At 43.3% G+C, this 114765-nt stretch carries 112 protein-coding genes and 3 pseudogenes (1 of these 115 running past the window's edge); 61 read left to right on the forward strand and 54 right to left on the reverse strand.

The window, feature by feature from the left end:
- Positions 1-358: the 5' portion of a TetR/AcrR family transcriptional regulator gene (locus HKI82_RS00310; RefSeq protein ID WP_102941922.1), read on the reverse strand. Its footprint begins 251 nt before the window's first position; the window shows 358 of its 609 coding nt (coding positions 1-358); its start codon is at positions 356-358; the stop codon falls past the left edge of the window.
- A 199-nt stretch (positions 359-557) separates the two neighbouring features.
- Between HKI82_RS00310 and HKI82_RS00315 the strand changes: the two genes are divergently transcribed.
- Positions 558-1619, forward strand: coding sequence for an MBL fold metallo-hydrolase (locus tag HKI82_RS00315; RefSeq protein ID WP_171136845.1), 1062 nt, complete (start codon positions 558-560; stop codon positions 1617-1619).
- A gap of 17 nt (positions 1620-1636) precedes the next feature.
- Here the strand turns inward: HKI82_RS00315 and cyoE are convergent, their stop codons facing one another.
- From cyoE to HKI82_RS00335, 4 genes are read right to left on the reverse strand one after another with little or no spacing between them, the layout of a single operon-like run.
- Entirely contained in the window at positions 1637-2539 is a 903-nt protein-coding gene (gene cyoE / locus HKI82_RS00320) for a heme o synthase (RefSeq protein WP_171136846.1), read from the reverse strand.
- Positions 2532-3611 carry a COX15/CtaA family protein gene (locus HKI82_RS00325; protein ID WP_171136847.1) on the reverse strand — a complete coding sequence of 360 codons (1080 nt, stop codon included), beginning with the start codon at positions 3609-3611 and terminating at the stop codon, positions 2532-2534. The genes cyoE and HKI82_RS00325 overlap by 8 nt, the downstream gene beginning before the upstream one ends.
- An 8-nt stretch (positions 3612-3619) precedes the next feature.
- Entirely contained in the window at positions 3620-4162 is a 543-nt protein-coding gene (locus HKI82_RS00330; RefSeq protein ID WP_102941886.1) for a hypothetical protein, read from the reverse strand.
- A complete protein-coding gene (locus HKI82_RS00335) occupies positions 4159-4899 on the reverse strand; it encodes an SURF1 family protein (protein WP_240956619.1) in 741 nt (246 codons plus the stop codon). Before HKI82_RS00335 ends, HKI82_RS00330 begins: the two co-directional genes overlap by 4 nt.
- Between HKI82_RS00335 and HKI82_RS00340 the strand changes: the two genes are divergently transcribed.
- Positions 4898-5122 carry a DUF2909 domain-containing protein gene (locus HKI82_RS00340; RefSeq protein WP_042481210.1) on the forward strand — a complete coding sequence of 75 codons (225 nt, stop codon included), beginning with the start codon at positions 4898-4900 and terminating at the stop codon, positions 5120-5122. The genes HKI82_RS00335 and HKI82_RS00340 overlap by 2 nt on opposite strands.
- A gap of 16 nt (positions 5123-5138) precedes the next feature.
- On the opposite strand, the gene HKI82_RS00345 is transcribed toward HKI82_RS00340, so the two are convergent.
- Genes HKI82_RS00345 through coxB form a run of 4 tightly spaced genes read right to left on the reverse strand, consistent with a single transcriptional unit; the run spans position 5139 to position 9477 of the window.
- A complete protein-coding gene (locus HKI82_RS00345; protein WP_102941884.1) occupies positions 5139-6023 on the reverse strand; it encodes a cytochrome c oxidase subunit 3 in 885 nt (294 codons plus the stop codon).
- Entirely contained in the window at positions 6020-6631 is a 612-nt protein-coding gene (locus tag HKI82_RS00350; RefSeq protein WP_171136848.1) for a cytochrome c oxidase assembly protein, read from the reverse strand. The genes HKI82_RS00345 and HKI82_RS00350 overlap by 4 nt, the downstream gene beginning before the upstream one ends.
- 24 nt (positions 6632-6655) lie before the next feature.
- A complete protein-coding gene (gene ctaD, locus HKI82_RS00355) occupies positions 6656-8293 on the reverse strand; it encodes a cytochrome c oxidase subunit I (protein ID WP_102941882.1) in 1638 nt (545 codons plus the stop codon).
- 5 nt (positions 8294-8298) lie between these two features.
- On the reverse strand, positions 8299-9477 hold the full coding sequence (gene coxB, locus HKI82_RS00360) for a cytochrome c oxidase subunit II (RefSeq protein ID WP_102941881.1): 1179 nt from the start codon (positions 9475-9477) through the stop codon (positions 8299-8301).
- A gap of 382 nt (positions 9478-9859) precedes the next feature.
- On the opposite strand from coxB, the gene HKI82_RS00365 reads away from it, so the two are divergent.
- Positions 9860-11566: a phospho-sugar mutase gene (locus tag HKI82_RS00365; protein ID WP_171136849.1), complete on the forward strand. Its 1707-nt coding sequence runs from the start codon at positions 9860-9862 to the stop codon at positions 11564-11566.
- Between the two features lie 89 nt (positions 11567-11655).
- Here HKI82_RS00365 and HKI82_RS00370 read toward each other — a convergent pair whose 3' ends face one another.
- The gene (locus tag HKI82_RS00370; protein WP_171137194.1) at positions 11656-12135 is read right to left on the reverse strand and encodes a GNAT family N-acetyltransferase; all 480 of its coding nucleotides are present in this window, start codon (positions 12133-12135) and stop codon (positions 11656-11658) included.
- Positions 12136-12504: 369 nt separating this feature from the next.
- Between HKI82_RS00370 and HKI82_RS20675 the strand changes: the two are divergent.
- Together HKI82_RS20675 and HKI82_RS20680 are read left to right on the forward strand one after the other, a co-directional pair.
- Positions 12505-13185, forward strand: a pseudogene (locus HKI82_RS20675) (PAS domain-containing protein); the annotation flags it as partial.
- Positions 13186-13299: 114 nt separating this feature from the next.
- Positions 13300-13725 carry a methyl-accepting chemotaxis protein gene (locus HKI82_RS20680; protein WP_390632687.1) on the forward strand — a complete coding sequence of 142 codons (426 nt, stop codon included), beginning with the start codon at positions 13300-13302 and terminating at the stop codon, positions 13723-13725.
- A gap of 90 nt (positions 13726-13815) precedes the next feature.
- Here the strand turns inward: HKI82_RS20680 and HKI82_RS00380 are convergent, their stop codons facing one another.
- Both HKI82_RS00380 and HKI82_RS00385 read right to left on the reverse strand, forming a co-directional pair.
- Positions 13816-14016 (reverse strand): restriction endonuclease subunit S domain-containing protein, encoded by a 201-nt coding sequence (locus HKI82_RS00380; RefSeq protein ID WP_102941878.1) that lies wholly within the window; start codon positions 14014-14016, stop codon positions 13816-13818.
- A 73-nt stretch (positions 14017-14089) separates the two neighbouring features.
- On the reverse strand, positions 14090-16006 hold the full coding sequence (locus HKI82_RS00385; RefSeq protein WP_102941877.1) for a methyl-accepting chemotaxis protein: 1917 nt from the start codon (positions 16004-16006) through the stop codon (positions 14090-14092).
- 313 nt (positions 16007-16319) lie between these two features.
- On the opposite strand from HKI82_RS00385, the gene HKI82_RS00390 reads away from it, so the two are divergent.
- From HKI82_RS00390 to HKI82_RS00430, 9 genes are all read left to right on the forward strand, one after another.
- Complete coding sequence (locus tag HKI82_RS00390; protein ID WP_171136851.1) at positions 16320-17276, forward strand: AAA family ATPase; 957 nt, start codon at positions 16320-16322, stop codon at positions 17274-17276.
- Between the two features lie 10 nt (positions 17277-17286).
- Positions 17287-18210 carry a DUF58 domain-containing protein gene (locus HKI82_RS00395; RefSeq protein WP_042481239.1) on the forward strand — a complete coding sequence of 308 codons (924 nt, stop codon included), beginning with the start codon at positions 17287-17289 and terminating at the stop codon, positions 18208-18210.
- A gap of 10 nt (positions 18211-18220) precedes the next feature.
- Positions 18221-18706 (forward strand): DUF4381 domain-containing protein, encoded by a 486-nt coding sequence (locus tag HKI82_RS00400; RefSeq protein ID WP_102941875.1) that lies wholly within the window; start codon positions 18221-18223, stop codon positions 18704-18706.
- Positions 18693-19661, forward strand: a complete 969-nt coding sequence (locus HKI82_RS00405) for a vWA domain-containing protein (protein ID WP_042481244.1) — start codon at positions 18693-18695, stop codon at positions 19659-19661. The genes HKI82_RS00400 and HKI82_RS00405 overlap by 14 nt, the downstream gene beginning before the upstream one ends.
- Positions 19654-21537: a vWA domain-containing protein gene (locus tag HKI82_RS00410; RefSeq protein WP_171136852.1), complete on the forward strand. Its 1884-nt coding sequence runs from the start codon at positions 19654-19656 to the stop codon at positions 21535-21537. The genes HKI82_RS00405 and HKI82_RS00410 overlap by 8 nt, the downstream gene beginning before the upstream one ends.
- Before the next feature lie 2 nt (positions 21538-21539).
- The gene (locus HKI82_RS00415; protein ID WP_171137195.1) at positions 21540-23222 is read left to right on the forward strand and encodes a BatD family protein; all 1683 of its coding nucleotides are present in this window, start codon (positions 21540-21542) and stop codon (positions 23220-23222) included.
- A gap of 117 nt (positions 23223-23339) precedes the next feature.
- Positions 23340-23555 (forward strand): DUF3820 family protein, encoded by a 216-nt coding sequence (locus HKI82_RS00420; RefSeq protein ID WP_042481593.1) that lies wholly within the window; start codon positions 23340-23342, stop codon positions 23553-23555.
- Between the two features lie 256 nt (positions 23556-23811).
- Complete coding sequence (locus HKI82_RS00425) at positions 23812-25215, forward strand: HD-GYP domain-containing protein (RefSeq protein WP_102941871.1); 1404 nt, start codon at positions 23812-23814, stop codon at positions 25213-25215.
- Positions 25216-25641: 426 nt separating this feature from the next.
- Positions 25642-26892, forward strand: coding sequence for a DEAD/DEAH box helicase (locus tag HKI82_RS00430; protein ID WP_102941870.1), 1251 nt, complete (start codon positions 25642-25644; stop codon positions 26890-26892).
- Between the two features lie 163 nt (positions 26893-27055).
- Here HKI82_RS00430 and HKI82_RS00435 read toward each other — a convergent pair whose 3' ends face one another.
- Positions 27056-27469 (reverse strand): VF530 family protein, encoded by a 414-nt coding sequence (locus tag HKI82_RS00435; RefSeq protein WP_042485787.1) that lies wholly within the window; start codon positions 27467-27469, stop codon positions 27056-27058.
- 87 nt (positions 27470-27556) lie between these two features.
- Here HKI82_RS00435 and HKI82_RS20440 point away from each other — a divergent pair.
- Positions 27557-27669, forward strand: a pseudogene (locus HKI82_RS20440) (putative quorum-sensing-regulated virulence factor); the annotation flags it as partial.
- Positions 27670-27875: 206 nt separating this feature from the next.
- Here the strand turns inward: HKI82_RS20440 and HKI82_RS20445 are convergent.
- Together HKI82_RS20445 and HKI82_RS00445 are read right to left on the reverse strand one after the other, a co-directional pair.
- A pseudogene (locus HKI82_RS20445) lies at positions 27876-28100 on the reverse strand (transposase); the annotation flags it as partial.
- Between the two features lie 151 nt (positions 28101-28251).
- Positions 28252-29166, reverse strand: coding sequence for a GlxA family transcriptional regulator (locus HKI82_RS00445; protein ID WP_171136853.1), 915 nt, complete (start codon positions 29164-29166; stop codon positions 28252-28254).
- Positions 29167-29285: 119 nt separating this feature from the next.
- On the opposite strand from HKI82_RS00445, the gene HKI82_RS00450 reads away from it, so the two are divergent.
- Positions 29286-29804 (forward strand): cysteine hydrolase family protein, encoded by a 519-nt coding sequence (locus tag HKI82_RS00450; protein ID WP_171136854.1) that lies wholly within the window; start codon positions 29286-29288, stop codon positions 29802-29804.
- A 409-nt stretch (positions 29805-30213) separates the two neighbouring features.
- Here HKI82_RS00450 and HKI82_RS00455 read toward each other — a convergent pair whose 3' ends face one another.
- The gene (locus HKI82_RS00455) at positions 30214-31095 is read right to left on the reverse strand and encodes a LysR substrate-binding domain-containing protein (protein ID WP_171136855.1); all 882 of its coding nucleotides are present in this window, start codon (positions 31093-31095) and stop codon (positions 30214-30216) included.
- Between the two features lie 191 nt (positions 31096-31286).
- Here HKI82_RS00455 and HKI82_RS00460 point away from each other — a divergent pair, with 191 nt between their 5' ends.
- Complete coding sequence (locus HKI82_RS00460; RefSeq protein ID WP_171136856.1) at positions 31287-32474, forward strand: MFS transporter; 1188 nt, start codon at positions 31287-31289, stop codon at positions 32472-32474.
- 240 nt (positions 32475-32714) lie between these two features.
- Here HKI82_RS00460 and HKI82_RS00465 read toward each other — a convergent pair whose 3' ends face one another.
- A complete protein-coding gene (locus tag HKI82_RS00465) occupies positions 32715-34034 on the reverse strand; it encodes a DUF1254 domain-containing protein (RefSeq protein ID WP_206361771.1) in 1320 nt (439 codons plus the stop codon).
- 168 nt (positions 34035-34202) lie between these two features.
- Here HKI82_RS00465 and HKI82_RS00470 point away from each other — a divergent pair, with 168 nt between their 5' ends.
- Positions 34203-35078, forward strand: coding sequence for a LysR family transcriptional regulator (locus tag HKI82_RS00470; protein WP_171136857.1), 876 nt, complete (start codon positions 34203-34205; stop codon positions 35076-35078).
- 244 nt (positions 35079-35322) lie between these two features.
- Here the strand turns inward: HKI82_RS00470 and HKI82_RS00475 are convergent, their stop codons facing one another.
- Positions 35323-35940 (reverse strand): LysE family translocator, encoded by a 618-nt coding sequence (locus HKI82_RS00475; RefSeq protein ID WP_171136858.1) that lies wholly within the window; start codon positions 35938-35940, stop codon positions 35323-35325.
- A 113-nt stretch (positions 35941-36053) separates the two neighbouring features.
- Here HKI82_RS00475 and HKI82_RS00480 point away from each other — a divergent pair, with 113 nt between their 5' ends.
- Complete coding sequence (locus HKI82_RS00480; protein WP_171136859.1) at positions 36054-37031, forward strand: GlxA family transcriptional regulator; 978 nt, start codon at positions 36054-36056, stop codon at positions 37029-37031.
- A 502-nt stretch (positions 37032-37533) separates the two neighbouring features.
- Here HKI82_RS00480 and HKI82_RS00485 read toward each other — a convergent pair.
- The 4 genes from HKI82_RS00485 to HKI82_RS00500 all read right to left on the reverse strand — a co-directional run bounded on the left by HKI82_RS00485 (position 37534) and on the right by HKI82_RS00500 (position 41039).
- Complete coding sequence (locus HKI82_RS00485) at positions 37534-38013, reverse strand: YehS family protein (protein WP_171136860.1); 480 nt, start codon at positions 38011-38013, stop codon at positions 37534-37536.
- A gap of 321 nt (positions 38014-38334) precedes the next feature.
- On the reverse strand, positions 38335-38793 hold the full coding sequence (locus tag HKI82_RS00490; protein ID WP_171136861.1) for a GNAT family N-acetyltransferase: 459 nt from the start codon (positions 38791-38793) through the stop codon (positions 38335-38337).
- 361 nt (positions 38794-39154) lie between these two features.
- Positions 39155-39706 (reverse strand): sugar O-acetyltransferase, encoded by a 552-nt coding sequence (locus HKI82_RS00495; protein ID WP_171136862.1) that lies wholly within the window; start codon positions 39704-39706, stop codon positions 39155-39157.
- 490 nt (positions 39707-40196) lie between these two features.
- A complete protein-coding gene (locus HKI82_RS00500) occupies positions 40197-41039 on the reverse strand; it encodes a class I SAM-dependent methyltransferase (RefSeq protein WP_171136863.1) in 843 nt (280 codons plus the stop codon).
- 506 nt (positions 41040-41545) lie between these two features.
- On the opposite strand from HKI82_RS00500, the gene HKI82_RS00505 reads away from it, so the two are divergent.
- Positions 41546-41839 (forward strand): D-fructose-6-phosphate amidotransferase, encoded by a 294-nt coding sequence (locus tag HKI82_RS00505; RefSeq protein ID WP_171136864.1) that lies wholly within the window; start codon positions 41546-41548, stop codon positions 41837-41839.
- A 205-nt stretch (positions 41840-42044) separates the two neighbouring features.
- Entirely contained in the window at positions 42045-42356 is a 312-nt protein-coding gene (locus tag HKI82_RS00510) for a hypothetical protein (RefSeq protein ID WP_102941858.1), read from the forward strand.
- A 55-nt stretch (positions 42357-42411) separates the two neighbouring features.
- Here the strand turns inward: HKI82_RS00510 and HKI82_RS00515 are convergent, their stop codons facing one another.
- On the reverse strand, positions 42412-44139 hold the full coding sequence (locus HKI82_RS00515; RefSeq protein WP_171136865.1) for a GGDEF domain-containing protein: 1728 nt from the start codon (positions 44137-44139) through the stop codon (positions 42412-42414).
- 309 nt (positions 44140-44448) lie between these two features.
- Between HKI82_RS00515 and HKI82_RS00520 the strand changes: the two genes are divergently transcribed.
- Entirely contained in the window at positions 44449-46365 is a 1917-nt protein-coding gene (locus tag HKI82_RS00520; RefSeq protein ID WP_171136866.1) for a sensor domain-containing diguanylate cyclase, read from the forward strand.
- Here the strand turns inward: HKI82_RS00520 and HKI82_RS00525 are convergent.
- Positions 46357-47304 (reverse strand): LysR family transcriptional regulator, encoded by a 948-nt coding sequence (locus HKI82_RS00525; protein WP_171136867.1) that lies wholly within the window; start codon positions 47302-47304, stop codon positions 46357-46359. The genes HKI82_RS00520 and HKI82_RS00525 overlap by 9 nt on opposite strands.
- Positions 47305-47444: 140 nt before the next feature.
- Here HKI82_RS00525 and HKI82_RS00530 point away from each other — a divergent pair, with 140 nt between their 5' ends.
- From HKI82_RS00530 to HKI82_RS00585, 12 genes are all read left to right on the forward strand, one after another.
- Positions 47445-48224 carry a transporter substrate-binding domain-containing protein gene (locus HKI82_RS00530; RefSeq protein ID WP_102941854.1) on the forward strand — a complete coding sequence of 260 codons (780 nt, stop codon included), beginning with the start codon at positions 47445-47447 and terminating at the stop codon, positions 48222-48224.
- Between the two features lie 103 nt (positions 48225-48327).
- A complete protein-coding gene (locus HKI82_RS00535; protein ID WP_171136868.1) occupies positions 48328-49044 on the forward strand; it encodes an ABC transporter permease in 717 nt (238 codons plus the stop codon).
- Positions 49045-49054: 10 nt separating this feature from the next.
- Entirely contained in the window at positions 49055-49774 is a 720-nt protein-coding gene (locus HKI82_RS00540; RefSeq protein WP_171136869.1) for an ABC transporter permease, read from the forward strand.
- A 76-nt stretch (positions 49775-49850) separates the two neighbouring features.
- Entirely contained in the window at positions 49851-50873 is a 1023-nt protein-coding gene (dgcN, locus tag HKI82_RS00545) for an N-acetyltransferase DgcN (protein ID WP_171136870.1), read from the forward strand.
- Positions 50866-51849, forward strand: coding sequence for an N-acetyl-D-Glu racemase DgcA (gene dgcA, locus HKI82_RS00550; protein WP_171136871.1), 984 nt, complete (start codon positions 50866-50868; stop codon positions 51847-51849). The genes dgcN (HKI82_RS00545) and dgcA (HKI82_RS00550) overlap by 8 nt, the downstream gene beginning before the upstream one ends.
- A gap of 644 nt (positions 51850-52493) precedes the next feature.
- A complete protein-coding gene (locus HKI82_RS20450) occupies positions 52494-53462 on the forward strand; it encodes a GlxA family transcriptional regulator (RefSeq protein WP_171136872.1) in 969 nt (322 codons plus the stop codon).
- 242 nt (positions 53463-53704) lie between these two features.
- The gene (locus HKI82_RS00560; protein WP_171136873.1) at positions 53705-54718 is read left to right on the forward strand and encodes an arginine N-succinyltransferase; all 1014 of its coding nucleotides are present in this window, start codon (positions 53705-53707) and stop codon (positions 54716-54718) included.
- Positions 54719-54760: 42 nt separating this feature from the next.
- On the forward strand, positions 54761-55816 hold the full coding sequence (gene astA / locus HKI82_RS00565) for an arginine N-succinyltransferase (RefSeq protein ID WP_171136874.1): 1056 nt from the start codon (positions 54761-54763) through the stop codon (positions 55814-55816).
- Between the two features lie 163 nt (positions 55817-55979).
- The gene (gene astB / locus HKI82_RS00570) at positions 55980-57320 is read left to right on the forward strand and encodes an N-succinylarginine dihydrolase (protein WP_171136875.1); all 1341 of its coding nucleotides are present in this window, start codon (positions 55980-55982) and stop codon (positions 57318-57320) included.
- 17 nt (positions 57321-57337) lie between these two features.
- Positions 57338-58339 (forward strand): succinylglutamate desuccinylase, encoded by a 1002-nt coding sequence (astE, locus tag HKI82_RS00575; protein ID WP_171136876.1) that lies wholly within the window; start codon positions 57338-57340, stop codon positions 58337-58339.
- A gap of 282 nt (positions 58340-58621) precedes the next feature.
- Positions 58622-58966 carry a YajD family HNH nuclease gene (locus HKI82_RS00580; RefSeq protein WP_102941844.1) on the forward strand — a complete coding sequence of 115 codons (345 nt, stop codon included), beginning with the start codon at positions 58622-58624 and terminating at the stop codon, positions 58964-58966.
- Positions 58967-59120: 154 nt separating this feature from the next.
- Complete coding sequence (locus tag HKI82_RS00585; protein ID WP_171136877.1) at positions 59121-59489, forward strand: hypothetical protein; 369 nt, start codon at positions 59121-59123, stop codon at positions 59487-59489.
- Positions 59490-59582: 93 nt separating this feature from the next.
- Here HKI82_RS00585 and HKI82_RS00590 read toward each other — a convergent pair whose 3' ends face one another.
- Together HKI82_RS00590 and HKI82_RS00595 are read right to left on the reverse strand one after the other, a co-directional pair.
- Positions 59583-60197 carry a 3'-5' exonuclease gene (locus tag HKI82_RS00590; protein WP_171136878.1) on the reverse strand — a complete coding sequence of 205 codons (615 nt, stop codon included), beginning with the start codon at positions 60195-60197 and terminating at the stop codon, positions 59583-59585.
- A gap of 165 nt (positions 60198-60362) precedes the next feature.
- A complete protein-coding gene (locus HKI82_RS00595; RefSeq protein ID WP_102941841.1) occupies positions 60363-60629 on the reverse strand; it encodes a hypothetical protein in 267 nt (88 codons plus the stop codon).
- Positions 60630-60809: 180 nt separating this feature from the next.
- On the opposite strand from HKI82_RS00595, the gene HKI82_RS00600 reads away from it, so the two are divergent.
- Together HKI82_RS00600 and HKI82_RS00605 are read left to right on the forward strand one after the other, a co-directional pair.
- Positions 60810-61421, forward strand: coding sequence for a hypothetical protein (locus tag HKI82_RS00600; RefSeq protein ID WP_171136879.1), 612 nt, complete (start codon positions 60810-60812; stop codon positions 61419-61421).
- Positions 61422-61588: 167 nt separating this feature from the next.
- Positions 61589-63079, forward strand: coding sequence for a cell envelope integrity TolA family protein (locus HKI82_RS00605; protein WP_171136880.1), 1491 nt, complete (start codon positions 61589-61591; stop codon positions 63077-63079).
- A 154-nt stretch (positions 63080-63233) separates the two neighbouring features.
- Here HKI82_RS00605 and HKI82_RS00610 read toward each other — a convergent pair whose 3' ends face one another.
- Entirely contained in the window at positions 63234-64265 is a 1032-nt protein-coding gene (locus HKI82_RS00610) for a methionine synthase (RefSeq protein ID WP_171136881.1), read from the reverse strand.
- A 31-nt stretch (positions 64266-64296) separates the two neighbouring features.
- Complete coding sequence (locus HKI82_RS00615; RefSeq protein WP_171136882.1) at positions 64297-65271, reverse strand: DUF1852 domain-containing protein; 975 nt, start codon at positions 65269-65271, stop codon at positions 64297-64299.
- Between the two features lie 251 nt (positions 65272-65522).
- Between HKI82_RS00615 and HKI82_RS00620 the strand changes: the two genes are divergently transcribed.
- The 3 genes from HKI82_RS00620 (at position 65523) to HKI82_RS00630 (ending at position 67072) form a co-directional block, all read left to right on the forward strand.
- Complete coding sequence (locus HKI82_RS00620; RefSeq protein ID WP_171136883.1) at positions 65523-66224, forward strand: helix-turn-helix transcriptional regulator; 702 nt, start codon at positions 65523-65525, stop codon at positions 66222-66224.
- 66 nt (positions 66225-66290) lie between these two features.
- The gene (locus HKI82_RS00625; RefSeq protein ID WP_102941835.1) at positions 66291-66659 is read left to right on the forward strand and encodes a VOC family protein; all 369 of its coding nucleotides are present in this window, start codon (positions 66291-66293) and stop codon (positions 66657-66659) included.
- Between the two features lie 92 nt (positions 66660-66751).
- Positions 66752-67072, forward strand: coding sequence for an antibiotic biosynthesis monooxygenase family protein (locus tag HKI82_RS00630; RefSeq protein ID WP_171136884.1), 321 nt, complete (start codon positions 66752-66754; stop codon positions 67070-67072).
- A 35-nt stretch (positions 67073-67107) separates the two neighbouring features.
- Here the strand turns inward: HKI82_RS00630 and HKI82_RS00635 are convergent, their stop codons facing one another.
- The 3 genes from HKI82_RS00635 to HKI82_RS00645 all read right to left on the reverse strand — a co-directional run bounded on the left by HKI82_RS00635 (position 67108) and on the right by HKI82_RS00645 (position 70006).
- Positions 67108-67647 carry a L,D-transpeptidase family protein gene (locus HKI82_RS00635; RefSeq protein WP_102941834.1) on the reverse strand — a complete coding sequence of 180 codons (540 nt, stop codon included), beginning with the start codon at positions 67645-67647 and terminating at the stop codon, positions 67108-67110.
- A gap of 173 nt (positions 67648-67820) precedes the next feature.
- Positions 67821-68954 (reverse strand): 23S rRNA (uracil(747)-C(5))-methyltransferase RlmC, encoded by a 1134-nt coding sequence (gene rlmC / locus HKI82_RS00640; RefSeq protein WP_171136885.1) that lies wholly within the window; start codon positions 68952-68954, stop codon positions 67821-67823.
- Positions 68955-69097: 143 nt separating this feature from the next.
- On the reverse strand, positions 69098-70006 hold the full coding sequence (locus tag HKI82_RS00645; protein ID WP_171136886.1) for a DUF808 domain-containing protein: 909 nt from the start codon (positions 70004-70006) through the stop codon (positions 69098-69100).
- Positions 70007-70127: 121 nt separating this feature from the next.
- On the opposite strand from HKI82_RS00645, the gene HKI82_RS00650 reads away from it, so the two are divergent.
- The gene (locus HKI82_RS00650; protein ID WP_171136887.1) at positions 70128-71054 is read left to right on the forward strand and encodes a M14 family metallopeptidase; all 927 of its coding nucleotides are present in this window, start codon (positions 70128-70130) and stop codon (positions 71052-71054) included.
- A 215-nt stretch (positions 71055-71269) separates the two neighbouring features.
- Here HKI82_RS00650 and HKI82_RS00655 read toward each other — a convergent pair whose 3' ends face one another.
- On the reverse strand, positions 71270-72682 hold the full coding sequence (locus HKI82_RS00655) for a histidine-type phosphatase (protein WP_206361772.1): 1413 nt from the start codon (positions 72680-72682) through the stop codon (positions 71270-71272).
- Between the two features lie 343 nt (positions 72683-73025).
- On the opposite strand from HKI82_RS00655, the gene HKI82_RS00660 reads away from it, so the two are divergent.
- On the forward strand, positions 73026-73679 hold the full coding sequence (locus HKI82_RS00660) for a glutathione S-transferase family protein (RefSeq protein WP_171136888.1): 654 nt from the start codon (positions 73026-73028) through the stop codon (positions 73677-73679).
- A 3-nt stretch (positions 73680-73682) separates the two neighbouring features.
- Here HKI82_RS00660 and HKI82_RS00665 read toward each other — a convergent pair whose 3' ends face one another.
- The gene (locus tag HKI82_RS00665) at positions 73683-74471 is read right to left on the reverse strand and encodes an AraC family transcriptional regulator (protein ID WP_042481388.1); all 789 of its coding nucleotides are present in this window, start codon (positions 74469-74471) and stop codon (positions 73683-73685) included.
- A gap of 215 nt (positions 74472-74686) precedes the next feature.
- Between HKI82_RS00665 and HKI82_RS00670 the strand changes: the two genes are divergently transcribed.
- A complete protein-coding gene (locus HKI82_RS00670) occupies positions 74687-75247 on the forward strand; it encodes an isochorismatase family protein (RefSeq protein ID WP_171136889.1) in 561 nt (186 codons plus the stop codon).
- A 291-nt stretch (positions 75248-75538) separates the two neighbouring features.
- On the opposite strand, the gene HKI82_RS00675 is transcribed toward HKI82_RS00670, so the two are convergent.
- Together HKI82_RS00675 and HKI82_RS00680 are read right to left on the reverse strand one after the other, a co-directional pair.
- On the reverse strand, positions 75539-76966 hold the full coding sequence (locus tag HKI82_RS00675; RefSeq protein WP_171136890.1) for an NAD-dependent succinate-semialdehyde dehydrogenase: 1428 nt from the start codon (positions 76964-76966) through the stop codon (positions 75539-75541).
- 33 nt (positions 76967-76999) lie between these two features.
- Complete coding sequence (locus tag HKI82_RS00680) at positions 77000-78214, reverse strand: MFS transporter (protein ID WP_171136891.1); 1215 nt, start codon at positions 78212-78214, stop codon at positions 77000-77002.
- Between the two features lie 263 nt (positions 78215-78477).
- Here HKI82_RS00680 and HKI82_RS00685 point away from each other — a divergent pair, with 263 nt between their 5' ends.
- Positions 78478-78972, forward strand: coding sequence for an acyl-CoA thioesterase (locus HKI82_RS00685; protein WP_042481466.1), 495 nt, complete (start codon positions 78478-78480; stop codon positions 78970-78972).
- 72 nt (positions 78973-79044) lie between these two features.
- Here HKI82_RS00685 and HKI82_RS00690 read toward each other — a convergent pair whose 3' ends face one another.
- Genes HKI82_RS00690 through dgcN (HKI82_RS00700) form a run of 3 tightly spaced genes read right to left on the reverse strand, consistent with a single transcriptional unit; the run spans position 79045 to position 81890 of the window.
- On the reverse strand, positions 79045-79902 hold the full coding sequence (locus HKI82_RS00690) for a D-amino-acid transaminase (protein WP_171136892.1): 858 nt from the start codon (positions 79900-79902) through the stop codon (positions 79045-79047).
- A gap of 9 nt (positions 79903-79911) precedes the next feature.
- Positions 79912-80886 (reverse strand): N-acetyl-D-Glu racemase DgcA, encoded by a 975-nt coding sequence (gene dgcA / locus HKI82_RS00695; RefSeq protein WP_171136893.1) that lies wholly within the window; start codon positions 80884-80886, stop codon positions 79912-79914.
- Positions 80886-81890: an N-acetyltransferase DgcN gene (gene dgcN / locus HKI82_RS00700; RefSeq protein WP_102941823.1), complete on the reverse strand. Its 1005-nt coding sequence runs from the start codon at positions 81888-81890 to the stop codon at positions 80886-80888. Before dgcN (HKI82_RS00700) ends, dgcA (HKI82_RS00695) begins: the two co-directional genes overlap by 1 nt.
- A gap of 898 nt (positions 81891-82788) precedes the next feature.
- Between dgcN (HKI82_RS00700) and alr the strand changes: the two genes are divergently transcribed.
- The gene (gene alr, locus HKI82_RS00705; RefSeq protein ID WP_171136894.1) at positions 82789-83868 is read left to right on the forward strand and encodes an alanine racemase; all 1080 of its coding nucleotides are present in this window, start codon (positions 82789-82791) and stop codon (positions 83866-83868) included.
- A gap of 183 nt (positions 83869-84051) precedes the next feature.
- Positions 84052-84303, forward strand: coding sequence for a hypothetical protein (locus tag HKI82_RS00710; RefSeq protein ID WP_102941821.1), 252 nt, complete (start codon positions 84052-84054; stop codon positions 84301-84303).
- A gap of 323 nt (positions 84304-84626) precedes the next feature.
- Here the strand turns inward: HKI82_RS00710 and malG are convergent, their stop codons facing one another.
- The 3 genes from malG to malE all read right to left on the reverse strand — a co-directional run bounded on the left by malG (position 84627) and on the right by malE (position 88359).
- Complete coding sequence (malG, locus tag HKI82_RS00715) at positions 84627-85517, reverse strand: maltose ABC transporter permease MalG (RefSeq protein ID WP_102941820.1); 891 nt, start codon at positions 85515-85517, stop codon at positions 84627-84629.
- 11 nt (positions 85518-85528) lie between these two features.
- The gene (gene malF, locus HKI82_RS00720) at positions 85529-87103 is read right to left on the reverse strand and encodes a maltose ABC transporter permease MalF (protein WP_171136895.1); all 1575 of its coding nucleotides are present in this window, start codon (positions 87101-87103) and stop codon (positions 85529-85531) included.
- Positions 87104-87177: 74 nt separating this feature from the next.
- Positions 87178-88359 carry a maltose/maltodextrin ABC transporter substrate-binding protein MalE gene (gene malE, locus HKI82_RS00725; protein WP_102941818.1) on the reverse strand — a complete coding sequence of 394 codons (1182 nt, stop codon included), beginning with the start codon at positions 88357-88359 and terminating at the stop codon, positions 87178-87180.
- A gap of 749 nt (positions 88360-89108) precedes the next feature.
- On the opposite strand from malE, the gene malK reads away from it, so the two are divergent.
- Positions 89109-90233 carry a maltose/maltodextrin ABC transporter ATP-binding protein MalK gene (malK, locus tag HKI82_RS00730; RefSeq protein WP_171136896.1) on the forward strand — a complete coding sequence of 375 codons (1125 nt, stop codon included), beginning with the start codon at positions 89109-89111 and terminating at the stop codon, positions 90231-90233.
- A gap of 457 nt (positions 90234-90690) precedes the next feature.
- Here the strand turns inward: malK and HKI82_RS00735 are convergent, their stop codons facing one another.
- From HKI82_RS00735 to HKI82_RS00745, 3 genes are all read right to left on the reverse strand, one after another.
- The gene (locus HKI82_RS00735) at positions 90691-91047 is read right to left on the reverse strand and encodes a hypothetical protein (protein ID WP_171136897.1); all 357 of its coding nucleotides are present in this window, start codon (positions 91045-91047) and stop codon (positions 90691-90693) included.
- Between the two features lie 9 nt (positions 91048-91056).
- Entirely contained in the window at positions 91057-91836 is a 780-nt protein-coding gene (locus HKI82_RS00740) for a curlin (RefSeq protein WP_171136898.1), read from the reverse strand.
- Positions 91837-91898: 62 nt separating this feature from the next.
- Complete coding sequence (locus HKI82_RS00745) at positions 91899-92576, reverse strand: curlin subunit CsgB (RefSeq protein ID WP_240956620.1); 678 nt, start codon at positions 92574-92576, stop codon at positions 91899-91901.
- 243 nt (positions 92577-92819) lie between these two features.
- Between HKI82_RS00745 and HKI82_RS00750 the strand changes: the two genes are divergently transcribed.
- The 3 genes from HKI82_RS00750 to HKI82_RS00760 are packed head-to-tail and all read left to right on the forward strand — an operon-like array spanning position 92820 to position 94617.
- The gene (locus HKI82_RS00750; protein ID WP_206361773.1) at positions 92820-93293 is read left to right on the forward strand and encodes a CsgE family curli-type amyloid fiber assembly protein; all 474 of its coding nucleotides are present in this window, start codon (positions 92820-92822) and stop codon (positions 93291-93293) included.
- A 22-nt stretch (positions 93294-93315) separates the two neighbouring features.
- Positions 93316-93759: a curli assembly protein CsgF gene (locus tag HKI82_RS00755; RefSeq protein ID WP_171136899.1), complete on the forward strand. Its 444-nt coding sequence runs from the start codon at positions 93316-93318 to the stop codon at positions 93757-93759.
- A 15-nt stretch (positions 93760-93774) separates the two neighbouring features.
- The gene (locus HKI82_RS00760; protein WP_042485599.1) at positions 93775-94617 is read left to right on the forward strand and encodes a CsgG/HfaB family protein; all 843 of its coding nucleotides are present in this window, start codon (positions 93775-93777) and stop codon (positions 94615-94617) included.
- An 11-nt stretch (positions 94618-94628) separates the two neighbouring features.
- Here HKI82_RS00760 and HKI82_RS00765 read toward each other — a convergent pair whose 3' ends face one another.
- On the reverse strand, positions 94629-96005 hold the full coding sequence (locus HKI82_RS00765; protein ID WP_171136900.1) for a UDP-glucose dehydrogenase family protein: 1377 nt from the start codon (positions 96003-96005) through the stop codon (positions 94629-94631).
- A gap of 177 nt (positions 96006-96182) precedes the next feature.
- On the opposite strand from HKI82_RS00765, the gene HKI82_RS00770 reads away from it, so the two are divergent.
- Together HKI82_RS00770 and speG are read left to right on the forward strand one after the other, a co-directional pair.
- Positions 96183-96581, forward strand: a complete 399-nt coding sequence (locus HKI82_RS00770; RefSeq protein ID WP_102941810.1) for a DUF2391 family protein — start codon at positions 96183-96185, stop codon at positions 96579-96581.
- A 59-nt stretch (positions 96582-96640) separates the two neighbouring features.
- Positions 96641-97165 carry a spermidine N1-acetyltransferase gene (speG, locus tag HKI82_RS00775; protein WP_102941809.1) on the forward strand — a complete coding sequence of 175 codons (525 nt, stop codon included), beginning with the start codon at positions 96641-96643 and terminating at the stop codon, positions 97163-97165.
- 93 nt (positions 97166-97258) lie between these two features.
- Here speG and HKI82_RS00780 read toward each other — a convergent pair whose 3' ends face one another.
- The gene (locus tag HKI82_RS00780) at positions 97259-97867 is read right to left on the reverse strand and encodes a 2OG-Fe(II) oxygenase (RefSeq protein WP_102941808.1); all 609 of its coding nucleotides are present in this window, start codon (positions 97865-97867) and stop codon (positions 97259-97261) included.
- A 209-nt stretch (positions 97868-98076) separates the two neighbouring features.
- On the opposite strand from HKI82_RS00780, the gene HKI82_RS00785 reads away from it, so the two are divergent.
- Entirely contained in the window at positions 98077-98397 is a 321-nt protein-coding gene (locus HKI82_RS00785; protein WP_171136901.1) for a heavy metal-binding domain-containing protein, read from the forward strand.
- A 114-nt stretch (positions 98398-98511) separates the two neighbouring features.
- On the opposite strand, the gene HKI82_RS00790 is transcribed toward HKI82_RS00785, so the two are convergent.
- Entirely contained in the window at positions 98512-99186 is a 675-nt protein-coding gene (locus HKI82_RS00790; RefSeq protein WP_102941806.1) for a LuxR C-terminal-related transcriptional regulator, read from the reverse strand.
- 441 nt (positions 99187-99627) lie between these two features.
- Between HKI82_RS00790 and HKI82_RS00795 the strand changes: the two genes are divergently transcribed.
- Positions 99628-100410, forward strand: coding sequence for a hypothetical protein (locus HKI82_RS00795; RefSeq protein ID WP_171136902.1), 783 nt, complete (start codon positions 99628-99630; stop codon positions 100408-100410).
- A 151-nt stretch (positions 100411-100561) separates the two neighbouring features.
- Here HKI82_RS00795 and ppiC read toward each other — a convergent pair whose 3' ends face one another.
- Positions 100562-100840, reverse strand: coding sequence for a peptidylprolyl isomerase PpiC (gene ppiC, locus HKI82_RS00800; RefSeq protein ID WP_102941805.1), 279 nt, complete (start codon positions 100838-100840; stop codon positions 100562-100564).
- Positions 100841-101012: 172 nt separating this feature from the next.
- Here ppiC and HKI82_RS00805 point away from each other — a divergent pair, with 172 nt between their 5' ends.
- Positions 101013-101924, forward strand: a complete 912-nt coding sequence (locus HKI82_RS00805; protein WP_102941804.1) for a chemotaxis protein — start codon at positions 101013-101015, stop codon at positions 101922-101924.
- Between the two features lie 86 nt (positions 101925-102010).
- Here the strand turns inward: HKI82_RS00805 and HKI82_RS00810 are convergent, their stop codons facing one another.
- Both HKI82_RS00810 and HKI82_RS00815 read right to left on the reverse strand, forming a co-directional pair.
- Positions 102011-102373, reverse strand: coding sequence for an MmcQ/YjbR family DNA-binding protein (locus HKI82_RS00810; RefSeq protein ID WP_171136903.1), 363 nt, complete (start codon positions 102371-102373; stop codon positions 102011-102013).
- Positions 102374-102390: 17 nt separating this feature from the next.
- The gene (locus HKI82_RS00815) at positions 102391-102876 is read right to left on the reverse strand and encodes a MarR family winged helix-turn-helix transcriptional regulator (protein WP_171136904.1); all 486 of its coding nucleotides are present in this window, start codon (positions 102874-102876) and stop codon (positions 102391-102393) included.
- Between the two features lie 118 nt (positions 102877-102994).
- Between HKI82_RS00815 and HKI82_RS00820 the strand changes: the two genes are divergently transcribed.
- Together HKI82_RS00820 and HKI82_RS00825 are read left to right on the forward strand one after the other, a co-directional pair.
- The gene (locus tag HKI82_RS00820; RefSeq protein WP_102941801.1) at positions 102995-103891 is read left to right on the forward strand and encodes a DMT family transporter; all 897 of its coding nucleotides are present in this window, start codon (positions 102995-102997) and stop codon (positions 103889-103891) included.
- Between the two features lie 201 nt (positions 103892-104092).
- On the forward strand, positions 104093-105109 hold the full coding sequence (locus tag HKI82_RS00825; RefSeq protein WP_102941800.1) for a GGDEF domain-containing protein: 1017 nt from the start codon (positions 104093-104095) through the stop codon (positions 105107-105109).
- A 102-nt stretch (positions 105110-105211) separates the two neighbouring features.
- Here the strand turns inward: HKI82_RS00825 and HKI82_RS00830 are convergent, their stop codons facing one another.
- Complete coding sequence (locus HKI82_RS00830; RefSeq protein WP_171136905.1) at positions 105212-105790, reverse strand: aldolase/citrate lyase/malate synthase family protein; 579 nt, start codon at positions 105788-105790, stop codon at positions 105212-105214.
- A 226-nt stretch (positions 105791-106016) separates the two neighbouring features.
- Between HKI82_RS00830 and HKI82_RS00835 the strand changes: the two genes are divergently transcribed.
- A complete protein-coding gene (locus tag HKI82_RS00835) occupies positions 106017-107552 on the forward strand; it encodes a DUF3612 domain-containing protein (RefSeq protein WP_102941798.1) in 1536 nt (511 codons plus the stop codon).
- Positions 107553-107857: 305 nt separating this feature from the next.
- On the opposite strand, the gene HKI82_RS00840 is transcribed toward HKI82_RS00835, so the two are convergent.
- Positions 107858-109216, reverse strand: a complete 1359-nt coding sequence (locus HKI82_RS00840; RefSeq protein ID WP_102941797.1) for a diguanylate cyclase — start codon at positions 109214-109216, stop codon at positions 107858-107860.
- Between the two features lie 150 nt (positions 109217-109366).
- On the opposite strand from HKI82_RS00840, the gene HKI82_RS00845 reads away from it, so the two are divergent.
- The 3 genes from HKI82_RS00845 to HKI82_RS00855 all read left to right on the forward strand — a co-directional run bounded on the left by HKI82_RS00845 (position 109367) and on the right by HKI82_RS00855 (position 112663).
- On the forward strand, positions 109367-109972 hold the full coding sequence (locus tag HKI82_RS00845) for an alpha-ketoglutarate-dependent dioxygenase AlkB family protein (RefSeq protein ID WP_171136906.1): 606 nt from the start codon (positions 109367-109369) through the stop codon (positions 109970-109972).
- A 118-nt stretch (positions 109973-110090) separates the two neighbouring features.
- Entirely contained in the window at positions 110091-111200 is a 1110-nt protein-coding gene (locus HKI82_RS00850) for a DUF3541 domain-containing protein (protein ID WP_171136907.1), read from the forward strand.
- Between the two features lie 293 nt (positions 111201-111493).
- Positions 111494-112663 (forward strand): GGDEF domain-containing protein, encoded by a 1170-nt coding sequence (locus HKI82_RS00855; RefSeq protein ID WP_171136908.1) that lies wholly within the window; start codon positions 111494-111496, stop codon positions 112661-112663.
- Here HKI82_RS00855 and HKI82_RS00860 read toward each other — a convergent pair.
- A complete protein-coding gene (locus HKI82_RS00860) occupies positions 112644-112937 on the reverse strand; it encodes a hypothetical protein (RefSeq protein ID WP_171136909.1) in 294 nt (97 codons plus the stop codon). The genes HKI82_RS00855 and HKI82_RS00860 overlap by 20 nt on opposite strands.
- Before the next feature lie 212 nt (positions 112938-113149).
- On the opposite strand from HKI82_RS00860, the gene HKI82_RS00865 reads away from it, so the two are divergent.
- Positions 113150-113998 (forward strand): pirin family protein, encoded by an 849-nt coding sequence (locus tag HKI82_RS00865; RefSeq protein ID WP_171136910.1) that lies wholly within the window; start codon positions 113150-113152, stop codon positions 113996-113998.
- A gap of 181 nt (positions 113999-114179) precedes the next feature.
- On the opposite strand, the gene ppnP is transcribed toward HKI82_RS00865, so the two are convergent.
- Positions 114180-114461, reverse strand: coding sequence for a pyrimidine/purine nucleoside phosphorylase (gene ppnP, locus HKI82_RS00870; protein ID WP_102941791.1), 282 nt, complete (start codon positions 114459-114461; stop codon positions 114180-114182).
- Positions 114462-114765: the final 304 nt, after the last annotated feature.

The following is a 114765-nucleotide window of genomic DNA, read 5'->3' on the forward strand; positions in this document are numbered from 1 at the left end:
TCAACTCATCAGGGCGATATAGATAGTAGCCGAGCACCACTCGCGCTAGGTCGATATACTCATTTGACGACAGAATTTCTATTTCGCTGTAAAGCAGTTGTTCTAACTGCTCTTCCATTGGCAGTGACATTAGCTGATCAGAATCGACAAGGTTAGCCGTTGCACTCCACAACTCTGCCAGCAAGGTCATGATCAGCACTTCTTTTGACGAAAAGTGGTTATACACGGTGCGCTTGGAAACCTGCGCTAACGCCGCAATCTTATCCATACTGGTGCTTTGTGCCCCGAACTCTCGGAAAGCTTCCTTTGCCGCCAACAATATCGCTTCACGTTTTAGTTCACTTCGAGTTTTCTTCATCACTGTGTTCTGCGTATGTCTTAAAAATATTCTGACACCAATATTACACTACTCAGTTTACTTTTCATCAAAAATACGTAAACTACACCGTATAGTTTACTTTAAAAGTTCTAAGAAACGTCACAAACGTTTCATATCTCTATTCGATCATAGAGCTCAGAAGTAAGGAAACTTTTCACTTGGCTACAGGAGAAAGACAATGAATACAGTTGAAAACAATCAAGTCTCAGATACAGCAGCACTTGATGGCAAATTTGCTAACCACGAAGTGGATAACAAAAACAGCATTCGCGATTTCTTAGCTATCTCTTGGGCTTATCTGACTGAGAAACATGAGGATACAGTGCCAAAAAAGCCGATTCCGGTGCAAAGTATCACTAACGAACAGCTAGAAGTTGAAAACGATGATGTGGTCTATCGACTTGGTCATTCTTCGATTTTGATGAAACTCGATGGTCAGTGGATCCTTACCGACCCAGTCTTCAGTGACCGCGCTTCACCAGTGCAATGGGCTGGACCAAAACGTTTCCACCAGCCACCCATCTCCATTCAGGATCTGCCAACCATTGATGTGGTGTTGATCAGCCATGACCATTACGATCACTTAGACAAAGCCGCAGTAAAAAGCTTGGTGAAGAAAGTTGACCACTTTCTTGTTCCCTCAAAAGTAGGCGCTTTATTGCAGAAATGGGGCGTACCTGCCAGCAAGATTCAGGAGTTTCTTTGGTGGGACAGTGCGAACCGAGGTTCTGTTGAATTTGCTTTCACACCTACTCAACACTTCTCTGGCCGAGGCTTGACGGATCGTAATCAAACCCTATGGGGAAGCTGGGTGATTCGCAGCAGCAAAAAGTCGATATTCTTTAGTGGAGATTCCGGCTATTTCAGCGGATTTAAAGAGATTGGCAATAAATACGGCCCTTTCGATTTAACCATGATTGAGACTGGCGCTTACAACAAACTTTGGTCTGAAGTGCATATGTTTCCTCGCCAGAGCTTACAGGCGCACATCGATCTGAAAGGCAAAATGATGATGCCGATTCACAACAGTACTTTTGATTTGTCTATGCATCGTTGGTATGAACCACTTGAGAAAGCATCGAATCTCGCAAGATCTTTAGGCGTTACGCTGGTCACTCCTGTTATTGGTCAACGCATGTCGTTAAACGAATCATTTCAATCGGTGAGATGGTGGGAACAACTTGAAGTGGAAATGGAAGCAGAGCCATCAGTGCAAAACTGTTTTAACTCTGCCTCATAAATTTTTCATATCACCACTTACACGAAGTAGTGATCGAGCAGCAGCGCAATAAACAACATCATCAAATAATAGATAGAGTATTTGAACGTGGTGATGGCTGACTGCTCATCTGAGCGATATTTCAGTACCCATGCTGAATAAATAAAACCTAAGCTCAAAATAGTGGATGCAACAAAATAAAGCACCCCACTCATTCCCACCAATACTGGCAATACACAGACAATCGCCAATAATACCGTATAGAGCAGAATCGACGTTTTAGTGTAATCCACGCCGTGCGTCACTGGCAGCATTGGGATATCCGCTTTGGCATAATCTTCTTTGCGATGAATCGCCAAAGCCCAGAAATGAGGTGGCGTCCAGATAAAGATGATCATCACCAATAACCAAGCATGGCCATGCAGTTCATTGGTTATTGCTGTCCAGCCTAATAGTGGCGGCATTGCACCAGCCAAACCAGCAATCACAATATTCTGCGGTGTTGCACGTTTAAGGTAAACGGTATAAACCAGCGCATACCCCAACAAACTGGCAAATGTCAGCCAAGCAGTCAGTGCATTTACCCCAGCATAGAGCACGACAAATCCCGCGATTCCAATCGCCGTAGCAAATGCAAAAACTTTATAAGCCTGAATATCTCCAGAAGGTAGCGGACGACGATACGTTCTCGCCATAATCGCATCGATTCTTCGGTCAATCAGATGATTGAACGCTGCCGCAGAGCCTGCCATCAAAGCAATGCCACTCAACCCCAACACCACCGCTTGCAAAGGAAGCGCAGCTGGTTGGGCTAAACACATTCCGACCAGAGCGGTAAGCAGCATTAATGCGACCACCTTAGGTTTGGTCAGAGTCCAATAGATTCTCCAACGCGAAGGAGATACGGCGATACCAGATGCGACAGTGACCGACTTATTCATGGGAAACACTCCTTGTTGTAACTTTAGAATTGGCTTTAGCGTCAATGATTGCTTGGCTCACAGGCTGAGAAGACCACAATCTATAGTTGCATTTGAGTACTGCAACCATGAGCAGCGCTGCGCCCAAATTGTGCATAACTGCAATCGTTAAAGGCAGATTGAAAACCACATTGCTGATGCCGAGAACAACCTGAACCAAAAGCGCGCCTAACAACATTTTCGACAAAGAAAGCAGGCCAACTTTCCATAAACGAAACGCTAACGCTGACACGACTAAGATGGTCAAGATAGCGCCAAACCGATGTGATACATGGATAGTCAGCCTCGGACCGTACTCCAGTACGCCAAACTCATAGCTGTCATGTCCGTGATGAATCAAAGTAAAGGCTGTTTTGAAATCCAGATAAGAGAGCCAGTTACCTTCACATATTGGTATACTGCTGCACATTAACGCCGCGTAATTAGAGGATGTCCAGCCACCAAGCATGATCTGCCCGACCACCACCGCCATAGTAAGTACCGCCCCGAGCTTAAGGTTCGAAGAGAAAGGCAGTGCTGATGAACTTATAAGATCTCTGTTTTCAGGCGCTGACGTCCGTTGTAACTGCCACAACAGTAACCACAAACTGGCGAGCAAAGTGAATCCCCCCAGTAAGTGCCCCATCACCACTATCGGCAGCAGCATCATGGTTACCGTCCACATACCAAGTAAGGCCTGAAAAATCACAACTGCAGCAATCATCAGAGGCAGGGTGATCGCCACAGGTCGAGTTTTAATACAGAGAAAAGTGATTAAAAACACCACCAGCCCAAGAGTGCCGGCAAAATAACGATGAATCATTTCCGGCCAAGCTTTATGCGGCTCCACATCGAGATGAGGGTATAACAGCTCTGCTTTTTCCAGCGCTTGGGAAGATTGCGGAACCGTGAAGTGACCGTAACAACCCGGCCAGTCAGGACAGCCCAACCCTGCATCGGATAAACGAGTATAAGCACCCAATGCAATTACGGTCAGCGTTAACAACAGTGCAAACTTCACTAATCGAATTAACCCTGTATTGGAATTGGTCATCGTCCACCTCACCCAACGCGAGAAAGTTTGAGCAACTTACGTAAATCCGCCAGCACACTTTTACTTTGCATCACCAGCTGCGAAGGGTCTGTTTTGGGGTAATGCATAACCAGTTGACCAAGCGGATCGACAATCACAATTTCAGAGCTCTCAATAGCCGCTATAAAAGCTTGATTGACCGCCAACTTCTCAACGGAGATGTGCTCAACACTCTGGATGTCACTTTCAGGTTCAATCAGTAATACCGGTTCTACTCTGCCCTGCTCTTTGCCCAATGCAGTATGGCTTTGCATCAGCATATAGATGTGCTGTTGGCACTGCTCATCGCACTGTTTGGGAACCACATACCCTACGCGCCAAAGCTTGTCCTGTGTCGAAGTTCCTAACCCTAATGAACTCAAGGTGATTCTTGGTTCAATCAAAACCCCCTTGTTGGTTACTCCTGACTGATACCAATGGTTAGTTAAGACCGTCTTTGCCACTACGGCAGGAAGCGCAAAGAAAAGCACAATCGCTAGCAACATCAAACGTCCTTTGGTCTTTGAATTCATCCTAGCCTCCTTGCTTTAAAAGCTCTGACACAGATAAGCAAAACAATAATTAACAACACGGCTGCCATAGCGAACCACTGCACGGCATAGCCAAAATGTTTTTCAGCACTGAGAGGAAAAGGAACCCATGGCTGCGCATATGGCCAGTTCTTTTCCTGTGGTTGAAACAGAGCTGGCAAAATGGGTTCTCCCAACCACTGAGAAAGCTGCTCAATGTTTAGGTTCTGAATGCGGTGCGGCGTCTGGCTTTCAATATTCAAATCCGAACTCAGTGGATTATTGGATTTTTGGTACAGACGCCCAACTAACTCTTGAGGCTCTATAAGCCAGTTAACCTCCGGCAAGATGCGTCTATCGTTGGTTGCTGCAACAAAGCCCCTTTCGATCAACATCCAGTGCCCGTTTCGCTCTTTTGCCAGTTGGTAAGCCAGATAACCTACTTTTCCTTGATAGGTTTGGTTGTCGAGCAGAAACGTCATGTTGCTGACTGGCGAGAAAGAAACTCTTACCTGCAAGCCCGTCAAATCTGAGACTGGATACCTTTCTAAAGCCATGCCTAAAGAGATCGGTTCCATCTGCTGACGAAGTAACAGCTCCTGCTCAAGCGCCTGTTTTTCTTCGCCACGCGACAATTGCCAGAAACCCAATTTGACCAATAACAGAAACACAACCACAGTTAAAACAGCACCTAAGATTACTTTCATAGACAACACTCGACTCTTTAGAGGATCAGACATGCTGCCACTTGTTGTAAAAATCATTTTGGTTCTGTTTCTGCTGTTCATCATATTCAACCTTGCTCGCGCCTTAATTCAGATGGTTAGAGAACCCAATGATGACGATGAGCGCCCGATGAGCTATTACCTTGGGCGACGCCTTATATTTTCAGCTTTCGTCGTTATCTTGCTCATTTTTGCTCTCCTCAGCGGCTGGCTTCACCCCAACCACACACCTTACTAAAGCGTTAACACCGTGCTTATAAGACATAGACAAAGACAAACAGACACAACCACACCACGTCGACAAAGTGCCAATACCAGCTACCCGCCTGGAACGCGAAATGATCTTTGGGCGTGAAGTGGTCTTTAGCGATACGCGCAAGCAGCACAATTAAAAACAGTGTGCCGAGACAAACGTGTAAGCCGTGAAAACCTGTGAGCATAAAGAAGGTGTTGCCATACACGCCAGATTGCAGAGTCAGTCCCATTTCCTGATAAGCGTGAGCATATTCAACCCCTTGGAAATACAAGAAAAAGCCAGCAAGAACGATGGTGATTTCCAGCCATACAATCAGTGCCATGCGGTGATTTTTCTCTAAACTGATGTGTGCCATGTGCAAAGTAATCGAAGACATCAGCAGGATAATGGTGTTTTTGAGTGGGATCCCCTGCCAAGGCATGGCTTGTACTGTCTCCCCTGCTGGCGTTGTAATCAGTGGCCATATCGCTTCAAAACCCGGCCACAGCAATTCGTTGGTCATGGCATTGTTGCTAGCACCGCCTAACCAAGGGACAGCCACCATTCGCGCATAGAACAGAGCACCAAAAAATGCACCAAAGAACATCACTTCCGAAAAGATAAACCAGCTCATTCCCTGACGAAATGAACGGGCTATTTGTTTGGAATACAACCCTGCTAATGATTCTCCAATTACGTTACTAAACCAGCCCGCCAACATGCTGAGCAGTACAATAAAACCGATAATCAAAATGGCTTTGCCAAAGACACTTCCCGCACCACCAGTGCCAACATGTTGCACTGTTAAACCTGCCCCCACAGCCACCAGAAACAGAGCTACAGCGCCGATAATCGGCCAACGGCTCTGAGCCGGAACATAGTAAGAATCGTGTTTAGTACTCATAGATTTGCTCCTTGCGTTGGTGCGCCGTTCACGTGAGCACTTTGGCTTGTTTTGACCAGTTGAGGCTCTGCTTTTTCCGTTATGTTGTACAAGGTATAGGAGAGCGTAAGGGTATGAATGGAATCGGGAATATCCGGTTCGATATAAAATATCAGCGGCATCTCAGCGTCTGCCTTGGCTGACAATGGCTGCTGATGAAAACAGAAACACTCAATTTTATTGAAGTAACTTGCGCCTTGTCCCGGAGATACAGATGGAACCGCTTGGCCGACAAGTTCGTCACTGGAAAGGTTGTTAGCCAAAAACGCTGTTTGTATTACCTGCCCAGGGTGCACGTCCATGTGCGAAACTTTAGGTTCAAATTTCCAAGGCATGCCATTACTGACATGTGCCATAAACTGAACGCGAATCGTGCGCGATTCGTCTACCACCATGGTTGTCGGCTGAACTGCCGCCACTTCGTTGGTTTTCCCATTGATGCCTAGTGCCTTACACATCACGTCATACAAAGGCACCAGGGCAAAACCAAACCCGAACATCAGCACAGTACCAATGGTCAGTTTTATCATCAGTTGTCGGTTCTTGCTTTTAAGTGATTCGTTGTCCATTTTTCACGCTCCTAATCCACCCAACTATTCCACTTTGGGTGGTGTAGAGAATGTATGGTGCGGCGCAGGGCTTGGAACCGTCCATTCCAGTCCTTCAGCTCTTTCCCAAGGTTTAGCCGGTGCAGGCTTTCCTCCCCGCACACACTTAATCACAACCCACAAGAAGATCAGTTGTGATAAACCAAAGGCAAAGCCACCAATCGAAACAATCTGGTTCACGTCAGCGAACTGAATCGCGTAATCAGGAATACGTCTTGGCATTCCCGCCAAACCTAAGAAGTGCATCGGGAAAAACAACACATTGACCGAGATAACAGAACACCAGAAGTGCCACAGACTTAGGCGCTCATCGTACATATGCCCTGTCCATTTTGGCAGCCAGTAATACGCCGCCGCCATAATCGAGAACACAGCACCAGAAACCAGAACATAGTGGAAGTGCGCCACAACAAAGTAGGTATCGTGATACTGAAAATCCGCAGGCACAATTGCCAGCATCAGCCCAGAGAATCCACCTATGGTAAACAGCACAATAAAGGCAATCGCAAACAACATAGGCGTCTCAAAAGTGAGTGAGCCGCGCCACATGGTCGCAACCCAGTTAAATACTTTTACCCCTGTTGGTACGGCGATCAGCATGGTGCAATACATAAAGAACAGTTCGGCAAACACCGGCATACCAGTGGTAAACATATGGTGAGCCCAAACCAAGAACGAAAGCAGCGCGATACTGCTGGTGGCGTAAACCATCGAATGATAGCCAAACAATTTTTTGCCACTAAAAGCAGGAACGATGGCAGAAATAATGCCGAAGGATGGCAGAATCATGATGTACACTTCAGGGTGACCGAAGAACCAGAAAATATGCTGGAACATCACAGGGTCGCCACCACCAGCCGCATCAAAGAAGCTCGTACCAAAATACTTATCGGTCAGAACCATAGTGACCGCCCCTGCTAATACAGGCATCACCGCAATCAAAAGGAAAGCCGTAATCAGCCATGTCCAGACAAACAACGGTAATTTAAACCATGTCATACCCGGAGCGCGCATGTTGACTATGGTCACGATGACGTTAATCGCCCCCATAATCGAGCTGATACCCATAATATGAACCGAGAATACAAACAACGCTGTACTGTCTGGGCCATAGGTTGTCGATAGCGGCGCATAGAATGTCCAACCAAAGTTAGGGCCGCCACCTTCCGTAAACAGTGATGCAAGAAGAATGAGGAAAGCAAATGGCAGAATCCAGAAGCTGAGGTTATTCATCCTTGGCAACGCCATGTCCGGTGCGCCAATCATTAAAGGCACCATCCAGTTCGCTAACCCTGTGAATGCGGGCATTACCGCACCGAACACCATAATCAGACCGTGAACTGTGGTCATTTGATTGAAGAATTCAGGCTCTACAAGCTGTAAACCCGGTTGGAATAACTCGGCACGAATCACCATTGCCATTGCGCCACCAATCAAAAACATGGTGAAGCTGAACCAAAGATACAAGGTGCCTATATCTTTATGATTGGTTGAATAGATCCATCTAGCCAAACCTTTAGGAGCGTGGTGTTCATGTTCGCTCTCGCCATGATCAACAGAGCCGGTATCTGGATTCGAGATATCAGCGTCCGCCATTGGAGCCGATTTTTCCTTATGAATCATTGTCCTTATCCTCCATTACCCGATTGACCAGAAGCTCCAGCGCCCTGTGACTTAAACGCATTAACGTCAGATGCTTGAACCGCATCGCCAGTGTTGTTACCCCAAGCGTTACGTTGATAACTGATCACAGCAGCCAGTTCTTGATCACTCAACTGGTTGCCAAAAGCCTGCATTGCGGTTCCCGAACGACCATTAACAACCACATTAAGATGAGCACTTAGATCCCCCGTAGCCACAGGACTGCCTTTGATGGCAGGAAAGGCACCCGGTATACCTAAACCTGTCGGCTGATGACAAACAGCACAGCGATCCATGTAAACTTTCTCGCCCATTACCATCAGCTCATCCAACGACATTGAACTTTGCAGCGCTTTTTCGGCTTCTTGTCTGGCAGCAGCAATTTCGGCTTTTTTATCTGCGAGCCATTGATCGTATTTCTCTGGCTCCATTGCCTGAACCACAATTGGCATAAAGCCGTGAGCTCGACCACACAACTCAGCACATTGACCGCGATATACGCCCGGTTCATCAATGCGTGTCCAAGCTTCATTGATATATCCCGGAATGGTGTCTTTCTTAACGGCAAAAGCCGGAACCCACCAAGAGTGGATCACATCATCAGATGTCAGTAAGAAGCGCACTTTACGTTCAGTCGGCAGAACCAAAGGCTGATCCACTTCTAGAAGGTAGTGTGCTCCTTTGGTCTCTTCGCCCTGAATTTGTTTTTGCGAAGTCGCTAAAAGACTGAAAAATTCCACGTCTTGCTCAAAATAGCTGTAATGCCATTTCCATTGTGAACCGGTGATCTTAATAGTGAGGTCAGATTGAGAAGTATCTTCCATCGCAACTAAAGTTTTCGTTGCGGGAATCGCCATGGCGACCAAGATAATGATTGGGATAATCGTCCAAATAATTTCGACTTTGGTACTTTCGTGAAAATGAGCCGCCACCGCTCCCTTCGATTTGCGGTGCTTGAAAATGGCATAGAACATGGCACCAAAGACCACGAGAGCTATCGCTACACAAATATAGAAAATAAGCATGTGTAGCTGATACACCTTACCACTGATTTCGGTAACGCCCGGTGTCATGTTTAATGCTCGTTCTGCAGAAAAAACCTGTGGGGAAAAGCTGATTAACAGCCCAACCATTGGCAGCCACAGATCGGTTACAAATCTTCTCAAGAGCTCTCTCCTCTGCTTCGCTGTACTTCAACACCTCTCTGTACTTCAATACTTCTCTGTACTGCAATACAAGGAACGTGAATCGACACAAACAGCAAATTTGACTCAATTGTTACATTTGTTAATTTTTTGTTATTTCAAAATATTAAGTAAAGGCTAGTTAGGGTTTCAGATTTGTTCAAGAAAATATCAAAACAGTTTGATAAAAGTGGGTTGTCAAAAACTGTCCTAGAATAGTTTTAAAACTCATGAAGATATTTAAATCTAACAACTAGCGTCTGTTGACCTAAGGTTTAATGCAGGTTTTAGCGATTGCGCGCTCATAAATGAGAATCGATATCAATTATGCTGCGTAATCAAATTAATACATAAGGTGGCAATCATGATGGAAAAAGTCACACAATGGTTATCAGCAGATCCTGACCCTAAAACACGGGAAGAACTGCAATATCTGATTGACCATAAAGAATATGAAGAGTTAGAAGACCGCTTTAAATGCCGACTCGAATTCGGCACAGCCGGTCTGCGCGGAAAAGTAGGTTGTGGTCCAAACCGAATGAACCGTTTAGTGATTCAACAAACCGCTTTAGGTCTTGGTGAATACCTAGTGAAACACGTCGACAATGCTAAACAACGTGGCGTAGTGATCGGCTATGACGGCCGCACAGATTCCAAATCCTTTGCACATGACACAGCAGCCGTTTTAACGGCTTTAGGTATTAAGGTTTACTTAACTCATAAAGTGGCGGCTACGCCAATTGCGGCCTTTGGTGTGAAGCATTTCAACACGGCGGCGGCAGTTGTGGTAACAGCGAGCCATAATCCGCCAGAGTACAACGGATTTAAAGTCTACTGGGAAAACGGCGCGCAAATCATTCCTCCGCACGATTCTGGTATCGCACAAGAGATTGATATTGCAGCCACTCGCGTGATTCCATTGATGCCGCATTCCGAAGCTGAGCGTCAAGGTCTGCTGGTTTGGTTACGTGATGATTATTACCAAACTTACCGTGCAGCGATTAACAGCAATCCTCTGCTTTCTCATCATACTGACCCAAACAGCATTTCTATTGCTTATACGGCAATGCATGGTGTCGGCGCAAACATGGCGGAAGATCTTCTCCATGATGCTGGATTCAAGAAAGTGATGAGCGTGAAAGAACAGCGTGAGCCAGATGGCACTTTCCCAACCGTTAACTTCCCGAACCCAGAAGAAGCGGGTGCGATGGATATGGTGATTGAACTGGCTGATTCGATCTCAGCGGAACTTGCTTGCGCTAACGACCCAGATGCTGACCGTTTTGCGGTTGCGGTACGCAAACCCGATGGAAGTTACCAAATGCTCACAGGTGACCAAGTGGGTACTCTTTTCGGTCATTACTTGCTTAGTAAAACCGATGCAAAATCCCAATTAGTGGGCAATACCATTGTCTCTTCTAGCCTACTGAACAAAGTGGCAAAAGCGCATGGTGCGAAGTATTACCAAACATTGACTGGTTTCAAATGGCTCACAAACATTGCAATGCAAGAGCAAAGCGATGAGCACAAATTCCTGTTTGCTTACGAAGAAGCGCTTGGCTACACAGTAGGTAACACCGTTTGGGACAAAGATGGTTTATCCGCTTTGGTTGCTTTTGCACAACTATCAGCAGAACTCTACAGCCAAGGCAAAACCATTTGGGATCAACTTGAAGAAATTTACCGCGAGCATGGCATGTACATTAATGCTCAACGCAGTATTGCGCTAGACCCTGATTACCCGCCTGTGGGTGAACTGCTTCGTGCAGATCCTCCGAAAAAAATTGCTGGTAAGAAAATCTTAGTTACCGAGGATTTAAAACACTCAGTGCGCACTGACAGCAATGGAAAAACGCAGGCAATCAACCTGCCTAGCAGTGATGTGCTGATCTACCACTTAGAAGGCGGCTCACGCGTTATTGTTCGCCCTTCCGGCACAGAACCGAAACTCAAATGCTACTATGAGGTGGTTGGCAGTTTCGCGAAAAACGAAAGCTTCGCGAGCGCTCAAGAAAGGGCAGAAGAACAAATGTCACTTCTGATCAGTGAGCATCAGAACAGCTTGAGATAACTGCGGTAATACTCGTAGGAAAGTGACTAATCAAGAGACAAAAGCGAGTTCGTTTTTGTCTCTTTTCATATCAGGTATCTGAAGCGCAATTATTGAATAGTGTCGCCAACGTTTCTGGCTATCATCAACACCTCATCAGCTGAATACAGATTGGAAATGGTGCTTTCCACTTCGGCACCTAATGTCTTTTTGTACAACTGCTGGGCGAAATTGTCCGCTCTTGTGGTGACAAGCACATGCTTGAGCACTGAATCCTGCTCAGCCAATTGCTGCTTAACCAATGGCAAAGATTCCAAGATTAAAGCTTTTGCAACTCCTTGCCCCTGACATTCAGGCAACACAGCAAGTTGCTCTAACTCCAATACTGATTCTGGTCTAAAGCCGCTTTTCTGAGCCCAAATAATGTAACCCACCACTTTGGAATCTGGTTGCTCATCGAGCTTGGCTACATAGATCATATATCGAGGAAAAGCCTTCAAGTTACACTGTAGCCATTCAAACGAACGACGTTGTCTGACAAAGGCTGATTGGTGAACCAACGCAGCTTCAGACAAATCACTTTCCTGCATCAAGCGAATAATCACTTTATCTCCTACTTCGATTAAACTGCATCCGTACCAAAATTCGGCGTACCTTTCTTGAGCTAAAACTTGAGCATACTCCGGACATTTAATGCTTATGAATGAAGAACACATAAGACCACTAAATCCAAAATTAACTTTGACAGACTCAAGTTTTAGACAAAATAATAATATTGAATGATAAATATAACTATTGTTTACCTAGTCAATATTTAGGTAACTCCCCCCACTAGAGATCGGCGCTTCTACAAAGCTAAGGTTACTATGTTTTTTAATAAGTCACTTCAAAAAGAAAACCAAGAATTAAAAGAGAAACTTTATCCACTTGAACAAGTTCGAGAGAGCCTTGATGAGGACATGTTGCGGTTAACGTTAGATCCTCAAGGAAAAATCATTTCCACTAACGCTAATTTTGAAAAGGAACTCGGAATTAAATTTGAGACAATATCAGGCTCTCACCTAACTTCCTTAGTCCCAGAGAAAGCAAAGAAAACTAAGCATTTTCAGAAACTAAAAAGCGCATTAGAGCAGAAACATCACTGGAACGGCGCATTACAAATTACTAAGGCAAACCGTCAGGAAGCGTGGTTGCGCATCATTTTGCAGCCGATCTTTGACATGCAGAAAAAACTGCTTCGTTTTTCTGTTTATGCAACAGAGTTAACTCGAACCATATCAGCCTCCAGAGAGCATGAAGATATGCTCAAAGCGATAAACCGTTCAATGGCGGTTATCGAGTTTTCTCCAGATGGCACCATACTTCGTGCTAATGAGAACTTCCTGAAAACTATGGGATACAAAAGCGAGCAGATCGTAGGTAAACATCACCGAATTTTCTGTGAATCAAGTGACGTTAAGTCACCAGCATACACTGAATTCTGGAAGAAACTGGGGAGAGGTCAATTCGTATCAGAACGCTTTAAGCGAATTGATAAACATGGGCATGTTGTATGGCTAGAAGCTTCTTACAACCCTATTCATAACGACACTGGTGAGCTGTACAAAGTCGTGAAGTTTGCAACGGTTATAACTGATCAAGTGCAACAAGAACTTGCGGCTCAAGAGGCAGCGCAAATCGCTTTTAACGTATCAGAAGAAACCGGACGCCAAACGACTCAAGGACAAGAAGTTATTACCGCCATCATCGCGAAGATGGATAACTTAGTACGGCAAATGAAGCAGGCAAGTAAAGAAATCGAAGCTCTGAATCAGCACTCAAAGAGCATTAGTGACTTAGTCGGCAACATTAGTGGCATCGCTGACCAAACAAACCTGCTAGCGCTTAACGCTGCTATTGAAGCGGCTCGCGCAGGTGAACAAGGTAGAGGCTTTGCGGTGGTTGCCGATGAAGTGCGACAACTGGCTTCAAGAACCAATACGACAACCGAAGAAATTGTCACAGTAGTGACTGAGAACATGAAGCTTACCGCCAAAGCGGTTGAACTGATTAATGTATGCCAGTCTCAAGCTGGTGAAGCTCTGGACTTATCAACCCAAGCTGGTCAAGTAATAGAACAAGTAGAACAAGGCGCCATTCGAGTGGTGGAAGCCGTTCGTCAGTTTAATCAGCAGTTGTAAGGCCTAGTCATAAAAAAAGGTCTAGCAAAGCTAGACCTCTTTATTTGGAATTTTTCACTCATTCTTCAATAACAGATGAGAAGAAGCAGGTTAGTGAATCGGCGCGCCGTTCTTCGCGTTGAACTTACCAAAGTGCTCTTCCAGAATTTCTGGAGTGAGTTTGCCTTCCGCTTCCAAACGCTTAAGTTCTGCGACTATCGCTTTCTGTTCTTCAATACTTGGTAATGAAACTTCTGGCTCGTTACCTGCTTCTTGAGTCATCTGCTCTAGTTCTTTTTCAAAATCGCTCATTATTCTTACCTAAACTTCAAAGTTCTAAATATCAAATACTGGGGAGAAGTTTACCCAACTCCCCAGCAGGATACTAGAGCTTAAAGCTACCAACCATCTTATCTAGACGAGCAGAGAGTTCACGAAGCTCTTGGCTAGCGCCGGCAAGCTCTTCAGCAGTGCCCGTAGTGACCTCATTGATTGAGTTAATTTCTTCAATGTTCATGTTGATGGTATGAACCACGGTTGACTGCTCTTCTGTTGCCGTCGCTACCTGTGTATTTCGGTCTGAAATATCGTGAATACGCTCAGAGATACCGATCAGAACCTGAACCGCTTCATCAGAAGAAGAAACACCTTCCAATGTCACTGACTTACCTGCTTCCATCGCAGAAACCGCGTCTTTAGCGTCACTTTGAAGCTGATTAATCATCTTTTGGATCTGTTCAGTAGATGCAGCAGTGCGGCTTGCGAGATTACGAACTTCATCAGCAACCACGGCAAAACCACGGCCTTGCTCACCTGCGCGCGCCGCTTCAATCGCTGCGTTTAACGCCAGTAAGTTAGTTTGGTCAGAAATATCGCGGATAACATCCAGTATTGAGCCGATATCTTGAGTGGTTGACGCCAACTGGCTAACCACTTGACCAATATTCTCAATATCATTAGCTAAACGAGCTATCGCATCTTTCGCCTGATTCACTACAGCGCGACCTACTTCGGTATTCGAGGTCGCTTGGTTCGCTGTTTCCGCAGCGGTTGCAGCGTTTGAAGCGATTTCGCTAATGGTTGCGCCCATTTGGTTAATCGCCGTCACAACCTGAATCGTTTGGTCACGTTGCTGTTGGCTGTTGTCATGCGTGGTGTGGGCTTTGGTTGACACTGTTTCTGCCGCTTCTTGCAATGCATGACTGGTTGACGCCACTTCTTTCATCGACTGGTGAATCTTCTCGATAAATCCGTTAAAGCCAGAAGAAAGTTGTGCAATTTCATCGCTGCCCTGAACTTCAATTCGTTGAGAAAGGTCACCATCGCCTTTGCCTAAATCAGTAAACCGAATGGCAATTTGACGAATTGGGTTTGCAATACTGCTCGCCAGAATCAAGCCCATCGCAATAAAGATAGCGGCAACAATAATAGTGGTGATCAACATGCGTTGAGCAACATCGTTTAGGTCTGCGAACACTTCGTTAACTGGCACAGTACCTACTACGAACCAGTCCATAGACTTGACGTAGTAACTGGCAACGAACACATCAACGCCATCATGTTGCGCCGTAATCAAGTTGAAACCCTGTTTGTTCAGCAACTTGTTTGTCTCAGCGCCAAACAACTGGCTTAGGCTAGACTTAGCTTTCGATTTTTCACGGTGAATCTGTACTTCGCCTTTCGCGTCGGTAAGAAACACATAGCCCGTTTGCTCAATCTTGTAGCTGTTAAGCAACTTCACCATGTCATCCATCGATTTAGATAGACCTGACATAGTATCGCCGTTCACATCCTGGAAGTTAGCGAACATCTTCACTTCGCCCGTGGCTTCTTGGAACATGCTCACCATGGTTGGATTACCAGAGCTTACAAAGCCATAGAACCAGCCATCTTGCTGTTTGTTCAGTTCACGCAGGAAACCATTTTGGTTCCAGTAGTAAGCCGTTTTGCGGTTAGCCACAGACGCATCGTTCAATTTGAACTGAGTACGGATGTTGTTTAGCTGCTTAACCAGCATAGCTTCATCACCAGAATCAATATTCTTAGTGGCAATCGCTTTCTTAATAAATTCACTCTGAGTGATCTGTTCAGCAGCTAATAGCAGTTGTGTTACTTCGCTATTCACTGAGCTGCTGATCTGTTGAAGCATAGATGGAAGCTCTATGTCCACCAATCGGTGCTCCAATACGTCTCTTGCCTGACGTTGTGCCATTACCCCGACAATAATTGTTGAGGCCAATACCGCAAAGGTGATACCTGCGACGACCTTTGTCTTAATACTGACATTGCTAAATTTGAGCATCTATTCTTTACCTATTTTGGCGATTTGTTTTAACGAACGTTGTATCGACTTTAAAGCATAATTCTTTATGGTGAAACGGCAACTAATTCACCAAATTTATCAATCAAGTGAACCCAAAGCGGATATACGGATTTATTTGTTTGAAAAGGTTTAGAAAAGTGGGAACAGACTCCATGTATTAAATATCAAGCAACAGCTTATAGTTCATCCGTTTGTTCGATATTTATCCAAACAAACGAATATCTTGTCTCATAAGGAACTTTTTGAGCTTCAGGCTCACTAAGAACAAGATTATCAAGGAGATTAGGATTTCATGCAGTCAGAAGCCTTCCATTCGCTACAGCAGCACTTAAACCAACAGGTTATAGGTCAATCAGCTCTTGTTGAGCAATTACTGGTCGCGTTACTAGCAGACGGTCATATTCTGGTTGAAGGGCCTCCGGGGCTGGCAAAAACTCGCGCGGTGAAGTCGTTGGCAGACTGTATTGAAGGGGATTTTCACCGCATTCAGTTCACGCCAGATTTGCTACCCGCAGACTTAACCGGCACAGACATTTTCCGCCCTGAAACGGGTGAGTTTACTTTCCAAGCCGGGCCTATATTTAACTCGCTCGTCCTTGCTGATGAAATTAACCGTGCACCGGCAAAAGTTCAGGCAGCAATGCTGGAAGCCATGGCAGAAAAGCAAATTACTGCGGGCAGAAAAACCTATCGATTACCCGAACTGTTCCTAGTGATGGCAACGCAAAACCCAATCGAGCAAGAAGGTACATACCCATTGCCGGAAGCGCAACTCGACCGCTTCCTGCTGCATTTAAATGTGGATTATCCTGACGCCGAGCATGAGCTAGAGATTCTTCGTCTAAACCGTGGAGAAGCCAAAGGTGAAAGCTCAGCAGATTTACCGAAACTCACCCAAGAGCAAATATTTGCTGCGCGCCAAGAAGTACTAAATATTCATATGGCGGAAACCATCGAGAAATACTTGGTTCGTTTGGTGATGGCGACTCGCAAACCTGAACAATACGATTCAAAACTTGCACAGTGGTTAGAAATGGGTGTCAGCCCACGCGCGACTATCGCTCTCGATCGCTGCGCACGCGCACGTGCATGGCTTCAGGGTCGCGACTACGTAAGTCCTGAAGACGTACAAGCAATGGCGTTTCCTGTTTTGCGCCACCGTTTATTACTGACCTATCAGGCACAAGCGGAAGGCGTACATCCAAACCAAGTCATTACTCACTTACTGACTCTGGTTGGCAGCGCGTAAGGCAAGCATTATGGCTCAGTCTGTAAAACAACTTTTACCCGCACATGCTGATGGCGTTCATCTTTGTCTCGAAGAGCTACTGCCCTACAAGCAACATACGGTGAAATGGTTGCCGCCTGCCAAAAGTTTATGGTCACAGCTTTTAGGTCAACACCAAAGCAAACAACTTGGACGAGGTATGGACTTCGCCGAAGTTCGCCAATATCAGCCAGGTGATGATATTCGTGCTATTGATTGGCGTGTCACCGCCCGAACAGGTAAGCCGCACACCAAGTTGTTTTCTGAAGAACGGGAAAAGCCCGTGATTCTCTATGTAGATTTAAGCTCGACCATGCAGTTTGGTTCTTCTCTGTTACTCAAATCGGTACAGGCTGCACATATCGCCAGCTTGATCAGTTGGTTATCCGTTGCAGAGAAAGATCGCATTGGTGCGGTGATTGACACAGGCTCAAGCCTCGTTGAAATAAAACCAACCAGCAGAAACAAAGGTCCACTGCAAATCATCGCCCAATTGGTTGAGTGCCAACAACAGGCACTTTCAGGCGCTTCGGCACCTAGTTCCATGCAAACCGTTTTAATGACATTAAACCGTCTCTGCCCGAAAGGCAGCGAGGTAATAATGATCAGCGATTTTGTTAATTATGAGGATTCTTTCCGACCATTATTCAACCAGTTACGTAAGCACAATCGCGTGAAGTTAGTCCATATTTTTGATCCCCTTGAACAAGGTGAGACCCAATTTAGAGGAATTGAGAGAGTGAGCGATGGCAAAAATGCGCGCTGGCTTAACTTTTCGTCCAAATCTGACCGTCTAAGCATCAAAAATGCCTTTGATTCTCGAAAATTAGAATTAGAATCATTGAGCCAATCTATGGAAATGGACTACCGCTCTCTTTCTAGCGATATATCTTTGCTACAACAACTTTCTGGATAATTTAAAAGATATGCAAGAATCATCAAATTTACTCAATCTTAGCGATTTGCATTTACCTGAAGTACCTTCATGGCTGCCACTTTCTTGGGGATGGTGGGCAAGTCTATTCGCCATTGTTTTGGTACTGGTAAGTATCGCTTTAATTGTCCGTGCTAAAAAGAAACGTATGGCGCCGAAGAAAACCGCTTTGCGTTTGCTTAACCCAGCACTAGGACATCAAACTCCATCATCAGCGATTGAGTTAGTTCGTCAAGCAGCGTTATGTTATTACCCGCGTGAGCAGGTTGCTCATTTAACCGGCCCAGATTGGTATGCATTTTTGGATTCCCAAGTTGATTCCCCTATTTTCACGAAGAATGAGGAAACTTGGCAGAAGGCTTTGTATCAAAAACAAAAAGTCGAAAATGCACAAGATTTGGTGGCGGATTGCTATCAATGGGTGAACACAGCGTTGCCGCCGCAAAAAAGGAGAAACTTGAGCGTTGGCAAATATTGAGTTCGTATGGTGGTGGCTAGTTGTTCTATTGCCACTGCCGCTAGTTATTCATCGTATTTTACCTCCTGTAAAGGAAAGGGCAGCCATACAGTTGCCCTACTTACCTCAACAAAATACCGTCGCACCGCCTAAACAATGGTTGGGCAAACTGTTGGCCGTATTGATCTGGCTATGCCTGATTGCCGCTGTTTGTCGCCCAGTTTGGTATGGCGACCCTGTCACCACTTCGCCAAAACATCGCGACATGATGCTGGTTGTCGATCTCTCTTACTCAATGAGCCAAGAAGATATGAAATCCGACGGCGATTATATTGACAGGCTCACAGCGGTTAAAAAGGTTTTGAGTGATTTCATCAGCAAGCGCGAAGGCGACAGGCTGGGCTTGATCTTTTTTGCTGATCACGCTTATTTGCAGACACCGCTGACTTTAGACCGCCAAACAATCAGCCAGCAATTAAATCAAGCCATACTAAGATTGATCGGAACTAAGACCGCAATTGGTGAAGGTATTGGCCTCGCAACCAAAACCTTTATCGATAGCGACGCACCCCAGCGTGTAATGATTTTACTCAGTGATGGTAGTAACACCTCTGGTGTTCTTGACCCGATTGAAGCCGCCAAAATTGCTAAGAAGTACAACGCGACCATCTACACTGTGGGTGTTGGCGCAGGCGAAATGATGGTGAAAGAGTTCTTCCTCACCCGCAAAGTTAACACTGCTCAAGATCTGGATGAAAAGAGCTTGATGGAGATTGCCAAAATCACTGGCGGTCAATATTTCCGTGCTCGTGATGAAAAAGAACTCGCGACCATTTATGACACCATCAACGCACTGGAGCCAATTAGTCAGGCAACTCAGACTTGGCGTCCACAAACTGAGTGGTTTGGTTATCCACTAGCAGTCGCGCTGCTTTTGTCTGTCATTTTGTTTATCGTAAGGAGAGACCATGTCTGATTTCGAGTTCCTTACTCCTTTATGGCTTTTAGCACTTGTTCCCCTAGCCGCAATTCTATTTTGGCTTTCAGCCCATAAACAAAGCCAAGGGCTTATCGCCAACCATATAGCCAGTGCGCTGGGAATCGAAAATCGCAACAAAACCAAATCTGTTCTCTTATTGATAGCGCTTAGTTGGTTAATTGCTGTGATTGCGTTAGCTGGGCCAAGTTTCCATAAACAAACACGTCCTAGCTACACCAATAGCAACGCACGTATTCTGGTCATGGATATGTCTTTGTCACTGTACGCGACGGATATTAAACCCAATCGCTTAACTCAAGCTCGTTACAAAGCACTCGACTTACTTAAAGGTTGGACAGAAGGCAGCACTGGCTTAGTCGCTTATGCCGGTGATGCGTACACAGTTAGCCCGCTGACTAGCGACAGTGCAACCATCGCTAACTTGCTGCCTAATTTATCCCCCGACATCATGCCTTATCAGGGAGCCAATGCCGCATCAGGTGTAAAACTGGCTATAGAGATGCTTAGAAACGCAGGAATGGCACGCGGTGAAATCATCCTGCTAACCGATGATCTTGATGAGCAAGAGCAATCAGACATCGAAAATGAACTGTCTGGTACACAGTTTAAGCTCGTGATTTTGGGCATTGGTACCGCTTCTGGTGCGCCAATTACACTCAGTGATGGTTCACTTCTGAAAACCGACAACGGACAAACCGTCGTTGCCAAAACCAACTTTGAAACTATGCAATCACTGGCGAAAAACGTCAGCGGAGTTTTCACGCCATACCAAGCGAATGGTCAAGACGTTGCGCGTATCTTGTCTGAACAAGGTTTGCAGCAAGATGTGAGCAAGAAAAACGAAAAAAAAACGCTGACTGAAAACGTCAACAATGGTTATTGGCTACTTCCTCTGCTAATCGTGCCCGCATTATTACTTTTCCGTCGTGGGCTGATCTTTGTTGCAGTTCTCTCCACAGGATTCAGTGTCATGTCGCCAGATGCAAGCGCCGCATCTTGGCTGGATACTGGTTCGCCTTGGAAGAACAGCAATCAGCAAGCGATGGAAGCCTTTAATAACAAAGATTATCAAACTGCCAGCGAGCAATTCACCGATCCTGAATGGCAAGGTGTCGCTCGTTATCAGAACAAAGATTTTAAAGGCGCAATAGAGAGCTTTTCTAAAGTAGAAAACCCCTCTTCGAGAACACAATACAATCTTGCCAATGCGTATGCTCAAAATGGTGATTTGGATAAAGCCAAAGCGCTTTATCAACAGGTGTTGCAGCAAGATCCAAACAACCAAGATGCTAAAAACAATCTCGATGTTGTTGAAAAAGCCCTGCAACAGCAACAGCAACAGCAACAGCAACAGCAACAGCAACAGCAACAGCAACAGCAACAGCAACAGCAACAGCAGTCTCAATCGGGAGCGGATTCTGGTCAATCGCAAAACAACGAATCACAGCAGCAGGATTCACAGTCGCCACAACAAAACGATGCGCAACAGTCGCAAGATCAAAAACAAGTAAACTCTCAAGACGATAAGTCACAAGACCAACAGAGTAAGGATTCTGCACAAGACAACCAAGATGCAGACAAAAATGCAAACAGTGGAAAAGAATCCACTCAACAAACCGATGCTCAAGCCAACGCCCAAGGCGATAAACAAGACGAACAATCAGAGCAGGAATCGCAGCCTGATGAAAAACCGACAACGGCAACCTCAACGACAACTGAAAATATCGATCCTGAATTAAGGAAGCTGGAAAAAGTTGAAAACGCTCGCGACCCAAGTCAGCTATTGCGTGCTCAATTGATTATTCAGGCTAACAGTAAACAGCCTCCACAAACTGATGGTAAAAAGTGGTAATGATGAACGTATTACATTCTCCATTCGCTAATTCCCCGCGATTTGCATACATCTCTCGCTTAGGACGACTTGCTCTATTCTTAGCTATTGCAGCTATTAGTTTGAATAGCTTTTCCGTTCAAGCGGCATCCTTTTATGCCAGCGTCAGTAAGAACAAAGTCGTAAAAAACGAAGTTTTTCAGCTACGAGTAGTAAGTGATCAAAAAGCCTCATCAGACGATATTGATTTCACCGTATTAAGCAGTGATTTCCTGTTGGGACGCCCGAGTTTTGGTTCATCAATCAATATCATTAACGGTACGCGCAGCAACAAAAGCGAATGGACAATATCACTCGCAGCAACGCATATAGGTATTGTTACGATTCCAAGCTTTGAACTCAACGGCCAAAGAACTCAACCAATCGCGATTCAGGTAGCACAAGACGAACAAGCTCCAGAGGTGAATGATCTGGTTGAAGTGCAGACTCAGCTTTCAACTTCAGAACTCTACCCAAATGAAAGTGCTTTATTGAAAGCTCGATTAATCATCAAAGCAGATCCACGTCGTTTGCAAAATCCAACCGTCGCTCCACCAGCCGTTGAAGGGCTTGAACTTAACGCTGCCAGTGAAGCCAATCAGTATCAAACGGTGTTAGACGGCGTAGAAGTGACTGTCGTCGATCAGGATTTTCGTATCACAGCGAAGGAAGCTGGGACTTATCAACTCAACGAGCCAGTTTTCAAAGGCACCATTGTCTACGGTAGTAACTACAGCGGTGGCACCCGACTGGTTCCTATTGAAACTAAAGCGAAGACATATTCGATTACCGTCAATCCAAAACCGTCAAACTATCAGGGTATTTGGCTTCCTACGAGTAAGTTGAGCCTGACTCAAAAATGGACGGACAGTCAGGGAAATGCGATTTCTGGCGACAGCTACAAAACTCAGGTTGGCGAATCCATCACCCGTGAAGTGAACCTGAAAGTTGCGGGACTAACGCAAGAACAGTTACCAAACATTAAGCTCAGCTACCCTACTTCGCTAAGTATTTACGATGAGAAACCTCAATTCACAACGCTGGATAACGGAGACGTTGTGATGACGATGAAACAGGTGCTTATTCCACGTCAAAGTGGCGATATTGCTTTGCCTGAAATAACCGTGGATTGGTGGAACACCACAGCAAAACAACAACAAGCGAGTAAAGTTTCAGGGCTTACCTTAAACGTTACACAAAATGATACCCCACTGGTTGCGGCACCTACTCCTGTCCAACCCACAACAAAAGTGGAAACCGTCACTGTGACAGATGCGGGGTTTTGGCCTTATTTAACCGCATTGTTCGCGGCACTTTGGGTGATCACTGGTGTGCTTGCATGGCGACTTAAGTCATCAGCATCAGACCAATCAAACTCCACAGAAACAACAAGCTCAAGCGAATATCAGGCTGTCAAAAATGCCTTGTCTGGCAAAGTTGATGGCATTGCTATGAGTGCTGCGATAAAAGCTTGGCTAAACAATGTAGTAGTAGAAGAGCAAGAGCAGGTAGCGATCAATAAAGCGCTGAATGACATCAATCAGGCTCTCTATTCTTCGACTCCTCAAGAGATCAAAACAGACGACCTTGAAAAGTTAGTTGAACGTATTCAAAAGCAGCAGGCAAAGCGCAGTAAAGTTAAACCTGTAACCCTAGCCAACCTCTAATCGATGAACTTCGGCCATCTTCATTAAAGGTGGCTGACCTTCGAAAGAAAAAGATCAATGTGCCATTGAAAGATGGCACAATACTCAAAAATAACGCAACAGTTCGGCAGCCCAACCATGTTAGAAAAAGAAAACCTCATCAAACTTGCCCGCATTCAAATGCCATTTGGCAAATACGCAGGCCGAGTACTGATTGATCTACCTGAAGAATACCTGTTGTGGTTTGACAAAAAAGGCTGGCCCGCAGGCGAGCTAGGTCAACTGCTCCAGCTCTGCTTGGCGTTGAAAATTGAAGGGTTAGATAGCGTTGTTAAACCGTTGAAACGGATGTAATGTCTCTGAACCCTACTAAAGTTATCTGAGCTAGTTTTAACTTAGAAAAAGCGTTCTTTACTGCCTCATTTATGGACAAAAGCTTGTAAGCGTCTTTACTAGCTAAACGTTTGAGGTTTTATTTAAGATATTACGCCCCCCTATCTAACGGATCAAAATTACTCATCCACCAGAGTATTTTTATTGTTATTTGTCATTAGATTAGAGTGTAAGGTTGCACTATAATTTTTGTTTAAATATTGATAAGTAGAGTGCGATGTTACTACAAGGTTCGAATCTCAATATGCCCCTAGCCGAGCTGATTTCTTCACTGACAGTAGCATTAGACATGACAGAGGGGCAGCCCCATGAACACAGTATGCGTTGCTGTTGGATTGGAATGCATATTGGTGAACGATTAAACCTTTCATCCTCAGAGCTTCATGATCTTTATTTTACGTTACTTCTCAAGGACGCTGGCTGCAGTAGCAATGCTGCGCGTATTTGTGAGCTTTACGCCACAGATGATCTCATTTTTAAACAACGTTATAAAACGGTCGGTACTAGCCTGACCAGTGCGATTAATTTCGTCTTAAAAAATGCAGGTTCAGGAGAACATTGGCGCAAGCGTATCTCAACCACGATTGATATTTTGAAAAATGGCACAGATTACGCGCAAGAACTGATTCAAACACGTTGTACCAAAGGCGCAGACGTTGCTCGTGAGCTTTTGTTCAGTGAAAATGTAGCGCAGGGCATCAAACATTTGGATGAGCACTGGGATGGCTCAGGGCGTCCTGATGGATTGAAGAATGATCAAATTCCATTGTTTTCAAGAATAGCTCTTCTTGCTCAAGTGATGGATGTTTTTCAACGTGAGCATGACTTGAATAGTGCATTTGCTGAACTAAAAAGTCGTTCTGGAAACTGGCTGGACCCAAACTTAGTGGCCATCTCTAAGCAGTTGAAAGGCAGCCCTGATTTTATCAAGGCACTTAATGCTCCATCCATAGTCCCTTTTGTGCTCGCCATGTCACCCGCCCAAGCGATGATTCCACTAGATGATGACTATTTTGATCGAATAGTAACTGCCTTTGGCAAAATCATCGATGCTAAGAGTCCTTTTACCTCCGGACACAGTTCCAGAGTAGCTGTTTTTAGTACGCTCATAGCTGAAGAACTCAATATAGACCAAGAAGATCGACGCTGGCTAAAACGTGCGGCACTGTTACATGATCTCGGCAAACTTGGGGTAAGTAACACTATCTTAGATAAACCAGGAAAATTGGACGATGACGAGTGGGCACAGATACAAAATCACGCAGTGTTTACCAGAGAGATCATCGAAAAGATATCTCCCCTAAAACAATTTGCCAAAATGGCAGCGGCTCATCATGAAAAATTAGATGGTACAGGCTACCCCGACGGACTGCTTGCCGATGAAATTTCTATGATGACACGGATTATTACCACCGCCGATATCTTTGATGCTATTACTGCTGAGCGCCCGTATCGAAGCGCCATTCCGATTCCGAAAACGTTAGAAATCATGGAAGAAAGTGTGGGTACAGCCATCGACCCAGTGTGCTTTAATGCGCTAAAAGTGGCACTGAACAAACTCCCTGAGAAATATATAAAAGATATTGGTATGAGTGAGGTTCCCGCGTCACCTATGCTCTAGATCGATTTGAAAAAATAATAACTGGGTTAGATTTATCTCTCCAATAGAGCGATTGGTTAACTCATTAATAAGGGCAAGTAAATACGACTACTAACATCAGGTCTTTACTTTTTACAAGGATGACTTCTCATAGCTCAAACACCAAATAACAGAATACGAACTCATGTTTATGCTGACACACAATGGGGCAGAAATATTTCATCCTGAACTGGCTGAAACGAAGATGGATACTCTCAAGTTCATTTCCCTATATACGACACCATCAATTTGCACATACAACGCGTGTTAATGAGAGATTTCGCGCAAAAGGATGAGCAGCGTTCTGTTGCGACAGTCCATCATCTAGTTGGTTTATTATCGCTAACACCCTTGTGTTAAATAGCATAAGATACACGGCCTTGACCCAGTACTGAGCCACTCTTCGTAATGACAGACAAAACACAGCAAGCGACATTTGCCGATCTTGGCCTGATTCCAACCTTAGTCGAGAGACTAGAAGCATTAGAATATAACCACCCAACACCTATTCAATCTCATGCAATCCCAGATGTTCTTGCTGGGCGAGATATGATAGGTGGAGCCAATACAGGTTCAGGTAAAACTGCCGCTTTCTCGCTGCCAATTCTGCAGAAAATTCTTCAGCAAGATGAATCAAATGATCGTCGTGGCAACTTCGTTTCTCATTTGATTTTGGTTCCTACTCGTGAGTTGGCATCGCAGGTAGCATACAGTGTTAAATCCTACTCATATCATCTTAGAGATAAAATCAAAACGGTTGCCGTATTTGGTGGCGTATCAGTGAACCCTCAAATGCTAGCGCTGCGTGGTGGTAGTGACATCGTTGTTGCAACGCCAGGACGACTGCTTGATTTGGTATCGAGTAACGCGATTAAGTTAGATCAAGTAAAAACGCTCGTGCTCGATGAAGCCGACCGTATGTTGAGCTTGGGATTTACAGAAGAACTCAATAAGATTCTTGCCTTACTACCAAAGAAGAAACAGACACTGCTATTTTCTGCCACTTTCCCTGACAAAGTCACGGCTTTGGCTCAGCACTTACTTAACGATCCTGTTGAAGTTCAGCTACAGAGTGCCGAAGCTAGCACGTTGGTACAACGCGTGTTTAGTGTGAATAAAGGTGAGAAAACTGCGGTACTCGCCCACCTAATCAAACAGCATCAATGGCGACAAACTTTAATCTTTGTTAATGCTAAGAATGCCTGTAACCACTTAGCTCAAAAACTGTCAAAACGCGGCATCACTGCGGAGGTTTTCCATGGTGATAAAGGACAAGGTGCACGTACTCGTGTCCTTGAGGGTTTCAAGTCTGGTGAGATTCAAGTCCTAATTGCTACTGATATCGCGGCTCGAGGTCTTGATATTGAAAAACTGCCAGTGGTGATCAACTTCGATCTTCCGCGTAGTCCAGTTGACTATATGCATCGAATCGGACGTAGTGGCCGCGCGGGCGAAGTGGGTCTGGGCCTATCTCTTATCGATTACGATGATTACCACCATTTTAAAGTGATAGAAAAGAAAAATAAGTTCCAGCTTGAACGCGAGCAGGTCAAGGGCTTTGAAGTGCATGACGATCAAAGCGAAGCATACTTTTTACCTATGAAGCCACGGGCAAAGCCATCAGGTACGGGTAAAAACAAGAAAACGCGCAATCAGTAAAAAACGTAAACCACAAGTTAGTTTCATTGCGAAAGTTTCTTGGGCGCAGATAAACCAAATTGATTACTCGCTGTCGTTGACCCATTTAAAGAACAATATTTAAAGAACAATAGAGCCTTGCTGGTTGCATCAGCAGGGCTCTATTGCTTTCCAAGAAAGTGTACTAGCGACGTGTCGGACGTCCGCGAGGTGAGCGTTTTTTAAATTCAGATGCTGCTTTCGCTTGTGAGTTAAGAATAGAGTCAACAGTTAGCGGCATCGGCTCTTTAGGTTCAAGCCCATGAGGAAAAGTACGAGCTCTTGGTGGCAAATTGTATTCTTCTTCACTTGCGCGTGGCATGCGCTTAAAGCGATAAAGGTAAAAGTTTTCTAACTTTTCTCTCGCCCAGTCGGTTTTCTTTAAATACTTCACGCTACTTGCAATCGAAGGCTTGGTATTAAAGCAATTAAAACGCATGGCTGTATCTAGAATGTCCCAGCCATAAAAATCCACCAACTCTTGCAACATAGTCTCTAGCTTTAACCCGTGCAGTGGGTTGTTTTGTTGCAGTTCGATTCTCTCTTCGTCAGTCATCATTTTAGGGACCTTGCTCATCAAAGGGCGGAGTTTAACAAAGTATAGAGTACAGAGATATCTATAGTTAGGCCGCGATGGCTTGAATAGAAGGGCTGGCCCGCAAGCGAGCTAGGTCAACTGTGCTCAAACTCTGTCTAGCACTAAAAATTAAAGGATTGGACAGTGTGAGGAAACCTTTAAAACGAATGTCAGTTCTCTAAGTAACTACGAAAAGGAGGCACTTAAGAGGGCTTTGTTTCCTAATTCGCTTTCAGTTAAAAACGCCCCTAACATGGCTAATTGTTAGGCGATCACCATCGTTTCAGGCATACCTAGCCCTGTGAGCTTGTTTAACGCTTTTATCATGGCGTAAGTCTCACCAACCTGAGCATTGTAATTTAGTGCCATGTTTTTTGACTTTCCACTAGCCCTCACCGTAGACCTTCAGCCCTGTTGCATCAATGGCTAAATGCTGGATTGTTCCTTTAGTCTTTGTTTTGAATGCGACGTTAACCGTTTTAGCTCGCTTGCTAATGCATGAATAATGAGGGCATGACAACGGTAGTTGAGCAAGCTTAAAAATAGAGTTAATGAACCCTTGAAGACCTCTCAACGGCAGTGAAAATACCCGCTTAACCTTAAGAGCCGTTGTTTTTTAGATCAAGCTAGATAAATGCAGCCCTCGACACCCAATATACAAACAGACTCATAAGTTAACACTCGCTAAATTAATTCAAGTTATGACAAAAGAGAAGCGTCATCACTCTTGAGCGAGCAACAACGCACATTCGATTCCACCAACATTAGGAAAATCTCTTGCGAAACTCTCGTGGAGTTAACCCCACAGTATTGATGAAAACCTTGCGGCAGGCGCTGATATCTTCGTAACCAACCTGATTGGCTATCCATTCAAACGAATGCTGTGTACTTTCTAGGTAGTCACATGCACGCTGAACTCTTAGACGCTGTAAATACTGATTCGGGTTGTAACCCGTAGCCTTTAGAAATCGCCTTTGCATTGTGCGTTCAGTAAGGTTTAACTGCTTAGCTAGCTGATTAATGGACAACGATTGCGCAAAACTCTGATGCATTATTTGTTGAGCCGAGACGATCGCGGTATCACCATGAGCGAACGACGGCTTAAATTGCTGATAATAACTCTGCTCTCTTTGCGAGGTATCGATAACCAGAATTTTGCCAAGTTGACGCACAACCCTAGGGGACGTATATCTAGCGACCAACTCAAAGCCGAGATCCAGCCACGACATCATCCCGCCAGCCGTAACTATGTCTCCGTGATCAATCAATATCTTATTGCTGTTTAGAGGAATATCCGGAAACATTCGGCCAAATGTGTCTGCCAAAGCCCAATGGGTGGTCACTTCTCTTGTATTAATTAAGCGAGTTACGGCTAGAATAAATACCCCAGCACAAGCCGATGACAGAACGGCCCCTTTGGCATACTGATCCTTAAGCCACTCAATAAAATCTCGTTCAGGCGCTAGGTAATAATCGCCTATTGAGGCGGGCGGTAATAAAACAACTGTAAAGCTATCTTTTATCTGGTCAGTTTTCTGAACAATCATTGGCTCAAATATGACATCAATACCTTGCTCGCGACAAACTCGGTTCGCGAGTAAGAACATTTCTTCAAGACCATAAACCGCAGACTTCAACGCTGAAGGATACTCACAAATTCCAACGGATATTTTGGTCACAACTGCCTCCCAACCTGTCGTTTTTAACCTTTTTTATGTCATTTTAGCCTCTAAAAAGAGTACAGCAAGTTGCTCATAATCTTTCTGAACCCAAAATCAAAACAACTGGAGATGAAAAAATGCATAAAAAGGCACTGCTTGTGATCGATATACAGAACGATTACTTCCCTGAAGGCAACTTCCCTTTATGGAGCACAGATAAAGTACTGATAAACATCAAAGAATTAATCGCTAAAGCCAAGCAAAAAGATGTTCCGGTATTTCTTATCCAACACGTGTCTTCAGCCCCTAAAGGAAAAGCACCTTTCTTTGCAAAAGGCAGTGACGGTGTGAATATCCACCCAGAAATAATCGCCATATGCCCTAATGCCGAAGTTATTGAGAAGCAGCATGCAGACAGTTTTCACCAAACGCATTTAGAGAAATCGCTGGAAGAGTTAGCGATTGATGAACTGCTGATATGTGGGATGATGACGCAAAATTGCGTTACACATACAGCTATATCAAAGAAAGCGGAAAAATATAAAGTCTCAGTTATTGAAGATTGCTGCACGACTACTGATAGCATGATTCATAACATTGCTTTAAATGCGCTATCAACTCGCGTACCTCTACTAAGTTTTTCCGAAGTGCTGTAGAAACAAAGAACCATATAAAACACTTCCAAAGCTCACCGGTATTGTTTACCCGTGAGCTTTCGATTTTAACTACATAGGGGGCACGAACAAGTTAAGACAATCACGCCATAGTAATGTCCCAAATAAGTTAGTTTTCATTTGGTTTGACAAGAAAAGATGGTCGCAAAGCGCACTTACTCAACGACTCTAACTCTACTTGGCACTGAAACACCAATTGCTCTGGTTTAAAACAAACACGGATGATCAATATAAGTAAAACGGCGCTTACACTCGGCCAAACAAAATGCAGAACAGGTATAAGCAATCTCGACTCTAAATGAAGTGATTGATGATTATTTGATGAATTATTACCGATTAATAGTGACAACCATTTTTATGGATAGATGCTTGTCCCAAGTGTCAGAAAGAGCTACAGCTCTAGCTTGGGCTGAATGAAATCGATAAAAGCGGAGATTCGTTTGGCAAGAGAAGAAGACTTGTAATACACCGCGTTCACTTGCTCTCTGCCAGAATGACTTATTTTCTCACCTTCTAACAGAGACACTAATCTCCCTTCCGCAATGTCTTTTTTCACCATAAATCCTGACAGGCAAGCGATACCATTTCCCATCAAAGCGAGCTGTCTGACGGTTTCACCGTTACTTGAATTCAGTGTCGGGGTCAGTTTTACAAATCCTTTAAGAGGCCAATCATTAAGTGCTTTCGGGGTTGAAAACCCAATTGTGTCATGATGGGTTAAATCACTACTTTTATTAGGGAAGCCACGCTTTGCTAAGTAATCAGGTGAAGCAACAATGTAGAGCAAGCTTCTACCAAGCGGCCTTGCATGTAACGTTGAGTCATTTAGTGCACCAATACGAATCGCGATATCTGTTTTCTTTTCTAGCAAATCGACAAAACCTTCATTTGAAGTCAGCTCCAACTCAATGTCAGGGTAAGCCTGATTAAACGGTTTCACCAATGGTACTAACTGATGAAACACAAACGGACTGGCGGCATCAACACGTAGTCTCCCTTTGGGTAATTCCCCGCGGGAAATAATTTCTTCTTCCGCTTGCTGTAATTGCATCAATCCTGCTCGCACTGAATCTACAAATTGACGTCCCTCATCCGTTAGTTCAATCCGTCTGGTAGTTCGATTTAATATCGTCACGCCAAGCTGGCTTTCTACTTTGCTCACAGCTCGCGACACCCGCGCAACCTGTACATCTAAACTTTCCGCTGCCGCAGTAAACCCACCGGTATCAACGACGGAAAGTAGAATTTCTAAATCATCAGATTTTGTGCGCATTCTTACCTACGATTTATATATCAGTGCATATTTAATTGTTGCATTTATAACAAATATCATTTGTTAAATACTCTATTTTTTGCAATATCATTTCCGCGCAGAATCTCTCCTTATCAAGTCAATGCACCGCAACACGTTGATGAACGTATGCGTTGTATATATTCAAGCCTAAATAAAGAGAGTAAAAAAATATGCCATTAGCACTTCTCGCATTGACGCTCAGCGCCTTTGCTATTGGAACGACGGAGTTTGTGATCGTGGGATTGATCCCTACTATGGCTTCTGACCTAAATGTCTCACTACCATCGGCAGGATTGCTGGTAAGCCTTTATGCCCTTGGTGTCGCAATTGGCGCACCAGTGTTAACCGCACTTACAGGCAAATGGAACCGTAAACATGTACTACTTACTGTTATGTCACTGTTTGTGGTTGGAAACTTGTTGGCGTGGCAAGCACCTGGGTATAACACCCTTATCGTTGCTCGCATTCTGACCGGTCTAGCCCACGGAGTATTCTTTTCCATTGGCTCGACGATCGCCACCGGTCTCGTATCCAAAGAAAAAGCGGCAAGTGCTATTGCGATAATGTTTACGGGATTAACTGTAGCGCTAGTAACAGGCGTTCCACTGGGGACATACATCGGTCAAACGTTTGGTTGGCAATCGACATTCCTAATCGTTGCGTTGTTAGGACTTATTGCGCTGATTGGTAGTGCTTTCTTAGTACCGAACAACCTAAAACAACCAGCCGCAGCTAAACTGTCATCACAGCTGAAAGTATTGACTCAACCAAGGCTACTTCTGGTTTATGCGATTACAGCACTGGGTTACGGAGGTACATTTACTGCCTTCACTTTCCTTGCTCCGATTTTGCAACAAGAATCAGGCTTTAGCGCCAATGCAATCAGCTTAATTATGTTGGTATACGGTGTATCGGTGGCAATTGGAAATATTTGGGGCGGAAAAATGGCCGATAAGAAAGGACCGATTAAAGCTCTCACTATCATCTTTGCAGGACTCGCAACTATCCTTTTGGTATTTAACTTTACCGCTGTAAACCCTATCACTGCGGTAGCAACGATTCTAGTTTGGGGTGCCTTTGCGTTCGGCAATGTTCCTGGCCTGCAAGTCTACGTTGTGAAACTGGCTGAAAAATTCACCCCTGATGCTGTAGATGTTGCATCTGGCCTAAACATAGCAGCATTTAACGTTGGTATTGCTTTTGGTTCCTGGGGAGGTGGAGTGATTGTGTCGGAAATGGGGTTGATGCATACACCATGGATTGGTGCGATGATAGTACTCGCGGCACTTGCTCTGACTCGAATAAGTGGTCGCCTTGATAATCAGACATCAAATCAGATGACACAGCTAGCAAATTAGAAAAAGCTAAGGACAAAGACTGATACTGAGTAAATAAGTCAATTCTATAAGAGGCACTTCTGAGTCTCGAAGTGCCATCTGTGAAAGTTTTGGACATTTTCGAGTTACGCTCTCCCCCTAAGTAAGGCAATAATGGATTACTTTTTGTATCGCAAAAAGTCTTCACTAAACCTCCAATGTTCAATAGACATAATAATAAAGCGCCCAAACTGAGCGCTTTATTCAATACATGGTTGCGAATTACTTACTAACTTTTAGCGTAGGGAATGGATATCCACCTTCCTGTATTTCTTTGCTCGGTCCATACATCCGCAAGATTATGTAAGCATCTTTCTCTGGAATAGGTAGCCAATTGGTGTCGCTTTCTTTTCCTGTCGAGCTTAGCTCTATTGTATACATACCATCTGCATCGGGTTTTAGGGTACGATCACCACGGCTATGACGGTTTATCTCGTTGTGAGCCATCAGACGATTATCAGATCCATATACAGTGAACGACCAGAACTGACTAACATCAGGAGCCTTGAAATGCATTGTGTATTTCTTACCATTCGAACCATTGATGTTATTACCGTCTTCTCCCTTTTCTGCTTTCAAGTAAACAGATTCATCAGGTGGCAAGCCCCACTGCCCCAAATATGTACCTTCTGCAAACAGATCACGTTCACCGTCACCCAACTGCTCTCTAGTGCCAAGTAATTTTCCGGCATTAGTCATTTTGGGCGCGAGTTCTTGAAGGTGTTTCATACCTAACTCTTTACCGACTTTAGCAGCAGCTAATTGCTCTTTGGTAAAGTCTGTCTTACAAGGTTCGAGGCCAATGGATTTGTATTGATCTAACCATTTCTTATCAGAAGTACCCATATCACCATCACACAGAACGTAGTTCACTCTTTCTAACCAGTTCGTGTCGTCATATTTCGGATAAGTTCTGACTTTTTCTTTAGGTCCCGGAACACCAAGATACGCAGACAACGTTCTAATGTTCCAATCATCCATATAATTTAGGGCAACTTTTTCATCCTCTTTGCCCACAGCCATGATTCGACCCATCAACTTAATGATATTCGAATCAACATAAATAACTTCATCGACACTTGCAGGAATATCCCCTGTCCATGAACGAGCAGCAAACATAAATTTACCGCCTTTATTCCCTCGCAAACGTGAACCAATCATTGACGTTGTGTAATGTCCCATGTCCATTGTATGTAGGATCCAATAGCGGCCTTCATCCATATCTGGAACGCTTACCACAACTGGCTCGGCGGCTACATCTAACCACCCCATTAGATGCAATGTGTCATTATTTATGGTCACATGGGCAGTATATGAGTCGTCGGCAATATGACGAATATTTTGAAAACGATTGAGTGGTGTATCAGTTTCAACGGCAGTTTCGTAGAAAAATTTGTAAGCTTCGTCAATAGAATAAGCATAAATGAAAGCGTCTTGCGCTAGCTTATCTGGGATAGGCTTAGCAAAAGCAAACTGAGTAGCGAAGGGGCTTAACATCGCTGAAGTGGCTAGCAATGAGACCAGTATTTTTTTTCCAACCATTTTCTTCTCCGAGAATATGAACAATTTACCTAATCAACCTATTGAATATAGTTAAAAATTAGAGCCTATAAACTAATTGTTGCTATATTATTAGGAATTTTTGGAATGTGAGAAAATTTAATCTTGAATAATTTTCAATTTGTTTGACCATTAGGATAGGAGCCATACATGCGTTTTGACCTCGACTTCAATCTATTAAAAACGCTGCTAGTGCTTGCGGAAAAGCAAAACCTAAAAAAAGCGGGGCTTACCTTAGGTTTAACAGAAAGTGCAGTTAGTAAGCAGTTGACCCGCCTTCGAGAGCAACTTAATGACGAACTGTTTATTAGGATGTCTGGTAAGCTTGAACCGACCAGTTATGCTCATTCGATTATTCCAAAAATAAAAGTGGCTCTTAGTGATTTAGAAGAAGCCGTCACTCCCACACACTTTGATCCTTCAACATATGCGGATGCTATTAACATTGCGTTGCCCGATTTAGTTATGGAGAAGTTTGGCATCACCTTGTACGAAATGCTGCTACAGAAATTTCCAATAGCATCAGTGGCTCTTCATTCATGGGGAGATGAGACTGAAAATAAGATTGTGCGAGGGGAAATTAATTTTGGTGTACACCTACTTCATCAAGATCGCTCATCAGGTGTCTATCAGCAGAAAATATGTGATGACAAATTCGTTATCGCATCTGCCATTAAACATGGTAAGTATGATTGGGATGAAGTAAAAAAGTGGCCTTTTATCAAACAAAGAACTGTTGGATGGAACGAGCAAAAATTTCAATTTATAGAACACTTACAGTCCCAAGGAATCGAACTCAACTATTCACATCAGGCCGATACGGCTTCCTTTGCACTAAAGCTGATGGCGAATCGAAAAGTTGCGAATGTCTTACCTAGCAAGGTATTAGGTAACGAATTTGTTCAAATTTCAGGCACAGAGTTTATCGATTACAACATAATCTGGGCTGCTAATGTGCGTGTTACTGATCGTAAGTCTCCCCTATACCAACACCTGTACTCATTAATGTCGCAGATATTCATTTAACGCCGAATAGCAAAATGCAATTATTCATATAAGAAAAAGTAGGGGAAAATGTAGCCGAGACACATCAACGTAACATATAGCTTAAAATTGGAATAGGGCAAACGTGTTTCAACGATATTAGCTAAGTGAGAAAACACATATTAGCTACGGTATGAAGAATCTCATTGCAATATCAAAAAATGTTGCAACTCAAGTAAGTACAACACTCAAATTTAATGCCCTAGAGTTCAGCTTAGCTATTCAGTTAAGCTAGGCTCTTTACAACAGCTACTGCTGCTAACAGCAAGAAAAACGCACCACAACACTGATTGAAGGTTCGCCCATTGGCTAAGAGCAGTGTTTTAACCTTATCCGCCAATCTTGCCACGATATACTCTACGACAAATTCAATACAAAGAAAGCTGAATGTTATTACCAGAAATTGGGGGATAAACGCCTCATCAGGGTTAATAAACTGAGCTAGAAAAGCTGTAAAGAATAGCAAGACTTTCGGATTAGACAATGCAGCGAAATAGCCTTGCTTAAATAGCTCTTTAGGCAGAACAGACACTACAGTTGTTGTTTGCTCAATGCTAATGGCAGATGCGAAAAACAATTTGAAACCTAACCATGCAAGATATAAAGCTCCCAGCCATTGAAGACCAATCATCAGTTCAGGTTTTGCTTCTAGTAATGTACCTAAACCTAGCATAGCTACCGTAATCAAGATGAAAAAGCCACTCACGCCACCACATATTGTCCAAATTGTCTTCTTATAGCCATATCGTGCACCGTGGCTGAGTGCTAAAAGCGAGTTAGGACCTGGGACACAAGCAAGACCCAGCGCAGACAAAGCAAAGACACACCAAATTTCAAACGTCATAACCAACCAGCAAATTGAGAACTTAAGGGAGATTAGTATCTCTCAGTTCTCAATTTATCTATGGTATATTCTGGACGTAAAACATGAATATTTAGACTTAAGGTTCAATACAAATGAATGAAAATAATGGTGTCCGATTTTTATTGATACCTTTAAATAACTTTAACATGCTTCCGTTTGGTGGCTTCTTAGATAAACTCCGATTCTCCGCAGATGAAGCGGATCACAGTCAACAACGATATTGCTCATGGAAAGTTGTGTCTCACAGCAAAGGGTTAGTCATTTCTAGTAGCGGAATCCCTATCAGAGTTGACCTCGATTTTAGTGACGTTAAGCCTGCGAATTTTGACTATGTGGTTTTCTTTGGCAGCCGCACTGCAACTGAATCTCAGCAGCAAGCCGCTTATTATCGCTCTTTTGTTCGAAATGTTGTCGCCAATGGAATACCAATTGTCAGCATTGATAACGCTTGCTTTACTCTAGCTGAGTTAGGGCTACTTAACCGTCATCAAATTGTGGTTCATTGGCGGCACCATAGCGAGTTCAAAGCAACCTACCCTAAAGTAATTGTAAGAGATGAGCAGCTTTATCACTTTGATAAAGAGCTAATCAGTTGCACTGGCGGAAGTGCCACTATCGACCTTGCGGTGGCAATTTTGCAAAAGCATGTCGGTCAAACAAAGGCAGAAAAAGGGTTAGCGGATATGCTGGTTGATGAAAATCGTAGTATGCAACACCGTCTAAAGTCGTCAGAGCAAGGAATACACAGAAATCGTCATATGGACAGAGCGATTTCTTTGATGCAAGAAAACTTGGAACAGACAATGACCGTAGAACAGGTTGCTGCGCTCATCGGGATTAGTCGACGACAATTAGACCGCTTATTTCAGCAAAAGCTCAGCATTTCAGCGAGTCATTATTGGCAAGAATTACGTTTACAACATGTGTACTGGCGATTGAAACATTCTAGTCATGACCTTGCCCAACTTGCAGATGAAGTGGGTGTTCGGGATATCAGCTATCTATGCAAGATTTTCAAGAAAAGATTTGGCGTAACACCAGGTCGATGCCGTCGCGACTCGATAGCGTGATGGCTATGTGTGTCTAGCGAGCGACCTTTCAACATTCAATGGTCTTCAATATCTGACTCATTATATAAATTGGGGCATGTACGATTTTAAGAAGGTGTGATGGGCATTAACTATAAATGGTTTTGCGGCAAATTCGTGTTGCCAATGGCGTCAGTCGTGACTCTACACGCATGACCAAAAGCATGGGGAAACTCTATATACGTGGCCAGTTTTAGTTAATCACTACAAGATGTCTGGAACATCTTGACCAGAATAGTGGCCCCTAACTGGCTTAAGGTTTTAGTTTGGGTTTATTTTGGTAGGGTCATAGGGGCTGTGTGTGTCTTGATTCTAAAATCCGACCAGATTTCAGCGTGGTTTGATAGGTATCTACTGAAGAAAGACAAAGAGTAGACGTGATTGTGAAGCTCTAATATCGGTCTTTAGCATGATAAAAGCGAGTAGCCAAATAAATTGGTTCTCGCTTTTTTAATCAACTACCACGTTCGATTCGAGATAAAAATTACCCAGTAAACTCTTCAGAATCGGGACGGTTGGTAAACTGCACACCATTTAAGAAGTCGCACAGCAGTTGGTCTTCACACTGTTTGTAGTTTTTGTTGTTTGGCTTGCGGAAATACGCACCAATTTCGTATTTACTTAAACTAGTACCGACCACTTCTAATACGTCCAACACATCTTCTGCTTTCATGTCTAGCGCAATGCGCAGCTTCATGAGAATCATGTTGTTGGTCAACGTGACTTCTGGCTTAGGTTGCTCGCCGTCTTTTTTTCCTCGCTTGAGGTTAATAAAGCCATTTAAGAATACCGCTAACTCTTGATCCTTCATCTTAACGCGAGATTTGTCGCTTTCATCTTTTAACCAGTTTGCCACTTTATCGTGAGCCACAGTGACTTCGGCCTGCCCGAAAGCTTTCATTATCTGCGCGTTTTTAAGGTTTAACGCGTGTTGGATACGACGTAAAATTTCGTTGTTAGTCACTAGGGATTCCTAAAATGAGTTCTAAGGGTGAATAAAAATCCATCAATGACATGCGATCTGTGAGTGTCTTTATTCAATAGCGTAGTTGACGGTGACTCTAACAGAGAACACGTTTCTTCGGTAGGTTAAAAAACAGAAATAAGACGGCCTATTCGAACTAGTTGGCTAAGTTGGTAAGACCCCACTTTCATAGACACTATGCTGATTAGAAGAAGTAGGTCAAACTACCTCACTGTGATTTGTGAGGTAGAAGGTCACTGGCAAGGAATGGGGCACTTTCTTTCGCTACATCATGGATGTTTACTTAGCATCAACTCTAACTCATTCTCTACTGACGGGCTTGAAGTAACTTTTGTATTTTGTATTCTCAACATAACCAAGCTTTTCATACATAGACTGAGCCACTGTATTACTTATGACTGTTTCCAATTCGATGCCTTTTGCATTCGTATCAAGAGCAAACTTATCAGCTTTAGCCATCAAAGCATTTCCAACACCAAGACCACGAGCTTCATCCTTTACGTAAAGGTCGTTTAGAGTCCAATATTTTTGAAGCGATACAGAGCTGAATCCTTGATATAAAGTTGCAAACCCTATGAATGAACCATTTCTTTCAGCTACTAAAAAGGCAGCTTCACCATGATTGATTCTATCCTCCAACCACAGTTCCGACTCAGTTATAGTTGCTGAATTTTCTAGACTAACTGATAGCTGCCTATATGCATGAAATAGGTGAGAAAGCTCTTCAACATCTTTAAGGTCAGCGGTTCTAATTTCCATCATTAACTCTTTGTAGTTATTAGTTTTTTAATTATGCGAGGTAGCATATAGGTTAAGTAGAAATCTCTCTACCTTTCTGAATGAACATTCACTTTTCAACCTAGCGAAGTTTTATCCCAAATTAGTAATTTTGGGGGGCTATTTAAATGGTCTATCGGTTAGTAAGCATGAACAAAAGTACGGTAATTTCAGTGTCACGATTTACCACTGAGTAATTACGTCAACACTGAATTGGGGCAAAAATAAGTCAGCATAGTTCTTGCTGACTCAGGCGTGGATTAACGATTTAGATGTGTAGTTCTAAACGTTTAAAAGTATAGTGAAACCGTGAACACTTGTTATAAATAAATTATGACCGTTTTCAGATTTCTTTTAGCACTTTTGCTGGATTGCCACCAATTACAACGTTATCGCCAAAACTCTTGGTTACTACTGCACCAGAGGCTACGACTACATTGTCGCCAAGGGTTACACCTGGATTGATAACCGCATTACCACCTATCCAACAGTTGTCACCGATAGTTATTGGACGTGCTAGTTCTAAACCACTGTTTCTCTCTACTGGATCCAGTGAATGTGTCGCGGTATAAATTCCGACTTGAGGTGCGAGTAGACAGTTCTTACCAAATTTTACTTCTGCAACATCCAAAATCACGCAACCGAAATTGGCATAGAAATTATCTCCAACATGAATGTTCGAGCCGTAATCACAATTGAAAGTAGACTCAATATAGATATTTTCGCCAGTGGTACCAAACAAGCTCTTAATTATTTCAACGCGTTTACATCGAAACTCAACAGAGGTTGTATTCAATTCCTCTGTGAGTAATCTAGCTTTCAATCTAAGCTTTAATAACTCATCATCACTTGGGTCATAAAGCTCACCAGATAACATTTTTTCTTTCTCTGACATAAATTTGGACTCCACTACCAAATGACTCACGATGCTCTCAAGACGGCTTCTAACCTCTTTTGATTTACCCATGATGCGGCTGTTTTACTGGCACTTCAACTGGTAATCAAAAAGTGTTCGCCTTGATAATCAGACATCAAAGCGGTGACACAACTGGCAATTTAGAAAGATAGGGAAACCGAGGACAAAAACTGATACTGAGTAGATAAGTTGACGCTAGATAAGGTATGGAATGTCATAGTTAAGGAGAACAACACATATGGATGTTTGTTCCTAACAGGGAGAGCTCCATGCGCTCTCCCTGTTACAACTGAAGTAATCTGTATTTAGTTAACAACATCCCTACAAGTAAGAACAGAAGTACGCGGTGCACAAGAGTTATTAATACAAATTTTCTTTAAGAGGTTATTAAGCTTTCGTATATGCATCCTTATTTATTTCCAGAAAAGTATTAAGTAACAGTCGATAAATATCGCACCATTAAAACTGTTTATTTAACCGGCAGTTGTTCTGGTACTTGGTCGAAAGACGCAACCAAACCAAGTTGAACTAACCTTCCTTCCAAATAAGGTCTGAGATTGTAGGCATTGCGAAGGCGTCTATACTGTGAATAAATCGCTTCAGATTCTACTAGTTGCTTTTTATGAGCTCTAACCATCAGATTCTTGTCGGTTGCACGACTGGATACGAATTCGATAACGTCTACATCATAAGATTGCATTTCTAATAGCAATGCCCTCATTGAATCAAGCACAACGTATAGAAGCCGATCTTTAATTACACTATGCTTCGTTAATCCTTTTGTGTTCTCATAAGATTGCATTTTGTTTTTGACGCTGTGCTGGCAACAAGAAACGGAAAGTATGTGCTTAGCATTGTTTTTGAGACCAAGAAACATTGCTTTGTCTGTAGCTACATCACACGCATGAAGAGAATATGCAACATCTATGGGGCCGCAATGTGTGTATTGTTCAATATCTGCAGTATGAAAATGCATTCGCTCGAAGCCAAGTCTCTCGGCCAAATTGCGATTCTTGTTCATTAGTGCTTCATTAATATCAATACAGTGGATTCGAACAGGCCTTTGCACTACGTAAGTATAGTAGTAGTACACCATAAAGCTGAGATAACAATTGCCAGCGCCGCTATCGACAAACACTAGCTCCCTTTTCTTGGAATATTTTCTTACTTGAGAGTGGATAACTTCCAAAAAAGCAATTATTTGTTCAACCTTTCTGGCTTTATCGGATTCATGTTTTTTTTGTGGTGTCATCAAACCCAACCGTTGAGAAAACTCGCAAAGTTGAATTTTTGTATCATGCTCAATTAGCATGCCGCCTCCTAAAAATATGGAGGTGCGTAACTGATTATAAAGGCTAGCTTAGTGAGGGGGCTGGTATGCCATGCGAAAGAAATCATCATCTAGATAGACCTTTACAAAACAGCAGGCACACCCATAACTATACGTATATGGTATATAACTTCTCGACAAAAAGAGCGTCGAGCTTATTGGTGTTCTGATATTCTGTAATGAATTTATCTAGTCTCCAGAATCGCCGCCTTAAACTAAGGTCTAGTTACTCCGGATTGTTCTCTCCTGGTGGCATAAAATCAATGCGCCTAAGCGCATAAAAACGTGCGCATAATATGCCTCCTTCATTTTAAAATCAAGCCATTTCTAGCCCTTAGCTAGTCGTTCTTCCCCTGCTCATTTCAGTATTGCTACGAGATAAGAAAACTTAATTTTCGCGAACAGAAAAAGAAACTTGATTCATATCAAGAAACCAATCACACAAATAGGAGTACGTTAGACCTTGTTAAATTTTTGAGGGATTAAAAATGACAACATCTAAAGTGATTTTAAGAAACCTGCTCGGGCTTTTGCTGATTATGTCCGTAGTGTTATGTGGGCTCTACTTGTTGCTAGATGTATTAGCACTGTTTGCTTACTTTAATCATGAAGTGGTGATTGCGAATCAATTCATTGATGAATCTTTTTACCTCTTGATATTCTTTGTACCACCCTACTTTATTGGCAAATACATAAACCGTCCCGATATCGTCAAGGCGGTTGAAGACTATCTGTTGTCAAAAAGTAAGAGTGAGCATTACTTGTACAGCCCTAACTTATAGAAACCATTTCTTTTCCAGCTACTCTACCGACACGAAAACGCCTCTTTTTATTCAACAAGAGCCTTATAGCAAGTCGGTAGATTGCTTAGTGTTTGTCACCAACGTTAATTAACAAATTTGTTAACATCGACCAATAATCCACTCGTTAAGCAAAAAGCTTTGCCTATACTTTAGCTATGTCGGTACATCGAATATGGATATCTTGATGGCAGAACAAAACATAGGGCAAATCCTTCAAGCTTTTAATAGCATTGAATCCAAGATCCGAGAGCAAAGCGGAATGCTCAGAGAACTCACCGCTCAGGTCAAAGCGCTCGAAGGGCAAAACAAACAATTAGTACAACTTGTACATCAGTTGAAATCCCCTTCAGCACCGCCTGCTGAGCAGTTTGACTCTGGCAAAGCAGAGTTCCAAAACTCTGTAACGAAAAGCTTGAAATCGATTGAAGAGCAATCGAAAAAAACCATGGATATGATTAAAGCGAATGTTGGAGCAAAGAAACGGGCTTGGCCTTAATCTGCAAACCCAGAGACATCAAAGTTAAATACTTTGCTTAGGCTGTGAGTTCGTTTTAAATGTTACTTTCATCGTGAATACCATTAGTACCCAATGCTTTTATTTGATTGATATAGAAGCCGTTCCTGCCGTTGTCTTTGGCTTTATACAAGGCTTGGTCGGCATTTTGTAATAAGGTGTCGATGTTTTGCCCTTTTACGTACATAGAACCGCCAATACTCACGCTGATTGAGAAACGGTCAGAGAACTCATGGTGAGAGATTTGTAGACATAGACGCTCTGCCAATTGAGCAAGCTCACTCTCATCCACATTGACCAGCAGTACCAGAAACTCGTCGCCACCCCAACGAGCCGCCATATCATAAGAACGAATGGTTTCGCGAATCACTTCCGCTATCGCTTTCAATGATTCATCACCCGCAGAGTGACCATAGGTATCATTGATATCTTTAAACCAGTCGATATCAATCCACAGCAAACCTAGTGGTAGGTCTTCGCGTTCAGCGCGATTCAGGCTTGCTTCAATTTGCTCAGCCATACCACGTCGATTATACAGTTCTGTTAACGGGTCTATTTGTGTGAGCCTTTCTAGCTCTGCGGTTCTTTCTTGTACTTTAAGTTCAAGATCTCGTTTTGATTGCAAAACGGCATCAGCCATCTGAATGAAATGGTTGATCACTCGTCCTAACTCACCTCTTCTACGATTGGTAATTTCTGACTTCGGATTCTGCCCTTTCTCAAACAATACCAACGCTTTATCTAGCTCACTGATTGGGTTTAACACCAAACGATTTAGCACCAAGTTCATTAGCATCAGGGCAATCAATAGCGTAGCAATAAACACAACCACTATTTTGGTGAAGTGCGAGACGGGAAGGAAGATGCTCAGGTCTATCAGGGTTATTTTGTACCAGTCTATTTCAGGCAAATAGACCAAGCCCACTAATTGACGAGACCCATGCATATCAACAAAAGTGGTAACGACTTGTGTGTCACCCGACTCTAACTCATGCATCAACTGGTAGATCACATCCAAGTCATTTTTATTGTCAAAAATAAGATCAATGGCTTTGTGATCAGTTTTCGATTTCATCACCGAGCCGAAATCAATCATCGCTTTGTCGCGATGAAGCTGAATCGCTCCCGCATGATCGATAAAGAAGCTGTGTATTCCCGGCTCAACCTCTTCCACTACGCTGTTTAAGAAGGTCGTTAAGTCCAACCCCGTTCCAACCATGCCGAGTATGTCTTCACCATCTTTAATCAATACATCGATCCACAGCTTAGTAATGCCTAACTCAACATCAGGGTTTACGTTGATATGGATGTCGCGTTTCTGTTCGATTAGGTTGTAAAACCAACTGTCTTCTTGCTTGCTTGGGTCCAATATGTAGCGAAACTCCTTACCACGAAACTCATCTAGCGCATTGTTGTGGTAGTAGTGTCCATTACTCAGCAAAGCAACAAAGTAGCTTTTGTCCTGAAAATTCTGGCGATAGTTTTCCAACTCATCAAGCGCAATAGCTTGCAGAGATTCATTTTGAGGAGAACGAGCCCACTGTTTAATAGTATTAGAAGTAGCAAGCTGACGAGAAAGCGCCAGCTCACGCAAGATCGGCTGAAGCGTACGGCTCTTATCATAAAGAGTTTGTTTTGTAATATAACGCGGAGCCCACTGCTCAATGATTCCCTCAGCGAGTGTTCGAACTAACCACGATACTGCGCCAGCCGTGACAATAAACACTAGAGCAGTAACTAACATAAACTGAGGCTTTAACTTCATTCCCTTCTCCAGTGAAGTTTTAATCTTTGCAACGTTATATCTAGAGTTTTAGCCAACGCTAATAAAACAATATCAGATGTAAGAGAAAAAAATCATCCGTTAATTGCCTATTACACCTAATATCGGAATAGCGCTGAGCAAAAGTGGAATCTACGACATAGTTATAGGCGTCAACTAACCTATTTTCTCTATAGAGATGTGTTATTCGACATAGATTAAATATTCGCTATGAGATAAAAACGCATTTCAAACAAACAACGACTTAATTTCTGTCTATCTTTAAAGGACTAGGGGAAACGGAAATGATGCATGCGCTTACATAAAAGCCTTCCAAAACTCATTTTTATCCTAATATCTTTTGGGACGATCATTATCGCAACCGAATTTTTGACTAGAGAACTGCTTTTCACAGGCCAAACAGAAACCATCGCTTTAACCAACGCCAATCAAAAAACCAAAGAAAGAGAGAATTTGCTCGCTAACTTCTTTGCTGACTCTGAAAACACCATTCACGCGATTAGAACGAGTCAGTCTTTCAATCAGTTTTTAATCAGCCCCGAGACAGCTAAGAAGGATTTTGAACAATTGGCACTCACCTTCGCGGTAAGCCAGCAAGATATTATGAAAATCCGCTATATCGACAAAAGCGGAATGGAAGTGGTGAGAATCGACAGAGACCAGCTGGGTGACGAGGCCAAAATTGTTGAACTCAGTAAGCTACAAAATAAGTCTCATCGTTACTTTTTTTACGACTCTATTGAGAAAAAGCCCGAGCAAATCTGGTTTTCAAACCTTGATTTGAATGAAGACAATGGACGGGTTGAAATACCTTACAAACCGACACTGCGCGCGGTAATGCCCCTTTCTGATAAAGACACCTTCTCCGGCATTTTAATTGTGAATTATTTCCTTAAGCCGCTATTCGACACCTTCGCCAATGCGCCTTTATATAATTCAATATTGGTGGATAGCGACGGTGAAATACTGCTTCACTACGATAAAAGCAGAGAATGGAGCCGATATACAGGCAGCAAAAATATTAATCAAGATATTCCGGATTTTAACCAGTTATTGAACAACGACACTTATAGAAATTCAAATATTTACTCTAGAAAGCTCAATCTACCAATTCCTCAGAAATTAATTCTGATTCTTTCTCTCAATAGCACTTACTCACACTTGCAGGCGTCCATGTCTCACAAGAGTTTTTTATACAGTTCGGGAATCACCTTATTTATTACCGTTGTTTTTGGCTTCATCTTTGCCAGTGTATTAAGCAAGTTTTTCACCGATTACGCCAATCGCGGCAACTATATTGAGAAGCTGATGGATCTCAACTTACGAATCAATAACCTCAACCAAACAAATAAACTCTATATGGAAATGGCGAGTGATGGCATACATATTCTCGACAAAGGCGGCAACATCGTAGCTTTTAGCCATTCCTTTGCAGAATTGCTTGGCTACAGCGAAGAAGAGATGTCAAAACTGAACATGCGCGACTGGGAAGCGAAACTGAAACCTGAAGAAATTGCTGAAACGATGGCAAGCTTTGGCACTGAAGCCAGAAAGTTCGAAACCCAACATCGTAGAAAAGATGGAACCATTATTGATGTGGAAATTAATGCCAAGTGGATAAGGACTGCTGACGGTCGCTGCTTCTATGCTTCGTCGCGTGATATCACTGATCGTTTACGTCTGGAAAGGGAGCTTCACAAACTCGCCACGACTGACGCTCTAACCCAACTGCCAACACGCAGAGTATTTATGGAGCGACTTGAGACCGAAATGGAAAGATATCATCGCAAACAATGTGACGCTGTCACTGTTATCTTTATTGATTTGGACAACTTCAAGACGGTCAATGACACATACGGTCACGGTGCAGGCGATAAAGTACTGGTCTCAGTTGCCAATATTCTCAGTGATGAAATTCGTAAAGTAGACTCCGTGGGGCGTTTAGGTGGTGAAGAGTTTGGCCTGATACTGACCGGAACCACCGCCGAGATGTCGGTACACTTCACTAACCGCATACGTAAGCGGATAGAAGAATGCCCAGTGGTATTAGATCACAGCGTCATTCACTGTACCGCCAGCATGGGCATTACTACCATCAATGCTCTGGATACAGACATCAATAAGGTACTCGAACGTGCCGATAAGGCGCTATATAGCGCCAAACATCTAGGACGAAACCGAGTAGAAGTATTCAAAGAACTAGCTTAAGTTTCGTCTCACCAATGCCTGTGTGTTCTGCTTTAACATCTGAATGAATTTGGACTCAATTTCATTCAAACTCACTGTATCTGGGGTAACCAAATACATATCGGTGACAGGCAGTGACTCATACGGCGGCAACGGCCATAAAAGTTCCTGAGCAACAAACGGCTTCGCGCTTTCAACCGTTAATGCACCGAAACCAATTCCTGCCATAATCATGCGTCTGACTTCTTCAAGGTTGGAAGACACCGCCACAAGCTTACCCCAGAACTGTTGCTGGTCACGGAACTGGGCAATCGCATCTAAGCCCTCACCTGGTTGGTCACTTTCAAAAGAGATGTAAGGCAAACCACGAATGTCTTCCAACGTTAGATCATGCCTGCCGAAACACGGGTGTGCTCGCCCACAGTAGAAACCCATCTGCTCATAACCAAGAAAATCACACCTGACGCCTGTCTTAGCTATTTTCTTGTTGCTAAGGCCAATATGCAGAACACCTTCCGCCACATGGTTAACAATATCTGCGCTGGGGAAAGTATTAACGTTGAAAATCACGTTAGGAAACAATCCGTGGTACTGAGCCAGCGTCACATCATAAGCCGGACATTGAAGGTGGCTTGCGATTTCGATAGTTAGCTCACCTTGAATGTTATCAGTCTGGTCAACAAACTGATCGGCCATGGTTCCGACAATACGACCAACGGAAGAGACATATTCATACACGCGCATTCCATGCAAAGTGAGGGTGAATACGCCTTTCTTACGCAAGATAAGGCGCTTATCCAAATGATCTTCTAATCGCTTAAGAGCGTTACTCACACTTGGTTGGCTCAAGGATAGTCGACGGGCAGCAGCGCTAATCCCTCCTTCATTCACAATCGTTAAAAAGGTATAGAGCAAATTCCAATCCAGATTACGAAGTAGTCGGTCTTTAGCATTCAGCATCTCATTGTCCTTTTCCTGTCTTATCCATAGCGAGAGGCTATGTATATCATATTTATTTATCATTATGGACATTAGCTAACTTTGCACATACTCAATAAACAACAATTCCAATCTGCAACCATTACGAAAAGGACATCACAATGGCAAAAGCAAAATTACTCAGCACTTTACTGGCTTCAGGCATCGCCCTTCTTGCTTCTACTGGTGCGGCAGCCGAAACGTTAAAAATTGGCACCGAAGGCGCTTACCCTCCATTTAACTATTACACCGCGGACGGTCAGCTAGCGGGTTTTGATATCGAAATTGGCAAAGCGTTGTGCGCCAACATGAAAATTGAGTGTGAGTTTGTCGCACAAGATTGGGACGGCATTATTCCAGCGCTGCTTGCAGGTAAATACGATGTGATTCTGGCTTCAATGTTTATTACTGATGAGCGCAAAAAGCAGGTCTCTTTCAGCGCGCCATACCAAGCATCAGCAATGACTTTCGTTGTTGATAAGAATTCCGGCATCAAAGATGTCTCTCCTGCTGCAATGAAAGGCATGATCATCGGTGCTCAAAGCTCTACTACTCAGGCGGAATACCTTCTTGCTCAATACCCAGATTCTGAAATTCGCCTTTATCCAACGCAAGATGCTGTAAACCTTGATTTGGCAAGCGGCCGTATTGATGCACAAGCTGGTGACATTATGCCCATGACAGATTGGATAAACTCTGAAGACGGCTCTTGCTGTCAAAAAGCGGGCAACTTAATTACTGACCGCACATATGTGGGCGACGGCGTGGGAATGGCGCTGCGCAAAGAAGATGAAGAGTTACTAAAGCGCTTGAATCAGGCTCTGGAAAACATCATCGCAGACGGCACGTATAAGAAAATTAATGATGAGTTCTTCTCAATCAACCTTTTAACGCTTCAGTAAGACCCAAAATATCAATAGGCAAATCGCTATTTAGTAACAACGTCATGGGTGGTAGTACGCCACCCAAACCATTGCGAAACAATAACTCAAAGAGACACGTGTAATGGAATATCTGATGTATCTCAGTTTTGGTGACCAAGGTTGGGGAGATGAATTACTGAAAGGCTTAGCCATAACGCTGGGACTTGCACTCTGTGCTCTACCCGTTGGTATGGTGATTGGAACTGGCGTTGCGGCTTTGTCCGTCAGCATTAGACCTGCTCATCGTTGGTTTGCAACCACCTATACCACTGTGTTGAGAGGTCTTCCCGAGCTGCTTACGCTGTTCATCATCTACCACGGTGTTGGGTTACTGATTAACAAAACACTGAAATGGCTTGACCCAAGTAACAGCTTTTTTGAGTTAAACCCTTTTGGTGCAGGTGTGATTGCACTGGGACTGGTTTTCAGCAGCTATGCAGCCGAGGTATTGCGCGGAGCCTGGAAAGCCATGGACAAAGGACAACGAGAAGCAGGCTATTCATTGTCGATGAGTCCTTGGCAGATTTTCTGGCACATTGAACGACCACAATTATTACGCCTTGCTTTACCGGGCTTAGGCAATCTGTGGATTAACTTACTCAAAGACACTGCACTCGTTTCGGTGATTGCTTTGAACGACTTAATGCGAGCCGCCAACATAGCCGTTGGTGCGACCAAGAAACCGTTTCTGTTTTACCTGACTATCTGTTTGGTTTATTGGGCCATATGCGCTTGTTGCGAGCGTTTGTTATCAACCATGGAAACCCACTCTAAACGTGGTATCCGCGTAAGCCGTTGAGGAAAGGACGATGCTAGAGTTTATTGAAAAATTCTCCCCTATGCTCCTTAGTGGCGCATGGATGACCATTAAGATTACCGTTGTGTCTGTGGTTATCGCTGCAATCCTTGCCTTACCTATGTCTATTTTGCGAATTCAAAAGTCCGCTGTTTGCCGCGTGCCTGTGCAGGTGTTTATTTCCTTCTTTCGCGGCACGCCGCTGATTGCTCAGCTGTTTTTGGTTTACTATGGGTCTGGTCAGTTCCGACCATTTCTAATGGAAATGGGATTGTGGCAATTCTTTAGAGATCCGATGAACTGTGCGTTACTCACATTCACGCTCAACTCTCTGGCGTATCAAACTGAAATTATGCGCGGTGCCATTCAATCAGTAGATGCGGGTGAAATTGAAGCCGCCAAATCGATGGGAATGAACAACAGCCTGCTGTATCGACACATAGTGTTACCCCTCGCCTACCGAATTGCCTTTCCGGCATTAGGTAATGAATGCATTTTGATGCTCAAAGGAGGCGCTGTCGCGAGTGTCATTACGGTAATGGACTTAATGGGTCAGACGCGTCGAGCGTTTTCCCAGACATTCGATATATCAACCTATTTTCTCGCGGCTTTGATGTATCTGGTGATCACCACCAGCTTTGTCATCGCTTGGCGCTACGCTGAACGTTATCTGTATCGACATCAGATCCAACGATCACCGAATAAACCCGTACTTCAAACAGCAACAAATTAACTTTGATATCAACAAACAAACGTCTACAGGGGCACAGCTCTTGGGGATTCGCATTATCTGAACAAGGATTTATACGATGAATACAATTGAACTAAAAACACCTTATTTAGTATTTCTTGGTGACGCTAATGATCTTCTTATGGCGAAAGTCGCGAAAGGCGTCGCACACTGGCGTCCTGAAAAGTGCCTTGCTCAATATCGCCTCGCTGGCGCTAAAGCCGATTTGGGCTTACCTGAAATGAATCCTCGCGAAGCGGCGGCTTGCGGCGCAAAAACCTTTATTCTTGGCTTAGCACCTGTGGGTGGGACACTGCCAGAAGAGTGGCTGGATCTGCTGATTGAAGCAATGGAAGCTGGTTTAGATATCGCAAGCGGTTTGCACATGAGACTGAACGATATTCCACGTTTAGTTGAAGCGGCAGAACGTACAGGCCAAAAGCTGCTTGATGTGCGAGTTCCTCAGGGCAAAATGGTGTGTGGTACTGGCCTTCCTCGTTCGGGCAAAAGATTACTCAGCGTAGGTACAGACTGCTGTGTTGGCAAAATGTTTACTACGCTCGCTATCCATCGTGAAATGGAAAAACGCGGCATTCCAGCAACTTTCCGTGCAACAGGTCAAACCGGTATTCTGATTGAAGGAAATGGTGTACCCGTTGATGCGGTTGTGTCTGATTTTATCTCTGGCATGGTAGAGACACTAACGCCAGATAACGCGCCAGAACATTGGGACATTATCGAAGGTCAAGGTTCCCTGCTACACCCAGCCTATGCTGGCGTAAGTTTAGGGCTGCTTCATGGCGCTCAGGCTGATGTCATCATAGTGTGTCACGAAGCTGGCCGTGTTCAAATGGACGAAATGCCTGGCTTTACTGTTCCAGATCTGCAAACCGTTATCGACATCAACCTCACTATGGGTCGCGTCACCAATCCAAATATCCGTTTAGGCGGCATTGCTCTTAACACTGTAAATCTCAACCAAGAACAAGCATTGGCAGAGATCGCACGAGTAGAGAAACAGTTCGGTGTGCCTGTTGTCGACCCAGTCCGCACAGGTGTCGCATCAATTGTCGATCAGCTTGAAGAGGTTTGTTATGCGTAAGATGTCGATCAAGGTTGAACAGTGGCCACTGCATGAACCTTTTGTCATCTCTCGTATGGCTCCGATGCTGCACGGTGAAGTGGTTGTTGTGGAAGTCGAAGAATCTGGTTGTGTCGGTCGCGGTGAATGTGAGCGTATGGATGTATTCGAGCCTGAATATCCCGACGTTCTGGCTATGGTTGAAGCGTTCAAATCTGAAGTGGAATCGGGTATTAGCCGCGATAAACTTCGCGAAGTGATGCCCGCAGGCGCAGCTCGCAACGCGATTGACTGCGCTTTGTTCGAACTTGAAGCTAAGCAGAACAAACAGTCGGCATGGCAAATGGCTGGCTTTAAAGAGGCACCCAAGCAAGTCACCACAGTATTTACGCTTTCTTTAGATACGCCGGAAAAAATGGCTAAAGCGGCGGCGGCGCAAAAAGACCGCCCCATTCTGAAACTGAAACTTGGCCGTGAAGGTGATTTAGAACGCGTGAAAGCGGTTCGTGAAGCTGCACCCAATGTACGTTTGGTTATAGATGCCAACACAGGCTGGAGCTTTGAACAGCTAAAAACTTACTTGCCGGAACTTGCCAAACTTGGCGTAGAAATGGTGGAACAACCGTTAAACGATCAAGAAGAACATCTGTTGGAAACCATCACGCCAGAGCTGCCAATTACCGCAGATGAATCCTGTATCGACCGCTCGTCACTAGCTAAATTGAAAGGGCGTTATCAAGCCGTCAACATCAAGCTTGATAAAACGGGCGGTATGACAGAAGCGTTAGACTTGCTTAAAGACGCACAAGATATGGGTTTTGAAATCATGGTCGGTTGTATGATTGGAACATCACTGGCGATGGCTCCTGCCCTGCTTTTGGCTCAACAAGCTCGCTGGGTCGATATCGACGGGCCGCTACTGCTGTCGAAAGATCGCTCTCCGTCTCTCCATTATCATCAAAGCCAAGTTGAGCCTAACCAAGCAGTTTGGGGGTAGTTCTGTAATCTGCTGAACTATCTGCTACTGAACTATCTGCATCTGCACTAAGCTCTGCTTTAATATCCTAACGCTCGCCAACTGGTGGGCGTTTTTATTTTTAGAGTTCAAACTTCAAAATAAAATTTAATGAACTATCTTTAAACCCACCAACACAATTAAATATTAATTCACATTTATTATATTTATAGTCAATCGGATACTATCCGGATAAAAGCCCTCAAAATCAGCACTTCCAATAAAAATCGTTTAACTAAATTTTGTATTAATTTCATAATCTTAAAAACAATTCACACACTGAAATTGTTTCCAATTTGTTTCATTTGTTAGTTTTTAATTATGCCTTTAATAATTTTGTGCGGTAAAATCATTCAACAAACAAAATGGTCAACAGCATTAATTATTAATATTTGCCATATCTATTGAATATATTTTCATCTTTAAAACATCTTAGTGATTATTTATTCGTTAGTAACCCAAATATTCATTTTTAGTATTGGTAACAGTTGATTTGATTTTCGAATGTAAGCGGTCGAGTCTTCGGACAAATGGAGTGCTTACTATTAGCAGGATGCGCTGACATAAGTATGCCTAAAACTTCTTCACAGCACAGAATTGGAATTTTCATCCCAAATGAATGCTCTTTGCTTACATTGGGAGCGATCAGCGAGCCTTTTGCGCAGGTGAACAAAATTCTGGGTGAAGAGAAATTCCAGCTTATCTATGTGGGAGAAAAGGCAGGAGCAAACATCGAAATCAGTGGTTTACCACATTCGATAGCAAGCCCCCCTATCACCTTGGTCACGCAAGCAAGCCTCGCAGACATTTCCCAATACGATGCGCTTATCATTGCCAGTGAACAACAACCAAAAGCCCCCTTCTCGAACACCGCTCAACTCGCGCTGCAACACTACTATCAGCAAGAAAACACATTCATTATCAGTGTTCAGGCTGGCTGTTTCTGGCTACTGGATAATGGCATAGGGCTCGACGAATCATGGGCGATTCACTGGCGCTGGGAAGATGAAATAAAAACAAAATACCCAGACCTTACTGTTCAATACGAACACTTTCGTCAGTCCGCCAAGTTGGCAAGCTGCGCGAGTTATTCCGACTGCCTCGATTTATTAATGGCGTATCTCGCCAAGTATGAAAGCCAAGTAGCCGCGCGATCCGTCGCTGATGAGTTGTACCTAGACAAAGACAAACAGTCGGCACAACAACGAAATGCCACATCAGATGATGAACTAACGAATGGCGGACTGGAAAACATCGAGCTGCCTCCAAGGCTCGAAAAAGCCATATCACTAATGGAGAGCAATCTGGAAGAACCTTTGTCAGCAGACATGATCGCCGATTTAGTGCATGTATCGAGACGCCAGCTAGAGCGACTTTTCAAACGTTATCTAGACACCATGCCGGCTCGTTACTACCTGCAGTTGAGATTAAAGAAAGCGCGGGATCTGTTACAGACCACCAATTTGTCAGTGGTACAAATCGGCCTGACCTGTGGGTTCTCAAGTGGCCCGCATTTTTCGTCTGCTTATAAATCGTATTTTGAAATCACACCCAGAGAAGAGAGGTCAAAACGTTTATATGCAACCAAGATTTAATGTAAAAAAGCGACCTCACATTTGTTAATAAAAGGTGAAAATCTATAAAAACTGGTCGTTTTTACGAACGTAATGTCGTAACTCGTCGCGTATTCTGAAAGTGATGGAACTGTTCACAGAGGCAAACACAATGACGTTTCCCTTTATCAGAGCCGAAGAGTCCTGAGTAAGAATCGGATACTGGCCTTGCTCATTTGAGTAAGTAATAGAAGCGTTGTTAGATACAAAATAAGGTTAAATCCATGATTGTATTACGTCCTGTCAAACTGACTGATTTAGGCAACATAGAAAAGCTTGCGGTAGATAGCGGCCCAATGGTGTGCACTCTGCCGGCGAAGCTCGAACACCTATTGCAGAAAATTGAGCAGTCCATTTACTCATTCGAACAAGACGTTTTTTGTCCGGGCGAAGAATCTTACTTCTTTGTATTGGAAGAGACCGACACCGGGCATTTGTTGGGCACGGGAGCCATCAACGCGTTAGCGGGATATCGTCAGGCGTTCTACTCGTTTCGCAACGACATTATTATCCACTCCTCGCGAGAGTTAAATGTTCACAGCCGTATTCACGCATTGACGCTGAATCATGACTTAAGTGACCACTCTCAACTGTGCTCTTTTTATATTGATCCATCGCAGCGCCACACGCTTTCTCCGGCGTTAATCACGCTAGGACGTTTGATGTTCATGAATGCGAACTCTAACCGATTCGCGAATGAATGGATGGCGGTGCTGCCGGGTATTGCAGACACCCAAGGCCGCGCTCCTTTTTGGGAACACGTTGGTCGCAAATTTTTCGGCATGGACTACAACCAAGTCGAATATTACAACGGCACACGCGACAAAGCGTTTGTTGCAGAACTGATGCCTCACTATCCACTTTACGTGCCTCTTATTGACGAAGAAGCACAAGCGGTTATGGGACAAGTTCATCAAGATGCTGAACTTCAATATCAGCTCTTAAATGACCAAGGTTTTGAGCCAGACAAGTATGTGGAAATCTTCGATGCTGGCCCTATTTTGACGGCTCCGCACAATGCGTTGCCTATTTGTCTGAATATGAAAACCGGGTCACTGGTCGGTGAACCTCTTCACGCTGACACAAAGCAATACTTGGTTGGTTACCAAGGAGCCAAAGGCTTCTGTGCGTTTATCGCCGAGGGAAACCAAACAGAGGATCGACTGATCATTACTAAAGAATTGATGGAAGAAGTGGGCCTGACTCAACACCAGAAGGTGTGGTTCTTAGCCCTGTAGTCTCTTCTCTCTTTTCAGGAAAAATAACAAGGAATTTAAACTATGATGGTAATTCGCCCAGTCACTAGGGATGACAAGCAAGCTTTATTAAAACTGGCGACCAAAACCGGTGTAGGTTTTACGTCGCTACCAAACAATGAAGCGAGATTGGCAGCACGTATTGAGCGTATGATCGAGACATGGGAAGGGAAAGCACCTATTCACGATCAAGGCTATCTATTTGTATTGGAAGATACGGAAAGTAAACAAGTGGTTGGTATCAGTGGCGTGGAAGTCGCAATTGGTCTAACAGAACCTTGGTATGATTTCCGTGTTGGCACTTTGGTACATGCGTCAAAGGAGCTTAATGTGTATACCCAAATGCCAACGCTTTTCCTCAGCAACGACCACACAGGTTACAGTGAACTTTGTACACTGTTCTTAGACCCTGATTACCGCAAAGATAAGAACGGTCACTTGCTGTCGAAAAGTCGCATGCTATTTATGTCTACCTTTGAAGACAAATTTGCAGACAAGCTGATCGCTGAGATGCGCGGCGTGTCTGATGAGAACGGTAACTCGCCATTCTGGGAAAGTTTGGGGCGTCACTTCTTCTCTATCGACTTTAGCGAAGCAGATTACCTGACAGGCATAGGTCAAAAAGCGTTTATCGCCGAACTTATGCCTAAACACCCGATGTATGTTGATTTCTTAACAGAAGAAGCAAAAGCGGTAATTGCAGAAGTGCACGAAAGCACCCTTCCTGCACGTAAGATCCTTGAAAGTGAAGGTATGCGTTATGAAGGCTACATCGACATTTTTGATGCAGGCCCTACGCTTGAAGCGTACACCAAAGATCTTCGCATTGTTCGAGAGAGTGAAACTCGTAAAGTTTTGATTTCAGATACTTATCACGAAACAGAATCAACACTGCTTGTTGGCAACCTTGATTACCGTAATTATCGAGCCATCATTGGTTGTCAGCCTTGCACAGAAACAGAAATTACCCTGTCTCCGGCACAAGCAGAGATTTTAAATGTTGCGAATGGCGACTTGATTCGAGTTGCGCCACTGTTTGCAAAAGAAGAGTGTCGCGAAGAGCTCGCTCAATCCGAGTAATTGAATATTCATGGCAGAAAATGCCCTCGCGCCTTAATCGGTACACTTGTTAGAGATTTATCGGTTAATTCGCTGGGGTAGACAAACAATAACAACGTACCCTGCCCAAACTGTTTACCTCGCCTACTCTTCCCATTGAGTAGGCTGATAGGAGTCTAAAATTATGTCAGCTTATGAAGTTAACTTTGATGGTCTTGTCGGTTTAACGCACAACTACGCGGGTCTTTCGTTTGGTAACGTTGCGTCTACATCGAACAAAAACGCAGTAGCAAACCCGAAACTCGCAGCGCTGCAAGGCTTAGCGAAGATGAAAAACCTTGCAGATTCAGGATTCAAGCAAGGTGTGCTTCCTCCACAGGAGCGTCCATGCGTTCACACTCTGCGTACTTTAGGTTTCTCAGGTACTGATGCAGAAGTGATTGCTCAAGCCGCGAAAAAAGCACCGCAACTGCTTGCGAATGTCAGTTCAGCATCATCAATGTGGGTAGCCAACGCGGCGACCGTTTCTCCTTCTGCGGATACTGCGGATGGTAAAGTTCACTTCACTGTGGCGAACCTCAACAACAAGTTCCACCGCTCCATTGAAGATCAAACCACCAGCAATGCACTAAAAGCGATTTTTACTGATAATCAACACTTTGCTCACCATGCCGCGCTACCACAGCAAATGCTATTTGGTGACGAAGGTGCAGCGAACCACAACCGCTTATGTCGCAGCTATGGTGACAAAGGCGTCGAAGTATTCGTGTATGGTCGCCAAGCCTTTGGTGGTCAGGTTGAACCTAAAATCTTCCCTGCTCGCCAAACGCGTGAAGCAAGTGAAGCAGTGGCTCGTCTGCATCAGTTAGACGAATCACAAACCGTATTCCTACAGCAAAACCCAGATGTAATTGACCAAGGCGTATTCCACAACGACGTGATTGCAGTAAGTAACGGCCCAGTTCTGTTCCATCACCAAGAAGCGTTTCTCAATCAAGCCCCTGTGTTTGATGAAATTCGCCGCAAGCTAGGCCAATTTGACTGTGAATTTACCCCAATCGAAGTACCGACCAACAAAGTATCAGTGCAAGACGCAGTGGGCACTTACCTATTCAACAGCCAGCTTCTAACCAAAGCTGACGGCAGTATGGTAATTGTGGTTCCAGAAGAGTCACGTAAGAACGAGCGCGTTTGGACATACCTGACAGAGCTAACCCAAAGCGGTGGTCCAATCAACGAAGTGAAAGTATTCGACCTACGCGAAAGTATGTGTAATGGTGGTGGCCCAGCTTGTCTGCGTTTGCGTGTTGTTCTTAACGAACAAGAGCTTAAAGCCGCAAACCCGCATGCACTAATGAATGATGCGCTTTATGGTTCACTGACTCAGTGGGTGAATAAACACTACCGTGATCGCCTGACTGAAGCAGATTTGGCAGACCCGCAGCTACTGATTGAAAACCGCACTGCACTGGATGAGCTGACTCAAATCATGAACCTTGGTTCAATCTACCCATTCCAACGCTAAGCAAGGATTTATTGGAAATGGATTTTTTAAAACAGACATTATCAGGGGAAGCCTTTTCCCCTGCATCAGGTGAAACCGCCACTTTGCGTTGGAGTTGTCCGGCGCAAGGTATTATCGCTTTCGAGCCTGTAGCGTTCTCAAATAGCCCACAATCGAAAAGTGTGGTTATCTCCGCAGGCATTCACGGTAACGAAACCGCGCCTATCGAGATCGTTTCTGAGTTGGTTCAGGATTTTCTAGCAGAGAGACGTTCTTTGAATGTTCGCTTGCTAGTCATTCTTGGCAACCTCGAAGCGATGCGCACAGGTGACCGCTACCTAGAAGTGGACATGAACCGCTTATTCAGTGGTAAGCATGCCAACTATGAAGCGTGTGAAGAAACTCGCCGTGCACAAGTCATTGAACAGCAAGTGATCTCGTTCTTTGAACAACAACCTAATACTCAGCGCGTTCACTTTGACCTGCATACCGCAAGAAAGCCGTCTTTCCATGTGCGATTTGGTCTGCTTCCTTATGTAGAATCTGGTAAGTATCAACCTGAAATGATCGAATGGCTACGTAATGTCGGCTTAGAAGCACTGGTGATCAACCATGCTCCAGCAGCAACGTTCAGCTACTTCAGCAGCCAGACTTGCGGTGCCCAAAGCTGCACTTTAGAGCTGGGTAAAGCGCTGCCATTTGGCGAAAACGATCTTTCTCAGTTTGTTGGTATCAAAGAAGGCTTAATCGCCCTCACCACTGGCACTCCTTGCCCTGACAACAGTGCACCAGAAATGCCGGTTTATAAAGTCAGCCAAGAGCTAACCAAACTAACCGAAGCTTTTGAACTGAACTTTGCCGAAAGCGTGCAGAACTTCACCGCATTCGAAAAAGGCAGTTTGCTTGCTACCGACGGCGATAAAGAGTACCGCGTTGAACAAGATCAAGAGTGGCTGATTTTCCCTAACAGCGGCGTTCACCCGGGTCTTAGAGCGGGTTTAATGCTCACTCAAACCGAGTTAAATGATTGGATAGCTTAACTATCAAACCTCACTTCCTCTAAGCGCAATTTGTCACTTTGAATTCAAGATTGAATATGAAATGGTAGGTTGCGCTTAATTATTTTTAGCCCAAACTTTTTATAACGACATCAAGCTTTTTATGCAGACCGATGTAACACTCAGCAACAGACAACGTTGCTTGGCTGAGCAGCGGTTCTTATATCTTCAATGTTTGCTCACGAACAGCGAAACATTGGTCACTGTTTCCCAACTTGCGCTCGTGCTAGCATCTGAGCAGAAACAACACTTAGGGGTACAAATATGTCATCAGACCATTACGGAACCAGTGCCAATTACGCACGAAAAGAAGCCGACTATCGAGAGAAAGCGCTCAAACTCTACCCTTGGGTATGCGGAAGGTGTGCTAGAGAGTTTGTATACTCAAACCTGCGAGAACTAACGGTTCACCACAAAGATCATGACCATACCAATAACCCCGAAGATGGCAGCAACTGGGAGTTGTTGTGTCTCTACTGCCACGATCATGAACACAGTAAATACCTAGAACATGACCTGTATGGCAGTGACGTCAAGCCTGGTGAAGACGAACACAAAGGAGCGACATACAATCCATTTGCTGATCTAGCAAAGATGATGAAGAAGTGAAACTAAGTACATGGGCGAACTAGCGCTATAGCGCTTTTGCCCTAAACGAGTTTAAGCTAGCTAAGACAATTCACACCTTAATGTCTATTGAGATAGTAATTTGCCAGAAAACGCGCATAATCTCGCAATACAACACTCAAAGAAGAAATTACCTATGACTGACTTTCAATATTACTTTCATCAACTGCCTTGTTTTAACTGTAAAAAAACCACAGTGAGTACTGATCTTGGTTGGTTAACGGCTGCAATGAAAGAGGATGTTTTAGCGCAAGTGGCTGCAATCATCGAGCAAGGTGACGTTGAACCAGACCTATCTGTAAACGTGACTTGTACTAAAGAAGAAGCTCGTGATTACTTATTGCTGAACTTTTACGGCTACTCTGAAGAAGAGCTTGAGAATCAAGTTGAAACGGAAGACGAGCAAGAAGTAGCGGATGAAATCGCAGAACTATTGGAAGAAAATACAGTCGTCTTTGAACACGAAATTGCACTACAAAGTTGTACTGATTGCGACGTTGAATAATCAAAGTCAGTGTAATCATTACGCTTAAACAAATAATTAAGGCGTTAGCAGGTGCGAATTTGCTAACGCCTTTTTGCTTTCTGCGGGTTTTAATTAAACACGGCTTCTAGCAAGTAATAGGTTCATTTTCCCTTTCGCTGTTTTACTAACGGTTTGCATAAACTCGAAACTTGGCTTTACGATTCCGGCTTGCTCTAAGTCTTCAACCATTCTAAGCCAGAGGTGGGCTGTCATTTGTGCATCGGCTAGGGCTCGGTGAAAAACGCCGTTGTTTTCGATGTTTTTGTAGCGAACAAGCTCGCCAAGTTTGTGTGACGGTGCATCTGGAATCAGTCGTCTTGCCACCAGTAAAGAGCAAGCAAACTCACCTGAGTAACTGCAATTGATTCTCTCAAGTTCTGCGTCTAGAAAACGTTTATCGAACGAAGCGTTATGCGCTATCAGGTTCTCATCAGCAATAAACTCACTAAATGCTGCCATTACTTCGCCGCAGCTTGGAGCTGTGCGCAACATGTTGTTGGTAATGCCAGTGTAACTTTCAATAAATGAGCTGACTCTGAAGCCGGGATTCATGAGTTGCTGAAAACTATCAACTATCTCACCATCCACTAATTTAACCGCACCTATTTCAATGGCGCGGTCACCGAGATTGGGAGAAAGGCCAGTGGTTTCAAAGTCGAGTACCACCAGAGAATTGGCTTGAGGCATGAGGTTTTCCGGCTAAAAATTTGTACAAGAGTATCTTCGAAAGCGCTAGAAAAAGAAAGGCGACGAGTAGGATACAACAAAAAAGGTTACCGATTGATTAACCGATAACCTTTCATTTCGCGATGATGAAATGTCGCCATTCCCCCAGAACTATTGACCACTATCTTAACGCTTTAAAGCATAGTGAAAATGCTGTCCTTCCGAATTTAGGTTGACCACATCTCGAATGGTTTTATATCCACGTTTAGATATTTCGATGTCATAACCTTCTTCTTTAAAAGGAAGTTTCATCCCGTATCGATACTTAGGTTTGATATTCATTACCCGAATCGTTGCATTCTTCGGAGTGGTAGTAATGTTGAATTCAAACAGCATGTTGCGTGCATAGAATTTGGGGACGGTAAGTTTTTGGGCATGCCCTTCTTTAATCACTACTTTTCCTTTGCAATACTTTTGACTCATTTAACCATTTGATTAACTGATACTTTTAGCTTGATCAAGTTACGAGTAAAACTACGCTTGCCTCTTCTCTTTGACAGAGTAGTATTACCACTATCTAAATAACGCTGCAAAAGCTAGCCGCTATCATCTTCATTCAAGCAGGAGATAACAATGTTTGAACCCGTCGAATCTGTCGCTGATGAGTTACAAATAGCCATATGTATACCTAATTTAGCTTCCCTAGAAAATGGGTATTCTATTGCAACACATGAACTTACAGAGTCGACTTTATCTCACATCCGGCTTGACGCCCTATTTGTATCTGGTCTTTCTCTTAAACAACATTCTGAATTATCAAAAATTTGTCTGTTGCATCATGTTGAACTTGTTGTGTTCGATAATCCTAAAAAGGATTCAACAGCCATTAGAGACGTTGTTATTAATTTAACTAATAAATTGGCTTCGAAAGAAATGCCAAATAATCTGGACTTAGCGGACATCCGTAGTTTGAATCAATCATCAGACTGTCTCTTCGCTTTTAATAGCAAAGAGAGTGCAATAGATTTCATGAAATATCAGCAATTAGGCGCTGTGGTTGGTGGTATTTATCTTGCTCATGGGGATGTCGGCTTAGGTGAGTATGAATCGACGAATAACGCATTGCTGCATTACTTCTCCGAGAAGGCTATTTTGTGTTCCAGTTTTCTCTCAGTTGGGGTTTCCGATTGCACAATCCTTCTCGGTATAAAAAGCCCATTCAGAACAAACAATAATCACAACTGAAAAACCATAAATCACTTTGATTTCATAATCACTGCCTATTTATTGTTGTAACTTTGATCCTAAATATATTCACGAAATCGATAAATATTATACTTCTTCAGAATGTCACCTACGTCATTGCTAGATGAGAAATTATTCCAGCATGATAACTGTTCATGGAGTTGAAAATGTTAATATCGATGCGAACTGTACTTTTATCTGCATTACTAGGGCTTTTAATTGGGTGTGCGACGAATCCATCCGTATCAACAGGTAATAATCTCAGTCTGTCTGACTTAGCGATTGTTGATAACGGTAAGGCAAAGTTGGTTCTTTACAGAAACTGGCATTTTGTTAATGGTGGTGTGCCATCTGCTTTTTATATCAATGACGAAATGGTGTGCGAGTTCCGCTCAGGTTTATGTTCCTTGGAACTTACACCGGGTGAATACAATATTTCTTTTGCATTGCCATCCAGTACTATTAAAGAAGGTATTAAGCCAAGTGAGAGTACCAGCTCATTCGTAAGTCATATCAAAGCGGTGTTAAAGCCAAACACCTTATATAGTATTTATTCGGATGGTAAAGGTAGCCGAACTAGTGGATTAGTCACAGGTTTATCAAACGACGCTCTTGGTACTGAAGTGTACACGCCCAACGCAACGGCATTCGTACCGCTCCTAAGCTATGGATTAGTATTGGAAAGACAGCTCAAAAAGGAAAAGCAAGATGAAATAAACCGCATTGAAGCAGAAAGGCTTGCCAAACTCAAAGAGTTGGAGGCCCAGAAGAAGGCTGAAGAACAAAAACGCGAACGACAAAGAATTGAACAAGAAAAACGCTTAAAAGCCGAACAAGCCGCTAAGTTGCAAAAGGAAAAAGAAGAGGCAGAACGCCTAAGACTGGCGAAGATAGAAGCCTCTAAAACGCCTGAACAAAGAGCCCTCGAAAAGGCGTTGGTAGAGTGGAAAAGTGATCGAGCAAGTTTGCAAAAAAGCTTGGACGCCGAATATAAAAGCCTCAGGCGTGAATGGAGCAAACGTTGCCAGGATGTGTTAGATGACTTTTTTCAGGCTGACTTGGGTCCAGGAGAGCATATGTGCACTGCCTGCGACCGCTGTGATGACAGTAAAAGCAGTGCCCTTGAACGTTTAACAGAACAAAATGAAAGAAGAATGGCGCAATGGACTCGAGCCAATCCCAAACCAACCCTTGAATCGGTAGCTATGAGTGCAAATGCAAAAGCGACAAGCGCATCTCCAAGTAACCATCCTTCATCGCTTCGAATAACAAAAATGTATTACAAAGATGCTTACGCAGACACAACCATATCAGTTCCCGCAGAGTTCTATGGTAAATATGTTTTTACAAAAGAAGACACGCCAGGTTTCGATCAAACATACATATTTAACAAAGATGGTACTGGCTCTTACAAGAGCAATCCAGAGGGTTATTACAAAACAAGAAAAATAACCCAATGGGGTGTTTTAGTTGAAAACAATGAGATCTTTAAAAAGAATGTGACCTATCGTTATTATGAGCAAAGAACAGCAAGTGCAATGATTATTGTATTCTTGTTGGAAGATGGTGAAGCAGGAACGAACTTGTTCTTTATTAATGATGGACACCCTTCCGTATTTGGCCCTTATGGCGCAGTAATACATAAAGTTGAACAGTGAAATATTACGGGCGTTGTTTGTTTGGTTCAGTTTCTTTTAGAGAACACGGTGATATTCAGCGAGTAATTAGCTTATGTATCTAAGTTCTAGAAAGGTTACCGATTGATTAACCGATAACCTTTCGAGTTGACTTAATTCATGTGATTAAACGTTGTTATTTGGCTAAAAGCTCGTTTCTCACAATCTCAGCACCGGCGCTGAGTGCGCTGAGTTTTTCACGTGCTACCTCACGAGGTAGCGGAGCCATACCGCAGTTTGTACATGGGTAAAGCTTGTCGGCATCAACATATTTCAGCGCTTCACGCAGCGTTGCTGCAACAGCTTCTGGAGTTTCAATGTTGTTGGTTGCCACATCAATAGCACCGACCATCACTTTTTTACCGCGAACCAGTTCAAGCAGATCCATTGGTACATGCGAGTTATGACACTCTAAAGATATGATGTCGATATTCGATTTCTGCAGTTTAGGGAACACCTCTTCGTATTGACGCCATTCACTGCCTAAAGTCTTTTTCCAATCGGTATTGGCTTTGATTCCATAGCCATAACAAATATGCACTGCGGTTTCGCATTTCAAACCTTCGATTGCGCGTTCCAGCGCCTCGATACCCCAGTCGTTAACTTCATCGAAGAAAACGTTGAACGCAGGTTCATCAAACTGGATGATGTCCACACCAGCCGCTTCAAGTTCTTTTGCTTCTTCATTCAGAATTTTAGCGAACTCAAACGCTAACTCTTTACGAGATTTATAATGCGCGTCGTACAGCGTATCAACCATGGTCATAGGCCCTGGAAGTGCCCATTTAATCGGCTTGTCTGTCTGTGAACGCAGGAATTTTGCATCTTCAACAAACACGGCTTTTTGTCGTGAAACAGGACCCACAACGCTTGGTACGCTAGCTTCGTAACGGTCACGAATTTTCACTGTCTGGCGGTTTTCAAAATCAACGCCATTTAGGTGTTCAATAAAGGTAGTCACAAAGTGCTGACGAGTCTGCTCGCCGTCACTCACGATGTCTGTGCCTGCGAGCAGCTGCTCCTGTAGTGCTACACGCAGTGCATCGTGTTTACCGTCAATCAGCTCTTGTCCTTCTAGTTTCCAAGGAGACCAAAGTACTTCTGGTTGAGCTAGCCAAATAGGTTTAGGCAGGCTGCCTGCCGTCGATGTTGGGAATAATTTTGTCATAATGTTGGCTGTTCTTCTGTCTCGTTAAGGATTACGCGTATTGAGCAGACCATTGCTCAAGAACCGACTGATAAGGTTTGATAAAGACTTCTTCAGCAAACTGCCCCTGTTCAATGGCGAGTCGAGTGCGTTCTTCGCGGTCATACACTATGTCAGTTAATGCGTGCTCATTGCTCTTCAAATTCGGTTGATAACGCTCCCCTGCTACTGTGTTGGCAAAGTAGATTTCAGGGCGGTAAATCTTCTGGAATGTTTCCATTGTGCTGATGGTGCTGATCAGTTCCAAATTGGTGTAGTCGTTCAGCAGATCGCCAAAGAAGAAGAATGCAAATGGCGCTACACTGTTCTTCGGCATGAAATAACGCACTTGTAAGCCCATTTTCTGGAAGTACTGTTCCGTTAATGACGACTCATTCGGCTCGTATTCAACACCAAGAACCGGGTGTTGGTTGTTGGTGCGGTTATACACTTTGCTGTCTGAAACGCTCAAACAAATCACCGGAGGTTTGGCGAAGTTTTGTTGGTAAGCCTTTGATTTGATGAAAGACTTAAAAATGTTGCCATGCAACTCGCCAAAATCTTCTGGTACTGAGAATTGCGATTTGCCTTTGTTGTGGTCCAGTAAACGAACGCTAAAGTCGTAATCACGCACATAAGACGAAAAGTTGTTACCGACTATGCCTTCAATACGTTGGTTCGTCTTGCGATCAACAACATAAGTCTTTAACACTTCAATAGATGGAATAGCTTCGTCTGCATTTTCCATTTTGATATCCGCAGAGATGATTTCCAGCTCTACCGAGTAACGATCGCCCGTTGGGTTATCCCAACACGCCAGTTCGTTAAAACGGCGGTCAATCATGTTTAATGCGTTGCGTAAGTTCTGCTGACGGTTTTCACCGCGCGCTAAGTTTGCAAAGTTAGTTGTGATACGTGTTTTGTCTGATGGACGATAATTCTCATCAAGACAGGTCTTTTTAATTGTGAACGTAAATTTCTGAGTCATGAGCGTTATCTTCAAGGTGCTTTAGATGAAATCAAAATCATCTTTCGTTAAATCCATGACTTAGTTATAACTGGCGTGCTACAAGTTTAATAACGCTATTACTTAATGTTGATTGTGAGAAAAATTCATGATCGGAATGGTTTAGGCGAAAAATATTTGCTCAAGAGCTAATTTGGTTGGTTTACTTGTTTCATATCCCTTGGAATGTAACGATACTGAGAACCCTCAACTCTTCTGAATACTTCGCACTTATGTCTAGAAGCCAACGACTGTTTGATTTACTGCAAATACTCCGGTGTCATAAATACCCTGTTTCCGCTGAACATCTGGCCGAACAACTGAATGTCAGTGTGCGCACCATTTACCGTGATATTGCGACCCTGCAAACACAAGGTGCTGAAATAGAGGGAGAAGCGGGGCTTGGATATATATTGAAGCCAACATTTACACTGCCTCCGCTGATGTTTTCAATGGAAGAGTTAGAAGCTCTTTTATTAGGTGCTGATTGGATTTCCAAACAGGCAAATGGCGAGTTTAGCGAATCGGCTAAAAACGCCATTGCAAAAATCTCAGCCGTATTGCCCGCAGATCATAAGGTTAAACATAGCCAAGAAGTCATGCGTGTTGCATCGATTATTGAAGTGCCAGAATTGACCATTGATATGTCTGATATTCGAAAGGCAATCAAACACCAATACAAAGCCAATATTAACTATCTAGATTTGAAAGGAAACTCAAGCTCACGGGTGATCTGGCCAATACTGATTGGTATGTTTCAGCAACACTATGTGTTGGTCGCTTGGTGTGAAACAAGAAATGCGTTTCGCAATTTTCGGTTAGATAGAATTGAAGATTGGCAGACACTTGAACAAAAGTACTTACCGCATCGCTCTGAGTTGCTAAAAAAATGGCAGCAAGAAGAAGGTATTAGCCAGCCAAAACTACGCTACTGACAAAAACTGTCACTGAGGTTCATTACATTAACAGTCAAATCTTACTGTATGACCTTTGGAGCATGTATGTTTACATTTGATTCGTTTGTTTTGTATGTGGAAGATATTGAAACCAGTAAAGCCTTCTATAGCGATATATTTGATTGTGAAGGAAACGTTTTATCACCAACGTTTGTCTCTTTCCCATTGAATATGGGTATCAATATTGAGCTGAAGCAGTTAGCTCAAGCCGACCCGATATCCAAGGTTACCGGTGGCGGAACGGAGCTCTCTCTGATAGTTAAAGACTCAGAGACATTGCACCATCTGTTTAACCAATGGCAATCGAAGAGCGTTAAATTCCTCCAAACACCAATAAAGGTTGTCTTTGGCCTTAGCGCAGTTGCCGTTGACCCCGATGGTCACAGAATACGTCTGTTTGTACCTAATCAATAATGGCCGTCATTAGTGGCGTTTGTAGCTTAAGCATTCAGTCTGCATAATGCAGATAGGTAACCATATGGATAATGGGCTAGGAGAAAAGGAGCATGTTCATCGCTGTTTATGAGTTTGAAGTTAAAGAGGGAAGCGAAGCCGTATTTCGGGAATCATGGCTAGAGGTGACCAAAGCCATTTATCAGCGTTGTGGTAGCTTTGGCTCTCGGCTTCATCAGTCGGATGTACCGAATGTTTTCGTTGGGTATGCACAATGGCCCAGCAGAGAACAATGGGAAAAAGATCATGTTATCAGCGATGAACTCTATAAGGTCTCTCGTCAAAAAATGCACGATTGTCTGCTGAGATCGAAGACGGCCTATAAGCTTGAAGTCTGTGATGATTACCTACAACCCTTCCAAGCGCAGGCATAACCAATCTCGATAACTTAAAAGAAGTATGGTTTAAATCACCATTCAATTTCTATTGGCGTCCCAATTCTCACTAGGCTTAAAAACTCGTCCATCTCTTGGTTGGTTAAGGCGATACAACCATTTGTCCAGTCAAAGCTTTGAATGAATTGTGGGTCTCCATCATAGCCATCTTTTAAGCCGTGCACTTTTATTTCACCGCCGGGATCAACGCCCTCGGCCTGTGCACGCAATTTATCTCTTAGATTCGGATAACTGATGCTCATCGAACGATAGAACTGACTACTTGGCATAATGTCATCCAAATAGTAGCGCCCTTCCGGTGTCCGCTGGTCACCTTCCTTCTGCTTATGTCCGCGCGGAGATTTCCCTAAAGCGATGCGATACTCTTTAATCACTTCGCCTTGGGATACGAGATACATACGGCGTTTGGACTTATCGACTTTGACCAAATCGACTTTCGCCACTTCAGTTTTGGACAAGTGAGCTTTGATTGACGGACCACGTAACACATTGCCCTGAGCAAAGGCTGTGCAGCTTATCAGTAATGAAAGGAATGAAATCAGTAGTCGCTGCATGTTTGTCGTTAGGTTGAGTCAGTGTCTAATATTGAGCGTGGGTCATTATTAACCAATGTAGTCCCACGCTTCTAGTTGTCATTCTCTATCAATGATAGCCAGACTTTGCTCAATCTATCGCAGTTTCTGTCAGTCGAAAAGCAAACATACGCGGCGATGTTAACTCCAACTGACTAGCTTACTCTTTCTAAAAGCGCTAACACTTCGGCATGGTTGGTATGAGGGAACATATCAAACCATTGAACTTTAACCACTTTGTAGCTTGGTAAGTTCTTCACATCTTCGTTCATGGTGTGAGGATTACAGCTTGAGTAGACAATATGCTTAGGCGCAAGCGCTTCCAGTTGGTTCGTCAAACTGCTACCAAGACCTCTGCGTGGCGGGTTAACCAATACCAAATCAGGCGCAGCATCTTGAGAATGTGAAAACTGGGCGGAATCTAACGCGGCAAAACTCAGGTTATCGATCCCCATCTCCTGCGCAGATCGCTTTGCGCTGGCAATGGCTTCCGGTTCTATCTCGATGCCAATCACTTCCGTTGTTGGTGTTGAACAGTGCAACGCAAATCCGCCCACACCACAGAACAGATCCCACATTTTGCTTGGCGCAATCTCTCTTACCCAATCTCTTGCCGTCGCGTATAGCGCCTGTGCAACTTTCGGGTTGGTCTGGAAAAAGCTCTTAGGTCGAATAACCAGTGGCACATCGTTGAAGCGCTCAATCAGATACTCTTGCTCGGTCAAAAAGATCTCTTCATCACCTTCCAAACGCGCCATGTGTACTGGTTGAATGTTGACTGATACCACTTCGATAGCAGGAAAATCTTCAAGTAATCGAGGCAGATTGTTGGTGATACGAGGCAACACCTCTTTGCTGCGTGCAACAAAGCGCAACATGAACTTTCCATCGTGCTCACTGCGAGTTAGCAAGATGAATTTCAGTTCACCTTTCTTTTTGTTTTTGTTGTACGGAGGGATGCCTGAAATACGGATCCAGTTTTCCAAATAGGTCAGCAGCTGCTGTGTATCTTGCGGATACAAAGGACAATGCGTTAAAGAAAGAGGTTCACCATTGAGCGTGTTTTCGATACCCAAAATTGGCGCATGAGCTGCGCCAAGCACAACCATTTTTGCTTTGTTTCTGAAGCGAGTCTCACTGCTAGTGACAGGCGACAACCACTGCTCTGGATTAAGCTCAGACAACAGCGTTTTCAATTCGGCATCTTTTACAGAAACCTGTTGTTGATAAGGCTGAGCGCAATTCGTGCAGGAAGTACATAGTTGCTGAGTAAAGAACTCGCATTGCATAGCAGTGGTCACCAAATTTCGAAAAGCGCTAGTCTATTCGCCTAGCGACAAATCGCCAAATAAATATTTCACCTAAATACTCATGCGTCGCCGCGAGGCAAACAAGCCTAGCCTAACGCAGCAAATTCATACTGTATGTCGGTTTATTTACCGCGCACTTTATGGATAACTTCCATAATCGCGACAACAATTAAACCTGCTGCTACACCAATGGCTCCATTCAGTAACGTTGGTACCAGCGCATTGACTAAAGTTAGGTCAGGCAGTTTCATAATAATAGGCTCAACCCAATGATGAATAAACGGCACGTTGTGCACAACGATACCGCCACCGACTAAAAACATCGCGGCAGTGCCAACCACAGTCAGGCCTTTCATCAGTTTAGGCGCGAAAGCAACCAGCACACCTCCCAGCTTTGCCATTAACCCTTCGCCTTTGGATTTTCTCTCAAGATAAAAACCGAGATCATCCAGCTTTACAATGCCAGCCACCAAACCATACACACCAGCGGTCATGACCATAGCAATCAAACTCACTACGATAATTTGCGTCATCATTTCTTTGCCTTGAACCGTGCCCAAAGCAATCACGATAATTTCAGCGGACAGAATAAAATCGGTACGAATCGCGCCACTGATTTTGCTTTTTTCATACTCTTCTATACTTACTTGTTGCAACTCCGCCATCGCCTCTTCTGGTTCTTTCTTTGGCGTGGAGTGAAACAGTTTCTCCAGCACTTTTTCTGCGCCTTCAAAGCAAAGAAACAAACCACCGAGCAGCAGTAAAGGCATAATCAGCCAAGGAACAAATGAACTGATCACCAATGCAGCAGGTACTAAGATCAGCTTATTACGAAACGACCCTTTCGCCACCGACCATACCACTGGGATTTCGCGCTCAGCGGCTACACCAGACACTTGTTGAGCGTTCAGTGCTAAGTCATCCCCCAGCACACCTGCGGTTTTCTTTGCTGCCACTTTCGACATCACAGCGACATCGTCGAGTACGGTTGCGATGTCGTCTAATAAAGTGAGTAAGCTAGCTCCAGCCATATGACATTCTCTTTTTGGGTTTGTATAAAACAAGAGGTAACATAGCAGCCTGTCAGAAATGATGAAACATCTTTAATAACGCTCATCCCATGGCATGAGAATAATTATTCCAAGGAAAGTAATGAACAATTCACAAGCTTACCCAATAGGAACCCCAGGTCAAAAATGGGGAGAGGCTGAACGCCTACAATGGCGTGCGACAACAACCATCAAACGCGAATATCAGCAAGAAGTTGTGCCAAAAATTAAAGCGTTAGAAAACGAGTTTGTTGTAGAGCAATACGGTGCTTTGTCTTATGACGAAGAGCGCTACCCGCTTTTCTCTATCAAAAGCAAAAACTGGCAAGCGAACAAACCAACCGTGTTGATTACTGGTGGTGTTCACGGCTACGAAACCAGTGGTGTACATGGCGCACTTAAGTTTATGGCAAACGAAGCTAAACGCTACGAGCAGCACTTCAACATTATTGCGGCACCTTGTGTTAGCCCTTGGGGATACGAAACCATCAACCGCTGGAACCCTAATGCGATTGATCCAAACCGTTCGTTCTATGCTGACAGTCCAGCAGAAGAGTCAGCAAACCTAATGGCATTGGTAGCAAGCCTGCCTCAAGAAGTTTTGGTTCATATTGATTTGCATGAAACAACAGACACAGACGAAACCGAGTTCCGTCCTGCTTTAGCAGCGCGCGATGGCATCGACTACGAAGCCGACAGCATTCCAGACGGTTTCTACACCGTTGGCGACACTGAATTGCCTCAGCTTGAGTTCCAAGCGGCTGTTATTGAATCTGTTGCGAAAGTAACGCACATAGCTCCGGCTGATGCCAATGGGCAGATCATCGGTTCAGATGTGGTTCAGCACGGTGTGATTCTTTACCCAATGAAGAAGCTTGGGTTATGTGGCGGCGTAACCAATTGCCAATACGGCACAACAACGGAAGTTTACCCTGATAGCCCGAAAGTCACTGATGAAGAATGTAACGATGCTCAGGTTGCTGCAGTAGTTGGCGCTCTGGACTATGTACTTAAAAACCATCGAACATAATCAATAGAAAACAATAAACCCCGCACGAGAGTAGCTCTTTCTGCGGGGTTTATTTTATGAGTGTCTCCACCCAATCATATTTAGAGCGCGTTAATTAACAGACAACTCTTTGCTATAACAGCGTTCAAGTTCCGACAGACTATAAAAATACTGCGTACCTTCAAATACTTGGCAATCGGCTTTAAACGCTATTTCCTTCTCGTTGTAAAGCATCTTCACCAAGGTTTCACCGCCTTTGTTTGCACTCTTATACACATCCCACTGAATATTTGCCGAATATGGTGTAACCCATCCGCCGCGCCATTCATTATTTTCTTGAGAATAGAGCACCGAAGGATCTGCTGCTGAGTACTGCCTTTCACATGCAATAACGCTGCTAAAGGCATAATTTGTTCAGCGTGAGCAAAGCGTACCTTTGCCACATGATTTACCGCCTGCTTGTTGTTGGCTACAGCGTCCATCTCATTGAACATATCTTTTAAAAGCGGTTTAGCAATGTTGTAGGTCACGCCATTGGAATCGGCAAAGCTTGGACCTTTCTCATAGAAATCTTCAGCATCTGACTGATAAGAGAACCAAGCCGACTCTTCAGGAGTAATAAACTGCTCTAAGCCCCACTCTCCACCTTGAGCTTGTGCCTCACGAAGCATTCCCGGACCAATGATGAACATGTTGTAGAGCATTGAGGCAGCGTCGACCTCGTTTTGCACATACTTCCAGTCATCTTCCGTTTCACTAGGTTTCTTGGTGTTGGTCTTGAAACAGTTCTCAGCGCTTACGTCGCACTTCTTGTCGTTAGAGACATCATTTTCGAGGAAATCGACAAACTCTTTGGTGTAAATACGCTCCAACATTTGACGAGCCAACAATTTCGTTTTTGGTAGCTCTGAAACTGCATCAAAGGCACTTTCTAACTTCTCTGAATCTTTAAAAGCATCATAGGCTTCAAAGTTTGCAGTGTATGGTTGGTATTTTGCACTCTTTACAGGATTTGTTTTGTGGAAATAGAGTTCAAACTTGTTCACCAGTTGTTTATCAATTTCATCTGGCTGTGATTGTGTTTGGTAACACTGCTTTGCATTGTTTGCTACATAAGCCACATCATTTGCCAATGACTGCATGAAGTAATGTGCAGTTTGGTTTGCGCGCTCTTGACCTGAGGTTTGTACTTGAATACAAACGGGATTATTGCTGTCGTTAGTCATGATGGAATCTAGACGCTGCGCCATTCGAGAAGCGATACCGGCTGGCTCTTCTTCACCTACTTTCGTCAGCAGTCCATAACCCAGCTTTTCATTCGCTGCCGTCACTTTATCAATGATTGGACCAAGCTTTTCACCGAGCGGTGTCAATTGTCCGCGTTTTTGTGCTAGATCCCACACTTGCTTGCTCAGTACGTCGTATTTTGGACTTGATAGAGCACGCGCACCATGTCGTTCAACCAACTGGCTGTAAACCACGTTGTAACCTTTTGGCGCGGCTTCATAGCTGTTTAAATCTTGCTGAGCAGAATAGGTAGCTTTGCTGCTGTACTGATAGCCATCACTTTTATCGTCTTGGTGAGTAGAGCTACAACCACTGAGTAAAGCCACGGTAATTGCAGATGCAATCAGAGTATAACGAGTCATTAATCTTCCTTAATTTCAGAGCGAATTTGGTTTTACGTTTTCAGAAACTCGCTGCACATTAGTTGCGGTTTATGACATTATCATTGCAGTTTGAATAAGTTACGACGACAGATAACTCTTTGATTTGTTGACATTCCAATCTGTGGACCCATTATTTGCAATAACCTCGAGCCAACGATTACTTTAGATCACTCAAACTTTGTGCGTAGGCAGTGAAAAACCAATGCCAATAACCACACCTCTTATATCACTCTCGCCAATGTATCGCGTATTTTAAATTGACCTATGCTTGGCTATTGGTGAGACTAGCAAGATAAATCAATAAGTAACGTCAGAGGCCTTTATGATTATCCTGCACCATCTCGTTCAATCTCGCTCTAATCGCATTGCGTGGTTATTAGAAGCGTTAAATCTTCCTTACGAAATTAAAGTTTATCAGCGCGACCCTAAAACCTACGGCGCGCCAGAGTCACTCAAGCAGATTGACCCGCTGGGTAAATCACCGGTCATTACCGATGGCGAACTGGTAATTGCTGAATCTGGCGCAATCATCGAATATCTGATTGATACCTACGACACCGAGCAACAGTTCAGACCTAAAGATCCTAAAGCTCTGTTAGATTACCGTTACTGGTTGCACTTTGCTGAAGGCTCAATGATGCCTTTGTTGGTGATGCGACTGGTTTTATCAAAAGCGGTCGATAAACCAATGCCGTTCTTTATTAAACCTGTGATTAAAAAGTTTGTGCAGGCGTTAAACCAATACTTCATTGACCCAAGAATAATTCCTCAACTCAAGTTGGTGGATAAGCATCTTTCTAATAACAAATGGTTTGCTGGCGATGAACTCTCTGGCGCAGATTTCCAGATGGTACTAGCTTTGCAACTTGCTTATATGCGCTGCGACATGACTCCTTATCACCACATTAAGAAGTACATAGAACAAGTTGAAAAAATTGAAAGCTATCAAAAAGCGATGAAAAAACTCAGCGAATAGCCGTTACAACAATCGGTTCTTATATTGCTCCGGTGTTTGGCCGGAGTATTTTTTAAACATGGCAATAAACGGGCTGGCTTGGTTGTATCCCAAGGTTAAGGCGACCTCTTTAACCGAGTGTCCACTTCGGAGTAAGTCCATTGAGTGCAGATAGCGAACACGTAAGCGCCACTCAGTAAAGCTCATGCCGAGCTCTGCCTGACAATACCTAGCAAGCGTTCGCTCGGTAGTGTGCACTCGCTCTGCCCACTGCTGCAAGCTGGTGTTGTCGGTCGGGTTCTCTTCTACCGCCGCTAAGATAGGTGCTAAATATTTGTGGTGGCTGGACGGCAAGAAGTGTTGCTGCATTTCGCGAGTGGCAAGCTGATCAATCAATACCTGTAACAGACGTTTGTCTTCGACACTTTCCGCCACACCGATTTCGCGCATGCGAAAATCATCAATGATAGCGGTCACTATCGGAGTCACTTTAATCAGGCTCGTTTTGGTCGGGAAAGCGTGTGTCATTTCGGCTGAAATATTGATGGAACAGTAATCCAGAGGCTTTCGGTTAAAACTCTTGTGTCGAGTTCCTGCTGGAACCCAAATTGCGAGATGAGGTGGAGCAAGAAAACGGGTGTCTTCCGCTTCCATTTCCAATATACCACCAGCGATTAACTGAACCTGCCCCCAAGCGTGGCTGTGTACGCGCGTTTCGGTATTCGACAAAAACGCTTCGAAGTTCATGAATACGTCTGAAGGCGCTTTAGCAATTGCTAGTGAAGGATGAAGATTTCTCGCCTGTTTTTTCACTCTGCTTTCCTTGTCGGGCTATGTTCCTAAAGAACTATGTCTTTTTAACGATATTTATCAGTGAAAGACTTTAAACGAGATGAAAGCAGATATCAAAACCCTAGCTTAGATAAATGAAGAAATAGCCTCTATCGGCTTCATTCTGGCTGCATAGCCAAGAGGTTAGTGGTTATAATGCGACCTTCATTTGGCTGAAAGTAAAGGATTACCGTGACATGACGGATTCGACCACGAAAGGGGATGGGAGCAACGAAGCCCTGTTGATCATTGATATGCAGATAGGCTGTTTCCACACGCCAAGACACGACAGAGAAGGCGTTATTTCAAGAATCAATAAGCTTTCTCATGCTTTCCGCGCCAAAAACTTACCCGTTATTTTCATTCAGCATAACGGTATTAAAGAAAACTATTTATTGCCGGGTACAGAAGATTTTGAAATCGTCAGAGAGCTTGTCATCAGTGATGCAGATTACACCGTCGAGAAAACCGTTAATGGCGCTTTCTATAAGACAAATTTGAAAGAGCTTTTAGACTCATTAAATGTTGGAACCCTTTATATCACAGGGTTGGCGACTGATTTCTGTGTTAACGCAACCATTCACGCCGCGCTGGTAGAAGACTTCAATATAGTGGTGATTTCCGATTGTCATACAACGGCTGACAAACTGGAGATGAGCGCTAGTGACATCATCAAATTCCATAACTTCATTTGGTCTAACTTAACGCCGACCGAAGGTGTTATTTCGCTTAAAACCCACGAAGAAGTACTGAGCTAAATCGCGCTACGGATTAGCTTGTCTCTGATAGTGGGTATCTCTCAAATAAAAGAGCCTGAGCGAGAGCTTAGTTAAGCGTTAACCACTTCTAGAATGATTTTTTCTAGCGTATCCAAACCTTCATTGAGAACGTCGAACTCAATGATCAACGGCCGTCAGATCCGGTTCGATGCCTAAGTATTTCGTTGCAAACAATTTATCGTACGAGCGAAACCCATTTAGATTTCATCAGAAATCAGAATAATTACGTGTTTGTCACAGATGTTGGTTTGTCATTTTTTCGTCCTTAAATTAGTTTCCGCCAAAGCACAGGTATTTCACATCCATGTATTCATCGATGCCTTGCTTCGCGCCTTCACGTCCGATACCAGATTGTTTCACACCACCAAATGGTGCGACTTCAGTAGAAATTAAACCTTCGTTGATGCCCACCATGCCGTACTCAAGCGCTTCGGCAATCTTCCATACACGGTGAATGTTTTGACTGTAGAAGTACGAAGCCAAGCCGTAGATAGTGTCATTCGCCATTTCGATCAGTTGTGCGTCGTTATCAAAACGAATCACAGGCGCAACTGGACCAAAGATCTCTTGCGAGACGATCTTCATGTCGTGAGTGACATCTTTCAGCACTACAGGTTGCATGAACAGACCATCTAACTGGTGCAATTCAGACACAGGTTTCGCTCCTTGCTTAATGGCTCCATCAATCAGTGCTTGGATATTCTGTTTTGCCGATTCACTGATCACAGGGCCAATGTTGACGCCAGCTTCCAAGCCGTTACCGACTTTAAGTTTCTGTACCGCATCATCAAACTTAGTGACGAACTCGTCATACACTTTGCTGTGAACATAGAAGCGGTTAGCACACACGCAGGTTTGACCTGCGTTGCGGAACTTAGAAGCAATCGCGCCAGTGACCGCGGCATCAATATCTGCATCATCAAACACGATGAAAGGCGCGTTGCCACCCAGTTCCATAGAGGTGCGTTTGATATCCGCAGCGCTTTGCTGCATTAGTATACTGCCGACCTGAGTAGAGCCTGTGAACGAAAGCTTACGAATCAGAGGATGTGTTGTGAAAATACCGCCCACTTGACGAGAGGTTTCACCCAGAACCACCTGCAACACATCGCGAGGAATGCCTGCCTGATATGCCAGTTCTGCCACTGCAAATGCAGAAAGTGGTGTTGATTCAGAAGGCTTAACGATAAAACTACAACCTGCCGCCAAAGCTGGGCCCGCTTTACGAGTGATCATCGCAATTGGGAAGTTCCAAGGTGTAATCGCACAGGCAACACCGATAGGTTGCTTGATGGTCACTAAACGTTTGTCTTTACTCGGAGCTGGAATCGTTTCGCCGTAAGTGCGCTTTGCTTCTTCAGCAAACCATTCGATGAAGCTCGCGCCATATACCACTTCGCCTTGAGCTTCCGCCAACGGCTTACCTTGCTCAAGCGTCATTAAACGACCAAGATCTTGCTTGTTATCCAGAATCAGTTGATTCCATTTCTGTAACAAAGCCGAGCGCGTTTTCGCTGGTAACGCCGCCCACTCTTTTTGAGCAACACTCGCCCGTTCAATGCCATTGAGAATGTCGTGTTCTTTAGAAACCGGAGCATAACCAATGACTTCGCCAGTGGCTGGGTTAGTCACCGCTATCCCTTCCGCTTCATTCGACACCATAAACGAAAGAAGGCTTTTGTTTTGTATCTGTTGCATATATTTTTCCTAGATTCAACTCATGGTTATTGTTTATGCTTTTAGTTTAGCAACTTTGCCTGCACTCAAGGCAACAGCTGCGAGAACCAAAGGAACGAAGGATACCCACAACACCATCTGCCAGCCGTAAGCACTTAACAGCCCGCCAGATGAAAACGAACCTATCGCCATCAAGCCAAAAATAATGAAGTCGTTGAGCGACTGAACACGATTTTTCTCTTCCGGTTTATGACATTCCAACACTAAAGCTGAAGCGCCAAGAAAGCCGAAGTTCCATCCAATGCCCAGTAAAATGAGTAACCACCAGAAATGGTTTACATCTACGCCCAACAAACCAACAGCCGCTGAAATACCCGTCAAAACAATACCTATTGCCGAAATACGCACAGCGCCAAATCGCGCTATCAGTTTGCCGGTGAAAAAGCTCGGGGTATACATGGCAATCACATGCCATTGAATACCTAAGTTTGACGACTCATGGCTGTGGCCGTGCATATGCATGGCGAGCGGGGCTGCAGTCATAAGAAAGTTCATGATCATGTATGACGCTGCGCCACACACCACAGCAGAAATAAAGCGTGGTTGAAGTGCAATTTCCATTAATGGTCTTCCTCCACCATGCTGCTCTTTTACAGCCGGAGACTGAACGCCATATAAGATCACACCTGAGATCACAGCAACTACTGCCTGTGCAAGGAACGTGGCAGCAAACATTTTTTCTGGCCACAGATACATGGTTTGTGTCACTAGCTGCGGCCCGATAACACCTGCAACAATACCACCAGCCATAACTAGCGAAAGTGCTTGAGGTCTTTTCTCTGGCGGTAAGCCGTCTGTTACAGCAAAACGAAAAGAGAGAACAACAGCAGCGTAAGCGCCTCCTAAAAGGGTCGAGAGGCAAAACAACCAGAACAATCCCGTGAACATAGCAGCCATCGCCAACAAACCCGTTAACACGCCAGCTACCGAACCCGCAATAAACGCTGCTTTTCGTCCGTACTTTCTTGCTAATTCTCCAGCTGGAAAAACACACACAGCCATACCTACAACGAAAATAGAAATAGGCAGTGTGGCGAGTAACGGAGAAGGTGCCAGCATACTTCCGACAATCGCTCCGGTCGCAAATACAACCACTGAGTTCGCCCCTGCCAACGCCTGTGCCAATGTTAAACGCCATAAATTGGAACGGCTGACATCTGGACTCAGTAGCGCAGGATCAGAAATTGTCGAATAGGATTCGTTAGACATGAACTTTACTTTCCTTGTATGGCTTCTATTTCTTGTAGGAGCATATTAGATCAGTAGCAAAGCTCAAAGGCTTATTCACTACTCTACTCCCGTGCTCTCCAAACATCCCATAATGAGTTTTCAACCATCACACCATTCTTGTTGGAATTATGTAAAAGAATGGTAGTCAATTGATTAACTTTCAGGTTATCGTAATTGCGTTTTCAACATACGGTTGGATCACTACAATGTATGGTTGTTTGGCAAAGCAAAAGGAATCGCCGATGAGTAATGGCAAGAGAGAAAGTACCCTCCGTTTTTTAGCAGAACCTGGCGATGTGAACTTTGGCGGTAAAGTTCATGGTGGCGCAGTAATGAAATGGATCGACTTAGCGGCATACGCTTGTTCTGCTGCTTGGAGCGGCAAATACTGTATTACCGCTTATGCTGGCGGTATTCGCTTCGTTGCTCCTATCCATGTTGGAAATATCGTAGAAGTGAGTGCAAAGGTTATCTACACAGGTAAAACCTCTATGCACATTGCCATTGACGTACAAGCCAGCGACCCTAAAGAGCTCAAAAACCGATTAACTACCCATTGCATTGTAATAATGGTAGCTGTTGACGAGAATGGTAAGCCAACGGCAGTTCCTGAGTGGGTACCTGAAACCCCTGAAGATATCGCTCTACGTAACTCGGCAATTAGACTGATGAACATGCGAACAGAAATCGGTGAAGAGATGGAAGCTCATGTGAAATACCTTAAAGCTGACGGATAAAAAACACCCGACTGAAGTCGGGTGTTTTTTATGTACCTAGCCAAACTCACGCTGTAATTATTATGCCTTATGTTATTCCGCCAGCTCTTGCGCAGTTTTTATGTAGATATCACGCAGTTTTAAAGCTATTTCGCCCGGTTTACCACTGCCAACAGGCTTGTCATCAATTGCTACCACTGGCCAAACAAACGTTGTAGCAGAGCTGATGAACGCTTCTTTCGCCTGATAGGCTTCATCGATTGTGAATAGACGTTCTTCAATAGTTAGGTTGAGCTCATTAGCTAGTTTCATCAAAGAAGCTCGGGTAATGCCATGCAAGATGTCATTGCTCAAAGGGCGCGTTACCAAAACATTTTCCTGCGTCACGATATAAGCGTTACTAGAGCCGCCTTCAGTCACAAAGCCGTCTTCAATTAACCAGACATCTTCAGCACCAGTAGCATGAGCCGCTTGTTTTGCCAAACAAGCTGGCAATAGGCTGGTTGTTTTGATATCACGACGTCGCCAACGGATATCATCAAACGAGATCACTTTAATACCAGTTTGAATCTTAGGACTGTTGATCAGACTTCTGGACTGTGTAAACAACACTAAGGTTGGTTCGATATCATCACTGTAGGAAAAGTCGCGGTCACCTTCATCGCCACGCGTCAGTTGCAAATAGATTCCACCTTCAACCAAAGCGTTTCTTTTTATCAGCTCTCGCTGAATTTCCATCAGTTGCTCGCCCGTTACAGGCAGTTTGATGTCGAGCTCTTTTGCAGAACGTTCTAAACGCGCAAGATGCCCTTGATGATCGATGAGCTTACCGCCCAGTACTGCGGTAACTTCGTAAACGGCATCGGCAAAGAGAAAGCCACGGTCAAAGACCGAAACTTTCGCTTCACTTTCCGCAACAAACTCGCCATTTAGATATACGATTCGTTCCATTTTCTCTCCCTACCCCCACAGCTTTTGTTGAAAGGGCAACATAGAATTGTTTTCAAATTCAAATCCGTTTTCGATATCTGCGCTAAGCAATAGCGGACCATCGAGATCAACCACTTCAGCACCTTGAGCCACGACAAAAGCGGGAGCCATGCTTAATGAAGACGAAACCATGCAACCAACCATGACTCGTAATCCTAATGACTGCGCTTGATCTTTTAGCTTTAGTGCTTCGGTTAAACCGCCGGTTTTATCGAGCTTAATATTGACCATGTCATACAAGCCAACGACTTTCTGCAAACTATTTCTGTCGTGACAAGATTCATCGGCACAAATAGGAATTGGGCGCTCTAGCGAGGCCAAAACAGAGTCTTCATCGGCGTGAAATGGCTGCTCTATCATCGCCACATCCAGCTTTATCAATTCAGGAATAAGCTGTTTGTAGGTTTCTACCGTCCACGCTTCATTCGCATCAAGAATAATTTTTGCGTTGGGTGCGCCACGGCGCACCGCTTGCACACGCGCCAAATCTTCTGGACCACCCAGTTTGAGTTTAAGCAGCGGTCGGTCAGCATTTTCAATCGCCGTTTTCTCCATATTCTCAGGAGTGTCTAACGAGAGCGTGTAAGCCGTAGTGAGTGGCTCGGCGGCTAAACCGACCTTCGTCCATATCGGTTGCTTGTCTTGCTTACATTCAAGGTCCCACATAGCGCAATCAACCGCATTTCTCGCCGCACCAGCAGGAAGAAGTGGTTGTAACTGCTCACGCGAGATACCACTTTCAATTTCTGGAATAACATCCTTGATTTGCTGCAAAACACTCGTGATTGACTCACCATAGCGGGCGTAAGGAACGCATTCCCCTCGCCCAATCAGACCTTGGTGTTCAATCTCAACAATGATGGTTTCAGCTTGAGTTTTACTCCCCCGAGAGATAGTAAAACTGCCACGAATTGGCCAACTTTGTGTGTAGAGTTTTACCTTCATTACAGCTCCAAAAGCTTATCGACAATACGGGCAACACCTTGGCGGAACGGGTCAACAACAGGTAAACCAATGTCTGATTCCACCTTATCCATATACGCCATTGCGTCACTTTCGCTCAAACCTGAGGTATTTATGGATACACCTACAAACTTAACCGCAGGGTTAGTTAAGCGAGCCGTAGCAATATTCGCTTCCATACACACTTTAAGGTCTGGTAACTGATAGTCAGGCAATCCACGCATATGTGTGCGAGTCGGTTCATGACAAAGTACCAGAGCGTCTGCTTGGGAACCATGAATTAGACCCGTTGTAACACCCGCAAATGAAGCATGGAATAGCGAGCCCTGACCTTCAATAACGTCCCAGTGTTGTGGATCGTTTTCAGGTGTAATGGTTTCAATTGCTCCGGCAATAAAGTCTGCAACGACACAGTCTGCACTGACACCAGCTCCGGTAATCAGAATACCCGTTTGACCAGTAGCGCGGAAATCAGCATTAACACCGCGCTCTTTCATCTCTTTTTCTATTGCAAGTGAGGTATACATTTTACCAACAGAGCAGTCTGTTCCTACTGTCAGAACACGTTTTCCTGAGCGCTTTTTACCATTGGCAACAGGATAAGTTTGTGTGGGGTAACGAACATCATAAAGTGCGCAACCGTTCTTTTTAGCACACTCAACAAGTTCAGGAATGTCTGTTAATTTGTTATGCAGACCAGCTGCGATATCCATCCCAGCTTCAAGCGCTTCTATAAGAACGGAAATCCACTCTTTGGAGATCACACCGCCACGGTTAGCAACTCCGATAACGAGGGTTTGTGCGCCCGCTTCTTTCGCTTGCGCCACCGTTAAGTCTTGCAGACCAACGTCAGCATTACATGCTTCAAGACGCAGTTGTCCTACACAGTACTCAGGGCGCCAAGTTTTAATACCCTGCGCGACTTTAGCTGCCAGAGAATCTGCAGCATCACCCAAAAATAATAGATACGGTTGTTTAAGTTCCATCTTTGTTACTCCATTTTTGGTCATCTAGACCAGACACTAATTTCAACTTCTTTTACAACCTACAGTTTAAAATCCTCATCAACAATAGGATTTACTGTTCACTTATATTCAAAATAATTTAATAAATTAAAATTTTATGCATCAAAACCTCACAATAAGCAAAAATTATGCATTTTAATTCAATTAATGAGATTTTTAGAAAATATCGCAACTTAAAGAAAATAAAGCGATAAATGAAAGCATCCACATACCTAATCGAAAGATTGTCTTACAGACCAATCAAATAGTTGTTATATCTAAAATTCAGCCAAAACACCCATTTGGTATTTATCTCCAAATATAACAATATTTTTAGATTTTCATGTTTTGTGATCCAGAGCAACAATAAACAATTTTGTATACAATCTAGTCATAAATTTGAAGTGCAAGAACGTAGAACCTTACTTATAAAAATCGAGTAAGAAAGTCCACGTCCCACCTATTTTCAACAACTACAGACCGCCATTAGTTAATAACAATGAGTATTTAGGTTAAATTCTTTTGCACAAAACAGTGATCGGAATTACTTTTTCGCCAGAAAATGAATAATTTTATTCAACTGAAAAAAATTAAATATAAGGAATAATATTCTTTCAAAACATCCAATGAATCACTTTGTCAGAAATAAAAAACAGACAGTGGTTTTATCCATACACAAAACTCCAAAATAGTCGCAATGACTGGAATGATCTCATACCTTGGTATGGTCTGTTTATTATTAAATAAATGTATAAAATCTTTTGCTACGAGCCTTTGCTCGCTGTTGGAGAAACAGACATTACTCAGTATGATAGCTACTCTTTAGTAAGCCCCATTTCTGAGCTGCAATGGAAACAAGGTAAAAATTAGGACGGATTCAATGATCACAGCTGAAGCTCTTATCAATCTAAAAGCGCTTAGTGATAACTACGATTTGCTAAAAAAGAAATGTGGAAACAAGCCTGTTGTAGCGGTTATTAAAGGTGACGCTTACGGCCACAACGCTATAAAGACAGCACAAGCGCTGGCTCAGGCGGACGTATTTGCCGTTTCTCGTATTGAGGAAGCACAGGAATTAAGAAATTCCGGCATTCAACAACCTATTTTGTTGCTTGAAGGCTGCTTTTGTAAGAACGATTTGGAAGTCGCTTCACGTGAAGGCTTTCAAACCGCTATTCATTGCCAGGAACAACTAGACGATCTGAAAAATGCTACGTTAGCGAAACCAATCATGGTGTGGCTTAAGCTGGATACTGGTATGCACCGTCTGGGTGTTCAACCGTGCGAACTGAATGATTATGTTGAGCAAATTGAAGCTACAGGTAAGCTATCTGGCCCAGTTGGCTTCATGAGTCACTTTAGCTGTGCCGATGATCTTTCATCTGCCTCTACACAAAAGCAAATCGATCTGTTTCTGTCGCAGACCTCTCGCTTCCTAGGCCCTAAAACCTTGGCAAATTCGGCGGGCATTCTGTACTGGTCAGACTCTCATCTCGATTACATGCGTGCTGGCATTGCACTGTATGGCATCAGCCCGAATGAAAACGAAACAGGTAAATCCTATGGCCTGCATTGTGGTATGACGTTAACCTCCAAACTTATCGCGGTTCGCAAACACAAAGCCAATCAGCCTGTAGGTTATGGTGAAACTTGGACGTCACAGCGTGATACCTACATTGGTGTGGTTGCTATGGGGTATGGTGATGGGTATCCGAGATCTGCGCCAGAAGGCACGCCTGTTTATATTAATGGTCGCATCGTGCCAATTTCAGGCCGAGTATCCATGGATATGATTACCGTTGATTTAGGTCCAGACTCACAAGATAAAGTGGGGGATAGTGTCGAATTCTGGGGAGAAAATTTACCAATTGAGCAGGTATCAAAGCACATTGGAACGATTCCATATGAACTCGTCATCAAACTGACTAAGCGAGTGCATAAAACCTACATCGAAAAATAGTGTATTAAGTAAAAAGAGCGTAAGTATGATTACGCTCTTTTTTATTTACACCAATCGTTTAAATTCAACATTATATTCAGCCCCCTAAGTTCTTTCTCCCGCCAGACTTTTTGTCATAGAAGTTTCATTTTTCTCTGATTTAATATGCTAGAAAATTGAATAGCCTTCCCAGAGAACAAAAACATGGCCTTGTCCATCAGTGATATTACTTTAAGTGAAAACACCCTCTCCGATTTAAAATCTGTTGAATATCATTGGATTCGGACTATGTATGTAGAAGGCTACCAGCCTTCTGAAATCAATCACTACATTCGCACTTGCTTTGGTGGTGATGACACATTCGCAGATCTATTCCGTAAAGTTGCTCTACAACAAGAGAGCCTATATGTACTGTTACAGTACATTGGTTGCGCACCATCCAGTAAAGAATTCTAGCCGCTTAAAATAGTTCCTGCCTAAGTGTCACATCTCTTTAGCCACACGGGCTCGTGTGGCCGATAGTTCGGCATTCCATTAGACCTAACGCGTTATTAAGATTTATGAAAAGCTCAGTAAAACGGTTATCGCAGATATAAAAAAACCTGAGCAGAGCTCAGGTCATGGTTACAAAAACCGTTAGTCATTTACAGTAAGGAATTGAGCTAACAGCCAGCTATGCGTAACGCCAGAAGTTATGTATCTAACTTAACTGATCAGCGGCCAAACCAAGTTGTTAAGCAGACACAAAATGGGCGACATTGCAGTCGCCCTTATCGTTGTTATCCTTTCACACCGCCGGCCGTGAGTCCTCCGACTAGCCAACGCTGCGCAAGCAAGAATACGATAGTAATTGGTAAAGCAGATAAAACTGCCGCTGCCGCAAAGTCTCCCCATAAGTAGTTTTGAGGGTACAAATACTGCTGCATACCAACCGCAAGTGTGTATGAGTTTACATCAGAAAGTAACAAAGATGCCACTGGAACCTCACCCACAACACCGATAAATGAGAGAATAAACACAACTGCCAGAATCGGTACGGAAAGCGGTAAAAGTACTAGGCGGAAAGCTTGCCATGGTGTTGCACCGTCAAGTGCCGCCGCTTCTTCCAATGAAAGGTCAATCGTTTCAAAGTAGCCTTTGATTGTCCAAACATGCAGCGCGATACCACCCAAGTAAGAGAAAATCAAACCGCCGTGAGTGTTCAAACCAAGGAATGGAATGTACTGACCTAACTTATCAAACAATGCGTATAGAGCCACCAGCGCCAGCACAGCAGGGAACATCTGGAAAATCATCATCGCTTTCAAGATAGTGCTCTTACCTTTGAACTTCATACGCGCAAAAGCATAGGCAGAAGTCGTGGATAGCGCGACGATCAACACTGAACTGATGGCTGCCACTTTCACTGAGTTCCATAACCACGTAAGAACAGGGAATGGAGGCGGAGTCACTGAACCGTCAGCATTCTCAACAGCAATACCTAACGCCAGTTTCCAGTGCTCTAGTGACGGGTTTTCCGGAATTAAGCTACCTGTTGCAAAGTTACCTTCACGGAAAGAAATCGCCACAATCATCAACAGTGGAAAAATGATTAATGCTAAGAATGCCCACATCGCGATGTGCGTCGCCAACACTCTGTATTTTAAGGATTTACCTTGTACCATTGCCATTGTGCGACTCCTTAATCTTGGTCAAGCTTAGTGAAACGAAGGTTGAGTAGTGCTAAACCACCCACGAGTAAGAAGATCAGTGTTGCGATTGCACTCGCCAGACCGAAATCTTGACCGCCGCCGCCTTCAAATGCGATACGGTAGGTATAACTTACCAATAGGTCGGTATAACCCGCTGGCTCTGAAGTGCCAATCATATTCGGGCCACCTTGCGTTAATAGTTGAATCATCACAAAGTTATTAAAGTTGAATGCAAAACTCGCAATGAGAAGCGGTGTCATTGGCTTAATCATCAAAGGCAATGTGATACGAGTAAAGTTGCTCACAAAGTTTGAACCATCAATAGCCGACGCTTCGTATAAATCATCTGGTATTGCTTTTAGTAGACCCATACACAAGATCATCATGTAAGGGAAACCTAGCCAAGTGTTAACAATCAACACCATAGTTTTGGCCAGTATCGGATCTGAGAACCAAGAAGGGCTGATACCAAACATCGCTTGAAGCACCATGTTGATTTCACCGAAACTTTGGTTAAACAAACCTTTAAAGATCAGAATCGAAATGAATGCAGGTACCGCGTATGGGAGGATTAACAGAACTCGGTAAATCGCTCTACCTTTCAACGCTTCCCACTGTACAACGCTCGCAAGCACTAGGCCGATAAGCAGAGTGAACACGACAGTCAATAGAGAGAAAATAACCGTCCAAATGAAGATGCTGATAAAGGGTTCTTTAATACCATCATCTTTCCAAACACGTTCGAAGTTATGAGTACCGATAGAGACAACAAAACCTGGTGATACCGTTGAGCCAACAAACTGACCATTCTCATCTACAGGTTGGTAGAAACCGACATCCATGTTCGGACGCAGTACTTCACCGGTTTCTTGGTTGATCAAAGTGACACCATCTTCCTGCATTTTGTATAGCGGTAATACCGCAGCAAACTTACGCAAGCCGCTCATGCGAATGTCATTACCATCAGGAAAATGAAGGTCGAACTCACTCAAAGCAGAGCGGTTACTGATGATGGTTTTAATTGGTGCTTTTGCACCTAATACAGGTTGTTCAGTAGGTGTAAGGTTTAACTCACGGCTTGCAGCATTCAATGAAAATGCTTCCGTCACATATTGAGTATCGCCATCTTGAATCGTAATTTGAAAACCTGATTCAGTCTCATACAAGTCAAATGAGTAGCTTTGACCACTTTGGAACGTTCTATCCATCAATACAGATTGTGCACGATCTAAAGTGAGCTGGTTCTTAGCGCTATAGTTAGTGAAAGCCAAGTTAACGGTGTATACCAAAGGGAAAAGGATGAATAAAATCATCCCAGCAATACCTGGGTAGATATAGCGGTGGGCGTAAGTTTTCTTACTGCCAAAAATATAGAGTGCTAATGCGGTAAGAAAGAGAGTAAGTAACGCAAAGGCAGACTCACCGCGCGAATACATAAGAATGGATGCATAACCATTGACCACACCAACAGCCCCTAACGCTGCCCACTTAAGTAGTGCGCGCTTATTAGAAGATGACGGTGTTGATGGTGTTGGCATCGCTTCTGAACCTTGAACTGACTGCATAGTACAACCTGCTAGCGAAATAAACTGAGAAAGTAGGGAGGAGTTACCCCCTCCCCAAAAGTAGAACTAAAAAATTACTTAACCATTTGCTTTTCTGCATCTGCAAGTGCTGCATCTACAGTTTGACGACCATCAACGATGTTGACGATTGCGTTCTTAGCTGCGCCCCAGAAAGCATTCATTTGTGGGATGTTTGGCATAATTTCGCCGTTCATTGCGTTGTCCATTGTCGCCGCAATGCGAGGGTCATTACCCAATTCTTGTTGGAATGTGTTCAAAGCAACTGCGCCTAGTGGCTTGTCATCATTCATCTTACGTAGACCGTCGTTAGTTAGTAGGTAGTTCTCGATGAACTCTACTGCTAGGTCTTTGTTAGGAGATGCTGTGCTGATACCTGCAGTTAGTACACCAACGAACGGTTTAGATGAGTGACCATTAAATTTAGGCAGAGTGGTCACACCGTAGTTGATACCAGACTTCTCAATATTGCCCCATGACCAAGGACCATTGATAGTCATTGCAGTATTGCCTTTGTTGAATTCAGCTTCAGAAACTGAGTAATCCATATCAGAAGAAATTACGCCTTTATCAACAAGACCTTTAACAAAGTTCATTGCATCCGAAACACCTTTGTTCGCGATACCAGCATCTTTAATGTCATAACCTTGAGCTGTGTACTTAAACGCATAACCGCCATCAGCAGCCATTAGAGGCCAAGTGAAGTACGGTTCTTTTAGGTTCCACATGATTGCAGATTTGCCTTGTTTCTTAAGCTCAGCGTTTAACTGTGCTACTTCTTCCCAAGATTTTGGTGGGTTTGGAACAAGATCTTTGTTGTAGATAAGAGATAGTGATTCTACTGCGATTGGGTAACCAATTAGCTTACCGTTGTAGTTAACCGCATCCCAAGCGAAGTCGATAATGCCTTCTTTAACTTTTTGAGATGGTTTAACTTCTGCTAGCAGACCTGCTTCAGCATAACCACCAAAACGGTCGTGTGCCCAAAATACAATATCAGGACCGTCACCAGTTGAAGCGGTTTGAGGGAACTTATCCTGAAGCGCATCTGGGTGTGCAACAGTTACTTTAATACCCGTGTCTTCTTCAAACTTCTTACCAACTTCAGCCAATCCATTGTAGCCTTTGTCTCCGTTGATCCAGATAGTCAATTGACCTTCTTCGATTGCAGCGTGAGCTCCAAACGAACCAAGAGCAACTAATGTGCTAAGTGCTACGGTACTTAGGGCGTTTTTCATGTTCATATCCTTTTAATATTTATGTTGTAGGGCTAACCAAGAGGTTTTGCCGTATTTCGTCACATATCATCAGAAAAAACAGACTACGACTCATCCTCCTGCGCACTACGCCCTAGCTATTATGGACTATTTTCGTGATCTGCATCGCCACGAGTGGTCGACAAAGATCACAAAAAGGTGTTTTGTTGTGAGCAACCTCAACTTCAAAAGCATCAATTATTTGAGCTTGATCTAACTACGCCCTATTCCCCCTCCTCCTACTCATCCCTGTCTACTACCCCCACAAAAAAAAGGATTAGGAGGATGTCATCTAGGTTCACATCTTAGAGACTAACTACGTCCAAAGTGGATGGTAAGAGTCTTTTATTAGCACCGAACATTAGGTGTTTACATTGCCGGTTGGAGTGCTTACGCAAATGTGCATACGACGCAAGTTCGTCGTTCCGGGGGGAACACATGTTTGCATTGATAAGTGCCTAATTTTGGCTATGAGGGGTGATGTATGATTTCGAGCAGCGTATACCCAAATATTACTAAAATACATCACCCTTTCTTTTCTTACCGATAAAGGCTAAAAGCAAATTGGGATTACACCAGATTATTAGCCACTTAAATGATTCTTCTCAAAGTCGAGAAATCATAAACTTAAATGTATTCCTACTATTATTGCTTAGTAGTTCATTGCACAAAACAATGTCGTACAATGATGAGCAATAGTAATTAAAAAGTGTTGATCGAGGACGAGCTAGATGTCGAATGTCACGTTAAAAAATGTTTGTAAAGCTTATGGCGATGTAGTGATTTCTAAGAATGTTGATTTAGACATTCAAGAAGGCGAATTCGTTGTATTCGTAGGTCCATCTGGTTGTGGTAAATCGACGTTACTTCGCTGCATTGCAGGCTTAGAAGACATCACATCCGGCGACTTGTACATCGGCGACCAACGCATGAACGATGTTGAGCCCTCTAAACGCGGTGTGGGTATGGTATTCCAGTCATACGCTCTTTACCCTCACCTAAACCTTTATGACAACATGTCATTTGGTTTGAAACTCGCCAAAGCTGATAAAGAAGAGATTCATAAACGTGTCGATCATGCTGCAGACATTCTACAGTTGACGCATTTGCTTGACCGCCAACCAAAAGCACTTTCAGGTGGTCAGCGTCAGCGTGTTGCCATCGGTCGTACTTTGGTGTCTCAACCTAACGTATTCCTGCTTGATGAACCCTTATCAAACCTAGATGCAGCACTTCGAGTGCAAATGCGTTCAGAAATCACTAAGCTGCAACGCAAACTGGGTTGCACCATGATTTATGTTACCCATGACCAAGTAGAAGCAATGACAATGGCTGACAAAATTGTTGTACTTGATGCGGGATATGTATCGCAAGTAGGTAGACCTCTTGAGCTCTACCACTACCCTAGAAACCGTTTTGTCGCGGGCTTCATCGGCTCACCAAAAATGAACTTTATGAGTGTGTTCATTGAGGAAGTGGAGAAAGACCGAGTAATGGTGCAACTTTCTAATGGCACAACATTCTGGATTCCTGTCGATGGAACAACCGTAAACCGCGGTGAGAGAATGTCTTTAGGTGTTCGTCCAGAACACTTACTCACTGCAAGTGAAGGTGACGCTATCATTGAAGGTAAAGTGATGATGGTTGAGAAGCTGGGTAATGAAACACAGGTTTACATGAACCTTAAGGGCTCCGACTCAGATGTGATCTATCGTCAGCCAGATACGCTAGATGTTGAAACAGATGATGTGCTGTCGATTGGTATTCCAGCGCACCGTTGTCACCTGTTCCACAGTGATGGACGCGCATGCCGCCGTCTGTTTAAAGAAAAAGGCGTTGAGCTTCCAGAAGCATAAAATGCATTAAAGACAGACTTATTAAGCGTCCTCTTAATTGATCATTGAGAGGACGTTTTTATTTTGGCAAGTAGAGCGAATTGGATAACAAATATTTAAAACAACAAGCCTACTACCTACTCGTAGACAAAGTAATAGACAAAGCTGCGCTTTAACGCTCAACCTTCACCATCATCAGTATTATCATCCGTCGACGACGACCTAATAGGGTTAGATGCAACGATTACATTACTGACTTTATTAGCTCTACCAACTGTAAAGCGTGAACTGACAGATTGAATTCAAGAAACACAGAAAGAGTTATCAACCCAGCCCCAACGCCCTGTAATGTTTGTTCGAGTGTGTTCATCTCGATTCTCCAATGTACTAGTGCTATTTGGATATCCACAAATGAAGATCTGAACAACTTGGTCACAACTCATGTCGAGTGAGCATATTCAAATATGGCGATTAGATCTTAAGAGGACATATTTGATGTCAATTGGCATCCCGCTTCAAGCGTAAAGGATTCGCTTCCCTCACTCTCACTAATCACTTCAAAACGAATAGGCAAATCATTAACGCCAAAGCCCAAGTTCAAGGAACTGCGATTAGAGAATCCATAACTCATTTTGTTACCGGAAGCCGCACTTGCTACGATTTTTGCGGCAAACTGCTTACCCGTTTTCGCAGTAAGTTTGACTCGTTGCGCGTCTTGAGTGCATTCAAATTGAAGCGCTCCACCATAAAGACTCAATGATGAACTATCCATCGCTATCGCACTTAATGAGACTAGAAAAGCGGCGCAAAGCGCCGCTGAATAACGTACTAACATAACCAACGATTAGTATTGAATAACGGTAACAGTGTTATTTGTGCTAGCTCCAACATTTACATTCGCAACATCGCCATATGTTTGAGTAATGTTGATAGTGTTTTCTGAGCTACCCCAGTAAACAGATACATTAGCTGCTGCATGTGCGTTTTGTTGGTCGATAGTAATATCGTTACCATGGCTCCAACCTGTAACATCAACGTCAATTGTGTTGTAGTCACCTGTTTGTGTGAAATCGACACTGTTGCCGAAACTATTTTCAACATATACGTCAGCCATGTTGCCAGTTCCATCAACATTACCTGTAACAGAACTTCCGTCACCTCTGTTCAGAACAACACTAGTTTCGTTTAGTGTACCTTCGACGCTAAGTTCAACATTTGAGTCATCTGTACCACCCTGAAGCAATACTTGAGATTTGTTACTATCACCATTTTGAACGATAGAAACATTGTCATTATCATAAGAATAATGATCCCATGGACTGTTATCAGTCATAATACGAGCTTTGTTGCTGTTGCCAGTTTGGTCGATGCTAAAATTACCTGAATCTACACCTACAGCTAAAATTCTCGCTTTGTTTTCACCACCAACTTGAGAGATAGACAGAGTAGAATCATCTACAAAGTAAGATTTAATGTCTGCCTTGTTACCCTCATTAGGAGACTCTTGGAATACAGTGACGTCAGAATCTGAAGTCATAAATAAATCTAAGTCTGCTGTGTTGTTTGCAAGAACACTACCTGAAGCCAACGTTGCTGCAATTATTAATGCCAATTTAGTTTTCATGACAATTTCCTTTATATCATATTGTTACATTTGAATAGACAAGTATCTGAATGTGTTGCCGATTAATTTTGAGTAACATACACATTGATACCATAGCCCCCAACTATGGCCACATAGTCATTACCATTTTGACTAATGCCATAATTAGAACCACCGTTATCAACAATAATGGCTTGGTTATTACTGCCCGTTTGATTAATACTCAAAGAACTTCCATATCCATATTGGATAATTGCCGCGGTATTATTATATCCAGCTTGATTAATCCAAGCTTTATTTCCATAACCATACTGAGCAATGTAAGCTTTATTAAACTTACCCGTTTGAGTTATTAAAGCAGTATTATCCCCACCATATTGCCAAATCCCAGCCTCACTCCCTACGCTGTCTGACTGGACTACTTTCGCTTTATTACCTGCAATAGAACTACCCTGCTCGATATAGACACTTCCTAATATCGAGTCTTCCAAGACGACTTCAGCATAATTATCGTCAGTTGGCATAGAATCTAACTCGTTGAAATTACTTAAGTCCAAGCCGTAACCGAACTTACCTACTTGAGTATGTCTTCTATTGTTAAAGTTCTCATGGTGACGATCATCGCCTCCATGATTATTCTCTGACTGATAATAAGCTTGACCACCAAGATCATTGTTCGCCCAAGCTAGGTTCGACATTGCTGAATACAAAACGATACCTATGACTAGCATACTGAAGCAGGCATTATTCCGGATGGACATAACTCCTCCTTCATTAGAGAACACCGTGTTCTCGTTAATTAGGTTAGAGCTGCCGATGATTTTAAACCATCAACTTTAAATTAAATTTGATATTTATTTTTTAATTTTTTGGTTGTTAGATTTATGTAAAAACAAATACAAAAATACCAATTTATTTGTTCAATTCTAATACTTTGGTTTATACAATTAATGGCAATTAACTCTTATTATTAATTCGTCTTAAACACATTTATAGAGTCATCTATGACGCTTAGAATTAATAAATTTCTAATTATTTTTTTTGTGTACTTCTCATTACATGCTTCTTATCTGAATGCAAAAGAGAGTACTGGTGACCAATCTCCTATAGAAGACACGCAACAATTAGAAGATGGAGCACACGACTCTTTAGATGAAGTAAATGGCCTCATCATAGACAGAACAATGACTCGCATTGGAAGCATGTTTTATTCAGAGTTCGCACAGCAGCTCAATGAGAGTGAAGAAAACTTAGAAGAGAATTTAACTATAACTGAAAAAACAACAGCCAAATTTGGAACCATCATGACGATTTGGCATTCGCAAAAAGTTGTCTTTCGCACCAGTCTTTCACCAAAAATGAAAGAGTCGAAAGAGCAGGCAGCAAAAGCGGTAAAAACAGTACAGGACTATTTAACCAAGTGGAGAATACAACGGATGTATTCCGACACATTCGATCTCGCACATGACGAAATATAATAAATGCTTACAAGGGAAAATTATGAAAACTCTGGTTGTTTCTAAACAGCGTTCTCAGCCTAAACATTCAAAATTTAGGTTGAAAAAGGCAATCATAATCAGTCTTAGCTTAATCAGTTGCAGTCTAGTGACAGCACCTGTATTTGCATCCAAACTGACTTACAAACCGATAAATCCTACATTTGGTGGCAACCCTCTCAACACTTCACATTTGTTTGCCAGAGCGGAAGCAATCAATGATTACGAAGACCCTGATAGGACGAGCAGCGGAACCTCATCGGTCTCTTCCCTCCTATCCTCATTACAATCACGGCTGTTAAGTGAATTAATTTCCAGCGGAGAACCGGGAAGTTTAGAAACCGACGATTACACACTAACCATCACCGATAATGATGGTTTTCTAACCATCACAGTTATAGATAAATCGACTGGTGAATCTACCACAATCGAAGTTACAGGTTTGTAGTTCAGGAAGATAAAAATGAAAAAAGGACTTTACCTAGCAGTGACTCTGGCACTCTTACTTACAGGGTGTTCAAATTTTATGGATACACCCGATGCGGAAGAGTATCCAACACTAGCGCCAAGAGGGGCTATATATAAAGATCTTATCAACCTGCCTCTCCCCAAAGGGAAGATTATGGTCTCCGTGTATGATTTTCGCGACCAAACAGGGCAATACAAAGACTACCCTTCAAGTACCTTTGCAACTGCGGTACCACAGGGAGGCACATCAATGTTGACCTCTTCTTTACTGGACTCCAAGTGGTTCTTACCGCTAGAGCGTGAAGGATTACAGAACTTACTCACAGAACGTAAAATCATTCGCGCCGCGCAGAAGAAAGATGAAGCTCCAGTTAATATTGGGGACGACTTACCTGCGTTGAAATCGGCAAACTTAGTCATCGAGGGTGGCATTATTGGGTACGAGTCTGACTTAAAAAGTGGTGGTCATGGTATCGGCTATTTCGGACTTGCGACTTATGGCGAGTATCGCATGGATCAGGTAACGGTTAACCTGCGTGCGGTCGATGTTCGAACGGGTCAAATTTTACTTAGTGTCACTACCAGCAAAACCATTTTTTCTCACGCTTTAAGTGGTAGTGTTTTCCGTTACATCGCTTACCAAGACTTACTTGAAATGGAATCGGGTTATACCAACAACGAACCCGTCAATATCGCGGTGATGTCAGCCATCGACTCAGCAGTAATACATATGATTATTGACGGTATTCAGAAAGGACTTTGGGAACCAGCCGATAAAAAACAGATGGAGAGTCCAGTAATGAAACGCTATATGCAAGAAAGCACAACGATTCTCTAAAGCCGTCAGTTCTATGCCCGCCCTTGTTTATCTGGGCGGGCAACCTTCCTTCCAATAGACCAATAAGTAAATCCCCTTGCGGCCATTCTCTGTGGTTCGAAAAGATTTCTCCCATCAAATATTACTGGTTCCCTTAACTCTGAAAAAATTAAGCTGAAGTCGGGCGCCTTAAAGTTCTGCCACTCTGTACAAATAATCAAAGCATCTGCACCTTTTAATGTCGCTTCCTTGGTGCCCATCAATAAAAGGTCGTTACGTAAAGAATAAAGCCTTTGAGTTTCTTCCATAGCTTTGGGGTCATAGGCTTGTACCATAGCACCAGCTGACCACAAGGCTTCCATCAACACACGGCTAGGAGCTTCTCGCATATCATCAGTTTTAGGTTTAAAGGCTAGCCCCCACAGAGCAAACGTTCTCCCTTTTAGATTATGAGCTCCTCCAAAGTGAACACATATTTGCTCAAAGAGCTTTCTTTTTTGGTGGTAGTTGGTGTTCTCAACCGCCTTGAGAATCTCACTTTCATAACCAATGTTCTCCGATGAACGAATCAAAGCTTGAACATCTTTGGGAAAACAAGAACCGCCATAGCCGCAACCAGGATAAATAAAGTGATAGCCAATTCTCTCATCGCTACCGATACCTTTGCGTACCTGTTCAATATCCGCCCCCAACTTATCTGCAATGTTAGCGATTTCGTTCATGAAACTAATTTTGGTCGCTAACATGCAGTTTGCCGCGTACTTAGTGAGCTCCGCCGATTTCACAGACATAAACAGAATTTTCTCGTGGTTTCGATTAAAAGGCGCATACAGCTCTCGCATCAGATCTTTCACTTCTGCAAAAAGTCTATCTGTTTCATCGAGCCCAATCACAATCCTGTCCGGACGCATGCAGTCAGTTACGGCACTTCCCTCTTTGAGAAATTCAGGATTGGATACCACTGAGAAATGTATTGGCGGTAAACCTAAATTCTCTCGGGTCAAGCTCAATACATCACTCACTTGTTGCGCTGTCCCCACAGGAACCGTGGATTTATTGATGACGATTTTTCTGTGGTTAGAGAATGTCGCGATGATTTTCGCTACATCCCGTACATAACGGAGATCTGCTGAACCGTCTTCATCTTGTGGCGTTCCAACGGCGATAAATATTACGTCAGCAAACTCAATGCCTTCTTTTGCTGAAGAGGTAAAGCATAAATGTCCGGCTGCGAGATTATTGTGGACGAGTTGTTCTAGCCCGGGCTCATAAATAGTAATTTCACCTCTTTGCAGCTTACTAATTTTTTCAGCATCAACATCCACACAACACACATTGTGCCCAACGCCACTCAATACCGCTGCCTGAACCAAACCAACGTATCCAGTGCCAAATATGGTTACTTTCATTCAACTGTCCACTCTTCCTCTGCATTGACACCAGTATTTAATGCCGAGATGTCAGAGCCGTTACGTTTTCGGGGCAGTACAATGACAAAAGTTATGCTATTTCCGGCAGTTGTAAGAAAATCTCCATGGACAAATGCTAAGCAAAGCGTACAGTTATTTAAAACAGAAGGAGTTTGAATGAAGAATTTTAGCTTCAATATGGAAGATGCCAGCCAAGTATGCGTGGGAGCTTTTGCATTGGCGGTTCCCATTTCCTTCTCGGAAGAGGCATGGCAACTGGGTACCACATTACCAACAACCAATTTGCTGTTCCTAATGAGCCTTTCTCTGTGTTTTCTGGGCGTATTCGCCTATCAAAGTGTGTTTCAGCGAAATATTCAACATCGAATTTCTGTGTTTATTTTTCGTATTGTTATCGCTTATTTGCTTGCGGCTTTAGTGGTTGGCTTGGTGCTATTTGCCTTGAACAAGTTGCCTTTGGTTGACGACCCCATATTAGCGCTCAAACGTATCATAGTTGTCACTATGCCGGCTTCCATGGGTGCGATTGTGGTAGACAGTTTTGACAAAGAGTAGAAGACTAAACTGTAATAAAACAATGATATAAATCCGTATCACCTGTAAGAGACACCAACATGAAACAGAATTTATCTCTTCGAGCTTTAGAACGTGGCGATCTTAGGTTTATCCATAATTTAAACAACAATAGAAACATCATGTCTTATTGGTTCGAAGAACCGTATGAGTCTTTTGATGAACTAGAAGAACTTTACAACAAACACATTCACGATAACGCGGAAAGACGCTTTGTTGTTGAAGATGAGAACAAGTCCCTGATTGGCTTGGTTGAAATTATTGAGATTGACTACATTCATCGTAGCGCTGAATTTCAGATCATTATTACCCCAGAACACCAAGGAAAAGGGTATGCAAATACGCTGATCAACAAGGCGTTAGATTACTCATTCACTATCCTGAACCTTCACAAAATTTACCTGCATGTGGCGATTGAAAATGAAAAAGCGCTTCATCTCTATGAACAGTGTGGTTTTATTGAGGAAGGGCACTTAGTCGAAGAGTTCTTTATCAACGGGCAATACCGAGATGTAAAACGCATGTATATACTGCAAAACCAGTACTTGAAACAATCTCGAAGTTAAGCAGCAATTCTGCAGAAGCAACCAGCACTGTCTTAGGCGGTGTGGTTTAGAGGGGCAAGAAATAAAAAAACAGGCAAATGCCTGTTTTTTTATTTAGGAGAGAATATCAAACCGATTCTCGCTGACACCATTGGTTCGAAACCAGCCAGCAATGCTGTAGCGTTTAGCATGTGCAGGAAGAACCTCATGTGGAAACTGCTCTGAAAGGAACACAACTAACCTTCCCGCAATAGGGGCGATGGTTTGAATCAGTTGATCGTTAAGATCATAAACTTTCAGTTCACCGCCGTTAGCGTCACGCCAGTCTTCATTCATATAGAAAACCGTGGTCAGTTTGCGACTTTCATTACCACGGAAAGCATCTAAGTGTTTTTTGTAAAAATCTCCGACTTCGTACTGTGCAAAATGAGCTTCATATTCGAACAACCCGAGGAATAAAGCCTGATTAACCTCACGACGAATAAACTCCATACGCTCTAGGTAATCCTGAACCGGCTGTCCCATGTCCGAGTCTAGCCACTGAATTTTATCGCGACGAATTTCACTGGCTCTTTGAGTATCTTCGTTTCTACCAATACGTGCACGCTGCCAATCATCTGAAGCACAGTTTTTGAGTAACCTAACTTGTTCAAGGGTTAGAAAATCATCCCAGACATACCAACCTTTTTCGGCAATGGAATCTAACAAGTGCTCTAGCGCCATAAGTTTTAACTACGAAGAAAAAGAAAGCGTTATAACCAGACTTTGCCACAACCACAAATCAACATGTTAATCTTAAAGAATAAAATTAATTGTCAATTTTATTACTTATAAATCATACAGTTAAAACAAAATTCAAAATGATTAAACATTAGTGTGCCAATGGTGGTATAACAAAACCAGACAACAAGATTATTCATTGGGAGTTTTCTATGATCGTAACTACTACACCGAATGTAGAAGGCAAGCGTATCGTTCGTTATTGCGGCGTTATTGCAGGTGAAGCCATTCTCGGTGCAAACATATTTAAAGATCTGTTCGCTGGCATTCGAGATATCGTTGGTGGGCGTTCAGCAACCTATGAACACGAGTTGCAGAAGGCGCGAACGATTGCATTAGCCGAACTTGAAGCTCGTGCTAGAGAGCTTGGCGCGAATGCTGTTGTCGGTATTGACTTGGATTATGAAACCTTTGGCAAGACCAATGGAATGCTGACGGTATCGGTAAGTGGAACGGCAGTGTTTGTAGAGTAACCATTCACCGTCAAAGAAAGTAAATTTGGATTGGAAAAGTAAAAAGGCAGCTCAGCTGCCTTTTTAAATATAAACTTTTTTATTAGATTAATAATAAATTAATAAACGTATTTATTATTGACTTACTTCTTCAATTCCAATGTTGTTCTTAGCCCAAATTAATGCTTGAAGACGATTCTTAGCATTAATTTTCTTAAAAACATTATGAAGGTGCGTTTTAACTGTATTTTCACTGACAAATAACTGATCTGCTATCTCAACGTTCGAAGCTCCACTGCCAAGTAGCTTAATTATTTGTTGTTCGCGCTTGGTTAATTTTGAGAACATTTGAGAGGTAACAACTGAGTTGCCAGAGCGATAATGAAGAATATATTCTTGCGCAAGTCGGCGAGTTAGCCACATTTCGCCTTTAATAATTTTACTCATGCCTTTCACTAATACATCAATGTCATCATCGGCGTAGAATACCCCAGCCAAACACTGCCACTTGAACAAATCTTTTGCTTCAATCTCACTAGGACAATTTAGTACAACTTCACGAGCTTCAGGACAACATAGGTGTTTGAACGAAGCATAGTCAGAGAGAGCATGATCATCGAGTCGAGCGTAATCGATGAGGACTAGCTGAGTATCATGACATGAAGGGTTATTCTCCTGCATCCACATATCGCAAAAAGGAGAAATTTCTATTTTTATTGGAAGCTTAGACTCCAACGCGTCTTTAAGTAAACGTGATTGCATACAGACATCAGAAAGTAATCTTACGTTTAGTTTTTTTCCTTCTGTCATTATAAAAACTCCTAACCATAGACCTGACTTATGTAAAACTAACGTTGATAGAGAATAAGTCAATGGGACAAAAGCATCCTCGATTAATAATAAAAAAAATATACAGATTACTTTAACAAATTCATGAGGTTAATTTATTGTCTTATTTTTAAGAATGCATTTGAGTTATTTAAGGAGTGGCATACTGTTCGAAACAAAAACACATTCTAAATTAGAAACGACTAAAGAATTATTCAATAAAAAGTACCCTCTTGGTCTTTCCGATTAGGAAAGAACAACTTTCCTAATTGCTTTAATCTAATCCCCCCTCTGTCGCGTTATTATATAAAGCATGATGTTCCAACGAGTCAAACTCACCCAATAAGCCTATTGTTGCACAACAATTTCTACACTCGGAATGATGGCTATTATTTGAAATCCAATTTATTGAGTATTTTAATTATGAATAAAGCACTACCTCTTTCCCTCCTCAGTTTATTCATCGCTGCGACATCTTTCAGCTCAATCGCAGAAGAGCAAACAGATGAAGTTCAGGATATGTCGGATCCACTTGCGGTATTTACTCAAGGTGGCGTTGGTATTACAGACAAAGGCATTAACCTTAAAATGGGCAAAACCTACGATTCTGGCAAAGAAAACGTTGCCGCAATGAATGTGTTTGAACTGAAAGGTATCGGTGGCAAAATGTTCGGTTTTCGAGATAACGACAAACCTATGTATGGTTCTGTTGACGACAGCATTGACTCTTTCCGTCTGCGCAACTTCCAGGCAAACATCAAAAATGGTCAAGGTCGCCAGCTTGACATGACATATGACGTTGATAGTGAAACGTTAAATGCCTCGTACAGTATTCTTCAAGCGCTTCCTCAAATTGGTGGATTCTTAAACCTATACCCTCTTGCAGGTGCGGGTGTGACGGTTCAAAACACCGAAGATGACGGTTATGAAATCCCAGGGACATTCACAGTCGTAGGTATGTACTCTAAAGTGGCTTTAACCGATAAAATTTGGATCAACTATAACCCGATGTATATGCACACACTGTCGGGTTCGGATACCTACAAGAATGGTAACTTTGCTGGTGACGACAATATCCTGACTCACGAATTTGCCATTTCTTACCAGCTCACACCTCGTTCTAATATTCGTTATTTTGCAAACTGGAATGAGAAAGTTGACTTTGCAGACGGCGATCATCGCATTGAATATAACTACCAGTTTTAATCCAAGCCGTTAGTTATTAATAAAATTATCTAACATGGATTAAACGTACAAACAGGTTTGCTTTAGAAGCGGCAACTGATAAAAACGAGCCCAGAATATCACACAAAATATCCTGGGCTCGTTAACTCAATAATGCATGGCATATGCTTGTTTAAGTACGATATAGCACCTTTAAGACATGCCAACCGAACTTCGTTTTTACTAGCTGAGGGGTGAGAACTTCACCTTGAAAGCAAGCTTTATCAAACTGTGGCACCATTTGCCCTTGACGAAATTCGCCTAGGTCTCCACCTTTCTTACCTGATGGGCATATAGAATGCTTCTTCGCTAACACCTGAAATTTAGCGCCTTTCTTGAGCTGCTGAATGATATCTTCTGCTTGCTCTTTATGCTTAACCAAAATGTGAAGGGCTGCTGCGGTTCTTGCCATTTCATTCTCTCCTCATTTCTAAAGCGCGAAGTCTAACCTAAGCTAAAGGGACACGCACCCCACTTTTTGAAAACTAAAATAGAAAATAAGCGTCTAAATCAATGCCAGTCGTTGATGATATGGCAATATGCGTTAGTATAGTTACCAGTAAAATTATTGAAGTAGTACCACTATGGCTAAGACAATAAGTAAGGCAAATCAGTCACAAGGAATGTTGATGTTCACTTTGAACCTGCAAAAGCAGCTGTTCGCTATTGGAACATTAAAAGTTCGAGAAATTGTGCCCTATATGCCGATGACTCAAATCCCTTATTCACATCACCATGTGATAGGTACGGTCACGTTTCGTAATTTAACTGTACCCGTGATCGACATGGCCGCTGCGATTGGTTTTCGACCTATTGCTCCGAACGAGTATGAAAACAGTTATTTAATCGTCACTGACTGTCTGCGTACCGTCGTGGCTTTTATGGTTCGCAGCATTGAAAAGATCATTGATTGTAACTGGCGTGCTATCGAGTCTGCCCCTAGCACTGCTGGTAAAAATGTTTTCGTTACTGGGATTACGCGCTATGAAGACAAAATCGTTCAGTTACTCGATGTCGAGTTATTGCTGTCAAAAATTTACCCGCAGTATGAATCGACCAAAGTGCCAATGCTGACAGATGTAGAGCGTGAGCGCCTCAAAGCACTGAATATTTTGCTGGTTGATGACTCGTCTATTGCCCGCAAACAACTGTCGGATGCGTTAGACCGGATTAACATCCCATATTATGTGTGCAAGAACGGCAATGAAGCGGCTGAGTTTATGAAGAAGATGGCGAACGAAAACAACGCTATCGACCTTCTCGTCAGTGATATTGAAATGCCGGGTCTTGATGGCTATGAACTTGCGTTTGAAGTACAAAATGATAAGTCGTTAAGCCATGCCTACATCATCCTTCACACTTCTCTATCGAGTGAAATTTGTGTCGACAGAGCACATCAGGTTGGTGCCCATGAAGCGCTTGAGAAGTTCAATGCTACGGAACTGATTGAAGCAATGTTGAGAGGCGCAAAACGCTTGGAAGCACAAATGGCTTAGAGCGCCAGCCAATCTGCTTCAAGATATATTTGAAAATGCAGCCTGTTGGCTGCATTTTTTATTGTTCAACGATAAATAGCGAAACCTTAAGGCAGCAATAGTTGAAGCGCTTCTCTGTCAGATTTTTTCAGCTTACTCACTACCAATTGGAATGATCTCAAACACAAATCTTCTATCATCTCCGGCTCCACATCTCCATCCAAAACAACAGAAATCCAGTGTCGCTTATTCATGTGATAGCCAGGTTTGATCGCATCAAACTGGTCTGTAAGAAACGCGCCGTCTTGAGGCTCGCATTTTAACGTAACAAACGGTTTGTCCGTATCGAATGCAAGATACGCAAACATCTTATCGCGAATCTTAAAAACTAAAGGATCCGGCCCGAAAGGATTACACGATTCAGCCTGAGGTAAATTATTTAAATACTCTTCTAAACGCTGCACATCCATCGGTTTCGCCTTCCTTTTTAATCTTCGAATATTTTAAGCCACAGCTTCAAACATTGACCTATTTGTTGTTGCTCTGCCTTTGATAGGCCAACCACAAGTTCTTCCTGAGCCTTTACATGCTCTGTGACCAACGCTTCGACTAAAGCCAAACCGTCTTCTGTCAGCTCAACTTCGATGCTACGTCGATCGGCTTGGCTGTGCTGGCGAAGTATAAGATTTTTACTTTCCAGCTTATCCAATCGATTGGTCATAGCTCCTGAAGTCAGTAGCATAGAGCTAAGTAACTCAGAAGGTGTCAGCCGATAAGGTGCGCCAGCTCTGCGCAAAGTTGCCAGAACATCAAACTCGCCCATTTTCAGATCATACTTCTTATGAACTTCTGCTATTCGGCTCTCAAGAATTTTAGACAGGCGCATCAGGCGTCCTATCATAGCCATTGGTATCGTGTTGAGATCCGGTCTCTCTGTACCCCACTGGGATACGGCCCTATCGATTGCGTCCATTGTTTTACAACTCTTTCTTTTTCATTGCCTTAAAATACTTCAATGTAAAGATACTTTACAATAACTAATTTTTGTTTTAGATTCGCCACACAGATATCTTGATATAAAGATACTTAATATGAATATTTTATTTGCCATGATTCCCGCATTTTTCTGGGGAACCACATACGCTGTCACACAATACACCTTAGCAGGCTGGCCTCCACTTCTGCTTGGTGCTCTGCGAGCTTTGCCTGCAGGGCTAATTTTGCTTGCCTTAAAACCCACTTTTCCAACTAAAACGAGCTGGAAGCCTCTGATTACCATCGGCATTGTAAATATCGCAGCTTTCTTTAGCCTGATATTTGTTATGGCATTGACGCTCCCTTCCGCTATCGCTGGTGTCGGAATGATTTCAGTGCCCGTATTTGCCATGGCATTTCACTGGATATTTAACCGCACTGCGCCATCAAAAGTTCAGCTTACAAGCGGCGTATTGCTGATATTGCTTGCATGGTTGCTGTTTGACCCGAAATCTATAGCACTGAGTCCTATTGGTTTAATCGCCATGTTGGCGGCTATCTCGTGCATTATTTACGGCTCATCTCTGACAAAAACCTTGGGCGGAAAAATTGACTGGTGGACAGTACTGACATGGCAACTCATCATCGGCGGAGTAGCACTCACACTGGTAACTCTGGTTCACGCAAGCGTGCATCCGCAGCCATACATTGACGCAATGCAGTTCTTCTCCACAACCAATCTTGGTGGATTAGTCTGGATAACATTACTCAATACTGCATTCAGTTATAGTTTGTACGTGTGGTTATTGCAGCGTATGTCGATTGTTGATTTTACTTTTGGTGGTATTGCAAACCCGATTGCAGGGATTGTCTGTGGCGGGTTACTGATGAATGAACTGTATTCACTGCATCAGTATAGTCTTATGGGCGGAATGATTATCGTATCTTTGCTGCCTCAAATTGTGGTGTTGCTGAAAAAACGCCACTCCACGCAACTCGCGTTACAAAAATAAATCGTTAAGAACCATTCATAGAGCGCTGCATCTTGTTTGATAACCATTTGATGGGCAATCAGGCAAGTAATTTCCAGCAGCAAGAAATACTTAACGTATTCTATGCGAAAAGGCTCAAATCGACGTTATTTTTGGAGCGCAAAGCGTTGAATTCCGCTACTCTTAGCGTATTACTTTCGACGCATTTATTAATACTAAGAAATGAACGAAGACGAGTTTAAAAGAGCCACTTCCAATCTTAAAAAAGCAGTACCACTAATGATGAAGCATCGCATCGCTGCGACGCCATCGAATTACGCCTTGTGGTATACCTACGCGGATAATACGATTCCTGAGCTGAACCAAGAACTGGATTATATTCTGGAGAGTTTTGGTTTTTGCCCAGCCGCAAAGGGTGAGCAGCTTTATAAAGATTATATTGCTTCAAAAGCAGAAACGAGTATCCACGAGTTAAGACAAAACGTCGAACTGCTGGTACATGAAATTTCTAGCTCAATGGACGATACCTTGTCCGACGCCAGCGCTTTTTCGCAAGTCATTGATAAAAGTTTTGCTAACTTAGAAAAAGTACACAGCGAAAACCTTTCTATTGATGAAGTGATGTCCGTTATTCGTCAATTGGTCAATGAATCAGAGGATATTCGTCATTCGACGCGTTTCCTCAACAAGCAGCTAAACAGTGCCAGCCAAGAGATTTCTCGTTTGAAATCTCAGTTAGCTCAGGTCCACAAAGCGGCTTTGTTTGATAGCCTCTCAGGGTTATATAACCGCAGAGCATTCGATGATGATTTGGCGTCACTGATGCAGTCTGAACAGGCACTCAGCCTTATCTTTTTAGATATTGACCACTTCAAAGTGTTTAACGATGAATATGGCCATCTGTTCGGAGATACTGTGATTCGTGCTATCGCAAAACGACTACAGACCAGTTGTCAGGGCGGCATTACCGCCTATCGCTATGGTGGCGAAGAGTTCGCGCTATTGGTGCCACACAAATCTTTGCGCGTGGCGCGACAGTTTGCTGAGATGCTGCGTACATCCATTGAAAAACTCAATGTGAAAGATCGCCGCACAAGTGAACAAGTCAGTAGTATTACCGCTTCTTTTGGTGTCGCTGAAAAAATGCCTAAAGACACACCTGAATCACTGGTTGAACGTGCAGACAGAAAGCTCTATGAAGCGAAAAAAATGGGCCGAAATCGAGTAATGCCTTTCTAAAACAACCCCATTTCAGTAGGTAAAAAAAACCTCCCGAGTTACAGCGGGAGGTGCTCGCAGAGCTTAAGACAGGTTGGATGGAGCACAGTGAGATTCAGTGAGTTAAAGACTGAAGCTATAACTCAATAAGTACTCTTCTCCACACTTAGAAACGTACTCTTTATCTTCACTGCACGCTTGAGGTTTACCACGCTCGTCACCTTTCACCAAACTAATCCAATGGCGCATCGCAACAGTTGGAATAGAAGTCTCATCGGTTTGCATAAACGTTGTACACGTTTCTAGTTGTATATCTTCAATCTCCACCAGCTCAATGCATCCTGTACCTCGATGGCAACCTAGCGTCACTTCTACATGGCTACCACTGCCATCACGGAACAATATTGAGCAAGGCTGTTCCTTGTTGCCGATATAAGCAACAAAGTGTTTAGGATGCTTTAAGCCACTGTGACGACCATCTTTAAAGTACGCAAGTACATGGTTGTAATCGATCATGTAGCTGGTTACGTCTTGGTGTGAACCATTTTCAAGAGGGAACAAACGGTCAAGCAACTGTTTGGCTTTCACTTGTTTCTCTCGCGATTGGTGTGCACTGACGGTTTCGACGGCGAACACTGCTTCAGCGATAAATGGTTTATGTTGTTTTTGAATGTCAGTTTTATCAAATGTCAGCATATTCATCGTCATTTCCTTATTGGATTAAGCCCTTCCTATTTGGCGACGCTATTGACTCTATTCTCTAGCGATAACCAATCGACTGGGTGTCTTTGTTCAAAAATAGTCCCAGTTCATATTTCTCAAACTTGTGTTTAATTTTTATTCAAGTTTGTGACTGGGTTAATTTGTAGACTAGCGCAATTTTACCTACAATTTCACAACAAAAATTTTACAATGTGAATTTTACAAAATGGCCGTGTCAAAAAGCTTAGTTAGACAGTCTCACTTTTTGGGTACAAAAGTGAGAAACCTGAGAAAACGCAACCACTTAACCATGGAAGATCTTTCTGCACGCTGTATTCGCATCAATTCAGAATACGCGCCTTCGGTTTCCTACCTTTCGATGATTGAGAGGGGAAAGCGTGTTCCAAGTGTAGAAATGTTGAAAGTCATTGCGGAAGTATTCCAAAAAGATCCCGCTTGGTTTCTTGATGATGAACCCGAGCAAACCGATATCACGCCAGAAAAAGGCAATCGAGGTGGTATCAGTGGTATGGCCTTGGAACCCAGCTTTCTGTTTTCCAATGATATTTTACAAATCGCGATTCCAGAGATGCTTTCTCAAACCGGCATTACCGGCAGACAGTTCGCGCATTTGCTTATTCGAGCTCATCAAGAAAGCCTGCAAAACCACTTCCCCGACTTAGAAAGAGCCGCAGAAGAGATAGGCCAGAAGCGTCTTAATCTTGCGGTTGAAGATCTGTTTGATATCGCCAAAAGTCTGGGACTCAACATTCGCTGGGTAAAAAGAACCCCTCACGATGTTGTGGATGAACTTGGGGTGAGCGCCAAACAACTCGTTACTTCTTTTTTTGAGCCGCCAGATACCATTTATCTCAACGAAGTTTTGCGACAATACCCGACTCGTCTCAAATACGATTTAGCTGTGTATATCGGTCACAATGTACTGCACAGCAAAGACGGACTGAAAAACGTCTTATCAGTCGGACATTCCAATAGTTGGGAAGAGCAACCGAATTCTCAATCCAGCTCTGAACTGAATTCACAAGATATTCTTCAGGCATGGCGTGATTTTGAATCCAGCTTTTTCGCCGGTGCGCTGCTTTGCCCGAAAGTACCATTTCGTCAGTTGTTGGATAGAAATGGTTATGAGATCGATGTGCACAAGAAAGCTGGAGTATCCCCATCTGTTGCGATGCGCCGAATGACGGTGGTTTCTCCCTACCCTCACTGGCATTACTTTGATGCTTATGGGCCGGGTAAGCTCAAAGCGGTTTATCGTGGTAACGGGATCCCTCTTCCTTGGGGCAACATGCGTAAGGTTCACGATCCCTGCCAGCACTGGGCGGTATTCAGACGCTTAGCCGAGCCTCAGGAAGGAAGCTCCGCGCAGATCTCTATTCTTAACGTCGGTGACGAGCCAAGAATCTACTGCTGTGAGTCAATCAATGTGTTAGACGCCGCAGGAAATACCCGTGTACTCTGTGCTGGCATCGATTTAAACCCAGCAATAGCAGCGCAGGGCGGAGATGCAAACGCCATAGCGGAAGAGTTGAAATCTTCTTGTGTCAGCCAAGGCGGTACAACCATTATTCCAACACATATTAAAAAGGATTTAAGAACCATTGCTCGTATCCTAAATATCAACTGGATTGAGAGAGGTATTGAGGGAGATGCTAGGCTAATCTGCTCGAGGGGCGCCGTGTGTCCGAGAAAACCGAGCTGCTATGCAAAATGCGCTGATTCAGAAGAAGATTTGATATGAAATTTCTTCTTCAGGCATGAAAAAACAGATAAAAAAAAGCCAACCACAATGTCCGTGATTGGCTATAGATATGTGTGAACAAAATAAATTCACTAACAACGTCAGTTGGCTAGGTGATCCTTGGCTTAAAAGGATCACACTAGTTAATGCAGGTAGCGTGCCAACTTTTTTCGCACAGAAACAGGCCACATTGTACATAAAACAAGCCGTTTCATTACAACCAATATCATAACGAAATTGCAGAATGCAAATATTTGCAATTTGCAATGTAAGGCACTACGCAATTTGATGTAAGAATCGAATGATTAAGCCAAACCATTCTTGACAGCATACATGGCTTCATCGGCAGCTTTGAGCATGTCATCAATATCGACAAATTTGGAGTGATAGAGGATATAACCAACACTGGCATGAATGTTCAGAAGCGTTTTATCGTAAATAACCGGTGAGTCTGATATCGCCTTTTCTATCGTTTTACTGATGATATCCAAATCTGCAACTCGATTGATACGTGGTAGGAGTATTAAGAATTCGTCGCCCCCCATTCTCGATACGATATCCGAAGCGCGAAGCGCCGACAGTATTCGCTCAGAACAAGCAATAAGAACTTTATCCCCTGCATCGTGGCCGTACTTGTCATTGATGGATTTAAACTTATCTAAATCAATGTTTACAATGGCAAAACTGTTCTTTCCTTTCGACCTTTCAGCCAATTCAAAAAAGTGTTGCAGTGTAAACATAAAATAACGGCGGTTTGGTAACTTGGTCAGTTCGTCAAACATGGCGCGCTCATTGGCAATGGTGTACAGGCGATAAATGATGAATGCCAGAATGATCAATATCAGCAACACAGGGTAGCCTTGCAGACGAACGATGTTGCTTTGATACCAAGGGAGCTGCTTGAGGACATCTTTCTTTTCTGAAGCTGCGATTACCCAGCTTCCATAGGGGAAGTTGACGATTTCTGTCGCAAAGGCGTTATCAAACGTACTCGATTCACCAAAGAAGACTTCCCCTTGAAAGCCTGAGCTATCAAAGCCACGAATAGCAAAATTGTAAGAGTAGCCGAAAGTCTCTACACCAGATTCCGAAAAAAGCGAATCCCAGTTAATAACAATACTGCATACTCCCCAATATTGGCTGTTGATTGGCGGGTCAGTAAAGATTGGAACACGCGCAACGATAGCTTTGCCACCTTGAACTAAATTTACAGGACCAGAGATAAAGATATCTTGGATCTCTCTGGCCTTATTAATCGATTTCCACTGTTGCGGAACCGTTCTGTAATCCAACCCAAGTGCCGCTTGATTGCCTTCCAATGGATATATGTATTTGATGACATCGTTGGGTGCCAAGCCCACAACTTGAACATGCTTTCCTTTACGCAGCACACTCGCTGCTACCTGCGGCCAATCCGTGATATCACCATCCGGACGCAATGTGACCAACGCCTGTAGGCCATTCGCAGCATAAATATCAGACAAAATAGAAGCTTCGAGGCGAAATCGAATTGACAACATCTCTTCTTTAGCTCGAGTGTACAGCCCCTCTCTCATGAAATTTCGCTGGCTAACATTGAAGGATTCAATCAGGCCAACAAAAATTACAAGAAAAGTCAGCAGTAGCGTTCTAACTATCCATAGTTTGCCTGAGATAGCTCCCATGCAACGTTCCTTCCACTGTGCAATGATTAAAATTACCGTACTATTATGTCGCACGTAGACACGACGACGAGCTTTTTAAATGCAATACTGTTTGACCAATCCCAAGCCAAATAATCGTGCATCTTAATAATAATATTATGGATATAACTTATGGAATTTGCGTTGTTTTCCCTAAACGAAAGTGACAACAATTGGATAGAGCTGCAAAATGCGCGCCTACTGTATGCCCCCAGTTTTCTATCGAAACAGCAGGCAGACCAAAGTTTTCTCAACCTCAGAAATGAACTGAATTGGCAGCAAGAGAAGATCCAATTGTTCGGTAAACAAGTTTTGCAACCTAGATTACAGGCTTGGCACGGAGACAAATCCTACACCTACTCTGGATTATCAATGCAGCCTCAACCATGGACACCTACTTTGCTAGAACTTAAGTCTTGCTGTGAAGCCGTCGCCAAACATACCTTCAACTCTGTGCTGGCTAATTTGTATCGCGATGGACAAGACTCGATGGGTTGGCATCAGGATAATGAAACTGAGCTGGGCACTAATCCAGTCATTGCTTCACTTACCCTTGGAGAATCTCGCCGATTTGTATTGCGTCATCTCGCCACCAAAGAGAAATACGAAGTCGAACTCGGACACGGTTCTTTATTTATTATGGCGGGTGAAACTCAACACTATTGGCAGCACAGCGTTCCCAAAACGGCAAAAGCCAAAGGAGAACGCATCAATCTTACTTTTCGCGATATCAACTAACCCCTTTGCCGTTACACTAGACGAGTTAGGAATTCACACATAACTGACTCATTGCTCACACAAATTGGTTCGTCACCATTGATACTAGCGGCAATCATTTTTCAGCATCAGTATCATCATGTTATTACGGAAGAAATACATAGCATTTAGTATCGGAGCTTCACTACTTCTGCTTTCTGCTTTGTCCAATTGCACGGAAACCACGCAGCTTCAAACTCAGCAAGAAGAAAAAAGCGACCAGTATTTCGCCGACGTTATTCGAAACACCTATGAGAGTCAGCTTTATACCTTGCCAGCATTTCAGGAAGGTCACTATGCGCTACGAATGTATCGCCAAACGTCCAATGAAAAGTACCAAGCGGCGATCTGGAGTGATCTGGCTAGAGTCGCGAGTCGGCTGAACCGTTATGCGGAAGAAGTACACACTCCGGAACAGATCTATATGCATAGCCAAAAGAGGCTCGCAGGTTATTTAGACGAAACCGATGAACGTTCGAGACTTCGCTATAACGTCACCAAGCATAATCCCGAATACCTTTATTTAGGCGTTGGCCTTTTGGGCTCCATGGCTCGCGCTGATGAGTATGGTTTAAAACACAAACAGGACGCGAAGCTGCGTGAAATCATTCGTCGTTACGACTTTACCAAGTATGCGACTGACCCAAGCATGATCAAAGCGTGGGCAGCGCAACTCGCCAATCAGGTGTACTGGCTGAAACAGTTGGGTGAGCAGGATGTGGTAGCGCCGTTTATTGAAGCTTTCCGTAATACCTATCCGGACAGTGAAGATGAGCATCTCACCAATCAACAGTTCGGTAATAAGCTTTATGGCATGACACACATTATTTTTGCTGATTCACAATACTATCAGCATGCTGTCAATGAAGCGGATCATCAGTGGATCTACGATTATTTTCGCAACAACATTGATACAATTTTGCTAAAAGCCAAAGAAGACATCATTGCAGAAGTTGGAATTTCTTTTCTGCTCGCTGGGCTAAACAATGATCCAGTGGTAGAAAAAACCAGACAGCATATCAGAGACGCCATCAATCGCGATCAAGGTATGATTCCTTCCACTTCTGGTGATTTTGATTTGAGTTACGGTGAACACCGCAATGTGCTAGCGATTATGTTACTTGACTGGCAACAGGTGAACGCCATTCCAACAATCGAAAAACAGCCGCAAGTTTTTGCCAGCCTGCCATACGGGTTGGTATCGAAATAGAAATCAACACCTTCCAAAGCGGTGGTTTAAAGTTATCAACCAAGGGCGCAAATCATTGCGCCTTTCCATTATTCAGCCTCTCAACAAAGCTCTTTTGTTTCCCATTTCATGTATTCATCAAACAGAGACTAGATACCAATAGTGGTCTCTCTTAACTTTAGGATGAGCTAAAACAACCAAGTTTAGTCAAAAAAGTGAAAGGCATCACAAGATTTCTTGTTCTTTTGTCCTTGCTTCCATTTTTTTCTCCTAGACTTTAACCGAGTTGGTTTGTGTTTAGGACAATTCTAATAATGAATAAACTGATGGGGCATCAGTTAAAGGAGATGGCGGAGATAAATTCAATCAGAAAAAACAAAGTCATATTATTAAGTTCGCTTTTATCAATGATGGTTTTTACTGTTTACGGTTATCACCATTTAACGAACAGTAACTTTATCTTTGGTTTTCTGTGTGTTGTTAGTCTCTTCGTCACAACTGCGAATCTGATTTACCTGCTGATTGCAAAGAACGCTAAATATACTGACGTTATCCTCACTTCTGTGTTGCTGACGCAGGCACTTATGGTTTTTATTTATGGGGCAGAATTAGAAAATCGCCTGCTGTGGGTATATCCGATTCTTGCCGCCGTTATCTTCATAAATACCTTCACAATTGGCTTGATCATCAGCTGCACGTACTGCACTTTGGCAGGTATCGCAATTTATAATCACCTTGTAATAGTAAGCACTGACTTTCTCGCTACTGAGCGCTTTTTCATCAGCCTTATTGCCATGTGCGCTGTGTGCAATACTTCATCCTACTTTTATTCCAAAGCCATAAACTACATCACCTCAATCTACTTAGAAGGAATTGAAAAACTTGCCTATCGCGATCACCTCACGGGTCTAGCCAACCGCTGGAGTTTTGAAAACTGGGCGACAGGGAAGCTATCAGAAATACCAAACGACGGAAGAATTACAGCATTGGTCTTTCTAGATATTGATAATTTCAAACACATCAATGACAGCTACGGCCATGAAATGGGCGATAAAATTCTCAAGAATTTTGCACACAGAATTAAGAATAACGTCCGCACACGAGACAGAGAAACCCACAAAGCTGATTTCTCTATAGCGAGATATGCAGGCGATGAGTTTGTGTTGCTACTTTATGATGTGAAATCCTTAAAAGATCTCGACAATATCCTTCACCGGATATGTCATCTATTTGACAGTAAATACAAAGATAAACAATTGCTTAGCAATGTAACCATCAGCGTAGGTGCCGCACTCTACCCGCAAGATGCCGACAACCTTTCGGAGTTGACACGCTGCGCAGACAAAGCCATGTACGCAGCTAAACACAATGGTAAGAACCAATACTGCTATTACCAGAATGTCGGTGACTATCAAACTCAGTTGCTGAATTATCCAGACAGAAAAGTTACGCCAATACACAGAGCTACTGAGTTAAATACATAACCCCCAGCGCGAGTAGCGCAATCAGAACCATAAACATCGCATATTGATGGGAACTTCTTTCATTCGTTTTCGGTCTGGCTTCTTTTCTTTTTGAAGCAAACCGCGCTCTGCGAGCAACTTCAATAATAGATGGTGCTTCACTTTCCTCTATCGCTTCTCGCTTTTTCTGCGCTTTATTCGCTGCACGAGTGTATCTGTGTAACTGATCGACGGTTAGGTCATCATCAGGGTCGTAGCGAGGGTTCTGGTCGTTATGTTTAGGAAGAACAGCCATTGCAACCTCCTCGTTAGAGTTACGTTCACTCAAAGTATAGACCAAACGGGGAATCAACTAGAAAAGCGACTACCAACCACTCATTCGAAATTATTGAATGACATCCTCGACTAACACCTCTCATCCTTTGTTTAATCCTCTACTACAATTCGGGCATAGAAACAAAAGGTCAGCCGACCTCATCTACCATCTAAAGCTACGGTATAAACATTATGAATACACAACGTGAAATCCGCCAAATCATTCCAGCACAGCCTACGTCAGACGGTGATGGCGTAAAAATCAAGCGTGTAGCTGGTTTCAACAACGCTTCTTTTTCTCCGTTTTTGATGGTGGATGAACTCAAATCAGATCAGCGCAAAGATTATGTCGGAGGCTTTCCTCCACACCCACATCGCGGAATTGAAACACTAACCTATATGCTAAAAGGCCATTTTGAACATAAAGATCATATGGGAAATGTTGGCTCACTTCGCTCAGGTGGCGCTCAATGGATGGCAGCAGGACAAGGTGTGATCCATAGTGAAATGCCTATTATGCAAGATGGCGATTTACACGGTTTCCAAATTTGGATTAATCAGCCAGCGCGCGACAAAATGAAACCAGCGCAATACCACGATTTTCAACCTGAAACGATTACAGAATTCAGAGATGAAACACTGGGATTGTTGAGAGTTTTAGCGGGTGACATTACCGCTAATGGTACTGACTTACAGGGCCCATTGACGAGAACTGGTGTACCCGCAACGGTTGCTGATTGGCAATCAAATGCTGGCGGTGCGGTAACACTACAAACACCTAAGTATCACAATGTTATGCTTTACGCTTACAAAGGCAGTATCAAAGTCGGTGAACGCGTTCTGATGCAAGGTGAGTTTGCATTGTTGTCTAGCGGGGAAGCATTCTCTATGACAGCGAACGATACAAGTGGTGTGTTGATTTTCAGCGGCGAACCAATCAATGAACCTGTAGTTCACTATGGCCCATTTGTCATGAACTCAATTCAAGAAATTGAACAAGCGATCAATGATTACAACTCAGGCTTATTCCAAACCTATTAATGATTCAATTTGAAAAACCACTTTGGTTTTTCACTTGCTCATTGGTTGCGACTATCTGTTGAGTGTTTAACAAGCAATAGTGTATAGCAAACAATGAGCACCCAAACAAAAAGAGAATAATCCACTGCCCATTCCTTTTTGCTTTGCCACACTAGTGAGTAACTAGTGTGGCCTTTTCTCATTATAGGTATTCGCACAGATAGGCTGTGGCAGCGTCAACTTTCACTTCGAATGAAGCATTACCAGCCACTTCAAATGCGTCACCGCTTTCAAATGTCGTCCAGTCTTTGTCACCAACACGCTTAATCGTGAGTGCACCTTTTACTACTGTCATACATTCCGGGCTAGCAGTGCTGAAAGTGTAACTTCCTGGCAGCATAACCCCAACAGTGACATCGTTATCTGCATGAGTAAAACCTAAAGACTTAACAGAGCCTTCAAAGTAAGTGTTTTCCTTAATCATCGTTCTTCCTTGTAAGTTATCAATTAATGGTTATTCCATCGACAGCGTATTGTTTTAACGCATTACCTGTTTTGATTCAAGACGCAAAATACCCAGATTATTCTTATTGATTTATAAATAAGCGAGCCATTCAGTTCACCTCCGAATGTCACAAATGGCTCCCCACTTTATGACTTTTGGTTATTGTCTATGGTGTAATACAGACCAACGAGCCGAGTAAAAAACGAAATCCGTTCACACACTTTCAAACTGATGCTATTTGATGGTACTTTTAGCAGGTCGTAAGAATGAACTTACAAAATGA

The organism is Vibrio plantisponsor (assembly GCF_013041605.1).
Taxonomy (GTDB): Bacteria; Pseudomonadota; Gammaproteobacteria; order Enterobacterales; family Vibrionaceae; genus Vibrio; species Vibrio plantisponsor.

Excerpts from the sequence above, each read along its gene's own strand:
- HKI82_RS00670 (WP_171136889.1), top strand. The coding sequence starts at position 74,687 with ATGACGGATTCGACCACGAAAGGGGATGGGAGCAACGAAGCCCTGTTG.
- HKI82_RS00790 (WP_102941806.1), bottom strand. The coding sequence starts at position 99,186 with ATGACAGAAGGAAAAAAACTAAACGTAAGATTACTTTCTGATGTCTGT.
- HKI82_RS00425 (WP_102941871.1), top strand. The coding sequence starts at position 23,812 with ATGTTACTACAAGGTTCGAATCTCAATATGCCCCTAGCCGAGCTGATT.
- HKI82_RS00735 (WP_171136897.1), bottom strand. The coding sequence starts at position 91,047 with ATGTTAGTACGTTATTCAGCGGCGCTTTGCGCCGCTTTTCTAGTCTCA.
- ctaD (WP_102941882.1), bottom strand. The coding sequence starts at position 8,293 with ATGATTCATAAGGAAAAATCGGCTCCAATGGCGGACGCTGATATCTCG.
- astA (WP_171136874.1), top strand. The coding sequence starts at position 54,761 with ATGATGGTAATTCGCCCAGTCACTAGGGATGACAAGCAAGCTTTATTA.
- dgcA (WP_171136871.1), top strand. The coding sequence starts at position 50,866 with ATGCGTAAGATGTCGATCAAGGTTGAACAGTGGCCACTGCATGAACCT.
- HKI82_RS00585 (WP_171136877.1), top strand. The coding sequence starts at position 59,121 with ATGACTGACTTTCAATATTACTTTCATCAACTGCCTTGTTTTAACTGT.
- HKI82_RS00685 (WP_042481466.1), top strand. The coding sequence starts at position 78,478 with ATGAGTAATGGCAAGAGAGAAAGTACCCTCCGTTTTTTAGCAGAACCT.
- HKI82_RS00505 (WP_171136864.1), top strand. The coding sequence starts at position 41,546 with ATGACAACATCTAAAGTGATTTTAAGAAACCTGCTCGGGCTTTTGCTG.
- HKI82_RS00535 (WP_171136868.1), top strand. The coding sequence starts at position 48,328 with ATGGAATATCTGATGTATCTCAGTTTTGGTGACCAAGGTTGGGGAGAT.
- HKI82_RS00840 (WP_102941797.1), bottom strand. The coding sequence starts at position 109,216 with ATGGGAGCTATCTCAGGCAAACTATGGATAGTTAGAACGCTACTGCTG.
- malK (WP_171136896.1), top strand. The coding sequence starts at position 89,109 with ATGTCGAATGTCACGTTAAAAAATGTTTGTAAAGCTTATGGCGATGTA.
- dgcA (WP_171136893.1), bottom strand. The coding sequence starts at position 80,886 with ATGAAGGTAAAACTCTACACACAAAGTTGGCCAATTCGTGGCAGTTTT.
- HKI82_RS00765 (WP_171136900.1), bottom strand. The coding sequence starts at position 96,005 with ATGAAAGTAACCATATTTGGCACTGGATACGTTGGTTTGGTTCAGGCA.
- astB (WP_171136875.1), top strand. The coding sequence starts at position 55,980 with ATGTCAGCTTATGAAGTTAACTTTGATGGTCTTGTCGGTTTAACGCAC.
- HKI82_RS00345 (WP_102941884.1), bottom strand. The coding sequence starts at position 6,023 with ATGAGTACTAAACACGATTCTTACTATGTTCCGGCTCAGAGCCGTTGG.
- HKI82_RS00675 (WP_171136890.1), bottom strand. The coding sequence starts at position 76,966 with ATGCAACAGATACAAAACAAAAGCCTTCTTTCGTTTATGGTGTCGAAT.
- HKI82_RS00710 (WP_102941821.1), top strand. The coding sequence starts at position 84,052 with ATGGCCTTGTCCATCAGTGATATTACTTTAAGTGAAAACACCCTCTCC.
- speG (WP_102941809.1), top strand. The coding sequence starts at position 96,641 with ATGAAACAGAATTTATCTCTTCGAGCTTTAGAACGTGGCGATCTTAGG.
- HKI82_RS00825 (WP_102941800.1), top strand. The coding sequence starts at position 104,093 with ATGAACGAAGACGAGTTTAAAAGAGCCACTTCCAATCTTAAAAAAGCA.
- HKI82_RS00415 (WP_171137195.1), top strand. The coding sequence starts at position 21,540 with ATGAACGTATTACATTCTCCATTCGCTAATTCCCCGCGATTTGCATAC.
- cyoE (WP_171136846.1), bottom strand. The coding sequence starts at position 2,539 with ATGAATAAGTCGGTCACTGTCGCATCTGGTATCGCCGTATCTCCTTCG.
- HKI82_RS00410 (WP_171136852.1), top strand. The coding sequence starts at position 19,654 with ATGTCTGATTTCGAGTTCCTTACTCCTTTATGGCTTTTAGCACTTGTT.
- HKI82_RS00795 (WP_171136902.1), top strand. The coding sequence starts at position 99,628 with ATGAATAAAGCACTACCTCTTTCCCTCCTCAGTTTATTCATCGCTGCG.
- HKI82_RS00450 (WP_171136854.1), top strand. The coding sequence starts at position 29,286 with ATGCATAAAAAGGCACTGCTTGTGATCGATATACAGAACGATTACTTC.
- HKI82_RS00605 (WP_171136880.1), top strand. The coding sequence starts at position 61,589 with ATGTTAATATCGATGCGAACTGTACTTTTATCTGCATTACTAGGGCTT.
- HKI82_RS00580 (WP_102941844.1), top strand. The coding sequence starts at position 58,622 with ATGTCATCAGACCATTACGGAACCAGTGCCAATTACGCACGAAAAGAA.
- HKI82_RS00330 (WP_102941886.1), bottom strand. The coding sequence starts at position 4,162 with ATGAATTCAAAGACCAAAGGACGTTTGATGTTGCTAGCGATTGTGCTT.
- HKI82_RS00420 (WP_042481593.1), top strand. The coding sequence starts at position 23,340 with ATGTTAGAAAAAGAAAACCTCATCAAACTTGCCCGCATTCAAATGCCA.
- HKI82_RS00495 (WP_171136862.1), bottom strand. The coding sequence starts at position 39,706 with ATGTCAGAGAAAGAAAAAATGTTATCTGGTGAGCTTTATGACCCAAGT.
- HKI82_RS00740 (WP_171136898.1), bottom strand. The coding sequence starts at position 91,836 with ATGAAAACTAAATTGGCATTAATAATTGCAGCAACGTTGGCTTCAGGT.
- HKI82_RS00680 (WP_171136891.1), bottom strand. The coding sequence starts at position 78,214 with ATGTCTAACGAATCCTATTCGACAATTTCTGATCCTGCGCTACTGAGT.
- HKI82_RS00655 (WP_206361772.1), bottom strand. The coding sequence starts at position 72,682 with ATGACTCGTTATACTCTGATTGCATCTGCAATTACCGTGGCTTTACTC.
- dgcN (WP_102941823.1), bottom strand. The coding sequence starts at position 81,890 with ATGGAACTTAAACAACCGTATCTATTATTTTTGGGTGATGCTGCAGAT.
- HKI82_RS00590 (WP_171136878.1), bottom strand. The coding sequence starts at position 60,197 with ATGCCTCAAGCCAATTCTCTGGTGGTACTCGACTTTGAAACCACTGGC.
- HKI82_RS00805 (WP_102941804.1), top strand. The coding sequence starts at position 101,013 with ATGGCTAAGACAATAAGTAAGGCAAATCAGTCACAAGGAATGTTGATG.
- HKI82_RS00350 (WP_171136848.1), bottom strand. The coding sequence starts at position 6,631 with ATGGACAACGAATCACTTAAAAGCAAGAACCGACAACTGATGATAAAA.
- HKI82_RS00490 (WP_171136861.1), bottom strand. The coding sequence starts at position 38,793 with ATGGAAATTAGAACCGCTGACCTTAAAGATGTTGAAGAGCTTTCTCAC.
- HKI82_RS00325 (WP_171136847.1), bottom strand. The coding sequence starts at position 3,611 with ATGACCAATTCCAATACAGGGTTAATTCGATTAGTGAAGTTTGCACTG.
- HKI82_RS20680 (WP_390632687.1), top strand. The coding sequence starts at position 13,300 with ATGGATAACTTAGTACGGCAAATGAAGCAGGCAAGTAAAGAAATCGAA.
- HKI82_RS00810 (WP_171136903.1), bottom strand. The coding sequence starts at position 102,373 with ATGGATGTGCAGCGTTTAGAAGAGTATTTAAATAATTTACCTCAGGCT.
- HKI82_RS00385 (WP_102941877.1), bottom strand. The coding sequence starts at position 16,006 with ATGCTCAAATTTAGCAATGTCAGTATTAAGACAAAGGTCGTCGCAGGT.
- ppiC (WP_102941805.1), bottom strand. The coding sequence starts at position 100,840 with ATGGCAAGAACCGCAGCAGCCCTTCACATTTTGGTTAAGCATAAAGAG.
- HKI82_RS00770 (WP_102941810.1), top strand. The coding sequence starts at position 96,183 with ATGAAGAATTTTAGCTTCAATATGGAAGATGCCAGCCAAGTATGCGTG.
- HKI82_RS00470 (WP_171136857.1), top strand. The coding sequence starts at position 34,203 with ATGCGTTTTGACCTCGACTTCAATCTATTAAAAACGCTGCTAGTGCTT.
- HKI82_RS00335 (WP_240956619.1), bottom strand. The coding sequence starts at position 4,899 with ATGTCTGATCCTCTAAAGAGTCGAGTGTTGTCTATGAAAGTAATCTTA.
- HKI82_RS00820 (WP_102941801.1), top strand. The coding sequence starts at position 102,995 with ATGAATATTTTATTTGCCATGATTCCCGCATTTTTCTGGGGAACCACA.
- HKI82_RS00365 (WP_171136849.1), top strand. The coding sequence starts at position 9,860 with ATGATGGAAAAAGTCACACAATGGTTATCAGCAGATCCTGACCCTAAA.
- HKI82_RS00860 (WP_171136909.1), bottom strand. The coding sequence starts at position 112,937 with ATGGCTGTTCTTCCTAAACATAACGACCAGAACCCTCGCTACGACCCT.
- HKI82_RS00510 (WP_102941858.1), top strand. The coding sequence starts at position 42,045 with ATGGCAGAACAAAACATAGGGCAAATCCTTCAAGCTTTTAATAGCATT.
- HKI82_RS00855 (WP_171136908.1), top strand. The coding sequence starts at position 111,494 with ATGAATAAACTGATGGGGCATCAGTTAAAGGAGATGGCGGAGATAAAT.
- HKI82_RS00400 (WP_102941875.1), top strand. The coding sequence starts at position 18,221 with ATGCAAGAATCATCAAATTTACTCAATCTTAGCGATTTGCATTTACCT.
- HKI82_RS00390 (WP_171136851.1), top strand. The coding sequence starts at position 16,320 with ATGCAGTCAGAAGCCTTCCATTCGCTACAGCAGCACTTAAACCAACAG.
- HKI82_RS00660 (WP_171136888.1), top strand. The coding sequence starts at position 73,026 with ATGATTATCCTGCACCATCTCGTTCAATCTCGCTCTAATCGCATTGCG.
- HKI82_RS00835 (WP_102941798.1), top strand. The coding sequence starts at position 106,017 with ATGGCCGTGTCAAAAAGCTTAGTTAGACAGTCTCACTTTTTGGGTACA.
- HKI82_RS00340 (WP_042481210.1), top strand. The coding sequence starts at position 4,898 with ATGCTGCCACTTGTTGTAAAAATCATTTTGGTTCTGTTTCTGCTGTTC.
- HKI82_RS00540 (WP_171136869.1), top strand. The coding sequence starts at position 49,055 with ATGCTAGAGTTTATTGAAAAATTCTCCCCTATGCTCCTTAGTGGCGCA.
- HKI82_RS00615 (WP_171136882.1), bottom strand. The coding sequence starts at position 65,271 with ATGACTCAGAAATTTACGTTCACAATTAAAAAGACCTGTCTTGATGAG.
- HKI82_RS00465 (WP_206361771.1), bottom strand. The coding sequence starts at position 34,034 with ATGGTTGGAAAAAAAATACTGGTCTCATTGCTAGCCACTTCAGCGATG.
- HKI82_RS00455 (WP_171136855.1), bottom strand. The coding sequence starts at position 31,095 with ATGCGCACAAAATCTGATGATTTAGAAATTCTACTTTCCGTCGTTGAT.
- HKI82_RS00625 (WP_102941835.1), top strand. The coding sequence starts at position 66,291 with ATGTTTACATTTGATTCGTTTGTTTTGTATGTGGAAGATATTGAAACC.
- HKI82_RS00865 (WP_171136910.1), top strand. The coding sequence starts at position 113,150 with ATGAATACACAACGTGAAATCCGCCAAATCATTCCAGCACAGCCTACG.
- HKI82_RS00645 (WP_171136886.1), bottom strand. The coding sequence starts at position 70,006 with ATGGCTGGAGCTAGCTTACTCACTTTATTAGACGACATCGCAACCGTA.
- rlmC (WP_171136885.1), bottom strand. The coding sequence starts at position 68,954 with ATGCAATGCGAGTTCTTTACTCAGCAACTATGTACTTCCTGCACGAAT.
- HKI82_RS00500 (WP_171136863.1), bottom strand. The coding sequence starts at position 41,039 with ATGCTAATTGAGCATGATACAAAAATTCAACTTTGCGAGTTTTCTCAA.
- HKI82_RS00600 (WP_171136879.1), top strand. The coding sequence starts at position 60,810 with ATGTTTGAACCCGTCGAATCTGTCGCTGATGAGTTACAAATAGCCATA.
- HKI82_RS00515 (WP_171136865.1), bottom strand. The coding sequence starts at position 44,139 with ATGAAGTTAAAGCCTCAGTTTATGTTAGTTACTGCTCTAGTGTTTATT.
- HKI82_RS00760 (WP_042485599.1), top strand. The coding sequence starts at position 93,775 with ATGAAAAAAGGACTTTACCTAGCAGTGACTCTGGCACTCTTACTTACA.
- HKI82_RS00560 (WP_171136873.1), top strand. The coding sequence starts at position 53,705 with ATGATTGTATTACGTCCTGTCAAACTGACTGATTTAGGCAACATAGAA.
- HKI82_RS00815 (WP_171136904.1), bottom strand. The coding sequence starts at position 102,876 with ATGGACGCAATCGATAGGGCCGTATCCCAGTGGGGTACAGAGAGACCG.
- HKI82_RS00435 (WP_042485787.1), bottom strand. The coding sequence starts at position 27,469 with ATGATGACTGACGAAGAGAGAATCGAACTGCAACAAAACAACCCACTG.
- HKI82_RS00780 (WP_102941808.1), bottom strand. The coding sequence starts at position 97,867 with ATGGCGCTAGAGCACTTGTTAGATTCCATTGCCGAAAAAGGTTGGTAT.
- HKI82_RS00610 (WP_171136881.1), bottom strand. The coding sequence starts at position 64,265 with ATGACAAAATTATTCCCAACATCGACGGCAGGCAGCCTGCCTAAACCT.
- HKI82_RS00480 (WP_171136859.1), top strand. The coding sequence starts at position 36,054 with ATGAATGAAAATAATGGTGTCCGATTTTTATTGATACCTTTAAATAAC.
- HKI82_RS00630 (WP_171136884.1), top strand. The coding sequence starts at position 66,752 with ATGTTCATCGCTGTTTATGAGTTTGAAGTTAAAGAGGGAAGCGAAGCC.
- malE (WP_102941818.1), bottom strand. The coding sequence starts at position 88,359 with ATGAAAAACGCCCTAAGTACCGTAGCACTTAGCACATTAGTTGCTCTT.
- HKI82_RS00850 (WP_171136907.1), top strand. The coding sequence starts at position 110,091 with ATGTTATTACGGAAGAAATACATAGCATTTAGTATCGGAGCTTCACTA.
- malG (WP_102941820.1), bottom strand. The coding sequence starts at position 85,517 with ATGGCAATGGTACAAGGTAAATCCTTAAAATACAGAGTGTTGGCGACG.
- HKI82_RS00635 (WP_102941834.1), bottom strand. The coding sequence starts at position 67,647 with ATGCAGCGACTACTGATTTCATTCCTTTCATTACTGATAAGCTGCACA.
- HKI82_RS00620 (WP_171136883.1), top strand. The coding sequence starts at position 65,523 with ATGTCTAGAAGCCAACGACTGTTTGATTTACTGCAAATACTCCGGTGT.
- HKI82_RS00750 (WP_206361773.1), top strand. The coding sequence starts at position 92,820 with ATGACGCTTAGAATTAATAAATTTCTAATTATTTTTTTTGTGTACTTC.
- HKI82_RS00460 (WP_171136856.1), top strand. The coding sequence starts at position 31,287 with ATGCCATTAGCACTTCTCGCATTGACGCTCAGCGCCTTTGCTATTGGA.
- HKI82_RS00370 (WP_171137194.1), bottom strand. The coding sequence starts at position 12,135 with ATGCAGGAAAGTGATTTGTCTGAAGCTGCGTTGGTTCACCAATCAGCC.
- ppnP (WP_102941791.1), bottom strand. The coding sequence starts at position 114,461 with ATGATTAAGGAAAACACTTACTTTGAAGGCTCTGTTAAGTCTTTAGGT.
- HKI82_RS00315 (WP_171136845.1), top strand. The coding sequence starts at position 558 with ATGAATACAGTTGAAAACAATCAAGTCTCAGATACAGCAGCACTTGAT.
- HKI82_RS00530 (WP_102941854.1), top strand. The coding sequence starts at position 47,445 with ATGGCAAAAGCAAAATTACTCAGCACTTTACTGGCTTCAGGCATCGCC.
- HKI82_RS00520 (WP_171136866.1), top strand. The coding sequence starts at position 44,449 with ATGCGCTTACATAAAAGCCTTCCAAAACTCATTTTTATCCTAATATCT.
- HKI82_RS00380 (WP_102941878.1), bottom strand. The coding sequence starts at position 14,016 with ATGAGCGATTTTGAAAAAGAACTAGAGCAGATGACTCAAGAAGCAGGT.
- HKI82_RS00755 (WP_171136899.1), top strand. The coding sequence starts at position 93,316 with ATGAAAACTCTGGTTGTTTCTAAACAGCGTTCTCAGCCTAAACATTCA.
- dgcN (WP_171136870.1), top strand. The coding sequence starts at position 49,851 with ATGAATACAATTGAACTAAAAACACCTTATTTAGTATTTCTTGGTGAC.
- astE (WP_171136876.1), top strand. The coding sequence starts at position 57,338 with ATGGATTTTTTAAAACAGACATTATCAGGGGAAGCCTTTTCCCCTGCA.
- HKI82_RS00395 (WP_042481239.1), top strand. The coding sequence starts at position 17,287 with ATGGCTCAGTCTGTAAAACAACTTTTACCCGCACATGCTGATGGCGTT.
- HKI82_RS00745 (WP_240956620.1), bottom strand. The coding sequence starts at position 92,576 with ATGTCCATCCGGAATAATGCCTGCTTCAGTATGCTAGTCATAGGTATC.
- alr (WP_171136894.1), top strand. The coding sequence starts at position 82,789 with ATGATCACAGCTGAAGCTCTTATCAATCTAAAAGCGCTTAGTGATAAC.
- malF (WP_171136895.1), bottom strand. The coding sequence starts at position 87,103 with ATGCAGTCAGTTCAAGGTTCAGAAGCGATGCCAACACCATCAACACCG.
- HKI82_RS00475 (WP_171136858.1), bottom strand. The coding sequence starts at position 35,940 with ATGACGTTTGAAATTTGGTGTGTCTTTGCTTTGTCTGCGCTGGGTCTT.
- HKI82_RS00845 (WP_171136906.1), top strand. The coding sequence starts at position 109,367 with ATGGAATTTGCGTTGTTTTCCCTAAACGAAAGTGACAACAATTGGATA.
- HKI82_RS00690 (WP_171136892.1), bottom strand. The coding sequence starts at position 79,902 with ATGGAACGAATCGTATATCTAAATGGCGAGTTTGTTGCGGAAAGTGAA.
- HKI82_RS00525 (WP_171136867.1), bottom strand. The coding sequence starts at position 47,304 with ATGCTGAATGCTAAAGACCGACTACTTCGTAATCTGGATTGGAATTTG.
- HKI82_RS00830 (WP_171136905.1), bottom strand. The coding sequence starts at position 105,790 with ATGAATATGCTGACATTTGATAAAACTGACATTCAAAAACAACATAAA.
- HKI82_RS00650 (WP_171136887.1), top strand. The coding sequence starts at position 70,128 with ATGAACAATTCACAAGCTTACCCAATAGGAACCCCAGGTCAAAAATGG.
- HKI82_RS00430 (WP_102941870.1), top strand. The coding sequence starts at position 25,642 with ATGACAGACAAAACACAGCAAGCGACATTTGCCGATCTTGGCCTGATT.
- HKI82_RS00785 (WP_171136901.1), top strand. The coding sequence starts at position 98,077 with ATGATCGTAACTACTACACCGAATGTAGAAGGCAAGCGTATCGTTCGT.